Annotated in this window: 100 protein-coding genes and 2 pseudogenes (1 of these 102 running past the window's edge); 55 read left to right on the forward strand and 47 right to left on the reverse strand. The window is 70.8% G+C overall.

The genetic code is table 11. The features are described 5' to 3' along the window. Positions 1–112: 112 nt before the first annotated feature. Complete coding sequence (locus ACXN5W_RS08310) at positions 113–2,842, reverse strand: RICIN domain-containing protein (protein ID WP_473157587.1); 2,730 nt, start codon at positions 2,840–2,842, stop codon at positions 113–115. 337 nt (positions 2,843–3,179) lie between these two features. Here ACXN5W_RS08310 and ACXN5W_RS08315 point away from each other — a divergent pair, with 337 nt between their 5' ends. Beyond that, positions 3,180–4,007 (forward strand): TrmH family RNA methyltransferase, encoded by an 828-nt coding sequence (locus tag ACXN5W_RS08315; protein WP_473157588.1) that lies wholly within the window; start codon positions 3,180–3,182, stop codon positions 4,005–4,007. Between the two features lie 28 nt (positions 4,008–4,035). Continuing rightward, positions 4,036–5,487: an argininosuccinate synthase gene (argG, locus tag ACXN5W_RS08320; protein ID WP_473157589.1), complete on the forward strand. Its 1,452-nt coding sequence runs from the start codon at positions 4,036–4,038 to the stop codon at positions 5,485–5,487. A 106-nt stretch (positions 5,488–5,593) separates the two neighbouring features. Here the strand turns inward: argG and ACXN5W_RS08325 are convergent, their stop codons facing one another. Then, positions 5,594–6,904 (reverse strand): MFS transporter, encoded by a 1,311-nt coding sequence (locus ACXN5W_RS08325; protein ID WP_473157590.1) that lies wholly within the window; start codon positions 6,902–6,904, stop codon positions 5,594–5,596. A gap of 52 nt (positions 6,905–6,956) precedes the next feature. Continuing rightward, positions 6,957–7,472 (reverse strand): MarR family winged helix-turn-helix transcriptional regulator, encoded by a 516-nt coding sequence (locus ACXN5W_RS08330; RefSeq protein WP_473157591.1) that lies wholly within the window; start codon positions 7,470–7,472, stop codon positions 6,957–6,959. Positions 7,473–7,570: 98 nt separating this feature from the next. Here ACXN5W_RS08330 and ACXN5W_RS08335 point away from each other — a divergent pair, with 98 nt between their 5' ends. Then, complete coding sequence (locus tag ACXN5W_RS08335; protein WP_473157592.1) at positions 7,571–9,301, forward strand: PucR family transcriptional regulator; 1,731 nt, start codon at positions 7,571–7,573, stop codon at positions 9,299–9,301. Between the two features lie 19 nt (positions 9,302–9,320). On the opposite strand, the gene ACXN5W_RS08340 is transcribed toward ACXN5W_RS08335, so the two are convergent. Continuing rightward, positions 9,321–10,562, reverse strand: coding sequence for a MurL-like N-terminal domain-containing (locus ACXN5W_RS08340; RefSeq protein ID WP_473157708.1), 1,242 nt, complete (start codon positions 10,560–10,562; stop codon positions 9,321–9,323). Beyond that, positions 10,539–10,919: pseudogene (locus ACXN5W_RS08345) on the reverse strand (MurL-like N-terminal domain-containing); the annotation flags it as partial. The gene ACXN5W_RS08340 and the pseudogene ACXN5W_RS08345, both read right to left, overlap by 24 nt. A 48-nt stretch (positions 10,920–10,967) precedes the next feature. Between ACXN5W_RS08345 and murD the strand changes: the two are divergent. Then, on the forward strand, positions 10,968–12,317 hold the full coding sequence (gene murD, locus ACXN5W_RS08350) for a UDP-N-acetylmuramoyl-L-alanine--D-glutamate ligase (RefSeq protein WP_473157593.1): 1,350 nt from the start codon (positions 10,968–10,970) through the stop codon (positions 12,315–12,317). Here murD and ACXN5W_RS08355 read toward each other — a convergent pair. Beyond that, positions 12,260–13,495 carry an MFS transporter gene (locus tag ACXN5W_RS08355; RefSeq protein ID WP_473157594.1) on the reverse strand — a complete coding sequence of 412 codons (1,236 nt, stop codon included), beginning with the start codon at positions 13,493–13,495 and terminating at the stop codon, positions 12,260–12,262. The genes murD and ACXN5W_RS08355 overlap by 58 nt on opposite strands. A gap of 58 nt (positions 13,496–13,553) precedes the next feature. Here ACXN5W_RS08355 and ACXN5W_RS08360 point away from each other — a divergent pair, with 58 nt between their 5' ends. Further along, a complete protein-coding gene (locus ACXN5W_RS08360; RefSeq protein WP_473157595.1) occupies positions 13,554–14,540 on the forward strand; it encodes an ArsR/SmtB family transcription factor in 987 nt (328 codons plus the stop codon). Positions 14,541–14,625: 85 nt separating this feature from the next. After that, complete coding sequence (locus tag ACXN5W_RS08365) at positions 14,626–15,237, forward strand: DUF4760 domain-containing protein (protein ID WP_473157596.1); 612 nt, start codon at positions 14,626–14,628, stop codon at positions 15,235–15,237. Between the two features lie 161 nt (positions 15,238–15,398). Here ACXN5W_RS08365 and ACXN5W_RS08370 read toward each other — a convergent pair whose 3' ends face one another. Next, positions 15,399–16,622, reverse strand: coding sequence for a helix-turn-helix domain-containing protein (locus ACXN5W_RS08370; RefSeq protein ID WP_473157597.1), 1,224 nt, complete (start codon positions 16,620–16,622; stop codon positions 15,399–15,401). Then, positions 16,619–16,762, reverse strand: a complete 144-nt coding sequence (locus ACXN5W_RS08375; protein WP_473157598.1) for a hypothetical protein — start codon at positions 16,760–16,762, stop codon at positions 16,619–16,621. The genes ACXN5W_RS08370 and ACXN5W_RS08375 overlap by 4 nt, the downstream gene beginning before the upstream one ends. Before the next feature lie 524 nt (positions 16,763–17,286). On the opposite strand from ACXN5W_RS08375, the gene ACXN5W_RS08380 reads away from it, so the two are divergent. Continuing rightward, complete coding sequence (locus ACXN5W_RS08380) at positions 17,287–17,715, forward strand: hypothetical protein (protein ID WP_473157599.1); 429 nt, start codon at positions 17,287–17,289, stop codon at positions 17,713–17,715. 48 nt (positions 17,716–17,763) lie between these two features. Here the strand turns inward: ACXN5W_RS08380 and ACXN5W_RS08385 are convergent, their stop codons facing one another. Both ACXN5W_RS08385 and ACXN5W_RS08390 read right to left on the reverse strand, forming a co-directional pair. Continuing rightward, positions 17,764–18,729, reverse strand: coding sequence for a hypothetical protein (locus ACXN5W_RS08385; RefSeq protein ID WP_473157600.1), 966 nt, complete (start codon positions 18,727–18,729; stop codon positions 17,764–17,766). Positions 18,730–18,798: 69 nt separating this feature from the next. Next, entirely contained in the window at positions 18,799–20,190 is a 1,392-nt protein-coding gene (locus tag ACXN5W_RS08390; RefSeq protein ID WP_473157601.1) for an acyltransferase family protein, read from the reverse strand. A 182-nt stretch (positions 20,191–20,372) separates the two neighbouring features. Here ACXN5W_RS08390 and ACXN5W_RS08395 point away from each other — a divergent pair, with 182 nt between their 5' ends. From ACXN5W_RS08395 to ACXN5W_RS08405, 3 genes are read left to right on the forward strand one after another with little or no spacing between them, the layout of a single operon-like run. Beyond that, the gene (locus ACXN5W_RS08395) at positions 20,373–21,080 is read left to right on the forward strand and encodes a hypothetical protein (protein WP_473157602.1); all 708 of its coding nucleotides are present in this window, start codon (positions 20,373–20,375) and stop codon (positions 21,078–21,080) included. Then, a complete protein-coding gene (locus ACXN5W_RS08400) occupies positions 21,077–21,442 on the forward strand; it encodes a winged helix-turn-helix domain-containing protein (RefSeq protein WP_473157603.1) in 366 nt (121 codons plus the stop codon). Before ACXN5W_RS08395 ends, ACXN5W_RS08400 begins: the two co-directional genes overlap by 4 nt. Next, positions 21,439–22,683 (forward strand): alpha/beta hydrolase family protein, encoded by a 1,245-nt coding sequence (locus ACXN5W_RS08405; protein ID WP_473157604.1) that lies wholly within the window; start codon positions 21,439–21,441, stop codon positions 22,681–22,683. The genes ACXN5W_RS08400 and ACXN5W_RS08405 overlap by 4 nt, the downstream gene beginning before the upstream one ends. Before the next feature lie 4 nt (positions 22,684–22,687). On the opposite strand, the gene ACXN5W_RS08410 is transcribed toward ACXN5W_RS08405, so the two are convergent. Then, positions 22,688–23,764, reverse strand: a complete 1,077-nt coding sequence (locus tag ACXN5W_RS08410; RefSeq protein WP_473157605.1) for an N-acetylglucosamine kinase — start codon at positions 23,762–23,764, stop codon at positions 22,688–22,690. Positions 23,765–23,934: 170 nt separating this feature from the next. On the opposite strand from ACXN5W_RS08410, the gene ACXN5W_RS08415 reads away from it, so the two are divergent. The 9 genes from ACXN5W_RS08415 to ACXN5W_RS08455 all read left to right on the forward strand — a co-directional run bounded on the left by ACXN5W_RS08415 (position 23,935) and on the right by ACXN5W_RS08455 (position 35,997). After that, the gene (locus ACXN5W_RS08415; RefSeq protein WP_473157606.1) at positions 23,935–24,918 is read left to right on the forward strand and encodes a MurR/RpiR family transcriptional regulator; all 984 of its coding nucleotides are present in this window, start codon (positions 23,935–23,937) and stop codon (positions 24,916–24,918) included. Between the two features lie 74 nt (positions 24,919–24,992). Next, positions 24,993–26,444 (forward strand): N-acetylglucosamine/diacetylchitobiose ABC transporter substrate-binding protein, encoded by a 1,452-nt coding sequence (gene ngcE, locus ACXN5W_RS08420; protein WP_473157607.1) that lies wholly within the window; start codon positions 24,993–24,995, stop codon positions 26,442–26,444. Between the two features lie 15 nt (positions 26,445–26,459). After that, positions 26,460–27,368, forward strand: coding sequence for a carbohydrate ABC transporter permease (locus ACXN5W_RS08425; protein WP_473157608.1), 909 nt, complete (start codon positions 26,460–26,462; stop codon positions 27,366–27,368). Further along, positions 27,368–28,306 (forward strand): carbohydrate ABC transporter permease, encoded by a 939-nt coding sequence (locus ACXN5W_RS08430; RefSeq protein ID WP_473157609.1) that lies wholly within the window; start codon positions 27,368–27,370, stop codon positions 28,304–28,306. The genes ACXN5W_RS08425 and ACXN5W_RS08430 overlap by 1 nt, the downstream gene beginning before the upstream one ends. A 241-nt stretch (positions 28,307–28,547) precedes the next feature. After that, positions 28,548–29,066, forward strand: a complete 519-nt coding sequence (locus ACXN5W_RS08435) for a DinB family protein (protein ID WP_473157610.1) — start codon at positions 28,548–28,550, stop codon at positions 29,064–29,066. A 4-nt stretch (positions 29,067–29,070) separates the two neighbouring features. Further along, the gene (locus ACXN5W_RS08440) at positions 29,071–30,768 is read left to right on the forward strand and encodes a bifunctional 3'-5' exonuclease/DNA polymerase (protein WP_473157611.1); all 1,698 of its coding nucleotides are present in this window, start codon (positions 29,071–29,073) and stop codon (positions 30,766–30,768) included. A gap of 417 nt (positions 30,769–31,185) precedes the next feature. Further along, complete coding sequence (locus tag ACXN5W_RS08445) at positions 31,186–34,074, forward strand: glycosyl hydrolase family 95 catalytic domain-containing protein (RefSeq protein ID WP_473157612.1); 2,889 nt, start codon at positions 31,186–31,188, stop codon at positions 34,072–34,074. A gap of 241 nt (positions 34,075–34,315) precedes the next feature. Further along, complete coding sequence (locus ACXN5W_RS08450; RefSeq protein ID WP_473157709.1) at positions 34,316–34,909, forward strand: nucleotidyltransferase family protein; 594 nt, start codon at positions 34,316–34,318, stop codon at positions 34,907–34,909. Between the two features lie 50 nt (positions 34,910–34,959). Next, complete coding sequence (locus ACXN5W_RS08455; protein ID WP_473157613.1) at positions 34,960–35,997, forward strand: phosphotransferase; 1,038 nt, start codon at positions 34,960–34,962, stop codon at positions 35,995–35,997. Positions 35,998–36,147: 150 nt separating this feature from the next. Here the strand turns inward: ACXN5W_RS08455 and ACXN5W_RS08460 are convergent, their stop codons facing one another. Further along, entirely contained in the window at positions 36,148–37,512 is a 1,365-nt protein-coding gene (locus ACXN5W_RS08460) for an alkaline phosphatase family protein (protein ID WP_473157614.1), read from the reverse strand. Between the two features lie 122 nt (positions 37,513–37,634). After that, positions 37,635–38,444, reverse strand: coding sequence for a metal-dependent hydrolase (locus tag ACXN5W_RS08465; protein ID WP_473157615.1), 810 nt, complete (start codon positions 38,442–38,444; stop codon positions 37,635–37,637). 794 nt (positions 38,445–39,238) lie between these two features. On the opposite strand from ACXN5W_RS08465, the gene ACXN5W_RS08470 reads away from it, so the two are divergent. Together ACXN5W_RS08470 and ACXN5W_RS08475 are read left to right on the forward strand one after the other, a co-directional pair. Beyond that, positions 39,239–39,574: a YnfA family protein gene (locus ACXN5W_RS08470; protein ID WP_473157616.1), complete on the forward strand. Its 336-nt coding sequence runs from the start codon at positions 39,239–39,241 to the stop codon at positions 39,572–39,574. Positions 39,575–40,336: 762 nt separating this feature from the next. After that, positions 40,337–42,118: a family 43 glycosylhydrolase gene (locus tag ACXN5W_RS08475; protein WP_473157617.1), complete on the forward strand. Its 1,782-nt coding sequence runs from the start codon at positions 40,337–40,339 to the stop codon at positions 42,116–42,118. A 195-nt stretch (positions 42,119–42,313) separates the two neighbouring features. Here the strand turns inward: ACXN5W_RS08475 and ACXN5W_RS08480 are convergent, their stop codons facing one another. From ACXN5W_RS08480 to ACXN5W_RS08495, 4 genes are all read right to left on the reverse strand, one after another. Then, positions 42,314–42,910 (reverse strand): TetR/AcrR family transcriptional regulator, encoded by a 597-nt coding sequence (locus ACXN5W_RS08480; protein ID WP_473157618.1) that lies wholly within the window; start codon positions 42,908–42,910, stop codon positions 42,314–42,316. Positions 42,911–43,026: 116 nt separating this feature from the next. Next, on the reverse strand, positions 43,027–44,940 hold the full coding sequence (locus ACXN5W_RS08485; protein ID WP_473157619.1) for a serine/threonine-protein kinase: 1,914 nt from the start codon (positions 44,938–44,940) through the stop codon (positions 43,027–43,029). A gap of 106 nt (positions 44,941–45,046) precedes the next feature. Then, the gene (locus tag ACXN5W_RS08490; RefSeq protein WP_473157620.1) at positions 45,047–46,357 is read right to left on the reverse strand and encodes a glycosyltransferase family 4 protein; all 1,311 of its coding nucleotides are present in this window, start codon (positions 46,355–46,357) and stop codon (positions 45,047–45,049) included. Positions 46,358–46,495: 138 nt separating this feature from the next. Beyond that, positions 46,496–48,427, reverse strand: a complete 1,932-nt coding sequence (locus ACXN5W_RS08495; RefSeq protein WP_473157621.1) for an amylo-alpha-1,6-glucosidase — start codon at positions 48,425–48,427, stop codon at positions 46,496–46,498. Between the two features lie 93 nt (positions 48,428–48,520). Here ACXN5W_RS08495 and ACXN5W_RS08500 point away from each other — a divergent pair, with 93 nt between their 5' ends. Continuing rightward, the gene (locus ACXN5W_RS08500) at positions 48,521–51,184 is read left to right on the forward strand and encodes an MGH1-like glycoside hydrolase domain-containing protein (RefSeq protein WP_473157622.1); all 2,664 of its coding nucleotides are present in this window, start codon (positions 48,521–48,523) and stop codon (positions 51,182–51,184) included. Positions 51,185–51,313: 129 nt separating this feature from the next. Here the strand turns inward: ACXN5W_RS08500 and ACXN5W_RS08505 are convergent, their stop codons facing one another. Both ACXN5W_RS08505 and ACXN5W_RS08510 read right to left on the reverse strand, forming a co-directional pair. Beyond that, positions 51,314–51,598, reverse strand: coding sequence for a hypothetical protein (locus ACXN5W_RS08505; protein ID WP_473157623.1), 285 nt, complete (start codon positions 51,596–51,598; stop codon positions 51,314–51,316). Positions 51,599–51,702: 104 nt separating this feature from the next. Beyond that, positions 51,703–52,188 carry a hypothetical protein gene (locus tag ACXN5W_RS08510; protein ID WP_473157624.1) on the reverse strand — a complete coding sequence of 162 codons (486 nt, stop codon included), beginning with the start codon at positions 52,186–52,188 and terminating at the stop codon, positions 51,703–51,705. A 352-nt stretch (positions 52,189–52,540) separates the two neighbouring features. Here ACXN5W_RS08510 and ACXN5W_RS08515 point away from each other — a divergent pair, with 352 nt between their 5' ends. Further along, positions 52,541–53,722 carry a DUF998 domain-containing protein gene (locus ACXN5W_RS08515; protein ID WP_473157625.1) on the forward strand — a complete coding sequence of 394 codons (1,182 nt, stop codon included), beginning with the start codon at positions 52,541–52,543 and terminating at the stop codon, positions 53,720–53,722. Positions 53,723–53,843: 121 nt separating this feature from the next. Beyond that, a complete protein-coding gene (locus ACXN5W_RS08520; RefSeq protein ID WP_473157626.1) occupies positions 53,844–55,283 on the forward strand; it encodes an AAA family ATPase in 1,440 nt (479 codons plus the stop codon). Between the two features lie 598 nt (positions 55,284–55,881). Here the strand turns inward: ACXN5W_RS08520 and ACXN5W_RS08525 are convergent. From ACXN5W_RS08525 to ACXN5W_RS08535, 3 genes are all read right to left on the reverse strand, one after another. Continuing rightward, positions 55,882–57,258, reverse strand: a complete 1,377-nt coding sequence (locus ACXN5W_RS08525; protein ID WP_473157627.1) for a D-alanyl-D-alanine carboxypeptidase family protein — start codon at positions 57,256–57,258, stop codon at positions 55,882–55,884. 85 nt (positions 57,259–57,343) lie between these two features. Further along, the gene (locus tag ACXN5W_RS08530; protein ID WP_473157628.1) at positions 57,344–58,240 is read right to left on the reverse strand and encodes an aldo/keto reductase; all 897 of its coding nucleotides are present in this window, start codon (positions 58,238–58,240) and stop codon (positions 57,344–57,346) included. A gap of 74 nt (positions 58,241–58,314) precedes the next feature. After that, positions 58,315–60,363, reverse strand: a complete 2,049-nt coding sequence (locus tag ACXN5W_RS08535) for a hypothetical protein (RefSeq protein ID WP_473157629.1) — start codon at positions 60,361–60,363, stop codon at positions 58,315–58,317. 503 nt (positions 60,364–60,866) lie between these two features. Between ACXN5W_RS08535 and ACXN5W_RS08540 the strand changes: the two genes are divergently transcribed. The 3 genes from ACXN5W_RS08540 (at position 60,867) to ACXN5W_RS08550 (ending at position 62,770) form a co-directional block, all read left to right on the forward strand. Beyond that, positions 60,867–61,757, forward strand: coding sequence for a helix-turn-helix domain-containing protein (locus ACXN5W_RS08540; protein WP_473157630.1), 891 nt, complete (start codon positions 60,867–60,869; stop codon positions 61,755–61,757). Next, entirely contained in the window at positions 61,750–61,950 is a 201-nt protein-coding gene (locus ACXN5W_RS08545) for a DUF397 domain-containing protein (protein ID WP_473157631.1), read from the forward strand. Before ACXN5W_RS08540 ends, ACXN5W_RS08545 begins: the two co-directional genes overlap by 8 nt. Positions 61,951–62,122: 172 nt before the next feature. Beyond that, positions 62,123–62,770: a LysE family translocator gene (locus tag ACXN5W_RS08550; protein ID WP_473157632.1), complete on the forward strand. Its 648-nt coding sequence runs from the start codon at positions 62,123–62,125 to the stop codon at positions 62,768–62,770. Between the two features lie 3 nt (positions 62,771–62,773). Here the strand turns inward: ACXN5W_RS08550 and ACXN5W_RS08555 are convergent, their stop codons facing one another. Together ACXN5W_RS08555 and ACXN5W_RS08560 are read right to left on the reverse strand one after the other, a co-directional pair. Continuing rightward, complete coding sequence (locus ACXN5W_RS08555; protein ID WP_473157633.1) at positions 62,774–63,121, reverse strand: hypothetical protein; 348 nt, start codon at positions 63,119–63,121, stop codon at positions 62,774–62,776. 215 nt (positions 63,122–63,336) lie between these two features. Further along, complete coding sequence (locus tag ACXN5W_RS08560) at positions 63,337–63,789, reverse strand: peptidase inhibitor family I36 protein (protein WP_473157634.1); 453 nt, start codon at positions 63,787–63,789, stop codon at positions 63,337–63,339. Between the two features lie 176 nt (positions 63,790–63,965). Between ACXN5W_RS08560 and ACXN5W_RS08565 the strand changes: the two genes are divergently transcribed. Continuing rightward, a complete protein-coding gene (locus ACXN5W_RS08565; RefSeq protein WP_473157710.1) occupies positions 63,966–64,481 on the forward strand; it encodes a YfbM family protein in 516 nt (171 codons plus the stop codon). Positions 64,482–64,516: 35 nt separating this feature from the next. On the opposite strand, the gene ACXN5W_RS08570 is transcribed toward ACXN5W_RS08565, so the two are convergent. After that, positions 64,517–64,918: a nuclear transport factor 2 family protein gene (locus ACXN5W_RS08570; RefSeq protein ID WP_473157635.1), complete on the reverse strand. Its 402-nt coding sequence runs from the start codon at positions 64,916–64,918 to the stop codon at positions 64,517–64,519. 98 nt (positions 64,919–65,016) lie between these two features. Between ACXN5W_RS08570 and ACXN5W_RS08575 the strand changes: the two genes are divergently transcribed. Next, entirely contained in the window at positions 65,017–65,607 is a 591-nt protein-coding gene (locus ACXN5W_RS08575; RefSeq protein WP_473157636.1) for a TetR/AcrR family transcriptional regulator, read from the forward strand. A gap of 9 nt (positions 65,608–65,616) precedes the next feature. Here the strand turns inward: ACXN5W_RS08575 and ACXN5W_RS08580 are convergent, their stop codons facing one another. Continuing rightward, complete coding sequence (locus ACXN5W_RS08580) at positions 65,617–66,063, reverse strand: MarR family winged helix-turn-helix transcriptional regulator (protein ID WP_473157637.1); 447 nt, start codon at positions 66,061–66,063, stop codon at positions 65,617–65,619. A 70-nt stretch (positions 66,064–66,133) separates the two neighbouring features. On the opposite strand from ACXN5W_RS08580, the gene ACXN5W_RS08585 reads away from it, so the two are divergent. Further along, positions 66,134–67,078, forward strand: coding sequence for an NAD-dependent epimerase/dehydratase family protein (locus ACXN5W_RS08585; RefSeq protein WP_473157638.1), 945 nt, complete (start codon positions 66,134–66,136; stop codon positions 67,076–67,078). A gap of 95 nt (positions 67,079–67,173) precedes the next feature. Further along, entirely contained in the window at positions 67,174–67,731 is a 558-nt protein-coding gene (locus ACXN5W_RS08590) for a GNAT family N-acetyltransferase (RefSeq protein ID WP_473157639.1), read from the forward strand. Here ACXN5W_RS08590 and ACXN5W_RS08595 read toward each other — a convergent pair. Then, positions 67,718–68,923 (reverse strand): winged helix DNA-binding domain-containing protein, encoded by a 1,206-nt coding sequence (locus ACXN5W_RS08595; RefSeq protein ID WP_473157640.1) that lies wholly within the window; start codon positions 68,921–68,923, stop codon positions 67,718–67,720. The two genes, ACXN5W_RS08590 and ACXN5W_RS08595, sit on opposite strands and share 14 nt — an antisense overlap. Positions 68,924–69,154: 231 nt before the next feature. On the opposite strand from ACXN5W_RS08595, the pseudogene ACXN5W_RS08600 reads away from it, so the two are divergent. Together ACXN5W_RS08600 and ACXN5W_RS08605 are read left to right on the forward strand one after the other, a co-directional pair. Then, positions 69,155–69,547: pseudogene (locus ACXN5W_RS08600) on the forward strand (RHS repeat-associated core domain-containing protein); the annotation flags it as partial. 123 nt (positions 69,548–69,670) lie between these two features. Next, on the forward strand, positions 69,671–70,381 hold the full coding sequence (locus ACXN5W_RS08605) for a hypothetical protein (RefSeq protein ID WP_473157641.1): 711 nt from the start codon (positions 69,671–69,673) through the stop codon (positions 70,379–70,381). A 1,238-nt stretch (positions 70,382–71,619) separates the two neighbouring features. Here the strand turns inward: ACXN5W_RS08605 and ACXN5W_RS08610 are convergent. Together ACXN5W_RS08610 and ACXN5W_RS08615 are read right to left on the reverse strand one after the other, a co-directional pair. Further along, complete coding sequence (locus tag ACXN5W_RS08610) at positions 71,620–72,387, reverse strand: hypothetical protein (protein WP_473157642.1); 768 nt, start codon at positions 72,385–72,387, stop codon at positions 71,620–71,622. A gap of 226 nt (positions 72,388–72,613) precedes the next feature. Then, a complete protein-coding gene (locus ACXN5W_RS08615) occupies positions 72,614–73,531 on the reverse strand; it encodes a hypothetical protein (protein ID WP_473157643.1) in 918 nt (305 codons plus the stop codon). A 243-nt stretch (positions 73,532–73,774) separates the two neighbouring features. Between ACXN5W_RS08615 and ACXN5W_RS08620 the strand changes: the two genes are divergently transcribed. Beyond that, entirely contained in the window at positions 73,775–74,551 is a 777-nt protein-coding gene (locus tag ACXN5W_RS08620) for a DUF4389 domain-containing protein (protein WP_473157644.1), read from the forward strand. A 96-nt stretch (positions 74,552–74,647) separates the two neighbouring features. Here the strand turns inward: ACXN5W_RS08620 and ACXN5W_RS08625 are convergent, their stop codons facing one another. Next, positions 74,648–75,769, reverse strand: a complete 1,122-nt coding sequence (locus tag ACXN5W_RS08625; RefSeq protein WP_473157645.1) for a MerR family transcriptional regulator — start codon at positions 75,767–75,769, stop codon at positions 74,648–74,650. 97 nt (positions 75,770–75,866) lie between these two features. Here ACXN5W_RS08625 and ACXN5W_RS08630 point away from each other — a divergent pair, with 97 nt between their 5' ends. The 3 genes from ACXN5W_RS08630 (at position 75,867) to ACXN5W_RS08640 (ending at position 78,492) form a co-directional block, all read left to right on the forward strand. Continuing rightward, complete coding sequence (locus ACXN5W_RS08630) at positions 75,867–76,598, forward strand: hypothetical protein (protein ID WP_473157646.1); 732 nt, start codon at positions 75,867–75,869, stop codon at positions 76,596–76,598. 177 nt (positions 76,599–76,775) lie between these two features. Beyond that, positions 76,776–77,369 carry an MOSC domain-containing protein gene (locus ACXN5W_RS08635; RefSeq protein WP_473157647.1) on the forward strand — a complete coding sequence of 198 codons (594 nt, stop codon included), beginning with the start codon at positions 76,776–76,778 and terminating at the stop codon, positions 77,367–77,369. Between the two features lie 310 nt (positions 77,370–77,679). Then, positions 77,680–78,492, forward strand: coding sequence for a hypothetical protein (locus ACXN5W_RS08640; protein ID WP_473157648.1), 813 nt, complete (start codon positions 77,680–77,682; stop codon positions 78,490–78,492). A gap of 61 nt (positions 78,493–78,553) precedes the next feature. On the opposite strand, the gene ACXN5W_RS08645 is transcribed toward ACXN5W_RS08640, so the two are convergent. The 4 genes from ACXN5W_RS08645 to ACXN5W_RS08660 all read right to left on the reverse strand — a co-directional run bounded on the left by ACXN5W_RS08645 (position 78,554) and on the right by ACXN5W_RS08660 (position 84,425). Then, complete coding sequence (locus ACXN5W_RS08645; protein WP_473157649.1) at positions 78,554–79,072, reverse strand: cupin domain-containing protein; 519 nt, start codon at positions 79,070–79,072, stop codon at positions 78,554–78,556. Positions 79,073–79,417: 345 nt separating this feature from the next. After that, positions 79,418–79,771 carry a hypothetical protein gene (locus ACXN5W_RS08650; RefSeq protein ID WP_473157650.1) on the reverse strand — a complete coding sequence of 118 codons (354 nt, stop codon included), beginning with the start codon at positions 79,769–79,771 and terminating at the stop codon, positions 79,418–79,420. Between the two features lie 505 nt (positions 79,772–80,276). Further along, on the reverse strand, positions 80,277–83,612 hold the full coding sequence (locus tag ACXN5W_RS08655) for a glycoside hydrolase family 3 C-terminal domain-containing protein (protein ID WP_473157651.1): 3,336 nt from the start codon (positions 83,610–83,612) through the stop codon (positions 80,277–80,279). A 225-nt stretch (positions 83,613–83,837) separates the two neighbouring features. After that, positions 83,838–84,425, reverse strand: coding sequence for a GIY-YIG nuclease family protein (locus ACXN5W_RS08660; RefSeq protein WP_473157652.1), 588 nt, complete (start codon positions 84,423–84,425; stop codon positions 83,838–83,840). Positions 84,426–84,521: 96 nt separating this feature from the next. On the opposite strand from ACXN5W_RS08660, the gene ACXN5W_RS08665 reads away from it, so the two are divergent. The 5 genes from ACXN5W_RS08665 (at position 84,522) to ACXN5W_RS08685 (ending at position 87,490) form a co-directional block, all read left to right on the forward strand. After that, a complete protein-coding gene (locus tag ACXN5W_RS08665; protein ID WP_473157653.1) occupies positions 84,522–85,022 on the forward strand; it encodes a hypothetical protein in 501 nt (166 codons plus the stop codon). A 507-nt stretch (positions 85,023–85,529) separates the two neighbouring features. Continuing rightward, positions 85,530–86,180, forward strand: a complete 651-nt coding sequence (locus tag ACXN5W_RS08670) for a phosphotransferase-like protein (protein WP_473157654.1) — start codon at positions 85,530–85,532, stop codon at positions 86,178–86,180. After that, on the forward strand, positions 86,078–86,395 hold the full coding sequence (locus ACXN5W_RS08675; RefSeq protein ID WP_473157655.1) for a cold-shock protein: 318 nt from the start codon (positions 86,078–86,080) through the stop codon (positions 86,393–86,395). The genes ACXN5W_RS08670 and ACXN5W_RS08675 overlap by 103 nt, the downstream gene beginning before the upstream one ends. Before the next feature lie 249 nt (positions 86,396–86,644). Then, entirely contained in the window at positions 86,645–86,995 is a 351-nt protein-coding gene (locus ACXN5W_RS08680) for a hypothetical protein (RefSeq protein WP_473157656.1), read from the forward strand. Between the two features lie 72 nt (positions 86,996–87,067). Then, positions 87,068–87,490, forward strand: a complete 423-nt coding sequence (locus ACXN5W_RS08685) for a cyclic-phosphate processing receiver domain-containing protein (RefSeq protein ID WP_473157711.1) — start codon at positions 87,068–87,070, stop codon at positions 87,488–87,490. A gap of 92 nt (positions 87,491–87,582) precedes the next feature. On the opposite strand, the gene ACXN5W_RS08690 is transcribed toward ACXN5W_RS08685, so the two are convergent. Next, complete coding sequence (locus ACXN5W_RS08690; protein ID WP_473157657.1) at positions 87,583–87,996, reverse strand: PPOX class F420-dependent oxidoreductase; 414 nt, start codon at positions 87,994–87,996, stop codon at positions 87,583–87,585. Between the two features lie 336 nt (positions 87,997–88,332). On the opposite strand from ACXN5W_RS08690, the gene ACXN5W_RS08695 reads away from it, so the two are divergent. Next, positions 88,333–88,947, forward strand: a complete 615-nt coding sequence (locus ACXN5W_RS08695) for a GNAT family N-acetyltransferase (protein WP_473157658.1) — start codon at positions 88,333–88,335, stop codon at positions 88,945–88,947. 85 nt (positions 88,948–89,032) lie between these two features. After that, positions 89,033–89,743, forward strand: a complete 711-nt coding sequence (locus ACXN5W_RS08700; RefSeq protein WP_473157659.1) for a hypothetical protein — start codon at positions 89,033–89,035, stop codon at positions 89,741–89,743. 167 nt (positions 89,744–89,910) lie between these two features. On the opposite strand, the gene ACXN5W_RS08705 is transcribed toward ACXN5W_RS08700, so the two are convergent. From ACXN5W_RS08705 to sbnA, 7 genes are all read right to left on the reverse strand, one after another. After that, positions 89,911–90,297, reverse strand: a complete 387-nt coding sequence (locus ACXN5W_RS08705) for a VOC family protein (RefSeq protein ID WP_473157660.1) — start codon at positions 90,295–90,297, stop codon at positions 89,911–89,913. Between the two features lie 202 nt (positions 90,298–90,499). After that, a complete protein-coding gene (locus ACXN5W_RS08710; protein ID WP_473157661.1) occupies positions 90,500–92,242 on the reverse strand; it encodes a hypothetical protein in 1,743 nt (580 codons plus the stop codon). Positions 92,243–92,526: 284 nt separating this feature from the next. Continuing rightward, complete coding sequence (locus ACXN5W_RS08715) at positions 92,527–93,876, reverse strand: cellulose binding domain-containing protein (RefSeq protein ID WP_473157662.1); 1,350 nt, start codon at positions 93,874–93,876, stop codon at positions 92,527–92,529. A 355-nt stretch (positions 93,877–94,231) separates the two neighbouring features. Then, positions 94,232–95,395, reverse strand: coding sequence for an acyl-CoA dehydrogenase family protein (locus ACXN5W_RS08720; protein ID WP_473157663.1), 1,164 nt, complete (start codon positions 95,393–95,395; stop codon positions 94,232–94,234). After that, positions 95,392–97,074, reverse strand: a complete 1,683-nt coding sequence (locus ACXN5W_RS08725) for an amino acid adenylation domain-containing protein (protein WP_473157664.1) — start codon at positions 97,072–97,074, stop codon at positions 95,392–95,394. Before ACXN5W_RS08725 ends, ACXN5W_RS08720 begins: the two co-directional genes overlap by 4 nt. Beyond that, complete coding sequence (gene sbnB, locus ACXN5W_RS08730; protein ID WP_473157665.1) at positions 97,071–98,126, reverse strand: 2,3-diaminopropionate biosynthesis protein SbnB; 1,056 nt, start codon at positions 98,124–98,126, stop codon at positions 97,071–97,073. The genes ACXN5W_RS08725 and sbnB overlap by 4 nt, the downstream gene beginning before the upstream one ends. Next, positions 98,123–99,091 carry a 2,3-diaminopropionate biosynthesis protein SbnA gene (gene sbnA, locus ACXN5W_RS08735; RefSeq protein ID WP_473157666.1) on the reverse strand — a complete coding sequence of 323 codons (969 nt, stop codon included), beginning with the start codon at positions 99,089–99,091 and terminating at the stop codon, positions 98,123–98,125. The genes sbnB and sbnA overlap by 4 nt, the downstream gene beginning before the upstream one ends. A 316-nt stretch (positions 99,092–99,407) precedes the next feature. Here sbnA and ACXN5W_RS08740 point away from each other — a divergent pair, with 316 nt between their 5' ends. The 9 genes from ACXN5W_RS08740 to ssuE all read left to right on the forward strand — a co-directional run bounded on the left by ACXN5W_RS08740 (position 99,408) and on the right by ssuE (position 108,730). Further along, entirely contained in the window at positions 99,408–100,184 is a 777-nt protein-coding gene (locus ACXN5W_RS08740; protein WP_473157667.1) for a helix-turn-helix domain-containing protein, read from the forward strand. 506 nt (positions 100,185–100,690) lie between these two features. Continuing rightward, positions 100,691–101,263 (forward strand): GAF domain-containing protein, encoded by a 573-nt coding sequence (locus ACXN5W_RS08745; protein ID WP_473157668.1) that lies wholly within the window; start codon positions 100,691–100,693, stop codon positions 101,261–101,263. A 61-nt stretch (positions 101,264–101,324) separates the two neighbouring features. Continuing rightward, a complete protein-coding gene (locus ACXN5W_RS08750; RefSeq protein WP_473157669.1) occupies positions 101,325–101,558 on the forward strand; it encodes a hypothetical protein in 234 nt (77 codons plus the stop codon). A gap of 61 nt (positions 101,559–101,619) precedes the next feature. Then, on the forward strand, positions 101,620–102,333 hold the full coding sequence (locus ACXN5W_RS08755) for a thioesterase II family protein (RefSeq protein ID WP_473157670.1): 714 nt from the start codon (positions 101,620–101,622) through the stop codon (positions 102,331–102,333). A 44-nt stretch (positions 102,334–102,377) separates the two neighbouring features. After that, the gene (locus ACXN5W_RS08760) at positions 102,378–103,238 is read left to right on the forward strand and encodes a hypothetical protein (RefSeq protein WP_473157671.1); all 861 of its coding nucleotides are present in this window, start codon (positions 102,378–102,380) and stop codon (positions 103,236–103,238) included. A 109-nt stretch (positions 103,239–103,347) separates the two neighbouring features. Beyond that, positions 103,348–104,691 carry an MFS transporter gene (locus tag ACXN5W_RS08765; protein ID WP_473157672.1) on the forward strand — a complete coding sequence of 448 codons (1,344 nt, stop codon included), beginning with the start codon at positions 103,348–103,350 and terminating at the stop codon, positions 104,689–104,691. After that, positions 104,691–106,748 carry a molybdopterin oxidoreductase family protein gene (locus tag ACXN5W_RS08770; RefSeq protein WP_473157673.1) on the forward strand — a complete coding sequence of 686 codons (2,058 nt, stop codon included), beginning with the start codon at positions 104,691–104,693 and terminating at the stop codon, positions 106,746–106,748. The genes ACXN5W_RS08765 and ACXN5W_RS08770 overlap by 1 nt, the downstream gene beginning before the upstream one ends. Next, entirely contained in the window at positions 106,745–108,190 is a 1,446-nt protein-coding gene (locus ACXN5W_RS08775) for an FAD-dependent oxidoreductase (protein ID WP_473157674.1), read from the forward strand. Before ACXN5W_RS08770 ends, ACXN5W_RS08775 begins: the two co-directional genes overlap by 4 nt. Before the next feature lie 9 nt (positions 108,191–108,199). Beyond that, positions 108,200–108,730: an NADPH-dependent FMN reductase gene (gene ssuE / locus ACXN5W_RS08780; protein WP_473157675.1), complete on the forward strand. Its 531-nt coding sequence runs from the start codon at positions 108,200–108,202 to the stop codon at positions 108,728–108,730. Between the two features lie 42 nt (positions 108,731–108,772). On the opposite strand, the gene ACXN5W_RS08785 is transcribed toward ssuE, so the two are convergent. Continuing rightward, positions 108,773–109,558, reverse strand: coding sequence for an AraC family transcriptional regulator (locus tag ACXN5W_RS08785; RefSeq protein ID WP_473157676.1), 786 nt, complete (start codon positions 109,556–109,558; stop codon positions 108,773–108,775). A gap of 54 nt (positions 109,559–109,612) precedes the next feature. Between ACXN5W_RS08785 and ACXN5W_RS08790 the strand changes: the two genes are divergently transcribed. Further along, positions 109,613–110,956: an MFS transporter gene (locus ACXN5W_RS08790; protein WP_473157677.1), complete on the forward strand. Its 1,344-nt coding sequence runs from the start codon at positions 109,613–109,615 to the stop codon at positions 110,954–110,956. A 6-nt stretch (positions 110,957–110,962) separates the two neighbouring features. Then, complete coding sequence (locus ACXN5W_RS08795) at positions 110,963–111,247, forward strand: hypothetical protein (RefSeq protein WP_473157678.1); 285 nt, start codon at positions 110,963–110,965, stop codon at positions 111,245–111,247. 84 nt (positions 111,248–111,331) lie between these two features. Here ACXN5W_RS08795 and ACXN5W_RS08800 read toward each other — a convergent pair whose 3' ends face one another. The 4 genes from ACXN5W_RS08800 to ACXN5W_RS08815 all read right to left on the reverse strand — a co-directional run. Next, positions 111,332–112,330, reverse strand: coding sequence for a histidine kinase (locus ACXN5W_RS08800; RefSeq protein WP_473157679.1), 999 nt, complete (start codon positions 112,328–112,330; stop codon positions 111,332–111,334). Then, positions 112,327–113,499, reverse strand: coding sequence for a DUF418 domain-containing protein (locus ACXN5W_RS08805; RefSeq protein ID WP_473157680.1), 1,173 nt, complete (start codon positions 113,497–113,499; stop codon positions 112,327–112,329). The genes ACXN5W_RS08800 and ACXN5W_RS08805 overlap by 4 nt, the downstream gene beginning before the upstream one ends. A gap of 91 nt (positions 113,500–113,590) precedes the next feature. Further along, a complete protein-coding gene (locus ACXN5W_RS08810) occupies positions 113,591–114,235 on the reverse strand; it encodes a response regulator transcription factor (protein WP_473157681.1) in 645 nt (214 codons plus the stop codon). Positions 114,236–114,369: 134 nt separating this feature from the next. Continuing rightward, positions 114,370–115,343, reverse strand: partial view of a sulfite oxidase gene (locus ACXN5W_RS08815; RefSeq protein ID WP_473157682.1) — the 3' portion only. The gene runs 340 nt beyond the window's last position; only the last 974 of its 1,314 coding nucleotides appear in the window; the start codon falls outside the window, past its right edge; it ends in the stop codon at positions 114,370–114,372.

Genomic DNA, 115,343 nt, shown 5'->3' on the forward strand with positions numbered 1-115,343 from the left:
CCGCCGGTGTGGCTTCCCGGACCGACGAGGCATAAAAAATTCCGCGGGTTCGGGCGGCGGGGCGGGGGTGGGTTGCGGCCCGCGGGGAAAAAAACACCTGGGCCGCGTTCGGTCAGCTACGGATCAACTGCCACTGCTGGTTGGTGCCACTGTTGAGCGACCACTGCACCACCGCGGCACCGTCGGAGGTGGACTGGCCGTACACGTCCGCGGCCAGGCCGCTGGCCCGGTTGACGATGGTGTAGTAGCCGCCGCCGGTCGGCTGGAGGGACCACTGCTGGTTGGTGCCGCCGTTGGCGGTCCACTGCTGTAGTTGCAGTCCGGCGGTGGTGCTGCCGGCGTTGACGTCGAGCATCTTGCCGCTGGCCGTGTAGCGCAGGGTGTAACCGCCGCCGGACACCGAGGTGATGGTCCAGGTGGGGCTCCCGGACTGCTGGACGACCTTGGCGCCGTCGGCGGTGGAGCCGCCGGACACGGTCATCGCCTTTCCGCTGTTGCGGTTGACGATGCGGTACGTGCCGTCCGCCACCGGGCCGCCGCTGCCGCCGAGGGTGAAGTACTCGACCGAGTCGGTGAACGTGCTGGTGGCTCCCTTGGTGGTGGTCAGGGTCAGGTACAGCCGGCTGCCGCTGCCCGGGGTGGTGAAGGTGACCGGTTGGGTGACCCGGGAGCCGAGCGGGATGGTGAGGGTGGTGTTGCCGGATGCGACGACCGCACCGGTGGGGCTGTCCTGCCGGGCGGTCCAACCGAAGCCGACGGAGGTGTCGCTGAGGTCGTCGTTGAAGACGGTGATGTTGCGGGTGACGGAGGAGTTGTAGGTGTAGTTGCTGACCGCCTGCGGCAGCGGGAACGTGCCGTTGGCGTCGGAGGCGCCGGAGGCCGACCAGTAGGGCAGATCGATCGCGGCGACCGGGTTGAAGGCGGCCTGGACGCGCTGGATCTGCGGGTTGCTCCACGGGTCGGGCAGGTTGTCGGCGCCGTAGAGGGGGTGGCCGCCCTCCTCGGGGGTGAAGTCGGTGCTGCGTACGCCGGGGACGAATCCGGCCCAGGCCGACAGCAGGGTGTACGGGCGCAGGTCGGCGGCGTCCTTGCCGCGCTTGGCGGCGGTCGCCGTGGCGAACCACTCGAAGCCCTTCTTCGTGTTGCACGCCGACCAGACGTACTCGCCCTCGCCGTCCGGGCGGCCGGACGCCGGCCTCACCGCCTCGCCGTACTGACCGACGCCGTCGATGTAGTGCGCGAAGATCGCGAAGTTGGCGTACCGCATGTTCGGGTACCGGCTGGCTGAATCGGCGCCGGGGGCGGCGTCGATGCTGATCGGGCGGGTGCCGTCGGCGCCGTTCATCGCGGCGTAGAGGTCCTGCTCGAACTGCTCCGAGTCGCTGCCGAAGGTCGGCTCGTTGGCCTGGCTCCACCGGACGACCGCCGGGTGGTTGCGGTCGCGCAGCGTGAGCTGGCGGGCGTGCGCGACCAGGTAGTCGTGGCCGGCGACCAGGTCCTCCGCGCCGCCACGGATACCGGTCTCGTCGATGATCATCAGGCCCATCTCGTCGGCCACGTCGAGCATGTACGGGCTGGCCGGCTCCTGGTGGATGCGTACCACGTTGTAGTTGAGCCGCTGGTAGTTGTCCACCGCCTGGGGCCAGCCGCCGTTGCTACCGGAGGGGGCCAGGAAGCCGGGCAGGGTGTCGTACGCGTCGCCCTTGCCGCCGTTGTTGACCCGGTCGTAGTCGGCGCCCTGCAGGTTGTCGCCGCGGTAGTTGATCCGGGCGCCGTTGAGGTAGTAGTACTCGCCGTTCTGGCTGCTCTGCCGGAAGCCGAACCGGTAGCTGGCGTCGCTGGTGTGTCCGTCGTCGGTCGCCGCGTGTACCGCCAGACGGTGCAGTTGGGCGCGGTAACCCTGCCGGTAGGGCACGTTCGGCCACCAGTACGAGGCGGTGCCGAGGTTCCACCCGATCGGCCCGACGGTGACCGTGGCGGTCCCGTGCGCCGGCACGCTGACCGTGCGGCTGGGCAGCGCCGGGTAGCTGAACGATCCGCCACCGTCGGAGGCGAGGTCACCGGTCAGGGTCACCGAGCGGGCGCTGCCGGAGGTGTTCGTCACGGACACGTCGTAGCTGAGCGTCTGGTCCGCGACCGAGGTACGGACGAACGTGTCGCTGACGTACACGGCGGGGTACACGCGCAGGAAGGCCGAGCGGAAGATGCCCTGGGGGACCGCCTCGGACCAGTCGGCGGCCACCGCGACCAGGTACTTGCCGGTCCCGCTCTTCAACGCGCCGCGACCCTTCACGTCCACGCTGATCGTGTGGGTGCTGCCCGGTGCCGCGTACGCGCTGATGTCGAACTTCGACGGCGTGAAGGCGGTGGTCTGGGTGGCGACCACCCGGCCGTCCACCGACAGCGTCGCCTGGTGGTTCACCGCACCGAACTCGATCCAGGTCGCCTGCGGCTGTCCCGAGTCCGGCACGGTGATGCTGCGCGAGTACACCGCCTGGTTCACGTCGGTGAAGCCCTGCTTGTACCAGCCGCCACCGGGCACGGCGATCGATGTCGTGCCACGGCCCGCCGGCGTGAAACTCCAGGTCCCGGCCAGGTCGACCGAGGCGACTGCCGCGTTACCCGCGGCGGTGCCGTCCGGTGCCCCCACGCCGGCGGCGGAGGTGGCAACCGCCGCCGCGGCAGATCGGTGCGTCCCGGTCGACGCACCCGGCTGCGTCCCGGTGGAGGCGGCGGACGCGGCCCCGGCCGGCGCCGCTAGAGCCGCGGCGGTGAGGATGGCCACCACCGCCGACCTGCGGAGCGGCCGCCGGACGGCGACCGGTGGAGTGTTCTGGGACATGCGAACCCCTCATCGTCGTATCCATCAGATGTTTCCTGGCTCTGATCCACCGTCACGTCCTGCTGGCCGCACCGCCGGTTGGGCGGGGTCAGGGCTGGGCCAGCGCCGGTGAGCGAGCGGCCACCGGTGAGTCGAACCAAGTTGACAGGACAATTGGATGCTAGGAGCTTCATCAATGAAGGTCAATGAGAGGGATTCGCGGGACCCTCGCGGTCGATGGCCGTGCGCGGGCGTCCCGCCGTCGCGGGCCGCCACCCGGTCTTTGATCTGATGTCTGAACGGTGACCTGCCGAGGGGCCTTTCGGGCCTCATCGGGCCGGCCGGCAGAATCGGGCGGGTGGCCGTGTACGAGATCACTGAACCCGAGGACGAGCGGATCGCCGACTACCGGGCGCTCACCGACGTCGAGCTGCGGACCCGGTGGGAGCCGCCGCACGGGCTGTTCATCGCCGAGGGCGAACTGGTGCTGCGGCGCGCGCTGCGGGCCGGCTACCCGCCCCGGTCGTTCCTGGTCGACGCCAAGCGGGTCGACCAGCTCGGTGATCTGGACACCGGGGACGCCCCGGTCTACGCTGCCCGGCCCGACGTGCTGGAACGGGCCACCGGTTTCCACGTACACCGGGGGGTGCTCGCGTCGTTCCATCGCCGGCCGCTGCCGGGGCCGGCCGAGGTGCTCGCCGCCGCCCGACGGGTGGTGGTCCTGGAGGACATCAACAACCACACGAATCTCGGCGCGGTGTTCAGGGGCGCCGCCGCGCTCGGCATCGACGCGGTGCTGCTGTCGCCGTCCTGCGCCGACCCGCTCTACCGGCGCAGCGTGCGGGTCAGCATGGGGGAGGTCTTCGCGGTGCCGTACGCGAAGTTCGAGCGCTGGCCGGCGGGGCTGGACCAGGTACGGGAGGCGGGCTTCACCGTGCTGGCCATGACGCCGGCCGCGGACGCCGTACCGATGCAGCGGTTGACTCCGGCGCAGCGTGAGCGGGCGGCGTTGCTGCTGGGCGCGGAGGGCCCCGGCCTCACCGCGGCGGCGCAGTCCGCCAGTGACGTCCGGGTGGTCATCCCGATGCGACGCGGAGTGGATTCGCTGAACGTCGCCGCCGCAGCGGCCGTGGCGTTCTGGGAGCTGGGCCGCGACGACCCGCCGGAGCCCAGTCAACTTGCATGACCATGCGTCGTGATGAATAATCTTCCCCGTGTCCAAGGTTCTCACCTCCCTACCTACCGGCGAACGTGTCGGCATCGCCTTCTCCGGCGGACTCGACACCTCGGTCGCGGTCGCGTGGATGCGCGACAAGGGCGCCGTGCCCTGCGCGTACACCGCTGACATCGGCCAGTACGACGAGCCCGACATCGCCTCCGTGCCGGGCCGCGCGCTCAGCTACGGCGCCGAGGTCGCCCGACTCGTCGACTGCCGCGCCGCCCTCGTGGAGGAGGGCCTGGCGGCGTTGACCTGCGGGGCCTTCCACATCCGCTCGGGCGGGCGGGCGTACTTCAACACCACCCCGCTGGGCCGGGCCGTCACCGGCACCCTGCTGGTCCGGGCGATGATCTCCGACGACGTCCAGATCTGGGGCGACGGCTCGACCTTCAAGGGCAACGACATCGAGCGGTTCTACCGGTACGGCCTGCTGGCCAACCCGCAGCTACGGATCTACAAGCCGTGGCTCGACACCGACTTCGTCACCGAGCTGGGTGGGCGCAAGGAGATGTCCGAGTGGCTGCTCGAGCGCGGCCTGCCCTACCGGGACAGCACAGAGAAGGCGTACTCCACCGACGCCAACATCTGGGGCGCCACGCACGAGGCGAAGACCCTCGAACACCTCGACGCCGGCATCGAGACGGTCAACCCGATCATGGGAGTCCGGTTCTGGGACCTGTCGGTGGAGATCCCGGCCGAGGACGTCACGATCGGCTTCGACCAGGGCCGCCCGGTGACGATCAACGGCAAGGAGTTCGGCAGCCCCGTGGACCTGGTGCTGGAGGCCAACGCCATCGGCGGCCGGCACGGCCTGGGCATGTCGGACCAGATCGAGAACCGGATCATCGAGGCCAAGAGCCGGGGCATCTACGAGGCGCCCGGGATGGCGCTGCTGCACGCCGCGTACGAACGGCTGGTCAACGCCATCCACAACGAGGACACCCTGGCGAACTACCACAACGAGGGCCGCCGCCTCGGCCGGCTGATGTACGAGGGCCGCTGGCTGGACCCGCAGGCGTTGATGCTGCGGGAGTCGTTGCAGCGCTGGGTCGGTACGGCGGTCACCGGCGAGGTGACCCTGCGGCTGCGGCGGGGCGAGGACTACTCGATCCTCGACACCACCGGTCCGGCGTTCAGCTACCACCCCGACAAGCTGTCGATGGAGCGTACCGAGGACTCGGCGTTCGGCCCGTCGGACCGGATCGGCCAGCTCACCATGCGCAACCTGGACATCGCCGACTCGCGCGCGAAGCTGGAGCAGTACGCCTCGCTGGGGATGGTCGGTGGCGCGGCCCCCCAACGGATGGTCGGCGCCGACCAGGCGGCCTCGACCGGACTGATCGGCGCGATGCCGCAGGGCGGCGCGGAGGCCATCGCCTCCCGGGGCGTCTCCTCCGTCGACGACGAGGCACTCGACCGCGCCGCGATGGAGTCCGGCGTCGACTGACCCGGCTGAAAGGAAGGGCACCTTGTTATCGCTTTCTGTATAGCAAGGGGCCCTTCCTAACGCCTGACGGCCGACGGGCCGACGGCTAACGGCTAACGGCTAACGGCTAACGGTGCCCGACCGGTGGTGCCAGCACGAGACGCCAGAGCTGCGGGAGGCGGGCGGCGACCAGGCCGACCCCGACCAGGCAGCCGAGCCCGCCGAGCGTGACGGTCGCCGCGCCCCCGACCACGGTGGCCACCAGGCCGGCCCGGAGCCCGCCGACCTGCGGCCCGGCCATCCCCACGATGTGTTCGAGCGCGGCGACCCGACCGCGGTACGCCTCCGGCGTGCAGGACTGCACCACCGTGCCCCGGGACACCACGGACCAGGTGTCCACCGCCCCGGCCACCGCCAGCAGTCCGAGGACCACGGCCAGTTGGCCGCTCAGCCCGACCCCGGTGAGCGCACCGCCCCAGGTCGCCGCGCAGGCCAGCAGTATCCGGCCCGGGTGGCGGCGCCGGGTGACCGTTCCGGATGCCAGCGAGGCGAGCACCCCGCCCACGGCGACGGCCGTGCTGAACAGCCCCAGCACCACGGGCGAGCCGCCGAATCGCTCCGAGTTGAGCACCGGGAACAGCGCCATCGGCATCGCCAGGACCGTGGCGCACAGATCGGTCAGGAAGGCGGCGCGGACGGCCGGGGTCCGGACCGTGAAGTGAAGGCCAGCCGCGACATTCCGGGTCTGCTCGCGGGCCCGGCCACGCGCCGTCGCCACACCGGCGGTACCGCCGGTGGTCGTATCCGCGTCGTCGGCCGGCGCGGCTCCAGCGGGCGCCGGGGTGGCCGGCAGGCTGGCGAGGCCGGTCAGCGCGATACCGAAGGTGACCGCGTCGAGGCCGAAACAGATCGGGGTTCCCCAGCGGGCCACCAGCCCACCGGCGAGTACCGGGCCAACCAGCATGGCCAGTTGGAAGGACAGGTGGTTCAGGGCCAGCCCGGCGGCCAGTTGGCCCGCGGGCAGCAGGCCGGGGACCAGCGCCCGCCGGGCGGGACTGCCCAGCGCAGCCAGTCCGGAGGCGATGCCGACCAGCACCAGTAGCAGCGCGATGGCGTCGGGGACCACCAGCGTCACGGCGGCCATCGCGGCCGCCGCGCCGAGCTGGCCGGCCGTCGTCCACCGGGCCAGTCGGCGCCGGTCGAACCGGTCGGCGGCGGCGCCGCCGAGCAGAGCGAAGACGATCAGCGGTACGGCGGAACAGAGGCCGATCACCCCCACCAGCGCTGGGCGGTGGGTCCGGTCCCAGACGTGGAAGGTCAGTGCGAACCCGCCGAGTTGGCTGCCGACCCCGGAGGCGGTACCGCTCAGCCAGAGCCGGCGGAAGGCCGGCAGGGTCCGCAACGGACGGACGTCGACGAGCACGTCCCGGAGGCTCACCGGGCCGACGCTCGGGTCACGACGGCGGGGTTGGCCAGCGTGTTCCGGGCGCTCACCGGAGCGTACCGTCGAGGGCCCGGGCCAGGTTCTCGGCGAGGCGCTGGGCGAACGGACGCTCGACCAGGGCGGCCTGGATGTCCCGTACCGCGCGGCTGAGGGCGTACGGGATCTCCGTCTCCAGATCCCGGACGGTGGCCTCGGTGGCCCGCCATTCGGCCTGGAGGAACGGCAGCGCCGTCCGCCCACGGTCGCTGAGGGCGACCCGGCGGGTACGGCCGTCGGTGCCCTCGACTCGGTCGACGAAGCCGGCCCGGTGCATCGCGGCGACGGTCTGGCTCATCGCGGAGTGGCTGACCTCGACGCTGGTCGCCAGTTCCTGGACGGTCATCGAGTCGCGTCGGCCGAGCTGGATCAGGGGGCCGACGTAGCGGGTGCGCAGGTCGGCGATGCCGGCCCGTTCGTAGAGCGCGGCGATGTCCCGGTCCATCGTCGCGAGCAGCTGGAACAGGGGTCGCCAGCGACTGTGGTCGAGCAGGTCGGTTGCGGGTTGCGGTTGGGATGCGGGCATGAGGCGATGTAACAGCACTTATATAAGCGCTGTCAAACCACGTTCCGGCTCCCGGGCGGGAGCGGCCCGAAGCGGTCACGCAGGGTAGCGTGGCGCCCGTGTTCCCGACCGTTCGCGAGGTGCTCGACCTCGGCCCGCTGCGCCGTGGCGCGCCCCGACTCGTCGCCGGGGAGGCCGGTCTCGGGCGGCGGGTCCGCTGGGTACACGTCGCCGAGGTGCCGGACATCGCCACCCTGCTCGACGGTGGTGAACTGGTGCTGACCACCGGCATCGGGCTGCCGGGTGACGACGCCGGGCTGCGGGCCTTCGTGGACACCCTGGCCGATGTCGGCGCCTCCGGTCTGGTTGTCGAGCTCGGCCGGCGGTACCTGGAGAACGTTCCCCGGGCCATGGCGGCGGCTGCCGGTCGGCGCGGCCTGCCGCTGGTCGAGTTGCGCCGGGCCACCCCGTTCGTGCCGATCACCGAGGCGGTTCACGCCCTGATCGTGGACGCCCAGCTCACCGAGCTACGGGCCACCGAGGAGATCCACCAGCGGTTCACCGAGTTGTCAGTCGAGGGCGCCGAGCCAGCCGAGGTGGTCCGGCAGGCCGCCGAACTGGCCGGCTGCCCGGTGGTGCTGGAGAACCCGGCCCGCCAGGTGCTCGCGTACGACGCGGCGGGGGAGGATCCCGGGTCGCTGCTCGACGGCTGGGACCGGCACTCGCGGCGGATCCGGCCGGCCGGGCGCACCGGGTACGACGCGGATGCCGGCTGGTTGGTCACCACGGTCGGCGCCCGGGGCCAGGACTGGGGTCGACTGCTGCTGCGCTGGCCCGACCCGGCCGCCGCCAACGGTACCGCCGGTGCCCCGGCTGATCCGGACGACACAACCGGTCTGACCGGTCTGGCCGGTCTGACCAGCGCGCCCGCGCCGCCGAGCCGGCTGGTGATCCTGCTGGAACGGGCGGCCTCCACGCTGGCGCTGGGCCGGCTGATCCGCCGGGACGCCGAAGGGCTGGAACGGCAGATCCACCGCAACCTGCTGACCGCGCTGCTGGACCACGCCCGACCGGTGGACGAGGTGGCGCTGCGGGCGCGGGCCCTCGGGGTGACCCTGGACCGTCGCCGGTTGGTGGGGGTGGTGGTCCGGCACCGGACCGAGCCGTCCGGCGAACCCGGCGCGGAGGCACAGGCCCGGCTGCACGACCTGGCCGAGGCGGTGGGCCGGGCGATCCGGGACGCCGGGTTGACCGGGCTGGCCAGCGCCGTGGACGAACACGCGGTGGGTGCGTTGCTGGCGCTCGAAACCGGCAGGTCCGACGAGGACGCGCTGGCCGCGTTCGCCGCCAGACTGGACCGGGTACGGCTGGCGGCGGCCGGTCGGCCCGGCGACGATCCATCCGTGGTGGTGGCGGCCGGCTCGACGGTGCCCACCCTGCGCGAGGCGCGCCGGTCCCTCGTCGAGGCGCGGCAGGTCGCCGACGCGGCCCGTCGGGGACGGCGGGACCTGCCGGTGTTCCGGCTGGCCCAGGTCGGGTTGGCGGGCCTGCTGCACCTGCTCCGGGACGAGCCACGGTTGCAGACGTTCGTGGAACGGGAGCTTGGCGCACTGCTGGCGTACGACGCCGAACACCCGCGTGAGCACCTGATGGCGACGCTGCGGACGTACCTGGACAATGGCCGCAACAAGTCGGCGGCGGCCGCCGCGGCCCACCTGTCCCGGCCGGCCTTCTACGAACGGCTCACCCGGATCGGCCGCATCCTCGACGTGGACCTGGACGCGGTACCGGCCTGCCTCTCCCTGCACGTGGCACTGCTCGCCCTGGATGCCATCCACGACGACGTCTGAGCAGGGTGGGGCTGCGGGGTCAGGTGAGGGCGGTGAGGGCCTTGGCGTAGGTGGCGGGAACGAAGTTCGTCCCGCCGGGGGTGAACACGTCCGAATCGGCCGCGGCGGTCCAGCCCTCGGCCGGTACGGCGGCGACCAGCGCCCGCACCACCGGGGCGTCCCGCCACTGCTCCTGCTCGGCCAGCAGGCTCAGCGCCACGGTCGACTCCTCCACCTCGCCCACGCACTCGAACGGCTTGTGCGCGTCGATGCCCAGCAACTCCAGATAGCCGGGCACCTGGGTCGAATCGGCCAGCATGTCCTTGCCGAAGATGCCGACCAGCCGGTCGCGGGACATGAACGGCGCCAGGGCGAGGAAGACGAACCGGCACTTGGGGCAGTGCCCGCACCACCGGACGCTCGGATCGTGCAACCGGAACGCGGCGTTGCAGCTCGTCACCACCGCGTCGTACCGGTCGAACTGCGCGAACAGCCGGGCGATGTGCAGCTCGGACAGCGAACGCAGCAGCGAGAAGTACGGCTCGACCAGCCCCGCGTGGTCGGTGAGCGCGGCGCGCAGCAGGCCCTCCGCCTCGACGCCCTTGGACCACTGGTGATTGATCTCGTGGCCGTTCCAGACCAGGTTCGGGTCGGAGGCGGAGCGCTCGTTGGACATCACCACCGGTCCGAGCCCGTGCAGCACGGCGGTCGCCACCGCGATCAGGGAGTTGATCGCGGTCACCGGGATGTGGCCGTTCAGGGCGCCGGCGGCGTTGAGGGTGAACAGCTCCGGATCGATGATGCGCCGGGCGGCCAGCGCGGGCAGCCCGGACGCCTCGTTCACCGAGACGATCACCGGGTTGGGGTTCACCGAGAACGGCACCGGGTCCAGGCCGGCCCGGCGCAGCGCCTCCAGGGTGACGATCGAGTCCTTGCCACCGCCCACCGCCGACAGCGGCCGGGCTCCTTGCTGAGCGGAGCCGGAGCCGGGGTGTGGCGCAGACGAGCCCGGCTTCTCAGGCTCCGAGTCGTCCAGCACCGGCGCCACATCACCCCCGGGCCCTGGGTCAGGCGGCCCCGCGACCTCGTCCTCCGCTGCCTCGCCACCGCTCGTTCCGGTTTCCGGCGGCCCCACCCGCGTCGGAGAACTGAGCCGGGACACGCCTCCGCCAGACCCCGGCTCCGGCGGCGCTCCGGCGGCATTCAAGCCTGACCGCCCAGAGCGGGTGGGGCCGCCGGAAACCGAGACCGACCCCCCAACCTCGGGGACCAGCTCCAGCACGTACGGCAGGTCGTTGCGGTAGGCGTACTCGCCGAGGCCCTTGGTGTAGATGGCCGTGACGTAGGCGGTGGCCGCCGCACCCAGCGGACGCGGCAGGACCAGCCGCCGCGGCGCCGCGGCCTTGTAGTAGCTCACCCCGGCCACCAGGTGCAGCAGCTCGACCACCCGCTCCAGCGCGGCCACCGTGTCCGGCGCCGGCGGCCGGGCGGGTGGCGGCAGCGCGATCCGCTCGGTGAACCGCAGCTCAACCTCGGGCCCGGTGAGCGCGTACTCCAGCGTCACGGCGCCGGTCACCGGGTCGAGCGAGTACGCCGGGAACGAGAAGGCGTCCATCTGTCGCAGCTGTCCGTTGGGCACACGCCATACTAATTCCTGCTCCGTCCCCGTCGAGTGAGGAGATCACCAGTGCGCCTGTCTGACCTGCGCGGACGAGCCGTCGTCGTCTGGGGCACCGGTCGGGAGGGTCGGGCCGCGGTGACCGCGGTGGCCGCGCACGGACCGGCCAGCCTGGTCGCGGTCGACGACAGCGCGAACTTCCTGTCGCTGCCCTGGGACGGGCCGCTGGCGACCGCCGCGCCGCTGGTGACCGGTCCGGAGGCGTTCGACCGGCTGGCCGCCGCCGACGTGGTGATCCGGTCACCCGGTGTGCCGCAGACCCACCCGTGGGTAGTCGAGCTGCGTCGCAGGGGGGTGACCATCACCGGCGGTACGGCGCTGTGGCTGGCCGACCACGCCGACCGCACGGTCGGGGTCACCGGCAGCAAGGGCAAGAGCACCACCTCCAGCCTGATCAGCCACCTGCTCACCGCGATCGGCCGGCCCAACGCGTACGGCGGCAACATCGGGGTGCCGCTGCTGGACCTGCCGGAGGCGGAGCTGTACGTGCTGGAGCTGTCCAGCTACCAGTGCAGCGACCTGACCGACTCGCCCCGGGTGGCGGTGGTGACCTCGCTGTTCCCCGAGCACCTGGACGCGCACGGGGGAGAGCGGGAGTACTACCGGGACAAGCTGAACCTGCTCGCCCACGGCCCGGAGACGATCGTGCTGAACGGCACCGACGACCGGCTGGCCGCCGAGGTGGGCGACCTGCCGGTCATCCACGCCGGCCAGCCCGACTCGGTGCACATCGCGCCCGGCCCGGTGGACGAACCGTACGTGTACGTCCGCGCCGAGCCGCTCTTCCCGCGTTCGGTGTTCCGGCTGGTGGGCCGGCACAACGAGCGCAACCTGTGCGTCGCGCTGGCGGTGCTGGCCGCGCTCGGGGTGGACCTGACGGCCCGCCGGGAGGATCTGGAGGAGGCCGCCGGCACCTTCCACGGCCTGCCGCACCGGCTCACCGAGATCGCCGACCCCTCCGGGTTGACCTTCGTGGATGACACGTTGGCCACCAGCCCCTACTCGACGATGCACGCCATCGACGCGTACGAGGACCGGCCGTTGACCGTGATCGTCGGCGGCACCGACCGGGGGCTGGACTACGGCCCGCTGCGTCAGCACCTGGCCCAGCGCCCGAGCACCGTGATCGGCATCCCGGACAGCGGGCCCCGGATCGTCGAGGCGCTGGCGGGGCTGGCCGGGGTGCGGACCGAACTGGTCGACGACCTGGCCGAGGCGGTCCGGCTGGCCCGTGAGCTGACCCCGGCCGGCGGGGTGGTGCTGCTGTCACCGGCGGCGCCCAGCTATGGCCGGTTCCGCAACTACGAGCACCGCTCCGAGGTCTTCGCCGAAGCCATCCGCGACACCGCTCCGCGGTAAGGAAGGGCACCTTGCCGAGGCTCGGTGTGGCGTAGGCCCGGGGTCAGGGCCAGGGTGGTGCCGAGCGACAGCGCGGCGAGCACCCCGATGGCCCACGGCACCGGTATCCGGTCGGCGATGGTGCCGGCCAGTGCCGCGAAGACCGCCTGACCAGCCATCGTCCCGCTGGTGGCCAGGCCGAGCAGCTGGCCCCGCACCTCGTCCGGGGAGTTCCGGAGCAGCCGTTCCTGCAACGGCAGGCCCGCCGCGTAGCCGGCGGATGCGACCAGCGGAATCAGCACCGCCAGCGGCAGCGCCGGATGCACGACGAACGCCAGGTACGGCACGGCCAGCAGCAGCCGCAGCGGCCGGATCAACCGGTCCCGCCGGCGTGGCCCGGCGAACCGACCGACGCCCACGTCCCCGGCCAGCATCCCGAGGGCGGCCGCGGCGAACAGGAAGCCGGCGGCGGAACCGGCGTACGGCACGAACAGCGCCTCGCAGCCCACGATCAGCCCGTTCGGCACCCACTGGTTGAGGTAGAGCGACCGGCGGCCGGGGTCCGCGAGCAGGGTGCGGTTGACCCGCAGGGTCCGGCGGACCGTGACCCGGTGTTCGCTCCGGGCCGGCCGTTCGGTCAGGCCGAGCCGGGTCAGCGCCGTGGCGACGATCAGCAGCGCGGTGGCCAGCAGGAACACCTGGTACGGGCGCAGCCAGACCAGGAGTACGCCGCCCAGTCCGAAGCCGGCGATCTGCATTGCTCCGACGCTGGCGTTCATGGTCGAGCGACCCAGCACGTACGCGCCGGTCGGCAACATGTCGTTGATCAACGCCCACCTGGCGCCCGAGGTGACCGAGCTGACGTACCCGATGACCAGGATGATGACGAACCGCGCCCACAGCGGCAGGCCGGGCACCGCCTGTAACGCCGAGCCGGCCACCGACACCAGCCCGGCCAGGCTCAGCGCCCGGCGCGGCGGGACAGCGTCGGCGGCCGACAGCAGGGTGAGGCCGCCGACCACGTTGGCCAGCGGCGCGCCGAACATGCTGAGCGCGGTGAGCAGGGCCGAGCCGGTCGCCGCGTACGTCAGGGCGCCCAGCGCCAGCCCCGAGGAGGTCTGCGCGGCGATCCCCGCGCAGTTGGCCAGGAACAGGGTCCGGAACTCGCGTACGGCGAACAGTTCCCGATAGGTCTGCACCAGTTGATCGTGCGGGCCGGTCGGCGCGAACCGTAGAGTTACGCCTGGAGGCGAAACGTTGAGCGTCTGGGTGTTGCCGTCGGACCTGCTGGCCAGGAGCCGGTTCACCATCTCCCCGATGGTGGAGACCGTGGTCGCGTTGCGGACGCTGCACGATCCCCGTACCCCGTGGGAGCGGGCCTGGCGGCGACCGCACGTCGACGCGTACCGGCGACTGCTGGCCGACCCGGTCCTGCGGGCGCTGCCGGACGCGGCCTTCGCCCCGCGGTGGACGGCGGATTTCTTCTCCATCGCCCCGGCCGACGCGGCGCCGAGCTTCGCCGCGGAGCTGGCCGAGGTCGCCGCGTTGGACGACGAGCGGATCCGGTTCGACCTGCGGCGCACCCGACCCGGTCCGTTGCCGGAGGTGCTGCTCGGCGCGGGACTGACCGAGCGGGTGGTGGAACTGCTCTCCTGGGTCTGGACCCAGACGGTACGACCGGAGTGGCCGGAGCGGGAACGCCGGTTGCGGGCGGACATCGTGGCCCGGACCGCCCGGCTGAGCACGGCGGGCTGGACCGGGGTCTTCGCCGACCTAACCGGCGAGATGCGCTGGCTGGGCGAGGGACGCCTGCGGGTGAACGACTACCCCGGACCGCCGCAGTCGCTCACCGAGGCGCAGGAACTGTTCTTCATCCCGGCGCACTGCCGCAAGGGCTGGGTGGTGTGGGAACAGCCCTACCGGTTCGGCGTCGTCTATCCGGCCAGCGGCATCCTCGCCCAGTCACCGCCGGCCGCTCCCGACGGGCTGGCCCGACTGATCGGAGCCAACCGGGCGGCCCTGCTGGCCCGGATGGACAGCCCGCTGAGCACCTCACACCTGGTGGCGATCACCGGACTGTCCCTCGGCACGGTCAGCGACCACCTACGGGTGCTGCTGGACGCGGGAGCGGTGACGAAGCGGCGGTCCGGTCGGGAGGTGCTGTACTGGCGTACCGCGCTGGGCACCGCACTGGTGCGCACACCGCGCCGGGTCGGGTCTTCCGGCCCCCCGACACCCCGTTGACCGGGGACGCCGCCGGGACCGGCCGGCTGCCCGGCGGCCAAGCGGCCGGGCCGGCGGGTGGAACGATTTCCGTACGATGACTGCCATGGATGTGGCCTTCGTGACCAACGCGGTCGCGGCCGCCGTCTCGGTGATCACCGTCGGTGTCTCGGCGCTCTTCGCGCTCCGGCAGCTGCGGCTGTCGCAGAGCGCCAACCACACCCTGGTCGCGATCGAACTGCTCACCCGCGACCGGATGAGCGACGCCTTTCTGGACAGTCAACACTTCGTGCTCTCCGAACTGGCGGCATCCAGCCCGTCCGGGGTACCGGTCAGCGGGCTGCCGTCCGAGGCCCGTAAGCACGTGAACCGGATCGCGCTGTACTACAACGGGCTCGGTCAGATGCTGGCCTTCAAGGCGGTCGATCCGGCCCTGCTGATCGGCACGGGCGGGTACCGGGCCCGGGAGGCGTGGACGGTGCTGGAGCCGTACATCCTCGCCGAGCGGGCGGTACGCGGCGACTCGTACCTGTCGAACTTCGAGCATCTCGTCGTGGTCGCCACCGAGACGCCGTGGACGGTCTCGGTTCGTAAGCTGGGCCTGCGTCGGTTCGACCGCTACCCGGCGGACGTGGGCCTGACGGTCCGCACCGCAGCTCCGGCCAGCCCCGGGAGCCCGGCCAGCCCTGGAAGTCCGGCCGGGCCTGCCGCCGGCTGACCGTCGGTGGACCCGAGGACATGAGGGGTACGACGAGAACCATCGCGACTGCGCGGATGCGCAGCCGAGATACTCGCCGCCACCGCTGAGGCCGATTCTCCACAGCGACGGGCCGTTTCGCCGGTACCGATCGGTCAGGGTCGCGACCGGCATCGAAGCGGTCACCGGCGGACCAGGCCGACGGCGCTGGCGAGGCCGGCGACGTCCGCCAGGGGAGTGCCGGCCCGGAGCACGGCGATCAACGCGGTGCGCGCGGCGGGGCGGAGGCGGGCCTCGGCGGGGGCGATGCGGTCGGCGGTGACCAGGGCGTGGCCGGCCGCACGGTGGTCACCGATGTCGAGGTATGCGCGAGCGATATCGATCAGATGGGCGGCTCGGTGCTCGGCGGGTAGCCGGGGCCAGGTGTCACCGCCGGTGGCCCGCAGGTGCGTGGCGATGGCCAGCTCGCTGTCGCCGAGTTCGGCGGCGACCAGGGCGCGGGCGAGGTCGAGGACAGTCGCCCCGTACGTGAGGTCGACGCCGTCGGCGTGCGGCTGATCGCCGTGGGCGAGGTCGGCCGCCTGCTCGACGAGGTCGTGCGCGGTGCTCGCGTCGCGACAGGTGGCGGCGGCCAGGGCGGCCTGGACGAGCAGGGTACCGGTCAGGGCGGGATCGCCCGGCAGAGATTCGAGGAACCGCGCGGCGAGATTGTGTACGGCGGTGACGGTGGCGGTCAGCGCGAGTCGGCCCCGGTTCAGCGCGCGTAGCGCCTGGGCGAGCGGGATCGCCGCGGCAGCCGTATCCCTGGGCTGGCCGATGGCGGCGGTCATCGCCCGGTCGGCGGCCAGCCAGGCCAGGTCCGCCTCACCGAGCTTGACCAGCACCTGCGCGGCGAGCCGGTACACCCGGACCAGCAGGTCGGCGGCCGGTCCCGGACCGGTGCCCGGCTCGGTGTGCCGGGTGCGGCGGGCGTCGGCGAGCAGGCTGGGCAGCAGCCGCAGGACCTGCGGGTGCTGGGCGTGCCGGTACGCCGCCCAGGCGTATTCGGTCCGGCTGGCGAGGTCCGGGGTGCCCGGCGGCGGCGGGTTGTTGGTCCCGGGTACGTCGTAGCAGGCCAGAGCCGTCCGTACCTGTTCCACGGCGGCGCCGATCCCGGCGACTGCCCCGGGCCGGCCGTCCTGGTCGAGCAGGACCGCCGGGGCGACGCCGAGCGTTTCGGCGATGGTCTCGATCACCGAGAGCCGGTCGAGTTTCCGGACGCCGCGTTCGACCTTGTCGACCCAGCTCATCGACCGGCCGACCCGATCGGCGAAGACCTGCTGACTCATCCCGAGCCGGGTCCGCAGCCGGGCCACCCGGCGGCCGATCGGCAGGTCGGGTCCGTCCGGGGCACTGGTCGCGGTCATCGCCGTACCACCGGGCGCAGGGCGTCGGTGGACGTACCGCAACGTGGACACCAGCGGGATTTGATCCGGAACGCGAAGAGTCCGAGCAGGAATCCGGGCACCAGGCCGACCAGTACGACCAGCGTGACTACGAGGACCACGGGCACTCTCACCTTCTGGCGTGGCGGGGGTCGGAGCGTTGCCGCGCCCCGACCCCCGGCCTTGACCACCTCCCGAGAAGGGTCGGGAGATGTCTCCAATAGGGAGAGGAGTCGGTTCGGCGGAATCCGAATCGATCCGAATTGGCTTTCGACTCTGCCGCGTGTGGACGTGCTCGGTAACGGCATAGGGCGATACCTTGTGGACGTCTACAAACGTCCCGGAGGTGCTCATGAATGCTGCCCTGCACCAATCCATGACCCGCGCTGGACTGTCCCCCGCCGATCTGGCCGCCCGGGTAGGAGTCGATCCACGTACGGTCGGGCGGTGGCTCGGAGGCCGCGTCCCTCATCCGCGGCACCGCATGCGGGTTGCAGGGGTGTTGGCGCAAGATGAGGGAATGTTGTGGTCTGGTCTGGTGAAGCGCGGGCATGATCGGGAAATTGTCGGGGCGTGGCCCACCAGGTCCGCTGTCCCCCGGACGTTGTGGGTCGACCTGCTGTCACGGGCCCGGCAGCGTGTCTGGTTGGCCGGATACACCTCCTACTTCCTGTGGACCGAGGTACCCGGGATCCGAGAGGTGCTGCGGGCGAAGACGTCCACCGGGGTGGACGTTCGATTCCTGCTGGGTGACAAGGAGTCATCGACGACGTCGAACCGGGAGCAGGTGGAGGCGTCGGCGTTCTCGCTTTCGACAAGAATCGGTATCACGATATCGGAACTTGATCGGATCAGTCCTCGACCGGCAGTACGCATCTCCGACCGACACATCGCCATGTCGGTCTGGATATTCGATGACGATCTTCTGGTCGCAACCCATCTGGCCGACCGGTTGGGACACGCCAGCCCGACGTTGCACCTCCGGCGTCGAGAGCCGGAGGGAATGTTCGGTCAGTACGCGGCACATGTCGAGCATCTGTGGGATGCCGCGATCGAGCAGAATAGCTACCTGTAATCCGCGTCTTGATCACCAGCATCTTCGGGTGGACACGTGGCCAACGGGCTATCCGGACAGGGTGGTGTGCAGGGCGCGCATGGAGCGGATGGCCGAGCGGATCTCCTGCAGGTAGCGACCGGGGGTCAGGGTCGGCTCCGGTAGCGGGCTGAAGTCGAGGGTCGGGTCCACCCCGACGGTGTCCACCGGGCAGTCGTAGGGCAGGCCGAGGGTGCGCAGCGCGTCGCAGTGCTGGAACGGCACGTAGATGGGGGCGGTCACCAGGAGCACCGGGTCGGCGCCGGTCAACCGGACCCGGCCGGCCCAGAAACGCTGCGTGTCCGCCGTGTGGGCGCGGCGGACCGCGGGTTCCCCGGAGGGCGCGGCCAGCACCCGGATCCGCACCCCGCTGCGGTGCGCGTACGTCCGCTCCGCCCACGAGGCGTGCGGGTCGTCGCGTGGTTCGCCGGCATCCGTCAACCGCTCCGGGTCGCCGAAGGCCAGCCGCACGCCGGCGTCGAGCACGTCGAATTCGGTGGCGCAGCCGTGCAGGCCGGCGCGGGCCAGTGCCGCCGTCTCGGCCGGGGAGAGTGGCCGGAAGCTGCCGAGTGCGGCCACCTCGTCCACGATCACCTGTCCGCTCTCGATCAGTCGGGCCGCGTGTGCGGCGCGGCGCAGACAGGCCGGGGCAAGGCCGCCGAGGATGAGCAGATGAGCGTACGCCGGTTGGAGCGTGGCGTGCGGCCACACCATGCCCAGCGCGTCGGCGGCAGTGAGCACCAGCTCGGCCAGCGGCGGGTCCAGGTCGGGCTCGCGCGCCTCCGGACGTTCCCGCCCGGCCCGGAAGTCCCACATCCGGGCGGAGAACCCGTCCAGCCAGCTGAGCAGTTCCGCCGGACCGACCTCGGGCGGGTTTCCGGCGAAGGCTCGGACCAGCCGGTCGAGTGGCTCGGACCGGACCCAACCGACGATGCCGGCGGCCACCTCGGCGGCGGTACGTCCGGACGGCAGCGGAACCCGGCTCGGCGACGGCATCCGCGGATCCTAACCGGGCTGAAAGGAAGGGCACCTTGTTATCGCTTCCGGTATAGCAGGGGTCCCCTCTTAACGCTGTGGGTTGCTCGCGCGCAGTAGCCGCAGCATCCCGGCGCCGACGAGGTACGCCACCACCGCCCCCGCCGGGATGCCGAGCGGTGCCGACGCGTTGCGCGGGGCCCGGCTGTTGGCCAGCAACCCGCCGATCACCGCGAGATAACCGCCAACGGTGAGCGCGCGGCGGAGCCACGTTCGGCCGGACAGCGCGGTCCCGCCGCCCAGAGCGTGGCGTGGCTCGGTGTGGCGTGCATCGGTGTGGCGTGGCTCGGGGCGGCGTGGCTCGGGGCGGCGCCGGCCGGCGTGGGCCTCGACGGGTCCGAAGGCGAGCACCAGCGGGACCAGGAAGATCGCCAGCAGGATCAGCCAGGGCAACCGCCACAGCCACCAGGCCATGCTCCCGGCCGGTGCCGTGGGCAGCAGGCCGAGCCCGTCCAACGCCCCGGCCAGCAGGATCACCGGGGCCAGTTGCCAGAGGAACATGGTGAGCGCCACGGAGTTGAGCGCCACCACGATCGTCCAAGGGCGGGTCCGCCGGAGCAGTCGTTCGGCCGGTCGGCGCAGCAGCAGGATCACGCCGAGCTGCGCGGCGGCCAGGCTGACCAGCGCCAGGCTGGGCGGTGTCATGTTCTGGAGCCGCTGCCCGGCCAGGTTGATCATGCTTACCGGGTACGGCCCCGGCCCGGTCAGCAGGAGCAGCACCGCGAGGCCGGCGGCGGCGAGGAGCGCCGACGTGCCGGCCCGCAGTCGCAGCCCACCGGCACGCCAGGCGAAACCGAGCTGGTGGGGCAGCAGCCAGCCGAAGAGGAAGTTGCCGTATCCCAGCCAGGCCGGTCCGGCGAGTCGGCCGGTGTCGCCGAGGGCCACCAGACCGACCAGGACCAGGGGTACGACCAGTCCGGCCCGGCGGTGCAGGGCCAGCGTCACCGGGGTGAACAGCACGGCCAGCAGGTACGCGGCGAGGAACCACAGCGGGATGGTGACGAACCAGATGACCTCGCGGACCTCGCGCGGGTCGGCACCGGCCAGCCGGGCGGCCAGCGCGACGGTGATCGCCGCGGCGAGAAACGCCGAGGTCGGTCGCAACAGCCGGCCGCTGCGTTCCACCAGCCAGTCGAGCGTGGCGCCGCCCCGACCGGTACGTGCGGTGAGGGACGCGGCGTTGGCGTACCCGCCGACCAGGAAGAAGATCGGCAGCACCTGGAAGATCCAGGTCACGGCCCGGGCGTCGACGAGTTCCTGGAGTGCGTTGTGGCCGCCGAGCCTGCCGGCGGGGTCGCGGTCGATGACCGTCATCAGCCAGTGGCCGCTGATCACCGCCACGATCGCCACGGCGCGCAGCAGGTCGACGTACCGTTCCCGCCCGGCCGGGGTGTTCCGGACCATGCCCTGCAGGCGGCGCATGCGCCCAGGCTATCCAGCCACCGGGCCGGTCCGGGGATCAACCGGGCGTCCCGGCGTCGGCGGCGGAACCGGCTGCCGACCGTCCGTCACCGGCGCCCGGCGCCCGGGGTGGTGTCCGCGATCGACCAGGATCGGTGCTGTTGCCACTAGCGCCAATAGGTTTGTTATGGAAACCTATTGGCATGACTTCTAACGCGGTTCCCGCCGAGGGCGATCCACGGCGGCTACTGGCCGAGGCGCGCGAACTCGCGCGCGGGGTTCGTCTTGCCCAGCGGGTGACATGGCTGCCGCTGCTGGTGTTGGGGCTGGCCACCTTCGGAGCGATCCCGGTCTACCTGTTCGGCCATTGGAGTGTCAGCGACTGCCGGCCGGTCGCCGACGGTGCGGTGTGCAAGGCATGGTTCCCGGCCGGGGAGATCTACTGGTTGACGGCTGTGCTGGTGGCGTACGCGGTGATCGCCGCCGGTTACCTGCGGGTCGCTCGGGCCCGGGGCGTGGCGACCCGGGTGCTGCCGTACGCGGTCACCGGTGTCCTGCTCGCGCTCGGGCTGTTCGGCGCGATCGCGGCCGGCGCGGCGGCGTGGATCTTCCCCGACGAGCAGGCGCGAGCGCTGGTGCACCCGTCCGCCTCCGTCCAGGTGCTGTTCCGGCTGCTCGAACCGGCCGGCGGGATCGGGCTGGCCCTGCTGGTGCTGGCCTGGCTGGAACGACACGTCGCGCTGCTGCTGTTCACCGTGCTCTACCTCGCGGTTGTGCTGGTGCCGATCGACCTCGGCTGGCAGGGGCGCAGCCAGTGGCAGTTCATCCCGATGCTGGTCATCGGCGGCGGCGTACTGCTGCTGGGCAGCGCCGGCTTCGCGTTGGCGCAACGGACGCGGCGGCCCCGGTGACCGACCACGCCGACCCGCCGGCACCGGACGGGACCGACGCGCCGCATCCGGTCAACGGCCTCGATGACGTGGTACACCAGCGGGTCCGGCTCGGCATCCTGACCATCGCCCACGAGGCGCGCCGGGTGGAGTTCGGCTACCTGCGTACCCAGCTGGAACTGACCGCCGGCAACCTCTCCCAGCACCTGAGCGTGCTGGAGACCGCCGGCCTGGTCGAGATCGAGAAGGGTTACACCGGCCGGCGCGGCCGGACCTGGATCACCCTCACCCCGGCGGGTGGTACCGCGCTCGCAGCGGAGATCGCGCGACTCAAGCAACTCATCGCCCGCGTCGAAACCACCGACACCCAGGAGCACCGATGACCACCCCGTTGACCCGTCGACACCTGCTCGCCGCCGCGCTCGCCACCGGGGTCGCCGTACCGCTCGGCGCCGCCGGCCGTGGGTGGGCGGCCCCGACAACCGCCCGTGGGTCGGCGGCCCCGACAGTCACCGGCGGTGGTGGGTCGGCGGCCCCGGTGGCCGACGGTCCGGTGCGGCTCGTCCTGCCCGCGCCGACCGGACCCTTCCCGATCGGTACGGTGCCGCTGCACCTCGTCGACCGTTCCCGGCCGGATCCCGTCGCCGGCCCGGGACATCACCGTGAGCTGATGGTCAGCGTCTGGTATCCGGCCCGCGACGTCACCCGGTATCCCCGGGCGGAGTGGATGGCCGAGGCACCGATGCGGGCGCTGCTGGCGGACGCCGGGTTCCCGGCCGACGCCGTGTCGGCACCGCGTACGGCCGGGCACCTCGGCGCCCCGGTGCGGCGGGCGGGTGGCCGGCTGCCGGTCGTGGTGTTCTCACACGGCGCACACGGCCACCGTGCCGAAGACACCATGGTGGTGCAGGAGCTGGCCAGTCACGGGTACGTCGTGGTGACCGTGGACCACACCTACGACACGTTCAGTGAGTTCCCTGACGGTCGGCTCATCGTCCCGAACCGGGACGGGGACTGGACCCTCGGCGCCCGGGACTTCGCCGACGACATCCCGTTCATCCTGGACCGCATCGCGGACCTCGCCGCCGGGCGCAATCCCGACGCCGAGTACCGGCCGCTGCCGGCGGGGCTGCGTGGCGCCCCGGACCCGCACCGCGTCGGCATGTTCGGCTGGTCGAAGGGTGCCACCGCCACCGCCCTGGTCATGCTGGAGGATCGGCGGATCCACGCCGGGCTGAGCCTCGACGGCCCGATGGAACCACTCATCACCACCGATCTCGACCGACCCTTCATGATGATGACGGCCGAGTTCACCCGGGCGGACGCACCGCCGGTCGCCCAGTGCTGGTCACACCTGACCGGGTGGCGGCTCAACATCCAGGCCGACGGCGCGCACCACCTCTCGTACGGCGACTACCAGGTGCTGCTGCCGCAGATCGCGGCGGCCACCGGGATGAGCGACGAGGACCTGCGGGACTGGATCGGCACCCTCGATCCCGTTCGGGCGACGCGCGTCCAGCAGGCGTACCCGCTGGCCTTCTTCGAGCTGCACCTGCGGCATCGGCGGCAGCGCCTGCTCGAAGGCCCGTGCCCGGCCTTCCCCGAGGTGCGCTACCTCCCGTGAGGCTCTAACGGAACAGCTGGGCGTGCAGGTCGGCGACCCGGCGCGGGTCCATCCCCGGCAGGTCACGGGCGGCCAGCCAGGCCGCGGCCAGCGCGCCGTCGCGGGCCGGGAGCAGGGGCGCCGACGGCCAGCGTTGGGCCAGGACGGCCCGGACGGCCACGGCCAGCGGCGTACCGGCCAGCAGTCCGCCGGCCAGCACGATCGGGGTGACATCGCCCGGCTCACGTATCACGGTGACCGTGCGGACCAGCAGGTCGGCGGCCTCGGCGACGATCGTCCGGGCCAGCGGGTCGCCGGCCCCGTGCGCGGCCAGCACCAGCGGGGCGAGCCGGGCCAGCTCCACGGGCGGCCGCCGGGTGACCGCCTGCACCAGCCGGTCGGTGGTACGCCGTCGCGGGTCCCCGGTCACCATCCGGCTGGTCGCGTCCGGGACTGCCGGCGGTTCCCGCCGGGTCGGCTGGGTTGCGTCCGCAACTGCCGACGGTGCCGGCTGGGTTGCGTCCGCCGGTTCGAGCAGTTCGTCGAGCAGGGCGCGGGCCAGCGGTCCAGGGTCCCGCCGGGCGTCCAGGTCGAGCAGTGTACGCCGGACCGCCTCCCGGCCGAGCCAGAAGCCGGAGCCGGCGTCGCCGAGCAACCAGCCGTGCCCGTCCGCGGTGCGACCCAGCCGCAGGCCACGCACCGCGGACGCGATCGCGCCGGTGCCGGCAATCAGCACCGTGCCGTCCGGGGCGGCGGTGCCGGAGGCGTACCCGACGAGGGCGTCGCCGAGGATCTCGTAGCCGCAGCGTAGGCCAGCGTCCCGCCAGGCCCGGTCGAAGGCGTCCCGGCCGGCGGGGTCGGCGAGCAGCCGGCCGGCCCCGGCCAGACCGATCAGGCCGGCCCGGACCGTTCCGGGGTCGACGCCGGCGAGCGCCTGCCGCAGCGCGGTGCCGAGTTCGGCGGCGGCCCGTTCGGCGCCGTGGCTGGTGGGGTTCCCGCCGCCGGCCCGTCCGGTGCCGAGCCGTTCGCCGCCGATGGAGACCACCTCGACGCGGGTGGTGCTGCCACCCACGTCCAGTCCCAACACCAGCTCCCGAGGCATGGCGTTCATGCTGCGGTGCGGACAGCGGCGGAGCAAGGCCCACCGGCCGGTCAACCGGCCGCGCTCCGGTAACAGTTTGAAAACTTCGCCCACAGTCTTGACAGCGAGGGGCCTTTAGTAAGAACTTTTACCACTAACAGTTAACACTCTTTTCCGATTGGGGCTGTCCAATGGTCGAACAGGATGCCACCGCGACCGTGGTGGCAGACGGTTCGGCCGCGCCCCGCGCGGCGGACGGTCCAGCCACCGAGCGGCGTCCGGCAGACGACCGTACGGTCGCCGACGGCGTGCTGGCCCACGTCCGGTCCCGGCTCCCGGAGTTCACCGGGGCGCTGCGCCGGGTGGCCGACGAGGTGCTGGCCGGTCCGGAACAGGCGGCCCGGGCCACCATCGTGGAACTGGCGGAGCGTAGCGGCACCTCGCCAGCCACGGTGACCCGGTTCTGCCGGGCGCTCGGCTTCGAGGGGTACGCGGAGCTGCGGTTGGGCATCGCGGCGGAGACCGGGCGGGCCCGCTCGGCGGGCTGGACCGTCGACATCGGCCGGGAGATCCAGCCCGGCGACCCGCTGGACCGGGTGCTCGGCCAGATCATGGCGGCCGACACCCGGGCCATGCACGACACCGCCGCGCTGCTGGACCTCGCCGAGGTCGGCCGGGCGGCCGACGCGATCGCCCGGGCACCCCGGGTCAACATCTTCGGGGCCAGCGGCAGCGCGCTGGTGGGCGAGGAGATGCGCTCCAGCCTGCACCGCATCGGCGTGGCCGCGTGGGCCTGGCGGGACCTGCACGACGGGTTGGCCGCGGCCGCCCTGCTCGGCCCCGACGACGTGGCGCTGGGCGTTTCACACAGCGGCCAGACCCGGGAAACCATCGAGCTGCTGGCCGAGGCCGGCAGCCACGGCGCCACCACGGTGGCGCTGACCAGCTTCCCCGGGGCGGCCCTGGCGGAACTGGCCGACATCGTCCTGCTCACCGCCACCCAGGAGACCACCTTCCGCCCGGACGCGCTCTCGGCGCGCCATCCGCAGCTGGTGGTGCTCGACCTGCTCTACATCGCCGTCGCGCAGCGCACCCATTCCCGGGCGCACGCGGCGTTCCAGCGGACCGCCCGGGCCGTCGACGGCCACAAGGCGACCAAGGCTGGATCCGCATGACCAGGCCCGACAAGAACAGGCTGCCGGCGAACCCCGCGGCAGCCACCCGAGAAGGATCTCACCGAGGAGACAGCATGTCCGTTACCCCCGACCGGCCGGCGGAGATCACCCGCCGGACGATGCTCGGTCGTACCGCCGCGGCGGGTCTGCTGGCCGTGCCGGCCGCCGGGTTGTTGAGCGCCTGCGCCACCAGCGGCGGCGACGACAGCGAGAAGAAGGACACCGCCCAGGGCACCAAGAGCGACAAGAACCCGCTCGGCGTGAAGGAAGACACGGCGCTCGAGGTCATCATCTTCAACGGTGGGTACGGCGAGAAGTACGCCACCGACGTGCACGAGCCACTGTACAAGAAGGAGTTCCCCAAGGCGGAGGTCAAGCACCAGTCCACCCAGGCGGTCTCCACGGTGCTCCAGCCGCGGTTCGCCGCCGGCAACCCGCCGGAGTTCGTGAACAACTCCGGCGAGAAGCTGATGGACTTCGGTGCCCTGGTCAAGGACGGTCAGTTGCAGGACCTGACCGAGCTGTGGGACGCCCCCTCGGTGGACGACCCGACCAAGAAGGTCCGGGACACCGTCGTGCCCGGCACCGTTGAGCAGGGCATGTACGACACGGGCAGCGGCTCCAAGCCGTACGTCCTCTACTACGTCTCCACGGTCTACGGCCTGTGGTATTCCGGCAAGCTGTTCAAGTCCAACAGTTGGCAGCCGGCGAAGACCTGGGACGAGTTCATGGGTCTGCTCGACAAGATCAAGGGCAAGGGCATCACCGCGTACGGCTACGCGGGCGCGAACGCCGCGTACTACCAGTGGAACGTGATCCTCACCCAGGCCGCCAAGGCCGGTGGTGCGGACGTGCTGAAGAACATCGACAACCTGGCGCCCGGCGCCTGGACCGCCGACCCGGTGCTCAAGGCCGCGACCGCCTGGGCGGAGGTGGGCAGCAAGTACCTGGACAAGAGCTTCGAGGGGCTGAAGCACACCGACGTCCAGCTCCAGCAGAACCAGTACAAGGTGGCGTTCTACCCCAGCGGTGACTGGCTGGAGAACGAGCAGAAGCAGAACACCCCGCCGGACTTCCAGTACCAGCTCACCACCCTGCCGGACCTCACCTCGGCCGACGCGCTGCCGTCCGGTGCGCTGCGCGCGGCGGCCGGCGAGGGCTACTTCGTCTCGGCCCGCAGCAAGAACCCGCGCGGCGGCATGGAGTACATGCGCCAGATGCTGTCGACGGCCGGCGCGAAGGGGTTCACCGAGATCGTCAAGGCCGCTACCGTGGTCCCGACCGGCTCCGCCGGATACGCCTTCCCGCCCGGGGTGGCCAGCTCGCAGGCGGCGCTCAAGGCGGCCGGCGCGAACGTGGTGAACCTGATGTTCGACAACTGGTACAAGGAACTCGACACCGAGTGCCGGACGGCGACCAACGAGCTGATGTTCGGCCGGATCAAGGCCGAGCAGTTCTGCGAGCGGATGCAGAAGAAGGCCGACGCCATCGCCAAGGACGACTCGGTCGCCAAGTTCAAGCGCTGACAGGGGCGAGGGATCATGCGGCACGGCAAGTATCCGTTCGTGGTCGGCTTCCTGGCCGCCCCGGTGACGTTGTACGTGGTGTTCGTGATCGCGCCGTACGCCCAGGCGTTCCAGATCTCGATGACCAACTGGCGGGGCTTCTCCGCCCCACAGTGGGTCGGCTTCGACAACTACCGGCGGTTGGTGCACGACGGCCGCTTCTGGCAGGCGGTCGAGCACCACGGGCTCCTGCTGCTCGCCCTGCCGCTGATCACCATCGCCATCGCGCTGTTCTTCGCCTTCCTGCTCAACGTGGGCGGGCGCAGCGGCGGCGGGCAACGGCGCGGGGTCTGGGGGTCGACGTTCTACCGGGTGGTGTTCTTCTTCCCCCAGGTCCTCGCCGTGGCCATCGTGGCGGTGCTGTTCCAGACCGTCTACCGGCCCAACTCGTCCGGCCTGATCAACGGTGTCCTGCTGAAACTCGGCTTCGACCCGGTGCTGTTCCTGGTCCGGCCCAACCTGGCGCTGTGGTCGATCATCGCGGTGCTGGTCTGGCAGGCGGTCGGGTTCTACGTGGTGCTGTTCTCGGCCGGGATGTCGGCGATCCCCACCGAGATCTACGAGGCCGCCGAGATGGACGGGGCGAGCCGGGTCACGCTGTTCTTCCGGGTGACCCTGCCGCTGTTGTGGGACACCCTCCAGGTGGCCTGGGTGTACCTGGGCATCGCGGCGTTCGACGCCTTCGCCATCGTCTCGGTGTTGTCGGTCGACAACGGCGGCCCGGACGGCGCCACCACAGTGCTGGCCCTGGAGATCTACCGCAACGCCTTCGTGTACTCCAGGTACGGGTACGCCTCGGCCATGGGCGTGGCGCTGTTCTTCCTGACCCTCACCTTCGCCGCGCTCACCCTGCGGCTGTCCCGGCGGGAGAGCGTGGAGTACTGATGAACCCGCACACCACCACCCAGGTCACCCCGCCGGCCCCGGACACCCCGGCGGTCGTACCGGTCGGCAGCGACCCTCCCGGGCGTGGCCGGCGGCGCCGTCGCCGGTCGGAGGTCTCGGTGCTCAGCGGCCTGGGCCAGTTGGCGCTGATCGTCTGGGCGATCGTCGTCATCGCGCCGATCCTGTGGACGTTCCTCGCCTCGTTCAAGAACACCGCCGAGATCTTCAGCAGTCCCTGGACGATGCCCGACCACCTGCGCTGGGAGAACTGGTCCCGGGCCTGGACCAAGGCGCACGTCGGCCGGTACTTCCTGAACAGCGTGCTGGTGGTCTCGATCAGCACGTTCGGCACCATGCTGCTCGGCTCGATGGCGGCGTACGTGCTGGCCCGGTACCGGTTCTGGGGTAATCGGATCATCTACTACCTTTTCGTCTCCGGGCTGGCATTCCCGGTGTTCCTCGCGCTGGTGCCGCTGTTCTTCGTGGTCCGCAACCTCGGGCTGCTGGACAGCTACACCGGGCTGATCCTGGTCTACATCGCGTACTCCCTGCCGTTCACGATCTTCTTCCTGGCCGCCTTCTTCAAGACCCTGCCCACCTCGGTGGCCGAGGCCGGTCTGATCGACGGCGCCTCGCACACCCGGCTGTTCTTCCAGGTGATGCTGCCGATGGCCAAGCCGGGGCTGATCAGCGTGGCGATCTTCAACATCATCGGCCAGTGGGCGCAGTACCAGTTGCCGCTGGTGCTGCTGTCCAACGCCAAGGACAAGTGGGTGCTCACCCAGGGCATCGCGGACATCTCCGTCAACGCCGGGTACGAGGCCGACTGGTCGGGCCTGTTCGCGGCGCTGACCATCGCGATCCTCCCGATGATCGTCGTGTACGCCATCTTCCAACGCCAGATCCAGTCCGGCCTAACCTCCGGCGCCCTGAAATAACCCCACCCCCACCCCCACCCCACCCCCACCCCCCGGGCGGGCCAAGGGCGAGCCCGGGTTGATCATGAAGTTAGCGGGGCGATCGGAGATCAAAAACACCGCTAACTTCATGATCAACGCGCTTCGTGGTCAACGCGATTCATGAGCGACGTGATTCGTGAGCGACGCGCGTGAGCGGGGGGAATGTCGGGGGCTGTGGGTAGGGTCGGCGCGATCCTGTTGCCGGGCTGGAAGGCTAACGATGACCGAGTCCGTTCTCAGTTCGGAACGTGTTGAGCTGGTCGAGTCGCTCCAGCGCCAACGCTTCTTCCTCCGCAACACCGCCCGGGACCTGACCGACGAGCAGGCCGGGGCGACACCCACGGTCAGCCAGTTGTGTGTCGGCGGGCTCATCAAGCACGTCACGGACGTGGAGCGCACCTGGGCCGGCTTCATCGTCGAGGGCCCGTCCGTGTTCCCGGCCGCCGACGACCCGGCCGCCCTGAAGCGCCGCGAGGAGTCGTTCCGGATGCAGCCGGGCGACACCCTCGCGGCGGTGTTCGCGGCGTACGACGAGGTGGCCCGGCGCACCGACGAGCTGGTCGGGACGTTGCCCGACCTGGACGCCAGCCAGCCGCTGCCCGCGGCGCCCTGGTTCGAGCCGGGCGCCCGCTGGTCGGCCCGGCAGGTGCTGCTGCACGTCATCGCCGAGACGGCGCAGCACGCCGGTCACGCCGACATCATCCGGGAGGCGATCGACGGCGCGAAGTCGATGGGCTGATCCGGTGTCCCACGCCGATCCGGTCGTCGTGCTGGCCGAGGGCGGTGGCCCGGCGCGGTTGTTGCCGCTGCGCCCCGACGGCACGCCGGCCGGTCCGGTCGAGTCGGTCACCGACCTCGCCGCGGCGGTCGCTGACCGGGAGCGACGCGACCGGCCGCGCTGGGTGTTCCCGGCCACCGCGTCGGCATATCCTACCCTGCTGCGGGCAGGTGTCCGGATCGACCGCTGTCACGACCTTGAGCTGACCGAGGCGCTGCTGTCGGGGTACGCGGGCCGTTGGGGCGAGCCGCGCGGGCTGGCCGCGGCCTGGGCCCGGCTGACCGGCGCACCCGTCCCACCGGATCCGCCGCCCGCACCGGCCACCCCACCCGGGCACGGGCAGGCGGCGCTGTTCGACGCGCTGCCCGCCGGCCCCGGGCTCGATCCGGACGTGGTGGCCCGGGTCTACGCCGACCAGCTGACCCGGCTCGCCGAGGTCAGGCATCCGGGCCGGTTCCGGCTGCTGGTGGCGGGGGAGTCGGCCGGGGCCCTGGTGGCGGTCGAGATGGGCGCCGTGGGGCTGCCCTGGCGCGCCGACGTCCACGACGCGGTCCTGCACGAGCTGCTCGGTGAGCCGTCGCCGGTGGGTGGCCCACCCCGCCGGCTGGCCGAGCTGGCCGCCCGGATCGCCGAGGCGTTCGGGGTACGCCAGATCCATGCCGACTCACCGGCCGAGGTGCTGCGGGCGTTCGCCCGGGCCGGTGTGCGCCTGCCCAACACCCGGGCCTGGGTGCTGCGCGGGGTGGAGCATCCGGCGGCACCCCTGCTGATCGAGTACAAGGAGCTGTACCGGATCTGGACGGCGCACGGTTGGTCCTGGCGGGACACCTGGATCCACGAGGGAAGGTTCCGCCCCGAGTACATTCCCGGTGGCGTGGTGTCCGGCCGGTGGGCCACCCGGGGCGGGGGCGCGTTGCAGATCCCCAGGGTGATCCGGCAGGCCGTGATCGCCGACCCGGACTGGCGGTTCGTGGTGGCCGACGCCGGTCAGCTCGAACCGCGGGTGCTGGCTGCCGTCTCGGGCGACGCGCGGCTCGCGGCGGCGGGCGCGTCCGGGGACCTGTATGCCGCACTGGCCCGGGACGCCTTCGCCGGCGACCGGGCCCGGGCCAAGGTGGCGCTGCTCGGTGCCATGTACGGCCAGACCGGCGGGTCGGCCGTGCCGGCTCTGGCGGTGCTGCGCCGCAGCTATCCCACCGCCTTCGAGTTCGTCGAGGCGGCGGCGCGGACGGGGGAGGGTGGTGGGCTGGTCAGGTCCTGGCTCGGCCGCACCTGCCCGCCGGCCACCGTCAGCCTGCGTGACCCGGAGTCCGACTACGACGGCGGTGTCCCGGACGCCGCCGAGGCCGGTGCGCCCCGGGCCGGGGCGGCGGCGCGGGCCCGGGGCCGGTTCACCCGTAACTTCGTCATCCAGGCCACGGCGGCCGAGTGGGCCTCGACGCTGCTGGCCGTGCTGCGCGGGTTGCTTGCCGGCAGCCCGGCCGAGCTGGTCTTCTTCCAGCACGACGAGGTGCTCGTGCACTGCCCGGGCGAGCTGGCCGACTGGGTGACGGAGCGGGTCACCGAGGCCGGCCGGCAGGCGACCGCGCTGCTGTTCGGGCCGACCGAGGTGCGCTTCCCGCTCGATCTGTCCACCGTGGAGTGCTACGCCGACGCTGACTGACCGCTGTTCCACGGGCCGCCGCGGATGTGGCACCCGCCGTGCGCGGCGGAGTAGAGCAGCGGCGGCGTAGAGCAGCGGCGGAGTAGAGCAGCGGCGGCGTAGAGCAGCGGCGGAGTAGAGCAGCGGCGGCGTAGAGCAGCGGCGGCGTAGGGCACCGGTGGGGAGCGCTCTGCCGGCCGGTGCGCTCAGGACCACTGCCGTACGGGCCGTGCCCGCGATCCGGGGGCCCGATCGGTCCGGATAGATCAGATCAATCGATTGTCATCACTTGACGACCGCCGGTTCTTCGTCGTACGTTGCGTCGGATCACCGCGGAACCATCTGATGTTTCGGCTCCGATCGGCTCTGATCGGCTCCGATCGGCCGACGGAGCCGCGTCGCCGCGCCGTACCTTCGTCGACTCAGCGAGGACGTCCCATGAACACCCGGATGAACCGTCGACAGCTCATGACCGCCACGGCGGCGACGGTGGGGACCGCCGCGCTGTCGCCGGCGTTGCTCGCCGATCCGGCGGCGGCGGCCGTACCGCCGCAGGTGACCCTGCCCCAACGCGGCATCTACGACACGGCCGCCGCGACGAACTGGACCGACGCCTTCCTGAGCGGCAACGGCGAGTACGGCGCCATGTTCCACGGGGCGCCCGTCCTGGAAAAAGTGATCTTCACGCACCACCGGTTCGTCCTGCCGAACGGCACCCGCAACCTGACGCCGCCGGTGCTGTCCGGCCGGTTGGCGGGGGTCCGGGACAAGGCGCTCGCCGGTGACTACACGGGCGCGACCAACGATCTGACCGCCGGCTGGACACTGCGGTGGACCCAGACCTTCCACCCCGGTTACGAGTTGCAGCTCAGCAGCCCGGGGATGACCACTGTCAACAACTACGCCCGGATCACCGACTTCCGCACCGGCGAGGTCAGCTCGACCTGGACCGACGGTAACGGCACCTGGCGGCGGCGGGCGTTCACGTCCCGCCCCGACCGGGTCATCGTGCAGGAGCTGACCCCGGCCCCCGGCCGGACGGTCGACACCACGCTCAGCGTCAACACCAGGCTGAGCGGCGTGCCCGGGTCGGTCGCCTTCACCACCCTGGCGACGGTGAGCAACGGTGACGGCTACCTCAACCTGCGCGGCACCTACCCGGCCGGGCAGGGCGCCTTCGGGTACGAGGGGGTGACCCGGGTGGTGGTGACCGGCGGGTCGGTGCGGGCGAGCGGGTCGACAATCGTGGTCTCCGGGGCGACCAGGGTGCTGCTGCTGACCAAGCTGGACCGGTACGAGTCGTCCACGGCGTGGAACACGCAGCCCCTGCACGCGGCGCTGGGAACGTTGGGCACCGACTACCCGGCACTGCTCGCGGCGCACACCGCGGTACACGCGGCGCTGTACGACCGGTCCCGCCTCGACCTCAACGTCAGCGCCGCCGACCGCCAGTTGTCGACGGGCGAGCTGATCGCGAGGCAGAACGGTAACCGCAACGTCGTCGACGGCGCGTTGCTGGAGCGGATGTACGACTCCGGCCGGTACCTGTTCCTCAGCTCCAGCGGCATCCTGCCGCCACGGCTGACCGGTCTGTGGACGGGAGCCTGGGACGCGGCGTGGGCCGGGGACTTCACCACCGACGCCAACGTCAACCTCCAGGTCGCCGGCGGCAACATCCTGTCGCTCACCGAGGCGATGGACGGGTACTTCAACCTGATCCTCGGCCAGATCAACGACTGGCGCACCAACGCCCGGAACCTCTACGGGACGCGCGGCCTGCTCGCTCCCACCCGTACCGACGGTGAGTACGGCAGGATGCTGCACTTCGACGCCGGATTCCCGGGCCTGACCTGGACCGGTGGTGCGGACTGGCTGCTGTATCCGCTGCTGGAGTACTACCAGGTCACCGGGGACACCACCTTCTACCGGACTCGACTCGCCCCGGTCCTGACCGAGCTGGCGCTGTTCTACGAGGACTTTCTCACCCGTACCGACGGGTCCGGCCGGGTCATCGTCGTGCCCTGCTTCTCGGTCGAGAACACCCCCGGCAACACGGGCCGGCAGCTGTCGATCAACGCCACCGGCGAGATCGCCGCCGCCCGGCACGCCCTGCAGGCGGCCATCGACGCCGCCAACTTCCTGGGTACCGAGCAGGGCAGCGGCCAGGGCGTGCAGCGCTGGACGGCGCTGCTGGGCAAGCTGCCCGACTACCGGATCAACGGCGACGGGGCGCTCGCGGAGTGGGCCTGGCCCAGCCTGACCGACCGGTACAACCACCGGCACGTCCAGCACCTGTACCCGGCCTGGCCGCTGCACGAGATCAACCCGGAGGACAAGCCGGACCTGGTCCGGTACGCCGGCCGCGCCCTGGACCTGCGCGGCGACGAGGGTGGTGAGGCGCACGGCGCCCTGCACCGGGCCCTCGCCCGGGCCCGGCTCAAGGACGGCGCCGGCGTGTACGGCAACATTCGCAAGATCCTCGGTAACAACATGGTGTTCCGGTCCCTGATGACGTCGCACAATCCGAACCTGACGACGTACAACGCCGACGCGGCCATCGCGCTGCCCGCGGTTCTCGCCGAGGCGCTGGTCTACACCCGGCCCGGCATCCTGGAGTTGCTGCCCGCGCTGCCCGACCAGTTCGGCAAGGGCACGATCACCGGGGTACGCGGCCGTAACCGCATCCGGATCGACGCGCTGAGCTGGGACATCGGCGCGCGGACCGTCACCGCCACCGTGGTCTCCGACATCGACCAGACGGTCACGCTGATCTGCCGGCGCGGCATCGCCACCATCACCGGTGCGAGCGTGACCAGTTCCCCGTTGGGTGACCACGCCCGGCAGGTGTCGCTCACCGCCGGCACGTCCACGCAGCTCGCCATCGGCCTGGGTGCCGGCGGTCCGACCCCCGGCATCGTCCGCCTGGTCAACCGCAACAGCGGCAAGGTTCTGGACGTCAACGGTGCGGCCACCACCGACGGCGCCGCGGTCATCCAGTGGACCTGGTCGGGCAGCGCCAACCAGCAGTGGCGGCTGCTGTCCAACAGCGACGGCTCCTACCGGCTGTCCAGCGTCAACAGCGGCAAGGTGCTCGACAGCGCCAACACGAGCCAGGGCACCGCGCTCACCCAGCGGACCGACAGCGGCGGCAGCAACCAGTGGTGGAAACTCGTACCGGCGGCCACCGCCGGCTACCACCGCCTCGTCAACGTCCGCAGTGGGCTCTGCGTGGACGTGGAGGGCGGCGCCACCACCGACGGCGCCCGGGTCATCCAGTGGGCCGCCAACGGTGGTCCGAACCAGGAGTGGCAGATCCTGTCGGTCTGACACCGCGAGTCCTGTCGGTCTGTGACGCCACCGCGAGCCCCGGACGTCCGGGACGGCGGCGGGCCGGTCGATGCACAGTGTGTCGCTCTGATCCGTAATTGGGGGCATTTTTCCGATACCTACCCAGTCGGTGGATCGTTGGGTCCGATGTGCGCTCGACGGCAGCCGGGCCGATCCCGGCTGTGTGCGGAGCGGAAGCATGTCGAAGGCGGAGGTGACTCAGCTGAGTCGGATCGCGGGAATGATCATCGCGGCGGGCGGTGGCCGGCGCATCGGCGGCCCCGAGGCCCTGCTCCAGCAGGACGGCCGGACGCTCGTCGACCAGGTGCTCGACGTCATGACCGGGGCCGGTTGCGCGCCCTGCGTGGTGGTGCTCGGCGCCGCCGCCGAACAGGTCCGCCGGACGGCAGACCTGACCCGGGCGCGGGTGGTGGTCAACCGGTCCTGGGGGACCGGCATCGGGTCATCGCTGCGGATGGGCCTGAACGCCCTGGACGACCCCGAGGTCGAGGCCGTCGCCGTGGTGCCGGTGGACATGCCGGGCCTGACCGTCGCCGCGGTACGCCGGGTCGCGGCCCTGCCGTACCCGGAGGCGCTGGTCTGTGCGACCTACCGTGGGCTGCGCGGTTACCCGATGCTGTTCGGCCGCCGGCACTGGCCCGGGATCGCCACCCTGGCCAAGGCCGACGTGGGCGCCCGGCCGTACCTGATGGCCCACAAGGACGAGATCGTGGACGTGGCCTGCGACACCGTTGCCGACGGCTGCCGGGTGGACACTCCCGAGCTGATGGTGCGGTGGGGGCTGACCGTACCGGTCCAGCGGATCGGCGCCTGACCGACCCGTGCCGTCCCGCCGGGTCGACGACCAGGGTTACCCTTCCTCGGGTGAGTCGCCCGCCGCTGGATCTGGTCGCCCCGGACGTCCCGGCCGAGCCGCTGGACCACAACGCCAGCAACGCCGCCACCGGCGGCATCTGGCGGGTACGCCGGGACGACGGCACCGCCGTACTCAAGATCGCCACCTCGCCGGGCCATCATCCCGACCCGCCGTCGCACTGGATCGCCGGGGACGACCCCGGCCACTGGAACTACTGGCGGCGCGAGGTGCTGGCGTACCGCGACGGGTTGGCCGCGACCGTCTACGCGGACAGCGGCATCCGCGCGCCGGAGCTGCTCGACCTCGTCGAGCGGGACGGCTCGGTGGCGCTGTGGCTGGAGGACGTGGCCGGCCGGCCGGGCCCAGCCGCCGACGTGGCCGATCTCGCCGACCTCGCCCACCGGCTCGGTCGGGCGCACGCGGGTTGGCTCGGCCGTACGCCCGACGTGACCTGGCTGGCCCGGGACTGGCTGGTCGACTACGCGCGCAGCCGCCCGGTCCCCGACGTGTTGCCCTGGGAGCACCCGGTGGCGCTCGCCAACTGGCCCGCGTCGCTGCGGGCACGCCTGCGCGAGCTGTGGAATCGCCGCGAGGAGTACGTCGCGGCGTCCCGCGACCTGCCGCAGACCCTCTGCCACCATGATGTCTGGCCGATGAACCTGGTCGTCGCCGACTCCGGGCCCGTACTGCTGGACTGGATGGCCCTCGGCCCCGGGCCGGTCGGTGAGGACGCGGCCAACCTCATCCTCGACACGTTCCTCGACGGGCTGGTCCCGGTCGACCGGCTGGCCGACGTGGCGGAGTCGGTGACCGACAACTACCTGGCCGGGCTCGACGGCGCGGTCGACCCGGCCGTCGCCCGACGGGCCGTGGCGGTGACGGCCGCGGTCAAGTACTGCTGGCTGGCGCCCTGGATGCTGGGGTTCGCCGCCACCGCCAACCCGGCGACGCCGAACTACGACCGACGGGACGTGGCGCGGATGTTCGCCGGCCGGGCGCCCGTGCTCCGGCTGCTCACCGACTGGGCCGACGCCGCACTGGGCTGACCGCTCGGCGGTCGGGCGAGCCTGACCACCGGCGAGCCTGACCACCGGGCGGACCTGACCACCGGGCGAGCCTGACCACCGGGCGGTCGGGCGAGCCCGGCCGCTCGCCGGTCGGGCGGCGAGCCCGGCCGGCGCCATCCGCCCGTCCCGCTACCGCTTCCTGAGTGGCCAGCCGGTCCGGATGGCCGCGTCGCGCAGCCAGGCCCAGTCGGCGTTCTCCTGGGTCTCGGTCGTCGCGGGGGCTCCCTCTCGGGCGCCCGCCCGGGTGCCCTGCGCGCCCGCCGCTCGTTGGGTGTCCTGCCCGGCCGCCGCTCGCTGCGCGAAGCAGGGCAGGACGAACACGCTGGGCACGTCCCACTGCGGAGCGCTGAGATCCGGGCTGCCGAAGTCGAGCACCTCGGCGAGGTTGTTGGCCGCCGCGTCGCGCGGGGTCAACGGGGCGAGGCCGTGGCGCCACTCGATCATTTTCAGGATGGACGCGTGGTCGTACAGGTTGTGGGCGACCGCCCCGCGCGGCGCCCAGGGCGCGACGACCAGGGTGGGGATCCGGAAGCCGCGCAGGCCGGTCAGCGCCGGGTTGGTGTCCGCGGCGGCGCTCGGCGGTACGTGGTCGAAGAAGCCGCCCCATTCGTCGAAGGTGAAGACCAGCACCGTGTTCCGCCACGCCGGGCTGCTGGTCACCGCCCGGTAGATCTGGTTCAGGAACGCCTCGCCGTTACGGATGTCGCCGTGCGGGTGGTAGTCGTTGGACAGGCCATCCACCGCCTCCAGGAACAGGGCGGGTTCCACGTAGCTGACGGCGGGCAGGGTACCGCTGGCCGCGTCGGCGAAGAAGGTGTCCAGGCTCTTGCTGATGGGGAGGTACTTCAGTCCCCACATCGCCGAGAACGGCACGTCGGAGTAGTAGTAGCGGCGCGAGACGCGGGCCGCGGCGAGTCGGTCGAAGATCGTGGGGATCGAGGTGAAGCTGAACGTGTTGGACGTCCGGTCGGTCTGTGCGCCCCACAGGTAGAGCCGGTTGGGAAACGTCGGCCCCATCGTCGAGGCGAAGAAGTTGTCACACACCGTCCACATCGGCGCGGCCTTGCCGAGGAACGGCAGGTCCGCCTGCTGGTAGTAGCCGATGGAGAAGATGTCATTGGTCTTGAGCCAACCGTCGCAGGCTCCACCGTTGTACTCGGTGCGGCCACCGTCGTACGAGTGGTCCGGGTCGGCCCAGGCGCAGCCCTGGGTCGTGCTGAGGTGGTGCGTGGGCTGCATCATGCCCGACGAGTCGGCGTAGGACAGGCCGGCCTGTCTGCCGTTGGCCCCCGGCAACCAGCCGAGCAGGTGGTCGAAGGAACGGTTCTCCATGCAGACGACCACGATGTGCTCGATGCCCGACTCCGCCGGGCTTGGCAGCGTGGCCGAGGCACTCGCGGATGCGGCGTCTGTCGAGGAGAGCAGCGGAGCAGTGGCGATGGCTCCGGCGGCACCGGCCGCCCCGGCGAGAATATCGCGACGAGAGATGTCCATGCGTCGAATTCTCCGGCCATTGGCGCACGGAACCATAGACCTTGCGACGGGAATTGGTCCCGTGGTAGCCAAGGCTTCAACGAGGACTTTGGTGCCAGGGCTTCAACGAGGGTTTGCCGTCGTCAACCGTCGATGTCGAAGCTGTGCAGCACGCCGGGCGCCACCAGGCCGACCGCGGCCAGGATCGAGACGATGGTGAGCACCGTACGCAGCACCACCACCTCGCCGGTACCGCCGGTCCGCAGCGCGATGTGGTTCGGGATGCCGACCATGCGCCACATCCGGCGCTTGTAGGGGATCGGCCAGAGGATCGGCACACCGGCACTGGTGATCATGTCCCCGATGATGTGGGCGAAGCAGCCCACCCCCACGGCCAGGCCGAGCATCGGATAACCACGGTTGTCGGGCAGGGTGACCCAGGTGAAGAAGGCGGCACCCAGCGACAACAGCGTGATGGTGACCCAGCCGACCCGCTTCGCCCAGTCGTCGAAGAGACCGCGCAGGGCCAGCCCGATCATGAAGAACAGGATGCCGATGACCGCCCACTTGCCGTACGCGGCACAGAGCGCCGTCGTACCCCAGCCGACCAGCGCGGCGAACGGCAGCGTGTGGGTGAGCGTACGGTGCCCGTTGTTGCGGTGTGGATCCTTGCTCAGCCGGGTGGCGGTGTAGACCCCCAGCGAGATCTTCTCGATCACCTCGGCCAGGAACAGCGAGAAGACCCCGAAGGTACGCGCGACGGTGGCGCCACCCTGGTTGCGGGTGACCTTCCCGGAAAGATCCAGGTCGGGGAAGAGTGCCCCGCCCGCACAGACCGCCGTGCCCACGGCGACGGCCAGTGGTGACTGGTGGTAGCCGGCGAACTGGTCGAGCGCCCAGGAGCCCGCCAGCCAGACGGCGGCACCTGACAAAGCGTGGGACGGCCCCATCATCGTCGCGCATCCTCCCCATGGATCTTGCTGGCAAAGGTACGCCACGACGCCAACCGCCTCCGCTACCGGGCGCGGCGCGTCGTCCATCCTGGAGGCCCAGCGGCGGCACGGCTGTCGGCCACCCGACAACCGACCCCGACTGGCCTGCGCCGGGCATGCTCGGCAAGTCAGTCACCCCGCCTCTGCAAGTCGGTCACCCCACGTAGTGGGCCGGTTGGTTGGCGATGTTGCGCTGGGTTACTGCGTCAGCGAGGAGCGGATGAGCGCCTGCGGCCCCTTTGCAATGCTTCCCTCCAGGCGACACCGGGGCTGGGCTGGGATAACGCTCGTTGCCGGGTTCCTCTGGGGTCAGACTGCTCGTTACACGGTGTGCCTGTTGCCTGGAGGGAAGCATTGCAAAGGAGGGTGAAGGCACCTGGGCGGGAGGCAGTCGGCGCTCACTCTCGGTGAATGAGTGCTCCCGGATGATGGTTCGGTGACCCGGTGAAGGCTTGCTGGCCGCGGTGTGTCGGCGACGCGGTGCGCGTGCCTGCGGTGCGCGTGCCTGCGGTGCGCGTGCCTGCGGTGCGCGTGCCTGCGGTGGGCGTGCGGTGTCCCTGCGGTGCGGTGCGCTTCGGTTGCGGTGCGTCGGTTGGCGGTGCGTCTGCGGTGTGCATCAGCGAGCCAGTGGAACGCCGCTGAGGCTCTCGGCGGGCCGCTACGCAGGACGTACTGGTCCCCGCCGGGCACGTCGAAGTGCTGGACGCACTCGAGGTCCGGGCCGGATCGGCGCGGCGGCCGGATAGGTTCACCGGGTGGCCGTACTGAGATCCCTGCTGCTGTTCGTGCTGGCGGCGCTGGCCGAGATCGGCGGCGCCTGGCTGATCTGGCAGGGCTGGCGGGAACATCGTGGGCTGTGGTGGATCGCCGGGGGAGTGGTCGCGCTCGGGGTGTACGGGTTCGTGGCCACGTTCCAGCCCGATCCGAGCTTCGGGCGGATCCTCGCCGCCTACGGTGGCGTGTTCGTGGCGGGCTCGCTGGCCTGGGGCGTCGTGGTGGACCGCTTCCGGCCGGACCGGTGGGATGTGACGGGCGCGCTCATCTGCCTGCTCGGGGTCGCCATCATCATGTACGCGCCGCGCGGCGGTTGAATCGAGCCGGGGTTGAGCCGGCGGTGGTTGAGTCGGGCCGGGGTTGAGCCGGGCGACGGTTGAGCCGTGCCGCGGCTGTGGAGACCGGATCTGAGCGGCCGTACCTGCTGCTGGACCGCCGGGTGGCCGGACGGACCGGGCCGTGGGAGCGGCCCGTGCGGCGTTGACGGGTAGCGTGCCGGTAAGTACGATTCATTTCCAACCTTCGATCCCAATGGTGATGAGTTATCTACCCGGCGCGACGGGTTTTCGATTGCCGTACCGGGTGTTCATGGGGGATGTCGGGCGACGGGAGCTTCCATGACAGGTTGTTAGCGTTAACACCCAGGGTGAGGATGCCGGCTCGGAAAGCGACCAGGTCAGCGGCTGGTACACGGGTCCTCGCGACCGCACCGGGCAGCGGGCGCGACGCCGATCGATCGGCGTGGATTCCCGTGGATTCTCCCCCTGTGGCACAACTCGACAACCGCGCCGCGCGGTGGGGTCTCGGGCGGTCCATCGACCGCCTCGGAAGTGCCATCGCGTCCTCGAATCGTTCGAGGTCTTCCAACGCGCTCCCCTGGATGGTCACACCGCGCCTACCGGCGACGGAGAGGCGCGGCCATGACGGCGGTTCGAACCGCCGGAACGGTTCTTCGAATGCACAACTCGCACGGCGAGTGATCACTGCCTGAGGGGGTAGTTGTGAGATCCGCGTTCCCCGCAGCCGCGGGCGCGAAATTCCGGCTCACGGGACTCAAATCCCGGCGCAGCATCGCCTTGATGGTGAGCCTGCTCTGTCTCGTGGCGCTGTTCCCGGCGCTGTCCGCCCGCGCGGACAACCCGATCGTCCAGACCATCTACACCGCCGACCCGGCGCCGCTGGTCTACAACGGCCGGGTGTACCTCTACACCGGACACGACGAGGACAACTCGACGTGGTTCACCATGAAGGAATGGCGGGTCTGGTCGTCGGCCGACATGGTGAACTGGACCGACCACGGATCCCCGATGAGCCTGTCCACCTTCAGCTGGGCCCGCTCTGACGCCTGGGCGGGACAGACGATCTACCGCAACGGCAAGTTCTACTGGTACGTGCCGATGACGGTCCGGGCGACCGGTCAGATGGGCATCGGCGTGGGCGTGTCCAACAGCCCCACCGGGCCGTTCACCGACGCGATCGGCCATCCGCTGGTGAGCAACGGCCAGATCGACCCGACGGTGTTCATCGATGACGACGGGCAGGCGTACCTGTACTGGGGCAACCCGGACCTGTGGTACGTGAAGCTGAACGCCGACATGACCTCGTACTCGGGCAGCCCCACGAAGATCAACCTGACCACGGCCGGATTCGGCACCCGTACCGGGGACGCGAAGCGGCCGACGCTGTTCGAAGAGGGACCCTGGGTCTACAAGCGCAACGGGACCTACTACCTCGTGTACGCGGCGAAGTGCTGCTCGGAGTTCATCGCGTACTCGACCGCGCCCGGCCCGCTCGGACCGTGGACCTACCGCGGGACGATCATGCCCACCCAGGGCAGCAGCTTCACCAACCATCCGGGAATCGTCGACTTCAACGGCGGGTCGTACTTCTTCTATCACAACGGCGCGCTGTCCGGCGGTGGCGGTTTCACCCGGTCCGTGGCGGTGGAGAAGTTCAGCTACAACGCTGACGGCTCGATCCCGACGATCAACATGAGCACCACCGGCGCACCCCAGGTGGGCACCCTCAACCCGTACGTCCGGCAGGAGGCCGAGACGATCGCGTGGGAGTCCGGCGTCGAGACCGAGGTGGCCACCGAGGGCGGGCGGAACGTCAGCTTCATCGAGAACGGGGACTACATCAAGGTGAAGGGGGTCGGGTTCGGTACCGGCGCGACGTCCTTCGCCGCCCGGGTGGCCTCGGCGACCAGCGGTGGGACCATCGAGCTGCACCTGGACGGGGTCAACGGCACGCTGGTCGGCAGCTGCCGGGTCGCCGCCACCGGTGGCTGGCAGACCTGGACCACGGTGTCCTGCCCGACGAGTGGCGCCACCGGAACCCACGATCTGTACCTCAAGTTCACCGGGGGAAGCGGATCGCTGTTCAACTTCAACTGGTGGCAGTTCAGCCAGCCCGACCCGACGCCGCCGACCTCGGCCCCGCCCACCTCCGCCCCGCCGACCTCGATGCCGCCGACCTCGGCCCCGCCCACCAGCGCCCCGCCGACCTCGGCCCCGCCGACCTCCGCCCCGCCCACCTCGAACCCGCCGACCTCGGCTCCGCCGGCCGGCGCGTGTGGCGCCACCTACCGGACCACCAGCACCTGGTCGGGCGGTTACCAGGGTGAGGTGACGGTGACGGCCGGCAACTCGGCGATCAACGGCTGGACCGTGAAATGGAATCTGAGCAGCGGTCAGAGCATCAGCCAGATCTGGAGCGGCACGCTCAGCACCAGCGGCTCGGCCGTGTCGGTGAGCAACGTCGCGTACAACGGCTCGCTCGGGGCGTCCGCCTCGACGACCTTCGGCTTCATCGGCTCTGGTACGCCGTCGACGCCGGCCTTCACCTGCACCAGCCCGTGACGACGAGGCTGAACTAGAGGTGCGACAGTGGCCTCGTCCGGGCTGGTCCGGACGAGGCCACTGTCGTCTGCCAGGCCGCCGGAACCCAGGTCGTCGTCGGTGTGTGGTCGTCGTCGGCGAGCCGGGTGACGGATCCGAAGTCGCCGGAACCCGGGTCGTCGGTGGCGGGGTGCCGAGGCGCCGGGTGGTCGACGGTCAGGCTGTCGGTGGCGGGGTGCCGAGGTGTCGGGCGGCCGCGACGATGCTCGCCCGCCGGCGGGCGAGTTCCCCCGGGCCGTTCGCGGGCCCGGTCAGCATCTCGGCCACCTGCGGCACCGAGAACCACCAGGCGGCCATCGCGAGGACGAAGAAGACCAGGTACGCCGGGGGGAGGGCGTCGCTGATCAGGCCGTCCCGCTGTGCCCGCTCGACCGCCCGGACCTTCTCCCGGTAGTGCGTCTCCCGGTTGAGCCGGTCGGCGATGCTGCGTCCGGCCAGCCCTTCCCACTGCAGCAACCGGACCAGATGCGGGTTGGCGGCGTGGTAGTCGAAGGAGCGGCCAGCCCAGTCGCCGAGGTCGGCGCTCTGCGGGTCGACCGGAGCGACCGCGCGGGCCAGCGTGTCCAGTTCGTCGGCCAGCACGGTCTCGAACAGCGCCTGCTTGTCGCCGAAGTAGTTGTAGAGCCGTTCCTTGTTGATGCCCGCGCGTTCGGCGATCCGCGCCATCGTGGTCCCGTCCGGACCGCGCTCCGCGAACTCGACGATTGCGGCCTCCTTCAAACGCCGCTTTGTTCCCTCAACGTCCCAGGCCATGGCCCGTATTCTAGGCCCCCGGCAAGATTCCCGTCCCCAACGTTGCGGTTGGCTTCTATCCCGACATTTCGCCTCCGGCTCGTGGCCGCGAGCCGGGACGCGACGGACAGCTCCGGTCAGCCGGCCGGATGGAAACTCTGCCGCAGCATCAGCAGGTTCGGCTTGTTCACCGTCCAGTCGAACTCCCGGGTCAGCCAGCCGACCGTGTACGCCTGGCCGCCCGCGTTGACCAGCATCCGGTACGAGTGGACCGGTACGCCCTTCTGGTTGGTCCACCGGCACTCCCATTCGGCGCCGGCGTACGAGTCGACCCGCTGGATGGTCACCCGCTGGTAGCCGGGAAGCACCCCGGCACCGGTGAGCCGAGCCTCCTGGTCGAGGAAGTACCGGTCGGGCCGTCCGGTCGGCGGGGTCGACGGGTCGACACTGAGCACCCGGGAGCCCTCGGGATCCCGGAAGCACGAGACCGGCCCGTCGAGGTAGCTGAGCCAGCCCAGGGGCGCGGCGATCCGGAAGCCGGTGGGATCGACGTACCAGGTCCAGCCGGGGGCGAGGGCGAACCGTTCGGCGGTGGGCCGTGGCGCGGGCGGGACCGACCCGGCGTCGGCGGGCGGGTTGCCACAGGTGAAGGCGGTGAGCGCGCTTCGGTCGGTGGCGGTGCCGGCGGTGGAGTTGCCGACGGTGGGGGTCGACGCGATACCACCGGTACCACCCCGCTGGGACTGGTCACCGCCGGAGCGGTGCAGCAGCAGGGCGATCGTGGCGATGACGGCGACCACGGCGATCCCGGCGGTGACGGCGATCGTCCAGGTCCGGCGACGCCCGGTGGACCCGCCGCCACGCGCTGGCCCGGACCCGGCCAGGCGACGGTCGGTCGAGTCCTCGGCGGCCCGCCGGCCGGTCAGGTCCTCGCCCGTCCGGCGGCCGGTCAGGCTCCCCGCCTGCCGGTACCCGTCCAGGTCACCGGCCGCGTGTCGGCCGGGCGGCTCCTCGACCGCGCGGCGCCGGTCGAGGTCCCCGACGGCCCGCTGGTCGTCCAGGTCCTCGGTGACGCGCCAGCGCGGCGGCTCGGTCGCCGTGACCGGACCGGGCGGCCCGGGTCGGTGCCGGTCCGGACCGGCGATGGTCCGTCGGGTGCCGCCACTGCCCTCCGGGGAGCCCGCCGGACGCAACCAGCGCAGCCGGGGCGGGGACTCCGGCCCGGCCAGCACGCGGGTCAGCCGCTGCTCGATCTCGTCCGGACCGATCCGGTCCCGAGGCCGGCGCCGGAGCAGGCCGTCGAGGACCGGACGCAGCGGACCGGCGTGCGGCGCCGGGTCGGGGCCGGTGGTGGCCAGCGCGGTGAGGGTGGCCATCGAGGTCCTCCGGGCGTACGGGGACCGGCCCTCGACCGCCGCGTAGAGAGTGGCGCCCAGCGACCACAGATCAGCCTCGACCGTGGAGACGCCTTCGGCGGCCCGCTCCGGCGAGACGTACTGGGGTGAACCCATCACCATGCCGGGCCGGGTCACCCGGCCGTCGCCCTCGGCGATGGCCAACCCGAAGTCGGTGAGTACGACCCGCCCGTCGTCGGCGATCAGCACGTTGTGCGGTTTGACGTCCCGGTGCAGCACACCGGCCCGGTGCGCGGCGCGCAGCGCGGCCAGCACCGCGAGACCGACCTCGGCGGTCCGCCGGGGCGACAGGGGTCCGTTGTCGGTGATGAGTTCCTGCAACGAACGGGACGGGACGTACTCCATGACGATCCACGGATTGGTGTCGGCCGGCACCACGTCGTAGACCCGGATGATGTTGGGATGGTTGAGCCGGGCGGTGGTCCGCGCCTCGCGCATCGTGCGATGGCGCAGGGTGTCCCGCTCGTCGGGGTTGAGCCAGTCGGGCGGCACCACCTCCTTGACGGCGACGTCCCGGTGCAGCACCTCATCGCGGGCAAGCCAGACCCGACCCATCCCGCCCCGGCCGACGAGGCGGATCAGCCGGTAGCGTTCGCCGATGAGTCCCTGCCGCACCGCCCGCTCCCCAATCGTCACCCCACGTGAACGATAGCGAGCGGGCAGTACTTCCGCATCCCGCGCACGGGACTCAGGGGAGTATCTACTCAGGCCCGTCGGCCCGATCTACTCAATCGATGCCCGCTCAACCGGTGGCGGCCAGCTCCAGCAGGTTGCCCTCCGGGACGACCACCTTGGCCCGGACCTTCGGCGCGCCGCGATCCGGCAGCCGGCCCCGGACCGCCTCGGCGTACACCGAGGCGGTACGGGCGGCGATCGACGACCAGCCGTACCGCTCGCTGACCATGCTGCGCGCCTGGCGAGCCATCCGGCGGGCGAAGAACTCGTCGCCGATGAGTGTGCCGACGGCGTCGGCCAAGGCCACTGGGTCGCTGTGCGGGAAGGTCACCCCGGTGACGCCCGGCTCGACGATCTCGGCCAGCCCGCCGGTGGCCGACACCGCCAGTGGTGCGCCCGCGGCGGCGGCCTCCAGGGCGATCATGCCGAACGGCTCGTAGAGGCTGGGCACCACGGTGGCGTCGGTCGCGCCCAGCACGGCCGGGAGCTGCCGCTCGGACTGGAAACCGATGAACCTGACGTTCTGCTCCAGCCGTAGCTGCCGGGCCTGCTCCTGCAACTGCGGCCGGTACGGGCCGTCGCCGGCGATCAGCACCCGCAGCCCCGGATGCCGCTCGCGCAGCCGGGGCACGGCGCCGACCAGATGTTGCACGCCCTTCTCGTAGACCAGCCGGCCGGCGAAGCCGATCAGCGGGCCGGAGCCGGCGTACCGGTGCCGGGCCGAGGCGACCGCGTGCGGCCGGGCCTGCCACGCCCGGTCGTCGACCCCGTTGGGTACGACGGTGACCCGCCCGGCCGGCAGGCCGAACAGCCGGGTCACCTCGTCGCGCATGTAACCCGAGCAGGCGATCACCTGGTCGGACTCGTGGGCCAGCCAGTGTTCGACCGAGTGGATCGTCTTGTTCAACTCGCCGGGCAGCCAGCCCTGGTGCCGGCCGGCCTCGGTGGCGTGGATCGTGGTGACCAGCGGCAGGCCGAGGTGCTCGGCCAGGGTGACGGCGGTGTGCGCGACCAGCCAGTCGTGGGCGTGGACCACGTCGTATCGTTCGGCGCCGGCGGCCCGTAGCGCGGTGCGCAGCAGGGTGTGGTTGAAGGCCATGGTCCAGGCCAGCAGCGAGCCGGTGGCCAGCGGAAAGCTGACCGGGTCCTCGGGGGCGCGCACCACGCGCACGCCGTCGACGTACTCCTCCAGGGCCGCGCCGTCGGCGTGCCGGGTGACCACCGTGACGTCGTGACCGGCGGCCGCGAGCGCGACCGACAGCGCGTGGACGTGCCGGCCGAGGCCCCCGACCAGCACGGGCGGGTACTCCCAGGAGAGCAGCAGCACCCGCCGCGGCTTGATCGTCTGGATGTCGAGTTCCTGCGCGTTCAGTGGCATCGGCCCGCCTCCTCGCCGTCAGGTCGTCCCGGCCGGCACGCGCCGTTGCGTGCCGGCCGGCAGCTCAGCTCCGCGACTCCATCGTGCTGGAGCCTCGCTAACCAGCGGCGACGTCGCGGTTTCCATGGTGTGACGGTCTCAGACCAGGTCGCGGGCGCGTAGAACTTCCGCCACCGACCACGCCTGGAAGGGACAACCGGTGGCCGCGTGCGGCGCCAGTCCGTCGGCTGTCTCGCTCACCGATCCTAGGCCGAACTCCGACAAATGGCCATCTATGCCTGACAATGCCTCATTGATTGGCACACCGCCCCGGCGACAGGCGTCCACGTACGGCCCGAGCAGCCACGGCCAGACCGTGCCCTGGTGGTACGCGGCGTCCCGCGCCCCCGGCCCACCCCGGTGCCGGCCCACGAACTCCGGGGCGTCCGGCGCCAGGCTGCGCAGCCCGAGCGGGGTCAGCAGGGCGGCGCCCACCGCGCGCAGCGCCACCGGGTCGACCGGCAGCGGGGCGTGCGGCAGCGACCAGGCGAGCAACTGGTTGGGACGCAGCGCGTCGTCGTCATGCTCGGCCACCCCCTTCGGGTACGGCGCGGGCGGCGCGTCCAGCACGTCGTACAGCCAGCCGGCCGGCGCCGGGAAACGGCGCCGGAACGCCGCGACGGCGCGTTCGTGGACGGCGCCGGCGGCACCGGCGTCCCCGCCGACCATCCCGGCCAGCTCGACCACCCCGGCCAGCCCGTTGACCCACAGCCCGTTCACCTCGACGGGCTTGCCGGCCCGCCGGGTCACCGGCTGACCCTGCACCCGGGCGTCCATCCAGGTGAGCGCGACGCCGGGGGAGCCGGAGGTCAGCAGGCCGTCGGTGTCGACGCGGATGCCGTACCGGGTGCCGGCCAGGTGGCCGTCGACGATCCCCCGCAGCCCCGGCAGCAGCTCGGCGGCCAGGTCGGTGTCGTTCTCCCGCATTACGTGCCGGGTCACCGCGTGCAGGAACCACAGGCTCGCGTCGACCGTGTTGTACTCCACCTGCCCGGTGTCGGCCGTGTTCGCCAGCATCCCCCGCGACAGGGTGCCGGCGTACGCCCGCAGCAGCTCCCGGCCCTCGGCGGCCCGGCCGGTGGCCAGGAACAGGCCCTCGTAGGCGGTCATGGTGTCCCGGGACCAGGCGCCGAACCAGGGATACCCGGCCACCACGTCCGGCCCGGTGCGGGTGCGGACCACGAACGTGTCGGCCGCGAGCGCCAGGGTCGCGGCCACGTCGTCGGCGGGCCGGGCGGCGGCCACCACCGACCGGTTCCGCCGGCGGGCCGCGGCCACCACCTCACCGGCCGGCGGCGGCGGGTCGGTCAGGTCACCGGCCCAGGCCAGCACCTCGACCGTGTCGCCCGGCCGGTCCAGCACACCGGAGAAGTTTCCCGCGTACCACAGGTCCTCCTCGGCGGCCAGCCCGCGCTCGGCCTCCGCGCGGTGGTACACGCCGCGCCACCAGTGACCCGTCGTCCGCCACCCGGGGCCGCGCAGCCGGTACGCGTCCTCGAGCACCGCGCCGTCGGCCACCGGGGCGGTCCGCAGCGGCGGCCCGTCGGCCCGCCGCTCCCCGTGGGCGTCCCGCCAGGTGCAGACCGCGGCCAGGTCCAGCCGGACCGGCGGCCCGGACACCAGCCGGTGGACCACGGCCACGGCCGGCCGGCCGTACGTCATCGCCAGTTCCCGTTCGACGACGGTCTCGCCGATCCGCCACCGCCACCGGGGCAGGCCGTCGACCAGCTCGAAGCGTTCCAGCAACTCGAATCCGCGCGGGTCGACCACCCCGGAGGCCCACTCGTGCCCGCCCAGCCGGACCCGGGCGCCGGAGTCGAGGGTCAGCGCGGGGTCGAGGGACACCAGCCCCACCTGGCGGCGGGCCGGCACGTCGCCGGACACCACGAGCAGCCCGTGGTAGCGGCGGGTCCGCACACCCGCGACGGTGCCCATGGCGTACCCGCCGAGACCGTCGGTGAGCAGCCACTCCCGTCCGGTGCCCGCGGTGATGTCGCCGCACACCTGCGGACCGAATCCGATATCGATCACTACTCCTCCATCGGCCGAAGGGCTCGGTACCCGTAACATGCCCCGGAAACACCGCCCGTTCCGTGAAGGTTGGATAAAGATCCTTAAGCCGAGGTGATCACTGCCGTGCCGCCCGTCCACAACCCGGCGCAGGACCCCGAACGGCTCCGGCTGGCCGAGGCCGACGCCGGCGAACGGCCGTGGCGTGCCTGGGGCCCCTACCTGGCCGAACGGGCCTGGGGGACGGTACGGGAGGACTACAGCGAACACGGCACCGCGTGGCAGTACTTCCCGCACGACCAGGCCCGGTCCCGCGCCTACCGCTGGAACGAGGACGGCATGGCGGGAGTCTGCGACGACCGGCAGACCTTCTGTTTCGGTCTCGCTCTGTGGAACGGCGTCGACCCGATCCTCAAGGAGCGGATGTTCGGGCTCGACGGGCACGGCGGAAACCACGGTGAGGACGCCAAGGACTACTGGTGGTACCAGGACTCCACGCCGACCCACTCGTGGATGCGGTGGCGGTACCACTACCCGCAGGCGGCCTTCCCCTACGACGACCTGGTCGCCGAGAACGCCCGACGGCGGCGGGACGAGTCGGAGTACGAGCTGGTCGACACCGGCGTCTTCGACGACGACAGGTACTGGGCGGTGACCGTCGACTACGCCAAGGCGTCCCCGACCGACCTGTGTGTGCTGGTGACGGTGGCCAACCGGGGCGACCGGCCGGCCCGGCTGCACCTGCTGCCGACGCTGTGGTTCCGCAACACCTGGTCCTGGGGACTCCCGGGCCGGGACCGGACCCCCGAGATCGCCGGCGAACCCGGCCGGCTGGTGGCCCGACACGCCGAACTGGGCCAGCTCGTGCTGGCCGGGGAGGGCGAACCGACCCCGCTGCTGTGCGACAACGAGACCAACACCCGCCGGCTGTGGGGGCTGCCGGGGCGCAGCGCGTACCCCAAGGACGGCATCAACGACCACGTGGTCACCGGCGCCGCGACCGTCAACCCGGCACGGGTGGGCAGCAAGGGCGCCCTGCACTACATCCTCGACGTACCGGCCGGCGGCGAGGCCCGGATCCGGCTGCGGCTGGCCGCGACGGCACCGCCGCCCGCGCCCGACGACGCCCCGGAACTGGACCTCGGCCCCGGGCACGCGGCGGTGCTGGCGAACCGGCGGGCCGAGGCGGACCTGTTCTTCGCCGGGGTGATCCCGGCCGCGGCGTCCGCCGAGGAGACCGCGGTGGCCCGGCAGGCCATCGCGGGGCTGATGTGGGGCAAGCAGTTCTACCACTTCGACGTGCGGCAGTGGCTCGCCGGCGACACGACCGCGGTGCCGCCGCCGGCCGGCCGCCGGCACGGCCGCAACAGCGCCTGGTCCCACCTGAGCTGCTTCGACATCATCTCCATGCCGGACCCCTGGGAGTATCCCTGGTTCGCCGCCTGGGACCTGGCCTTCCACTGCGTGAGCATCGCCCGGGTCGACCCGGGATTCGCCAAGGCGCAACTGCTGTTGCTGCTGCGCGAGTGGTACCTGCACCCCAACGGCCAGATCCCGGCGTACGAGTGGGCGTTCGGCGACGTGAACCCGCCGGTCCACGCCTGGGCCGCGCTCCAGGTGTTCGCCATCGACGGCGGTCGGGACTTCGACTTCCTGGCCCGGGTGATGCACAAGCTGCTGCTGAACTTCACCTGGTGGGTCAACCGCAAGGACACCGGTGGCAACAACGTGTTCGAGGGCGGCTTCCTCGGGCTGGACAACGTGGGACCGTTCGACCGCTCGGCGGCGCTGCCCGTGGCCGGCGTGCTGGAGCAGTCCGACGGCACCGGCTGGATGGCCATGTACGCGCTCAACATGCTCGACATGGCGCTCGTGCTGGCGGTACACGACCCGACGTACTCGGACCTGGCCACCAAGTTCTTCGAGCACTTCGCGCTGATCGCCGCCGCCGCGTACGAGCAGGGACTGTGGGACGACGAGGACGGCTTCTTCCACGACGTGCTGCGGCTGCCCGACGGCAGCCGGGTGCCGCTGCGGGTGCGCTCGGTGGTGGGGCTGCTGCCGCTGACCGCCACCACCCGGCTGACCTCCGAGACGCTGCGCCGGCTGCCCGACGTGGCCGCCCGGCTGCGCTGGTCACTGGCCAACCGGCCCGAGTACGCGGAGGTGGTCGGCGGCCGGCGACTCGGCCCCGACGGCCGCCAGCAGCGGCTGCTGGCGATGGTCGGCCCGGACCAGATGATCCGGCTGCTGGCCCGGATGCTCGACCCGGCGGAGTTCCTGTCCCCGTACGGGCTGCGCACGCTGTCCCGTCGGCACCTGGCCGAGCCGTTCTCGGTCAACCTCGGCGGCCAGGTCTTCACCGTCGGGTACGAGCCGGCCGAGTCGACAAGCGGGCTGTTCGGCGGCAACTCCAACTGGCGGGGCCCGATCTGGCTGCCCACCAACTACCTGCTGATCGCCGCGCTGCGCGACTACGCGGCCTTCTACGGCGACGACCTGCTGGTGGAGTACCCCACCGGCTCCGGGCAGAAGCGCACGCTGCGGCAGATCGCCGACGACCTGTCGGAGCGGCTGATCTCGCTGTTCGTCCCGAACGAGGACGGCCGGCGGCCGATCTACGGCGCGAACGAGCTGTTCCAGACCCGGCCGGACTGGAAGGACCTGATCGTCTTCCCCGAGTACTTCCACGGAGACAACGGCGCCGGACTGGGCGCCTGGCACCAGACCGGCTGGTCCGCCCTGGTCGCCGACCTCATCCTCACGCTCCGCGGCTGAGGTGAAAGGAAGGGCACCTTGTTATCGCTTTTCGTATAGCAAGGGCCCCCGCTTAACGGCGGAGCAGGGCCGCTGTGCTGCCCGCGACAGCCCTCGGCCAGGCCCGGATGGAAGCGCCGGGCAGGAAGGTCAGTTCGGGTGTGGCGAGTCGTGGCGGACGATGGCGACAGCCACCCGGCAGAACTCGTTCATGTCCGGGTTGAAGCTCGCGGCGATGTCCGGGTGCAGACCCGAGCGGGTCTCGTCCAGCAGCCGCCGGCAGACCTCCTCGACCGGTTCGCCCGCGTAGGCGGCCCGGATCCGGTCGGTGGCCGCGCGCAGCGCCGAGGTCAACTGCTCCTCCAGCGGAGCCCGCAGCTTCTGCTGGACCGGGTCCATACCGCGCGGATCGAGCGTCACGTGTGGCTCGGACATGGGACTCCCTTCCTTCGACGTCTGCGGTACCCACCGCGGTAGCCGGGCAGACCGGTCACTGCCGGTCTGCCCGACGGCTGGCGGTCATACCCGCCAGATTCACCTCAAACCGGGGCTTCCGGGACTACCTCCCGCCGGGTCGACGGCTCCGGAACGACCGGGTGTAACGGACGCAACGCGGCGACCCGGACGACGTACGAAATCTCCTCGGCCGCCTCTTCCTGGTATGACAGCCTGCGGATCTGCCGCTCGTCGCCGTAGAGCACCACATCCACCAGTACCCCGAGATGGGCCAGTCCGAGCGCGCCTACCCGTTTTTTGTCCTGGAGTACCGTGCCCACTCCGCCGACCAGTTGCGCCGCGTCCACCACCCGGTGCGCGGGCGGACAGCGCAGCACGATGTCCAGCTCCACCGGGCCGGTGAGGGCGCGCCAGCCCTGCTGCTGCGCCGCGGAGCAGGCGGCGGTGAGCAGTGCCCGGACCCGGGACGCCTGCCGGTGCCCGGCGGCGAACACCGAAAGCCCATCCGTCCTGATCGGTGGCATCCCGCTCACCTCGAATGACAACTCGGGTGCCTGGGTGTCGTACACGACGGCACCTCCTCGTCTTCTCGACGATCATGGCCCACCGTCGCACCCTCCGGGTGGATTTCACCGATCGGGTACGCGGCGGTGGTGTCGACGTCGGCGGCGACCGGCCGGTTGAACATCGACCACGGTAGCGGAGAAGCGGTCCCGAGCGGGAGTCCCGACCACTGACGTAAGGAGGGGCCCCGTTTTATCGCTTTCTGTAGAGGAAGGGCCCCCGCTTAACGGCTGCGATCCGGCGTACCCCCGCTGGTGTGCCCGGCGGGTCCGTGGGAACAGGTAGCTCCGGCGGGTCTGTGGAAACAGGTAGCTTCGGTACGGTCCGACCCCGTTGGTGTGCTGGAGGCGGTGGACGATGACTCAGGCTGGCGAGGCGGTCGGGATGCCCCGGCGGCGCGGCCGGCTGGCGCCGCCGGCCCGGCCCGGCCGGCGCCAGCGGCTGGCCGGCTTCGTCCGCCGCCGCCGGGCCGCACGCCGCCAACGTCCGGCCCGGCCGATCCGCCCGGTGATCCTTCCCCGGTGGCTGCTGAACCGGTGGCTGCTGAACCGGTGGCTGCTGAACCGGTGGCTGCTGAACCGGTGGCGGGCGGTCGCGCGACTGCTCGGGCTGTCCACCGCGGCGCTGTCGCTGGCACTGTTCGCCCTGCTGCACGTACTGGTCGCCCGGCTCAGCCCGGTGGCCGACACGATCAGCGACTATGCGCTGTCCCCGGCCGGTTGGATCTTCGACGGCGGCGTGCTGGCCCTGGCGGCCGGCTCGGTGGCCCTGCTCGGACCGCTGCTGGGACACCCGGTCGCGCCGTCCGGGCCAGGCGCACCGCCGGCCTCTCCCGCGCCCACCGGGCCGGTCACGCCGCCTGCGACGGCTGGGACGTCCAGGCCGGGCACGCCGCCTGCGACGGCTGGGACGTCCAGGCCGGGCACGCCGCTCGGGACGTCCGCGCCGTCCGTACCGGGGCCGTCGTCCGGGACGCCCGGCCCGCCCACGTCGACCGCGCCGGCCGTACCCGTAACAGCGCCCGGGACGTCCGCGCCGGTCGCCCGGATCGGTCCGGTCGGGGCCCGTGGGTGGCGGTCCGTCACCGGTACGCGGGGAATGGCCGCCTGTTTTGGCTGTTGGTGCCTCGGGCTCGTGGTCCTGACGGCGTTTCCCCGGGACCCGGTGGGCGCCCCGGTCAGCCTGACCGGGGAGATCCACCAGTGGGCTTCGGTGGCCGCGCTGCTGGGACTGCCGCTCGGCGCGCTGCTGACCGCGCTACGACATCGGATCGGCGGCGCCCGGGTGGTTGGCGCGGCCGCGGCGGTCTGCCTGACCGCGCTGGTTCCGTTCGTGATCGCCTACCTGGCCGGCTCACCCCTGAAGCCGTACGTCGGATTGTTGGAGCGGCTCGTGGTGCTCGGCGAGATCGTCCTGCTCGTGCTGCTCGGCACGGTTCTGCGGCCGACCCGGAGCGCACGGCCCGCCGGCCGGTCCGGCTGGATGATGCCCCGCCCCTTCGGCCGGGTCCGCCCGGGCGCCTGGCGTCGGCCCCGCTAGGCCGGCGCGGGCGGGCCGTCCCGATCCCGACAGGCCGGCGCGGGCGGGCCGGTCCTACCCGGGGGTACGGGTACGCGGGAAGTTGGTTGCCACCGCGGCGCGGGAACGGGATCCTCGGCCCGTGTCTGATCTCCTTCCGGTGCTGTGGTTGTGTGGACCGTCCGGGGTGGGCAAGTCCACCCTCGGCTGGGAGCTGTTCAGTGGGCTGCCCGGCGCCGGCTACGTCGACATCGACCAGCTTGGCATGTGCTATCCGACCATCCCGGCGGATCCGGACCGGACCGTGCTGGCGGCGCGTGTCCTCGGGCGCGTGGTGGACAACTTCCGGGCGGCCGGCGCCAGTTGTCTGGTCGTCTCCGGTTGCCTCGACGCCCGGCGCGGCGTCCACACCGAGTACCTGTCGAACGCCGCGCTCAGCGTGCTCCGGCTGCGCTGCGACCAGCCGGAGCTGCGTCGGCGGCTGGTCGAGCGGGCCCGCCCCGGCGAGCAGCCGGAACCGGCACTGCGTGAGGCCGAACTCCTCGACCGTACCGGGCTGCCGTATCCCGTCCTGGACACCACCGCGCGCTCCGCCGCCGAGGCGCTCGCGTCCGTCCGCGCCCACTGGCCGGTTCCGCCACCGCGACGGCCGGCCGATCCGACGGATCCAATGGACCGTGCCAACCCGGCGCACAGTGCCGACCAGGCGGACCGTGCCGACGCGGTGGGCCGTGCCGACGCGGTGGACCGTGCCGACCCGGTGGACCGTGCCGACCCGGTGGACCGTGCCGACCCGGTGGACCGTGCCGACCCGGTGGACCGTGCCGACCCGGTGGACCGTGCCGACCCGGTGGACCGTGCCGACACGGTGGGCCGTGCCGACCCGGTGGGCCGCGCCAGCCTTACCGATCCGGCCGGACCGACAACTCCGCCGAGCCGGCAACGGGCTTCGGGGCCCGGACCGGTCGACGCACCCGGCGAGATTGTCTGGCTGTGCGGCGCGACCGCTGTTGGCAAGTCGACAGCGGGCTTCCAGGTGGCGATGGCGTCCTGGCAGGCGGGGCACACCGCCGGGTTCGTCGACCTCCAGCAGATCGGCTTCCTCGACCCGACACCCGGCCGGACCCCGGCCGAGACAACCGGACAGACCCCGACCGCGACACCCGGCCGGACCTCGGCCGACGACCACCGGCTCAGAGCCGCCAACCTGGCGGCCGTGTGGCAGCACTTCCACGCGTACGGGGCCCGCCGGCTCGTCGTGGTCGGCCCGGTCGAGCGACCGGACGACGTACGGTGCTACACCGAGGCGGTACCGAACGCCAAGATCACCCTGTACCGGCTGCACGCCAGCCCCGACCGGCTACGTGAGCGGATCCGGCTGCGCGGGCAGGGCGGTGGCCCCAACATCGCCGGTGACGCGCTGCGCGGACAGCCCGAAATCGTGCTCGACCGGGCCCATGCGAGCGCGGTCGCCCAAGCCGATGCGCTGGACCGTGCCGGTCTCGGTGACGTGCGCGTGGACACCGACGGCCGTACCGCCGAAGATGTCTGCCGGGAGATCATCAAGACCAGCGGCTGGTGACCGAAGCAGATCGGCCGGTCCAGGTCGCCCGGTCCAGGTCGCCCGGTCCAGGTCGGCCGGTCCAGGTCGCCCGGTCCTGGCGCGGTGTCCGCAAGCCTTCACCGCTCACCGAACAATCATCCAGGAATGCTCGCTCACTGAAAGTGAGCATCAATCACTCCGACCCATGGCTTCTTCGCCTGCCTTTGCAATGCTTCCCTCCAGGCAACAGGCACACCGCGTAATCGGCGGTCCGGCCCGGAAAACCCGGCGCGATACATAACAGCAGCTCATCGTGGTGTCGCCTGGAGGGAAGCATTGCAAAGTGCGGAGCAGGCAGCAGGCGAGCCCCTTCTGGAGTGCTACTGAGTGTGAGGGGCGGGATGTCCGTCGGCATCGTCACTCACGGTGCCGACAGTGAACCGCCGTTGCCGCCCAACCGACCCGGTGAACCTTCCTGAACCTCGCGCTGGCTCGCCAGGATCGGACCAGTCGGAACCGGTCACCGGCGTTACCCGGCACCGGCGTCACCCGGCACCGGCGTCACCCGGCAACCCGATCAGCTGGCACGGGGTCAGCTGGCACGGGGTCAGCTGGCACGGGGTCAGCTGGCACGGGGTCAGCCGGCGGCGGTGACCGGGACGGTGGTCGTGGTGCCGGCCGGGCTGACCGCCGCGACGGTGCCGGTGTCCGGGGTGCTGAGCTGGTACGTCAGACCCGGCCAGCCGACTACCCGCAGGTCCTTGGCGGGCACCATGGATGTGGCGCCGTCCCCGGTCGCGACCGGTTGGCCGGCGCGCAGCACCGGATAGGTGTCCAGGGTGTCCCCGACGGCCCGGATCAGTCGTTGGCTGGCGTTCAGTGCCTGCGGCAGGCCGGCCAGTATCGTGCCGTGCTGGCCGAAGACGGCGCCGACGATCATGACGGTCCGGCCGTCGACCCGCCGTGTCGCGGCGAACAGCAGACACCCCCCGGCGGCGCTCATCGAGCCGGTCTTGATGCCGATCACGCCGTCCTTGCCGAGCAGCCGGTTGTAGTTCTTCACCTTGCCGGCGACCGGGATGGTCGCGCTCGACATTCGGACGATCTGCCGGAGCGTTGCCGAGCGCATCGCCGCCTGGCCGAGCTTGACCTGGTCGGCGGCCGTGCTGGTGGTGTGGGCATCCAGGCCGGACGGGTCGGTGTAGTGGGTGTGTCGCATTCCCAGCCGCGCCGCCGCGTCGTTCATCTTGGCGACGAATCCGGCGATGCCACCGGCGTCCCAGCGGGCCAGGATCCGGGCGATGTTGTCCGCCGACGGCAGCATCAGCGCCTCCAGCGCCTGCCGTTCGGTGAGCCGTTCGCCCGCGGTGACCGGTACCAGGGATTGACCTTCGGCCCGTTCCCGGGGGTAGCGGGCGGCCTCGGCCGCCGACACGGTGAGGGTGGGTCCGGCCGCGCCGGGGGCGAGCGGGTGGTCGCGCAGGATGATGTACGCGGTCATCACCTTCGTGACGCTGGCGATCGGCCGTGGGGTGGTGCCGCCCGACGAGCCCACCGTGCCGATCCCCTCGACGTCCACACTGGCCTGCCCGGTCTTCGGCCAGGGTAGCCGGGGGAGCGTGCCGGGGATCCGGTAGCTGCCCGGCAGGGAACGCTGCTGGTCGGTGGGGGCCCCCGACGACGCCAACCCGGTGGCGCTGGGCCGGGCGGGTCCGGCCAGGTCGTCGGCCACCGGTGTCGGGTCCCCGCCGGACCGCAGGGCGACGACCGCGGTGGTCGCGCCGAGCACGGCGGCCAACGCCGTACCGGAGATCAGCAGGGTACGTCGGGACGGACGCCGACGCCGGGTCCCGGCCGGCCCGCCGCTGGCGTCGGCCGACGGCCCACCCGGTGGGTACGGTCCGGCGCCGGTTGGTGGACCAGCGGGCGGGTCGGTCAGTGGGTACGGTCCGGCGCTGGCCGGGTCGGCCTGACGTGAGACGTACACCGTGCCGGTGGGGCGGGTGGGCTGCATCGGCGGCCTTCCTGCCGGGCCGCCGGGTCCGGCGGTCGTTCCGGCATCGTACGGCGATCTTGATCTGGCCCGCGACCCCGTCGGTTCAGCCCAGTTCGGCCAGCTCACGCGGGGTGAGCCGGAGTGCACCGGCGGCGATGTTGGCGGCCAGGTGCTCCGGGTCGCCGGTGCCGGGGATGACGAGTACGTGCGGTCCCTGGTGCAGCGTCCACGCCAGGCGCACCTGGTGCGGGGTGACTCCGTGCGCGGCGGCCACGGCCCGCACCGACGCGGCGTGCGTACCGGCGGCGCCGGCCTCGCGCCGGGAACCGGCCAGGGTGAAGAAGGGTACGAAGGCCACCCCCCGCTCCGCGCAGGCCCGCAGCAGGTCGTCGTCGGTGCGGTTGTTGTCGATGGCGTAGTTGTTCTGCACGCAGACGACGGGGGCGATGGTCCGCGCCTCGTCCAGGTGGTCGAGGCGCACGTTCGACAGGCCGAGGTGACGGATCTTGCCGGCCGTGCGCAACTCGGCCAGTGCGCCGAACGCCTCGGCCACCGAGTCCCGGCCGGGGCGCCTGACGATCCGCAGGTTCACCACGTCCAGGTGGTCGCGGCCGAGCTGGCGCAGGTTCTCCTCGACCTGGCGGCGCAGGTCGGCCGGATCGGCGGCCTCGGACAGGTGGCCGTCCTCGTCGCAGGCGAAGCCGACCTTGGTGGCGATGACCAGATCATCCGGGTACGGGTGCAGGGCCGCCCGGATCAGCTCGGCGGCGTACCGGGCGGGGCCGGTGCCCACCCCCAGGGTGCCGCCGGGGGAGCGGTAGAACGCCGCCGTGTCGATGTGGTTCACGCCCAGTTCCACCGCCCGCCGCAGCACGGTGATGGCCAGCTCACGGTCGGGACTGGCGGTCAGTCGCATCGAGCCGAAGCCCATCCGGTTCACGGTGCGGTCGCCCAGCGTCCAGGTGCCGGCGGCGGTCGCGGTGATCTCGTCGATTGGCATCCGGCGAGGCTAGCGCGGTGGCCCTGGGCTGCGCATTCATGCAATCACCCGATACCGGGACGGCGTACCCGATGCTAGTTTTGTTGTACTGGCGGAGCAGGCTCGCGGCGCTTTCTGCCCTGCACCTCGACGAAACGCTTGAGCAGCATCTCGTGCCGGAACTCGTACACGGGACCGACCGCGCGCAGGATGTTCCGCCGGTGCGCGTCCTCGAGGAAGGCCATCAGGCGCAGCGGCGTTCCCTCGGTACGGGCGAGGTCCACCGCCGCGAGCGCGGTGGCTACGGCGACGTTCCGGGCCAGCGCGGCGGTGATGGCGGTCATGAGCGCGAAGGTGGCGCCCACCGCGAGACCGGCCTGCGGGCCGTCGACGGATCCGGTCGATCCCCCGAAGAACAGCCCCACCGCGAGCCCCACCATGATTCCCAGCCCGAGCCGTAGGCCGAGGTGGTGCCGCCACACCTCCCGGGGGCCGAGCGTCCTGACCTCGATCTCCGCCGGGCCGATCCCGTCCCGGACAGGATCGAACACCCGGCCCGCGCCGAGGCCGATGATCGTGCCGGCCACCAGCCGAAAGCCCTGGCCGGTGGCGAGGATCGCGCCGAAGGTCAGGGTCAATGCTCCGGTGTAGAGGACCCAGGGTGGTGTCGGGTCATTCCCCAGTAGGCCCGACTTGGTCAGCAACACCGCTCCCGGGCCGGAGAGGGACCACACCACGAGCCCCACGGGGACGGCCCGGGGCGGAAAGATGTCCCGCCAGCCCGCGGTGATGATGGCGCCGTCGTCGCTGGAATTCGTCGGTTTCGAGGCCAGGCCCAGGAACATGAACACGGTGAAGCCCGTCCCGATGCTGCTGAACGCGGCGTAGAAAAGTTCCATTACGGGGGGTAAAAGGACGAACCCCACGATGATCTGCAGCGCCGCGGCGGCGGTCGCGGCGGCCAGGGGCGTGCGTCGGGAGGTGACCCAGGACGGGATCGTCCACCATTCCAACGAATGGTTCTCCTGCTCGTCGAGCCGTCGGGCCAGAAACAGCAGCGTGTTCGTGGCCTGGTCGATCGAGAACGGTGGTGCGGGTTGGCGCGGCCGGGGCCGGTACGCGGACCAGACGATCTCGTCGAGCAGGTGACGCTGGACGGCCAGCGGGGTGGGAAAGCGACCCGGGTCGAGCAGTTCGTCACCGCCGTGGTCATTCCCGGCGTTGTCGTAGATCTCTCTGGTGAGGCTGACGAAGAGCGGGTTGGCGAGCGCGGTCGCCAATCTCCCCCGTGGGTCCCCGGTGAGGTTCGCGGTGATCGCCGCCCAGGCCGGCGGGACCGGCTCTGGCCGGCCGTCTAGGAGGTACGTCACCGCGTCCGAAGGGTCGACGGCCTTCAGCTCCACCATCACGCCGGAGCCCTCCGGGATCTTCTGCAGCGTGGTGGACGCCTCATAGCCTCGGGAGATGAGCACGACCCGGTGGTTCGCGTCGCTCAACGCCGCCAGGATGACCGGTCGGAGGTTCTTCTGGACCTGGTCGAAGCCGTCGAGGAAAACCGAGATCCGGCCCTCCTCAAGCAACTCTTCGGCCGCCGCGCGCCCGGCGCGGCCTCGGAACATCGAGTACTGCCGGGCCAGCCGGCCGACGAGCCAGCGCGTCGGATCCTCGTCGTTGGGGTTCCAGCCGACCAAGTCGAACATGACCGGCACCGGCACCAAGGCGGCGCGGTCGGGTCCGACCTGCTTGCGGTGGTCGAGCGCCGCGCGCAGCAGCAACACGGCGGCCGTGGTCTTTCCGGCCGCGGGTTCTCCGGTGAGGATGAGCCGGCCCGATCCGAGTCCGCCGTAGACGGTGTGCAGTTCGTCGAGGCCGCCGCCCTCGGCCAGCGTCTCCTGGGTGACGCGCTGGACACCCGGTAGGGGGGTGAAGGTTTCCCGCCCGTCGACGGCCGACTTGAACTTCCTGGGTACCTTCCGGGTGGTCAACTGCCACCGCACCGGCAGCTGGGGTTGCGCCGTCAGCCGGCGGCGCTTGGCTTCCCTGTCCCACTGGCGTTTCACCGCTTTCGCCAGTTGGTCCGCCCAGCTGTCGAGCGTCCGTTCGGCCGCCGCCTGGCGTGCGGTCAACAACAAGGAGAGGCTCACGGCCACGACCATGACGACGGCCGCGAGTGGCGTGTACTTTCCCGGGATGCCGGCGGAGATGACGTTTGTCGCCAATCCAATCGGCAGGCTCAACAAGAGCAGGTAGTTTGCTATCCGGAGGGATCGCACACGCACTCCCAGTTCGCTCGCTCACCGGTGGCTTCGCTCAATCCGCCGCCTTGGCCGCCCCGGTCGGGTGTGGGCCATATCTTATGCGAATTCGGCACGGGGTCATCCGGCCTGGGCCGCTCGTTTTCCTCGGTCCGGACCGTCCGCTGACGCGGGCCTGATCACTCGCTTGTCCGGGACCGGATCGCTCGCCTCCTCGGCTTGAGCGTGGAAGTTCCACGTTTCGGAGCCGTTGTGGACGCCGCCTTTGCAACATGACCACGATGTTGTTCACGCACCGACAAATGCGATCGTCCCGTGTTGACCCGCTGCTGGCGTACGTCGTTGGGTCGGTTCATATCTGCTGTTTCTCGACCGGCGGAGGGGACGGTTCGATGGTGGAGGAGACGAGTGGTTCGACGGTGCCCCGGCGGCAACTCGGGCGGTACCTGACCCAGTTGCGCACCGACGCGGGGGTGTCGCTGGAGGACGCCGCTCGGGCGTTGCAGTGCTCGCGGCAGAAGGTCTGGCGGATCGAACGCGGGATGAGCCCGGTCCGCACCCCGGACCTGTCGGTGATGTGCGACCTCTACCGGGTCGTACCGTCGATGGCCGAGGTGTTGCACGGGGTGGCCAGGGAGAGTCGCTCGAAGGGCTGGTGGCAGGCGTACGGTGACGCCATCCCGGCGTGGTTCTCGCTGTACGTCGGGCTGGAGGAGGCGGCGTCCCGGCTGCGGTACTACAACGCCGAGATGATTCCCGGGCTGCTCCAGACCCGCGCGTTCATGCTGGAACTGCACCGGGTGAACCGGCCGGAGTTGCCGGCGGCGGAGCGGGACCGGGCCATCGCGGTCCGGCTGCACCGGCAGCGCCTGCTGGTCCGCCGGCTGCCCCCGGCGCCGGACCTGGACGTGATCCTCAGTGAGGCGGTGCTGCGCCGCCCGGTGCCGGACCGGGCGGTGATGCGGGACCAGTTGCACGCGCTGTGCGACAACGGACACCTGCCTAACATCCGGCTCCGGATCCTGCCGCTGGCCGCCGGGCCACCCCTCGCGGGCGAGGCCGGCACCTTCGTCATCCTGGACTTTCCCCGGTTGCAACCGACCACGCCGGCCGAACCGACCACCATCTACAGCGAGGGGCTGACCGGCGCGCTCTATCTGGACCGGCCGGGCGAGGTGGCCGCGTACGTCCGGGTCTGGCGTGGGCTGGAGGCGGCGGCCCTCGATGAGGGACAATCACGGAAGCTGATCGAATCGATCGCGGAGGAGTACGCCGATGACTGACCTGACCGGGGCCCGCTGGCGGACCAGCACCCGCAGCGGCACCAACGGTGGCGAGTGTGTCGAGGTCGCCGACAACCTGCCGGGCCTGGTGGCGGTGCGGGACAGCAAGGACCGGCCCGGCCCGGTGCTGCGGTTCGGCCCGGACGGCTGGCGCGCCTTCGTCACCGCCACGGCGACCGGCCGGTTCCACTGACCCGAAGCCCTCGACGTGCCAGCCGACTGGGCTGAGATCCGCCGCCGACTGCGCCGGCCGTTGCCGGTCGGCCGGGCTGAGAGCCGCCAACGGCCGGTTGTGCTGAGGGCCGCCGGCGGCCGGCTGTGGGAACACGGTTTTCCGGGCCGGGCCGGCATGCCAGGATCGAGTGATGATCACGTTGTCGGCGCTGCTCGGGGTCGGCGCCGTCGCGCTGGCGATGGTGCTCACCCCCGGGCCGAACATGATGTATCTGGTCTCCCGCAGCATCACCCAGGGACGGCGTGCCGGGGTCATCTCGCTCGCCGGTGTGGCGGTCGGCTTCGGTGTGTACCTCACCGCCACCAACCTGGGCCTCGCCGCGATCTTCGTGGCGGTGCCCACCCTGTACGTCGCGCTCAAGCTGGCCGGTGCCGGTTACCTGGCCTGGCTCGCGATCAAGGCGTTGCGCCCCGGTGGTGTGTCGGTGTTCCAGCCGGTCGAGCTGCCGCCGGACCCGGCCCGCCGGCTGTTCGGGATGGGCCTGCTGACCAACCTGCTCAACCCGAAGATCGCCGTCATGTACCTCTCGCTGATCCCGCAGTTCGTCCAGCCGGCACGCGGGCACGTCGTGGCCCAGGGCTTCCTGCTCGGCGGCGTCCAGATCATCGTGGCGTTGACGGTGAACCTGCTGATCGTGCTCGCCGCGGGCGCGGTTTCGACGTTCCTCACCCGCCGACCCGGTTGGCTTCGCCTCCAGCGGTACGTCATGGGCACCGTCCTCGGGGCGCTGGCCGTGCGGCTGGCCACCGACCGGGCCCGGCCGGTCGCCGCCGGCTGACCGCTACTGGCTCAGATCCTGGATCCGGGCCAGCTTCTCGTGCAGCTCGAACGCGGCGGTCAGGTCGTCCTCGGACTCGCGTACCCAGCAGGGGCTGTCGTCGCCCAGCTCGACCAGCCGCACACCGGCGGCCGTACCGTCCGGGTTGCTGAACAGCACGACGGGCCGCAACGGCGGGGCGGTGCCGGCGGTGGAGGCGACGCCCGCGCCATCGACCGCGACGCCCGCGCCACCCGCGAGGCCTGCCCCGCCGGGTGTGGTCACCGACCCCTGCCAGCCGATGATCCGACCGACGAGCCGCTGGTCGCCCGCCAACCGGCCGTAGTAGAGCGGGTAGGGCTGCGGGATCATGGCGTCCTTCTTTCCGCGACGAGTTCGGGGTCGCGGTTCGGTGTTCGGCCGATGCGGCCGTCCAGGTGCCCCGAAGGGCGACCCGGACGGCCGCGCCGAACCCGGCGACTCCGGTCGGCACGGGCGCTGCCCGCTACCGGCCGCGTGATCATCGATGGCTTCCTGAGTGGAGTCCTCCGGCCGCCCCGGCTCGGTCGAGAACTTCTACGCCGTTCCTACCAGGCGCGCGGCACCCAGACGCTGGCCGGGGTGAAGCCACCGAAGTCCGGCAGGCTGGTGTTCGCCGGAACCTGGTACGGCTCGCCGACGCAGTCGTCGTTCAGGAACATCGCCGCGCCGCTGTTGTGCGTGTTGATCGCGGAGTGGGCCAAGCCGTCCCAGTGATGGTCCACCAGGCTGACGCAGGTGCCGTACTCCACGATGGACGTGACGGTGAACCGAGACCCGGTGTAGTTGGTGCCGGTGAACAGGCACAGGTTGCCGGTGGGGCAGGTGCCGGGAGTGCCCGAAGGGCTGGGCGAGGTGTTGGGAATGGGGCTGGCCGAGGGGCTGTAGTGGGGCCGCGGGCGGGAAGCCGGGCTGGCCGGGGCGGTGGTGGCCACCCCGAGCACGGCTGCCGACGCCGCCGCGGCGACGAGCAGGATGGAACGGAGCTGTTTTGGTGACAAGTCAACCTCCACATCTTGACGTCCATATTTAGACGTACCTCGATAATAGAGGTGATCGTGGATGTTTGGTGGGTGCCGTTACCTGGACGTTCGCTGAGACCCCCGGAGGGTCCTCGACCGCCCGGACAGCGGGCCCGTACGTGTCGGAGCCGTCCTCTAACCTGCCCGCCGTGAGCATGAACGGGAACTGGCTGAGAATGACGGCGGAGCACCTGGCGCGGGCGAAAGACGACCTCGACTGGGCGTACGAGCGGGCCCAGGACGCGGCTGACAACGCGGACGGGCGATGGCTCGGCACGGACAAGACCTGGCACGCGCTGGACTTTCTGCTGGACCGCTACGGTTTCCGGGTGCCGATCGTGTACGGCGCCGAGCCGTTCGTCGACACCGCTGAGGATGGGTACGACGAAGCGGACGACGAGGATCCTGAGGCGGGCGACTGGGGCTACGGCCCGCCCCGGTACCTGACGCCGCGGCAGGTGGCCCTCGCCGCCACCGACCTGGCCCGGCTCACCGAGGAGGACCTGCTCCGTGGTGTCGACCCCGCCGAACTGACCCGCGCCGAGATCTACCCGGACGTCTGGGACCGGCCCGACGAGCTGACCTGGGCCGTTCACTGCCTGCCCGACGTCAGGGAGTTCTTCGCCGCGGCGGCCAGGGACGGCGACGCGGTGCTCTGCTGGCTCGACTGACTCCCGACGCCCGGAAGCCTCCCGGATCGGTCCGCTCAGGGTCGCAGGGGTGTCCGGCGAGGGCGGATGGTCCGGTGCGTGATCCGCCAGCCCTGCTGCCCGCGCTCGATGGTGTCCTCGTAGGTGACGCTGCCGACCGATCCATCGGCCATCACGCCCAGGCCTTTGGACAGCGCCCGGACCATGCCGTCGGCTGTCTCCTCGAGCACGATGTTCGTGACGTGGTGGGCGACCGGGTTCGCCTCGCCGAGGGCGAGTGCGGCCTCCCGGATGCCGGCCAGCCCTTCGAGGACGCCCCCGCCGAGGGCGGTCACGTCATACCTCACGTCCTCGGCGAACGCGGCGGACAGCCCGTCGAAGTCGCCGCTGTCGGTCAGGTGCCCGTGCAGGTTGACGAGGTCCGTGATCGCGAATCGTTCCGCTGGGGTGAGGGTCATGGCCGTCCTTTCGAGCCGGTGGAGCCGGATCGGTAGGTCCACGGGACTTCCACTTAAGTGGGGAACCCCCCGGTTATCTGCGGGTAGAGTAAATGGGGATGTCCCCGAATGGCAAACGCGGCGCTCGTGCCGATGCCCAACGCAACGCCACGGTCCTGCTCGCCGCCGCCCGCGAACTGGTGCGGGAGGTCGGCAGCGAGGTCACGCTCGATCAGGTGGCCCGGCGTGCCGGCGTCGGCAACGCGACGCTGTACCGACACTTCCCGACCCGTGCGGACCTGCTCGCCGCGGTCTACGCCGACGAGGTGGCGACGCTGTGCCGTCACGGCGCGCAGTTGCTCAGTGCGCCGTCACCGTTGGACGCGCTCTTCACCTGGCTTGCCGAGTTCGCGGTCCATGTGGCGACGAAGCGCCCGCTCGCCCTGGCTGCGACCGCGGGGCCGGGTGGGCGTCGGGGCCCCCGGTTCGACGAGTGGCACTCGTCGATCACCGCGACCGCCGCCGATCTGGTCGGGCGGGCCCGACCGGCCCTGCGAGCTGACCTCACCGTCGGCGACGTGTTGGCGTTGGCCAGCGGCGTGGCACTCGCCACCGACACCGGGCAGGTACGTCGGCTGGTCGGGTTCCTCCGTACCGGGCTGTCCGTCCCGGCGGACGACCCGGACGGTCCTGTCCACCCGGTGTCGTGATTCCGCTGGCTAGGTCCTGTCGTGGGTGACGACGACCCGCAGGGCGTCCCGTAGCTGCTGTCGATCCGCCGGGTCGAGCGGTGCGAGCAGTTGCCGCTCCGCCTCGTCGCTCGCCTGGAGGGCGCGGTGGAGGACGTCCGTGCCGTGCTCGGTCAGCTCGACCACGTTGCGACGCCGATCCCGCGCGTGCGGATGGCGGGTTACGAGGTTCCTCGCCTCGAGGGTGTCGAGCAGGGCGACCATGGTCGTCCGGTCCACCCCCAGCCGCTGCGCCGCCTGCTGTTGCGAGGCTGGTTCGTGGCCGGCGAGCACGAGCAGGACCCCCAGCTCGCGCGCGTCGATGTTGAACGGTGCCAAGGCCCGCGCGTGGAGCTCCTGGAGCCGGATCGCGGCGTGCTTGAGCAGATAGCCCAGCCGCCTGCTCAGCTCCGGCCCCGGTCCACTGTCGCTCGACATGGGCAGAGCCTAGCGTTACCCTAATCGTCAGCTTGACTGATGATCAGTAGTCCTAACAAATGGAGCGATCATGATCCTGGTAACCGGCGGGCTGGGTTTCATCGGGTCCCACACCGTGCGGGCGCTACTGGACGCCGGCCAGGAGTGCGTGCTCGTGCAACGTCGCCCCGCCGAACAGCCGGCCGGCTTCTTCGACGTACCGGTCCGGCTCGAACAGGCCGACGTGACCGACCTGGCCGGCCTGCGCGACCTCGGCGCCCGGCACCGGATCACCGGGATCGTCCACCTCGCCGGCTCGATGCCCTGGCCGCCCGGCGCCGAACCGCCGGTAGCCGCGACCCGCCGCGCGCTCGGCGGACTGCTCAACATCATCCAGGTCGCCCAGGACTGGGGCGTGTCCCGGGTGGGCGTGGCCAGCACGATCGGCGTCTATGCCGGCGTCGCGGCCGACGGCCCGCTCAGCGAGGACTCGCCACTGTCCATGAGCGCGCCGCACCTCATCCCGACCTTCAAGAAGATCGGCGAACTGCTCAACGCACACCTGACCGACGCCACCGGCATCGACATCGTCAACTACCGCATCTCCGGCGTCTGGGGGCCACTCGGCAGGCCCGGCCTGTTCTTCGCCGCGCCCGACCTCATCCACGCCGCCGCCCACGGGCACACCCCGGACCTGTCCGGGCTCCGCGCCCCCGCGTACGCCGAGGACTCGCTCGACCTCTGCTACGTCAAGGACGCCGGCCGGGCGATCGCGCTGCTGCAAACCGCCGACACCCTCCAGCACCGCACCTACAACGTCGGATCCGGCCGCGCCACGACCAACGCCGAGGTCATCGCCGCGATCAAGAAGGTCGTACCCGACGCCCGGATCGATCTGCCCGCCGGTGAGAAGACCAGCTTCGGCCACCTCGACATCACCCGCCTCCGGCAGGACACCGGCTACCAGCCCGAATACGACACCGAACGGGCCGCCGCCGACTACATCTCCTGGCTGCGCGCCGGCAACGAACGCTGACCGCCGACCGCTGCCCACCGGGGCGAGAGCCGGGGCCGCGACGGTCCGGACCGCACCGGCTCGTCCCATCGCCGGGTCCCGACTACCGTCACCGGATGGCCGAACTGATCCTGCCGACCACCCGCCTGCACGCCGCCTTCCTGGCCTGCCGCGCCGACTGGGGACCCGGCCGCCACGAGGACGGCTTCGGCCTGGCCGCCGCAGACGACGTGGACACCCCGGACGGCTTCGCCGACTGGGTGCACGAACGGATCCGGCTGACCCACCCGACGGGTACGCCCTGCCCGCCCGGAAGGCACGGAACCCCCCGGTGGATCGTCGAGGACGGCGAGGTCCTCGGGGGGATCGTCCTGCGACACAGGTTCGACGACCGGGTCGGCCACATCGGCTACGGCGTGCGCCCCTCCGCCCGCCGCCGGGGACTGGCGAGCTGGGCGCTGGGCGAGATGCTCGACGAGGCCCGAGCCGCCCTCGGCCTGGACCGCGTCCTCGTCCCGTGCCTCGCGGACAACGTCGCGTCGGCCCGCACGATCGAACGCAATGGCGGCGTCCTCGAAGGCATTCGCGACACCTCGCACGGCCCGGTACGGCGCTACTGGATCAGCCTGGGGCCCTTCCTTTCCCCGACGCCGGCTGCGGTCAGGGCCAGGTGAACCGGAGCGGCAGGTCAAGATAGCGGGCGTACGGGTCGAACGCCTCCTCCACCCGGGAGCGTTCCTTCGCGGTGAGGCCCACCAGCGGCAGGATCTCCACGGTGGCGCGAGTCTTGCCCAGGGTGCGCTTCCAGGTGCCGATCACCCGTCCGGCGCGCACGACAGTGGACCGGAACACCCCGTTCCCGCCGGGGACGACCGCCGCCAGGTGTTCCCGGTCCATCATCAGGGACCGATCCTTGAAACCCAGCATGTACTCGTCGAAGCCGGGCAGCACGAGCAGATCGTCCACCTCGGCGAGCAGGCTCGGGGCGGCGGTGGCAGTGTCGAGCAGCGCCCGGTCGACGTACAGCGTGGTGCCGTCGCACTCGACGGTGGCCAGCGCGTCACCCGCGACGGCGATGCCGCGCTTGACATCGGTGGCGGTCAGCCCGGTCCAGCCGGCCAGGTCCTGCCGGCTGGTGGGGCCGTGGCTGCGGAAGTAACGGACGGCGATCAGGGCCAGCGCCTCGTCCCGATCGGGCCGGCGCGGATCGGGCACCCACTCGTCGAGCAGTACGAAGGTCTGTTCCTTGCCGACGTTCGGCGCGATGCAGGTGACACCGCGCTGGCTCGCGTACCACAGCAGGTGGTATCCGAGCTGGCCGGCGGTGTCGATGCCGGCGGCGGTCAACGCGGCGACGCACTCGGCACGGGTGAGCCGGCCGCCACCGGCCAACGTCGCGCCGAGCACGTCAACGGCCCGGTCGGCGGTCTCCGTGCTGAGGCCGAGAACCGCACGCCGCGCGGCGGCCCCGGCGAGCGCCCGCGCACCCGTCAGGTCCAGCATCCAGTGCGCGTCGCGCGGCGGCACCAGGTGAACGGTGCCACGCATCGGCCAGGTGCGGATCGCCTCCCGCCGCTCCAGCGCCGCCTGCACGCCATCCTGGTCGAGATGCGGCAGCCGTACGCCCAACGACCACATGCCGCTGGCCAGATCCTGCGCCTGCATCGCCCCGAACCACTCGACCACCCCGGCCACGTCGCCCGGCCGGCGCTCGGTGTCGGTCGGTCGGCGCTCGGCGTTGGTTGGAGCGTCCGGCCGACGCTGGGTGCCGGTTGGCTTGGTGCCGGTTGGCTCGGTGGCGTCCCCGCCGCGCAGCAGCAGGCTGGACATCCGCAGCGCGAGCACCTGGCTCGGGGTCAGCTCCACGGCCGGAAGCGTAACCGTTCGCCCCGACAGTCTCGCACCGTCGATGACCAGCTCCTCGACGTCGACGATCGCATCCACCCACACCGTCGCGGCGGTCAAGACTGGGCCGCCGAGTACGACGAGTATTTCGGGCAGGTGGAAGACTTCGACCTCATGGACGACTTCCTGGGCCGTGATGTTGGTCTGGCCTGATCGTGATGGTCTGTTTCTGCGGATGGATGGCGCGGCTGAATTGGTGCCGCAACGGTCACCGGCACCCGCTACTACAGCCACGGCGGCGTCACCATCGCCTCCCGTACTTCCGCCGGGAAGGTCAGCTATCTCATCCCCGACTGGCAGGGCACCAGCCAACTCAGCATCGACGCCGTCACCCACGCCGTCACCCGCCGGCAGTACCTCCCGTTCGGACAGCCCCGGGGCACCCAACCCGGCGCCTGGCCCGGGACCCGCGGCTACGTCGGCGGCGACGAGGACACCACCACCGGCCTGACCACACTCGGCGCCCGCGTCTACAACCCCACCCTTGGCCGCTTTCTGTCTCCCGACCCTGTCCTCGACTCCGCCAGCCCCAACCAGCTCAACGGATACGCCTACGCAGGCAACGATCCCACCACCCTCTCCGACCCGTCCGGACTACGGGCCAAAGACCCCGACCTCGACGACCAGTTCGGCCATTCCAAACCGGGCACCGGCAAAAAATCCAATCCAGTGATACATCTCGGCAGCTGGTCTAGCCAAAAAGCTAACGTGCCGAACATCCCGCCGGAGAGACTACGGGTACTTCGCGCCGATCTCGATATGTTCATCAAGGAGAACCCGAAGACCTGGAACATTCCAGGCTCGCAGGCGAACAAGGCAATGATGGTTCGCGTCCGCTGGGCGATCTACGGGTCTATGAAGTCCAAGGATGTCTGGGATGCCCTAAAGGGGCCGATAGTTTCCACAGTTGTAGGTGCGGTCGGGGCTGCGCTCTGTCCCGAGACCGCGGGTGTGGGCTGCTTGATAGCTGCTGGAGCAATAGCCGGCATCGCAGGCCAGTGCGTGGACGACTGCGATAACGCCGAGGCAATGGGGTTGGCGGCAGTGCTCGGCGGGGCAACGGGCGGGAAAGGCCCCGACCATATTGCGCTAGGATTGTCAGAAACGGTGGGCGACTTCTCTGCAACTGTAGGTGCGAGGCATCTTATGGGTCAGGCGGAAGGCGAATGGCAAGAATCGGTAGTTCGCGACGCTTATGACTCCAATACAAGGTTCAGTGTGAACCTTGACGGAGTGGAGAATGTGGGCGGCTCGATAACCCGAGGAAAGTATCGAGAGCTCAAGCAAGGCTGGCAAGTCGACGGGCAAGATCCTAGCTGGTTCGACTGGGAGATGTATATCCTTGACCAGGCTGGTGCGTGGGATAGGGTGACCTTCTATCAAGGCGGCCAGGTTACCGAGAACCCATTCGCGCGTTAGGGGTTGGAATGTGGTACAACGTACCGTCGACTTATGTCGACCAGCGTCTCCCTCTCCTTCAAGATCGACCATTTTGGTTGCATTCGATGATTCCCACCCACGCGCAGCTCTTACTGCGTAGCGGGAAGCAGGGGAAGTACTCGAGTCGCATCGACATTGTCTTCAAGGATGTTCGGGCCTTGCGAGTCCCCCGTAAAATTCCAACCCTCTTTCTTAGGTTGGCTAATGCGGCTGAAAAGAGGCAAATTGATGACGAAGTGCCTCAGAATTTGATTGAAGGAGGGGCCATGTATGTGATCGAGTTGACACCAAAGTTCGCATACATTATAGCTGACTCAGCATTTATGGCCTTCGATTCAGAGCCAGATCCAAATCCCAGCCCTCTGCTAGTAGCTGACACGGGCCAAGGCACCTGGCCTGATCAAATATTCAGGTTGCTGCCATGAGATGCTGAGTCATTCCAGGTGCTGGGTCTGATATTGACCGATCCGGTTTTGGGATTCTACTTGACGTGCGGGAATGTGAGGACTGCTGCAGTGATCCTGCCGGCGCTTAACCGCACAGCTTCACGTTGCGTAGCGCTTTGAAGGCGTTACTGATCAGGGAGTTGCCGTGTGCGTCGATGGTGGTGTGGAGGCCGTTGTGGTCCGGCTGAACTGCCTCTATGCGCTGGTGCGGGACCTGTTCTTCGCCGTCATGGGCGTGATCATGCGGGCCCGGCTCCGTGGCCGAGTACCTGCCGCTGGCCGCCGGTCCAGACGGGTCAGCAGGGGCAGGATGTCGTGTTTGCCGCCGGGTCGTGCTGGTGAGGCCGGCAGCAGGTCTCATCTGGGAGGTGATGACCTGCATGTCAACGCTGTGGTTATAGTTCTTGCCAGGCCATCACCGGTCCACTCCCGGCCTCGGTTCGCGATGAGCCCGTCGGTCTCGAGCAGTGACTACCGGTTGAACAGGCGGGTGAGGCGGGCAACGACCGCAGTGGTGAGGGCCCATCCGGCGAGGACGAGCAGCGCCGAGATGCCAGACGCCGGCGAGCCAGGTGCGGTAGCCGTAGCCGACAACGCCGTCGAGGGCGTACCCGAGAATCCGCGCGGGACGGCTGAGGGTCGCCCTGCGTTGGCGCTGCTTCTCGCGCAGCACACGCCGGGCTTCCTGGTCCTGGCCGTTCTGCCGGTAGTGGGCGGCCAACTGCTCGTACGGCTGGGGTGCGTGACCGTCCGGGCTTCGACGCAGCCAGTTCAGGCGCTGCCTGACGGTGACCGGCCGCGGTGACAGCGGCTTCCCACGAGGCGCGGGCGATCGGGCGACCAGCAGCCGGTAGGTACAGCCGACAAGGTCAAGTTTCTCCGGCCAGGTGGCCGGGTTGTCGAAGATCGAGTCGGCCTGCAGGCCGCTGAGGCGTACCGGCCGACCGGCGGCGCCGCGAAGGTCAGCCAGAGACTCCCGATCCGGGCGCCACCGACGTGTAGGGCCCAGATGCCCGTGGTGCTGAGCCGTGCCTCGGTGAAGTTCAGTTGGTTGCCGATCTGGGCGTGGACCAGGATGACATCGCCTTCGACGGTGAACCCGTACCGGGCGGAGAAGCTGCCGGTGACCGTCAGGCGGTTGGCGTCGATGGCCGGGCCGGTCGGGTTTCGCACGGTCGCGCCGGTGAACAGCACGTCACCGCCGATGGTCGCGGCGGACAGCCAGACCCGGCCGTGTGCGGTGAATCCACCTCTGCCGCTGAGGTCGCCGATCACCGTCATCCGCGCGGCGGCGAGCACGTGATCCCCGGTCCCTGAGCCGCCCAGCGTGGCGCCGTCGAGGATGACGGATCCGCTGATCCGCGCGTCGCGGATGTCTACGGTGCCGGTGACATCGCACCGGGTCAGGTCGAGGTCACCGCGTACCTCCAGGAGCCGGGCACGCAGACCGGGCAGTACGCAGTCGACGAGGGTGACACCCGTGGTGCGGGCGTTGGTGAGGTCGATGACCTCGGTGAAGGTCGAGCCGACCAGGAACACGAGCCGACCAGGAACACCGGTACGGCGATGTCGGCCTGGCGGACGTCGAGGTGGCCGACAACCCTGGCGTTGCGCAGCCGTAACGCCGCTCGCGGGTAGGCGGCCCGGTCGACGGACCGGGTCAGCAGATCGGCGACGACATCGGCGCGGACCGACTCGGCCGCACCACGGAGATCAAGCTCCGCACCTCGAACAAACGCCGCCCGCAGCCGTCGCTCGGCCGGGTTCAGCCGTCCTGGACCGCCACGCATGGCGGTGATGGTCGCATGTCGCTGTCCAGCTGAACGGATGCGGTGGGTGGGTTCGGCGCGGGTCGCCGGAACAGCGGCCGGTAGACGTAACCGGTCACCATCGCCAGTAGGACCGCCAGCAGGGTCGAGCCGACGGCGGTGACCGCCGAGGCGTCGGGATCGTGCCGGGCGAGCATGGTGATCGCCATGCCGGCGACCGAGGCACCGATCAACGTGTACGCCCCGAGCAGCGCGTAGGCCGGCTTACGGGCCCACGCCCGATGCCGCAGCGTGCCCACGCCGACCGTAACGGCCGCCGGCACGACGATCCCCAGGTCCATGAACTTGACCAGCCAGAACGCCGTCGGGCTGGAAAGATACTGCACGGTCGACGGATGGTCCCGCATGGCGTCCAGGTAGTTCGGCAGGTGCAGGCCCACGACGACGAACACGGCGATCACCAGCAGAAGAACCCCGGCCGTACGATCAACGGCTGCCGAATTCACCGGAAGCCGCTCCGCCGGGACGCTCTGCCAGGCTCGCAGGGCGATTGCCCCGGCGAGCACGAACACCCCGAGCAGCAGCGGGAAGAACCGTTCCACGTTGCCCGGCAGGTCCAGGAACTCGTTGCCCAGGATCAGCTGAGGGTACGTGTAGACGACGAAGACGGACGGCGCCAGGCTGAGCACCGCCGCGGCCTGGCGCCGGCGGATCGCCAGGATCGCGACCGTGACGGTGACCGGTACGACCACGGCCAGCGCGGCGGCGTCACCCCCGACGATCTGGTTCAGGCTCGTCGCGGAGACGCGATAGCGCAGCACATCCAGCACGAGCGGGCCGAGCAGCGCCACGGCGGCGACGGCGGCACTCAACCCGAGCAGGGCAGCGCCGAGCGCACGGGTACCTGTTCTCATCGCGCACCTCCGGCCGGTGTCGTCGCGGTGAGTCTGGGCCCGGCCAGCCAGGCCCGGCCAGGGCCATCCGGCCCGCAGCGGTACGCACTCTCCGCGCGGCGAACCGACCCGGGCGGCACGGCGTGTTCGGGCGGAGGGCGTGTTCCGGGTGTACGGCGTGTTCCGGGCGGACGAGGGGCCGTTCGGCACTGTCAGCCGACCGGGAGGCGGCGTCTACTCGGGACAACAGATTCCGGAGATGCCATGAAACGCTATCCCGTCCAGGTGGTCGCCCATCGCGAGGAACCCCTCAGCCGCTGGTTGTGGCTGGTGAAATGGCTGTTGTTGATACCGCACTATCTGATCCTCCTGGCGCTGTGGATCGCGTTCGTCGCGGTGACCCTGGTGGCCTACGTCGCGGTGTTGTTTACCGGCCGCTACCCGCCGGCGATCCTCGCGTTCAACGTGGGCGTGCTGCGGTGGAGCTGGCGCGTGAACTACTACGGCTACCAGGCACTGGGCACGGACCGCTATCCGCCGTTCACCCTGGCCGACGTCGCCGACTATCCGGCTCGGCTGCGGGTCGATCCGCCCGACCGGTTGCCCCGTTGGCTGCCGCTGGTGGCGTGGCTGTTCGCCATCCCGCAGCTGGTGCTCGTCGCCGCACTGACCGGGCCCGCCTTCTGGGAGTTCCGGGACGACGCGTCCTCCTCGGCCCCGATCGGCGTTGTCAGCCTCGGTCTGCTCATCGTCGGGATCAGCCTGCTGTTCACCGGCCGCTACCCCCGGGGCCTGTACGACCTGCTGCTCGGCATCGCACGCTGGAACCTGCGGGTGATCGCCTATCTGGCCCTGCTGACCGACCGGTACCCGCCGTTCCGGCTGGACCAGGGCGATGAGGAGCCAGGGCCCGATCCGGTCGGGCCGGTCGAGACACACCCCGGCCGGCCCGCCGACGTCGATCCGTCGTCACCCACCGTCCGTACCGAGCCGCAGGTGTCGGCCGGCGGACCGGTGGCCCACGCGGGTCTGCCCGGCTAGGAGTCAGGTGGTGCCGGTGATCGGGCCGCGCCATGCCCGGTCACCAGCCGGCGGTCACCGGTCCCCGGCCGGCGGTCCCGGGCCTGCGGTCACCGGTCACCGGTCGGCGGTGAGCAGGCGGAGGCCGAGCTCCGCGGTGTCGAGGGCGACGAGGTCACGGTTGCGCTCGGCCCACCGGCCCGAGGACAGGTCTTCGCGGAGCGCGCTGACCGCCCGCTGCTCGGCCTGCGGTCCGACCCTGGTCCATACCGAGACCGCGCGGCGGACATGCTCGGCCAGATACGCCTCGGGCCGGCGCCAGTGGGCTTCGAAGAAGCCGTCGGCGCAGTCCCACGGGACCAGCACCGGCTCCGCGCGTCCGCCGATCGCGCGGGTCAGGTCGGCCAGGGACGGCCAGCCGGTGAGGAGATCCGCGAACTCGGGCAGGTAGTCGCGGGTGAGCCAGAACCGCTCGCGCCAGTTGGTGTCGGTGGCGTCGTACGTGAAGACCACCACGCGGCGGGCCACCCGCCGCATCTCGCGTAGCCCGGCGACCGGATCCCGCCAGTGATGGACGGTGCTGACCGCCATCGCGGCGTCAAACGACTGGTCCTCGAACGGCAACCGCTCCGCGGCGGCGGCCACGCACGGCGCCGCGCCTGCGGGACGCTGCGCCCGCATGACCGCCGACGGTTCCACCGCCGTGACGTCGCGGTCGGGTGGTTCGTACGATCCGGTGCCGGCCCCGACGTTCAGCACCGTTCGCGCGTCTCCCAGCGCAGCCCAGATGCGCGCGGCGATCCGCGGCTCGGTGCGCCGCGTTGCTGGATAGGCAGATCCGATGGTGTCGTACAACTGCGCGCCGAACACCTTCAACTGCTCCTCAGGTGTCACTTTGATCCCCATTGCCCGTGCCTCCAGTTCCCGGTCGATGGCCGTCACCATGGCGGCGGCGCGGTCGCGCTGGTCCCGCAGCAGGCCGCGCAGCCGGCGCAGGTGCGCGACGGCGTCGGTGGCCGGATCGTCGACCAGAGCCGCGATCTCCCGTAGTCCGAATCCGAGCCGCCGGTAGGCGAGCACCTCCCGGAGCCGCTCCACGTCGTCCGCGGCGTAGGCCCGGTGCCCGGCCGCGGTCCGCGTGGACGGCACCAGGAGGCCGATCTCGTCGTAGTGATGCAGCGTGCGGACGCTGACGCCGGCCAACTCCGCCACGCGCCCCACGGTCAGGTGCTCCTCCACGCCGACGACTATGTGCCATGACGCCACGTGAGGAGCAAGCGTTCGACCCGACCTGTGTTCGGCAGCGGCGTCGGGGCCGGCGCTTATCCTTCGGGGCGTGCCGACGTACGAGGAACTGATGGAGTTGAGTCGCCTGCCGGACCCGTCCACGCTGCTGTTCAGTGTCCGGTCGGGCGGGCCGGTGGAGGGTGATCTGGGCCGCCGGGAAGCGGTCGAACACTGGTCGTTCCTCGCGAGCCGTGGCGGCTACCGCATCACATCGCTGGACACACGTTCCGGGCATGGCAGCGCGACGTACTGCGGTGACGTCGATGTCGACGGGCTGATCTACCAGATACACCAGGGGCCACGCCGTCGGATCTCTCGGGTGTGGATGGACGATGCGGGTGCCTGGCAGGGCAGGTTCGGGCTCGCGGAGGCGATCTGGGCGGTGCCCGTACCGCCGGAGCCGGAGCCGATCGACTGCCCCTGGTGCGCGGACGGCCCGCCGGACACGTTCGGGTTGGCTGGTTCGGGGCCGGTCGACGGCGTCTTCTCGGTCTGGTTGGCCGAGCGCGCCGATGGCACCGGGCGCGGGATCGTCATCCAACAGGACACCCGGGAGGACGAGCCCGTCATGGTGTGCCTCGAACCCGCGCACGCTGTGGTGGAGGCTGGCATTCGTGGCTGGACGCTGTCCGACGACGAACTGGCCCTACGGTTCACCAGCGAGGCCGCCAACGAGTTGGAGATCCCCGATGCCGATGGTTGGCTGCGGTTCCGGCTCGCGGTGAAGCCGGCGGCACGGCGTAAGTTGCGGGCCGGGCTGGAAAAGCTGCTCCGGCCGTGAAGCTGACGGCCGGGCGCACCGGTGTACGTGTCCTTTCCCGGGCTGGACCAGCGCGGTACGCGAGTTGGGAGAGCCGTACGACACCACTCAAGGGCGATACGGAGCAGGCCCGCGTTCCGGTCTCGCGTGTCGAGAACGGTTTGGACGCCGCTTGCGCGCCACGGGCACAGTCGAGTCATGGCAGACCCCAGCACCGTACGCCATCGCTCGATGGACGAGATCCTGGAAGGGCTGCACCTCGTGCGGTGCTCCCCCCGGGATGTCGGCACCCTGGCACTGGCCGTACGTCGGCCGGCCGTCGACGCCCGGGAGGTGCTTCCGCAGGCCGAACTGGACCCCACCGCCGGGCTGGTCGGCGACAGCTGGAGTCAACGGCCCAGCTCACGAACGGACGACCGGTCACCGCATCCCGACATGCAGCTGAACGTCATCAACGCCCGTTTCATCGAACTGATCGCGGGTCCTGACCGTGACGCCTGGGCACTCGCCGGGGATCAGCTCTACCTCGATTTCGACCTGAGCTTCGACGCTCTGCCAGCCGGTTCACGTCTGGCGATCGGCGACCGGGCCGTCATCGAGGTGACCGATCAGCCACACACCGGTTGCGCCAAATTCGCCGCCCGGTTCGGACGCGACGCCCACAAAATCGTCTGGACCGAGGAGGGCCGGCAACTGCGCCTGCGTGGCCTCAACGCCCGGGTGCTCGTCGGCGGGACGATCAAGTCAGGCGACACCGTACGGCAGCTCCCCGCCGACGTCCGACCAGCCTGACTCCGAACGTCTCCGCATCTCACCGGCGGCGGGTACGTCCCGGACGCCGGTGAGGGCCTTGTGCTCGCAACGAGGCAGCGCCGTTTGAGCCACGCCACGAGTAACGACAAACGTGACCGGTTCGGCGAGGTCCGGACGATCGCACCCGGCCAGCCATTGCCGAGCGAGGCACACCATTTCATTCCCCCGTATACCGGTGAGTCATACCCGATTGCGGCATGAATGCACATCCGATCGGCAACGACTTCCTGGGACGGGGAAGGATTGCGGTGGGTTCCTAGAATCGAAAACCGGATGAGGGGCGCCGGGGATGTTCTATGAACTGGCAGGTTTGATCATCGGGGTGGCCGGTGTAGTGGTCACACTGGCCAGCATGTTGAGCGGTCGCGGAAAGTGGATCGTCGCCTGCTTCGGCGTATTGCTCATCCTGGTCGCGACGGCGCTCGTGTTCCTGCCTCGGATGAACAGCGGCGGTGGGAGCGGCAGCCGTCAGCCAACGTCGCCGAACGCGTCGGCTTCCCAAACCTCCATCACGACTCTGCCAAGCGACGAAGACGTACTGCTCGAAGAGGACTTCCACACCGCTGACCACGGCTGGCAGATCGGGCATGACAACGAACGTGGCACCGCGCGTTACGAGTTGGGACGACTGCGTATCCAGCCTGAACCGGGCTTCGCCAAATGGATCACCGCACCGGTTCAACCGGTTCCGGCCGGCGTGCGGATCGTGGCCAAGGCGCACCTGGAGACCGGCCAAGGAGGATGGGGTATCTGGTGCCGGGGCACCGCCGACAACAGCCGGCAGTACGAGTTCAGCGTGACTCACGCTGGAGACGCGTACATCAAGAACGGCTACGATCGGGCGCTGGGTAAGACCAACATTCCTGGCTTTGACATCACCCACGAAAACACCATGACCGTCGACTGCCGGGATGCCAACGACGATGTTCAGCTGTCCATGTCCATGAACGGCGAGCAGGTCTTGTCGGCCCAGGGCAGCGACGGCGACGGCGGGCTCCTCGGGCCAGGCCCGATCGGGTTGCACGCATTTGCTTTCGGCGACACCGCCGGTGCGTCAGCCGATGTCCGGTTCAGCTACTTCGAAGCGGTCCGGTTGCCGTGAGCCGGCGGAGGTCGTGGACCACTGGCGCGGTTGGTGACCGCGGATGCCTGCGGCTTGCTGCTCAGCTGTTGTCGCCGGGCAGCATTTCCGTCGCATATTGTGGTGCCAGGTTGACTGCTCGCTGTTGCCGTTCCCTGATCTCGTCGTCGGTGAGGTGGGGCGGCGGGGCGGTGCGGCTGTCGACCCGGTCGCCGCAGCGGGTGAACAATTCGTCCTGACCGGCTGGCGTACACATGCAGAGCATGCGGGCTGGTCGGCCCGAGCGGTTGCGGAAGTGATGTGGTGCGTTGGCCGGGATGTTGACCGTTCTTCCAGCCGTGGCGGTGGTGGTGGTACCGCGGAAGATGAACTCGATTTCGCCTTCGAGGATGGTGAACATCTCCTCGAAGTCGTGCCGGTGCAGTGGCGGACCCCCACCGTCGGGTACGTGCATGTCGATGAGGCAGTACGCGCCGTTGGTCTGCTGGCCGTTCACCAGGATGGTGTAGGTGTCGCCGGCGAGCGCGATGTGGACGGCCCCCGGTGAGTCGGCATCGGCGACCACGAGTTCGCGGGCCGGATCGTCGGCGGGGATGGTCACGGCTGTCCCTCCTTGCTCTGCGACGCAAAGCTCCCGGCGAGTGCAGCAAGGTGACCGCGAATCGGCAGAGCCGCGAGCACGCCCAGGTTACGGAGGCCAATGTACGCGGCGAAGCTGTAGTTGGGACGCCGGTCGAGATTCTTGCTGGCCCGGTCGTAGCGCATCGTGGTGCGGACGCGACGTGGTGGGCGGCGATCGATCCTGACCTGGCCTCCGGGTTCGACAGACCTCCGTACCGTCGCGCTGGCGGCACGATTCTCCGGGCCTCCAGCGCGACGGCGGCCTGAGGGTGTGCGACGACGGTCGTTGGACCGGTGACTGCCCGTCAGGCGATGCGGGACTGGATCAGAAGTACACCGTTTTGGTCTTCGAGTACGTGGTGTACTGGTTGCCCGGGTAGAAGGTCGATCCGTACACGGTGACCTGAACGTTGGTGAACCCGTAGCTGGAGACGAGGTCACCGCTGAAGGTCTCGCAGTTCTGGTAGTAGACGACGTGGGCCGCTGTGGCGGTTCCTCCCTGGATGGTCACGCGTGAACTCGGGTAGGTGCTCTGCCCGCAAAGCGTCACCGAGTAGCTTGCCTGGGTGCTTCCCGACACTCCCGTCACGGTGCCGGTGGCGGTGCCGAGGGACTGCGTGTCGTAGTAGCCACCTTTGACCGACACGGTGAACGAGGCCGTGTCCGCCTGGGCGCTCACCGCGGGGAGCGTGGCCACTGCGGCCACGCCAGCGGCGCCTGCGGCCAACAGGCGGACGAAGCGGGAAGAACGGGCTTGGGACATGCTGCTCCAGACGTAGAGGGAAATGCGCTCATGGCGTCTAGCCGGCTAGGAACCCAATGTTAGACGGACCGGGGCTCAAAAGCACGTATGAAATTGAGATCCGCCAATGATCATATACGCTGGACCGTCGTAATGTCGTACATCAATGTCATGATTTACGCGATAGGTGACGAACACAACGCGACGCACAATACGCACTGGGCGCTGAACGGAAGCTGGCCGTTCCTGGCTGGCGCGGAGCCGCTTTCGAGGCGCCGGCAGACACTCTTTGTCTCGCGCCCGACAAAAGGGAATCGGTGGGATGGTATGACAACAAAAATTGTGGGTGCCGGGTAGCCCGAGGACCTGACACCCTCGGGCTACCCGGCTGTTCGGGAGGATCGTTCGCGGCCGGGCCGCGTGACGCGAGATCAGCTGATGGTCAGGGCGATGGCGTGAGTGGAGCCGTTGCCCCAGCCGATCCGCAACTCACCGGCCCCCGGGGCGAGGTGTCGCCGGCCAGCGGTGGCCCCACCCCGCCGAACCGGCACTTGGGCGTGATCGTCACCAGGGCCGATTCCGACGTTTGCACGCCGGCGCCGGTTGCTGTGACAGTGACCCGTACGTGCCCGGTCCTGGTCGCGGTCAGGACTCCCGCCGAGGTGACGCTCGCTCCGGCGGTGTTGGTGTCCATCGGAGCGATCTGGTAGCTGTACGTCGTTGTCGGGTCGGCCGGGAACACATTCGCGGACAGTGTTGTCCCCGAGGATGCCTGGTCGAGCGCAACTTTCCGGTCATCGAAGTCGACCCGCGACGTGTAAGCGTTCGGGAACGCCGAGCCGGTGGCGTCCGGCGCGCCGGAGGTCACCACGACCGGGAACGTGGTCGACCTGCTCTCCCCGTCGGCGGTGGCCTTGGCCGTGATCAGCACTGCGCCGGTGGACACGGGCTTGACCGAGCCGCTGGCGTCGACCGTCGCGACCGCCGGGTTGGAGGAGGTGTACTTCACCTTGAGCGCCCGATGGGAAAGATCCCAGAATGTCATGTCGTGCTTGGTGACCGACAGCTGGGCGTTGATCCGGTTGTCGGGGGTGTCCAGGCTCAACTCGGTGGCGTCCGGCTGGGCCGAGACCACCTCGACGCCGGCCGCGCGGTGTCCGGTCACCCGCAGGCTCACCGGCTTCAGATCCGCGTCGGCCGAGCTCGGACCAGCCAGGATGGTCCAGTCGCCCGTGGGGAACACCTTCTTGTGCTTCACGTCGTCCCAGAACCACAGGTCACCGGCGCCAATGGTGACCTTTACCGTCTTGGCGGTCCCAGCGATCAGGTCGCTCTTGACGAAACCCTTCAGCTGCTTGAGCGGACGCTGGTTCCCATCGGCCCCCTTCGGAGCTCTGGCGTAGACCTCCACGACAGCCCTGCCCGGGTTGCTGGCGACCCGGTTCGACACAGGCACCGAGACCGTCACCGAATCGTCGGGAGTGATCCTCGAGGAGGACAGTCTCGGGGTGCCGTAGACGAACGGCGAGTACGACAGACCCTGACCGAACACATAGTGGGGAGCCGCGCAACCGGGACCGACCTGGTAGTAGAGGTACGTCCGGCCGCACCTGGCGCCCTCCGCCTTGGTCATCCGGTAGTCCTCGATCCCGCGGTCCGGAGCGGCCGCCGGCCCGAGTTGTGCGTCGACGTCGGAGTACCAGGTCAGCGGCAGCTTGCCCGAGAAGTTGGCCACCGCGGTACGCCCGTCCTCGAGCGTCACCGCGTCGTTGAACAGCAACTCGGCCATCGCCTTGCCCTGGTACATGCCGTTGAAGGACGACCAGACGATCGCCCCTACGCTCGGCAGGTCCTTGAACGCGCTGACGTCGACCATGGTCTTGGCCTGGATCCACACCACGATCTTCTTGCCGTACTTCTGGGCGAGCGGGGCGATCGAGTCCCGGATCAGCTCGGCCTGCATGCGTGGCATGACGACCGTGGAGCGGTCGGTGCCCTCGCCGCCGTCGTTGTTCCGGTGACCGACGGTCACCACGACATTGTCGGCCTGTGAGATCTGGTATTCGGCGGTCGCCGCGTCCGTTACGGGATCGCAGGGGCTGCTGGCGCACACGGAGGTGGTGATCGCGGTGCCGTTGGCGTCAAGGACGTTGGGGAACACCGCGAGGTGGCTGGACAGGAACGGCGTGGTGGAGCCCGCGGTCACGGCCGAGGCGGACGACCCCGTCCGCTCGGCCAACGCCTGGGCGAAGGTGGTGTTCACAGCTGTGGGTCCGGAGTAGGAGCCCGACTGGAACCCGTTGAGGGAGTCCACGTGCCCCAGGGCGACTGTCTTGCCGGTCGCCGCGCCCGCGAACGGGAGCGTTCTGCCGGCGTTCTTCAGCAGCACGGGCGCCTCGAGGGCAGACTCGTGCGCGACCGCACGGTGCGCTGGCGAAGCCAGCTTGACATCAGGATCGCCGGCCGCCGACAGCGAGTAGGACTCGCTGTTCCACGGGACCGAGGCGACGGGATCGAACTCGCCCAGCTGGAACCGCGCGGTGAAGGCGCGGACGAGCGCGATGTCGATGTCTGCCTCGCTGACAAAGCCTTGGCTCTGAGCCGCCGGCAGTCCGGTCGCCGTGGGGTAGTCACCGCCCGAGCAGTCAAGATCGGTGCCGGCCTTGAGTGCCCAGGCGTTGCCGAGGGTCTTGCCGACCTGCGTCTGACCGCCGAGTTGGACGGGCTGCCACGAGTGTCCTGATGTCCCAGTTCCGTACACCCGGGTGATCGCATCGCAGTCGGAGACGACGTAACCGTCGAAGCCGTACGACCTGCGCAGCATGGTCTCGATGGCGTACCGGCTCGCCGCGGCCGGCGTCCCGGGAGTACCGCCGGGGGTGGCATTGTCCCGGGGGCTCCACAGGGTCGGGTAGCTCGAGGCGGACGGGTAGTCCGTCGTGTAGTTCTCCACCTCGGAGAGGGCGTTGTAGGCGACCATCAGCGACCGCGCGCCCGCCTCGCCGGCCGAGGCCGCGAAGGCCGGCAGGAAGTACTCGTGCATCGAACGCTCGGTGAAGTTCGACGTGCCGAAGTCGCGGTTCGCCTCGGAGTTGTTCGCCAGGTAATGCTTCGGCGTGGCGACTGCCTGAACGTAGTCGTGCGCCCCGGCGGGAATCGTGTCGGGACGCGACGAGGTGTTGCCCTGCAAACCCGTCACGAAGGCGCCGGCCACCTGGCCCGCCAGGAAGGGATCCTCGGTGTAGGACTCGTCCGCCCGCCCCCACCGGGGATCGCGGTTGAGGTTCTGGTTCGGCGACCAGTAGGTCAAGCCGTGACAGGCGCCACCGACGGGGTTGGGGTTCGCCACACCCGGCGGGCAGGACGTGTTGTAGGTCACGCGGGCCTCGTCAGCGATACCGCCGGCGATCTCCTGGGTGACGGCTGGATTCCACGTCGACGCGATCGAGGTGCTCTGCGGATACTGTGTGTAGTTGCCGTTTCCGGGGATGGTCGGGAAATAGATCCCGTGATTCGCCTCTGCCCAGTACCCGTACGACTTCACGCCGAGCCGGTCGATCGCCTTCGGCTTCGCACGCCAGGTCGCATGCGGCTGCATCGCTCTGAGCTGGTCGTACTTCTCCTCCAGCGTCATGCGCGAGACCAGGTCCGCCGCACGGACACTGAACGGCAGCGAGGTGTTCCTGTACGCCGGCGTGCCCTCGGCGGACGCCGAGGTCGGCCGCACGAACGCGCCGAGCCCGCCCACCGCCACCGCCCACGCCAGCCCGAGCGCCAAGAACCTGCGCCCTGGACTCCTGGCGCCTCTGCCGTGCCCCCTCGCTCGCGAGGGCGCAGAACTGGTCTTCACCATTTGAAGGTCTCCGCTGTCCAAGGTGGCCGAACTCCGATCTCTCGATGTCTGGCCTCTCATGATAGACCGACGTCGATTCAATCAGGAGAACTGTGACGATTGCGTAGACGGTGTGGCGGGAGGGGCCTCGTCCGCGTGGCGGGCGGTCGGTTACGGCGTTCGCGGAGGCTGGGCCGGGCTGCTGCTGGCGTTGTACGAGTTCTTGGCGGCGACAACGGCCGGCTGGATGTGCTCGGGGTCGACGCCGTGGACATTGAGCGGCGGGTGCACACGCCGGACGAGTTCGGCCTCGATGGTGGCCGGTTCCGCGTCCTGCACCCAGGTCAAGCGCAGGTGCGTGTGCATCCAGGTGGTGAGCCGCGCCTCGTCCTCGCCGACCAGGACGACACGGTCGGTCCAGGTCGTTCGGTATCCCTCGGACCCGAGAAGCCCGGCCAGGGTACGGCGCAGGGTCGAGCTGCCCGAACGCCGCAGATGGTTGCGCAGGATCCGTCCCCGCAGGTTGGTCGCCCGTCCGAGGTACAACAGCCGTAACGACGGGACGTTCTCATTCGGCAGCCCGGGAAGTTCGGGCAGGACCGAAGGGGCGGCCCACCAGGCGTAGACACCGCTGCCACGGCTGAGCCGCTTGACGGCGATACTGAGTTCGACCGGCGCGGCGGACAGCAGTCGCAGGGCCTCGTCGACCCGGGCTTCGTCAGCGGGGACGTTGTCGGGTCGACGTTCAGGAATGGTCATCGAGAGCATCGTAGATCCCCGGCACCAAACCACTCCTGAGCCACGGCGCTACTCCTGAGCGACGGCCTCGGCCGGGTCGACCTGGAGATCCGCTGGATGGCCCACCTCGACCAGACCAACGTGCTCCGGCTGTGGCGATCCTGGACCGGACGCCAGATCCACACGGTTAGCATGCCGCTCGGCGAGCTGATCGCCGCCCAGGGGGCCAGCGGTGCCGCGGACGTGGTCTCCGCGTCCAGCGAGGCCCCGGCATCGCCCGTCGTACGCGCGATCCTGCCGGCGGCGACCGCGTTGCTCAACATCGGGCCAGTCCGCGCCTTCGCGCGCCGGCGGCTGGCCACGGTACGGCTCAAGGCGGCACCGAAGCCGCGCGAGCACTCGTGGGGCCACGCCGTCATCCAGTGGCCGGACGGCAGCACGCGCGAGGGCTGGCTGCGCGTCGGCGAGGCCCAGGCCTGGACGGGCGTGGTGCCTGCCGAGGTGATCCGCCGGCTGCTCGACCGACAGGGCAAGCCGGGCGCGTACACCCCGGCCGCGCTTTTCGGCCCCACCCTGGCCGAATCCTGCGGCGGCGAGTACCACATCCTCGACGCATAACCGCCGCCAGTCGCCGCCCGCACCAAAGCCGGGGCGGTCCGGGTCTCATCAGCAGGACAGGGAGTGGCAGATGTCCTTCACCCGTTGGGGTAGGTGACAACCGGCTCCGCTTCCTCGGCACGAGCGTGCGTCGGCCGACCCTGACGCACGTCACGCCGCATGACGGGGGTCACCGCCGACCGCCGCGCGGCCGGCGGCAGTTGAGGATGCCCGACGCAGGGACGATCATCGTGGGATGTCGGGAAGCAGGCGAGACGAGGTTCAGAATGACGGTGGGTCGCTGCCCTCGGAATTCGCGTGGGTCGTCTGGCGGCAAGACGATAACGGGAACCGATTCGAGGTCGCTCGGCGAACGGCGCGGGTGGACGCTGATTCGCTGGCGGAGGCTATGGAGCGGCGTGGCCACAAGCAGACGTACTGGGTGGAGAGGGCTACCTGACGGTACCGGGCCTTCGGTGCATCCTTGTAGCCGGGCAGGCTGAGATCGGCGGGTACCGAAGGTGACGGATGCGCAGCACTGGCATGCCCAACCGGCGGCGAACGAGTGCGGGGGTGCCGTGGTGGTGGATCATCCTGTACGTCGTGGAACCTGTCCCGCTGCCGCGCGGTCCTGGCCGGATCATTCTGTTCAACGGTGCGTCCAGTTCCGGTAACGAGCTGATCGTGGAGCACATCATCGAGTTCTCCGCCTGGCGCCACGACCTGGCCGTGGTGCTGGCCGACCCGGACGTGTTCCTCATCGGCGTGCATTGCGACCTCGACGAGTTGGGCCGTCGTGAACGTGCCCGTGGCGATCGGCGCATCGGGGAGGGTCGCACCCACGTCGAGGTCGACGGCATCCACACCTTCGGCCCGTACGACCGGGACGTGGACGCCACCGGGGGCGTCGGCGCCGATCTGGTCGCCTCGATACTCACCGCGTGGCGGCATCGCACCCGCACACCGGCGTGCTCACACCACCAACGCCGAGACCGTTCGGCCCCACACCGGATCCGGGTTGAGGATGCCGGCGGGGCGTTGCTCTTCGCGATGACGGCTCCAGACAGAATCAAGGGATGGCAAGCTCCGGAGTCGTTCGGACCTATCACAGCGACGAGGGATGGGGCATCATCGACGGTCCGGGTGTGCCCGGCGGATGTTGGGTCCACTTCTCGGTGATCGCCATGAACGGGTTTAGGCAGCTCACCGCCGGGCAGAGAGTCTCGTTTCTGGCCGAGGCTGCGACCCAGGACGGGTTCGCGTACCGGGCGGTGAAGGTGTGGACGGGCGACACTGAGCCAGACGACCAACAACGAGAAGGCACCGAATTCTCCGCCTTCCACAGCACCCTGACTCTGACCTTCGACGAGCCGCCGGAGCCCAGCGGGCGCTGACATCGAGAGTCCCTTTCTGGCTCCTGCCTTGGCTACGTGCGGACCAGGTCCCAGGACCTGCCGAGCGCTTCGCGGCATGAGAGGTAACGCGACCTTGGGATTTTCGGCTCCGTCCAGGGGGAGGCGTCAGCCGATCTGGCGTCGTGGTCGAATGCCATCGTGGCTGACCTGCGACCCCGTTTCGCCGATGACACAGAAACGCATCCCGGTCTGCGGCTGACGGCGGTTCCACGTTCGTCCAGTCTGATGGTGGACGCGGACACCAGACTGCTCCTGCACGAGGGCCTCGGCCGGTTCGACATGGAGATCCGCTGGATGGCTCAGCTCGACGAGGCCAACGTGCTCCGGCTGTGGCGATCCTGGACGGGGCACCAGATCTACCAAGCCGTCCTTGAGCAGCAGGCGGCCGGCCCATGGGTGATCCGCGATCTCGCCGTGGAGCAGGAACCGACTCGATACCGGGGATCCCTTTCGGCGGAGCCCGAACAGTTCGACAAGGTGCTCGGGTCCGTCGTCAACACCCTGCGCAGGTTCCGGGCCGGCCACACCCCGTACGGCCCGGCCCCGGGCGCCGAACCGTTGCCGCCGGCCTGGCCATGAGGAGCACCCCGCGCCGTCGTCTGCGTCATGCAGCGCGGCGGGCTCGCCGCGCGAACCCAGCGGCAGATTCGGATGGCGGATGGTGGATGGTTCGGGCACCATCATCGCGTGGATGCCCACCGGATGATCGTTCTGGTTGACGACCTTCGCTCGTTCGTCGATGGCCGCAACGCGGAGGTGGCCCGTACGAGCGCTGCCGGAGTCGAGTTCCTTCGTCGGTACCGGGACGGGCGCCTGGACGAGCTGTGGCTGGACCACGACCTGGGCGGCGACGACACGATCTGGCCGGTCGTGGAGATGTTGGAGCGGGCCGCCTTCGAGGGATGCCCCTTCGACATCGGTGTCGTCAATGTGCATTCCACCAACCCGGCAGGCGCAGCGAAGGTCGCACAGGTCCTACGACACTGGGGCTACCGCGTCCAGAACGCGTCGGGCGCCGCGGACGTCGGCTATGTCGACGGCCCGGCGGTGAACTGCTCGGTTCAAGGCCGTTGACCGGCCGTCGCACTTTGTCTGCGGCAGATCAGTATGTCGCTGCGACGGTCATGGTCCAGTCACCGACGGCCCGAGGGGACTCGTCGCGACGGTCAGCCGGCCCAGGGCCCGACCCCACCGATGCGCTCGACGTGGTAGCGGACGATATAACCGGGCGCTTTCGGTGCGGGAAATGTCATGCCCGCTCCCATGTAGATCTTGGTGAGGTCGTCGAGCAGGTCCCATGCTCGATCGCTCGGCTCGACCGTTGCCCGCGCGTGGACCACTGCGTAAGGATTTAGAAAGACCTCGGGGTCACGAGGCGCGTCAAAGGAGAGCGCCACTCGTGAGTCGCGTTCGATGTTGCGGACCTTCACGTACCGATTCATGTGACCACTGACCAGATCGTCCCCGTCGAGGCCGATCCAGATGACGCTCACCTGAGGGCTGCCGTCACGGTTGACGGTGCTGAGGTGGGCCATCGGCCCAGAGGCCACCAGAGCGCGCAGTGATTCGGGAAGACGCATGGATGAAGGTTATCGGGTTTCACGCCGGTCCAGCCGGCCGGTTCCCGGGCGCGCGGCAGTGTCGTAGGTGACAGTCAATGCCGATGAGGGCGATCGGTGCAACCGTCGACAGCCCCGATGCGGAGCCACGTTGACCGCCCGCACGGGCAGTGGCGAGCCTGCGTCGTCGACATGCCGTGACAGCGGCATGAGCGGGATGTTGCGAGTCTCGTACCACGGCCGCTTGTGGCAAGCTTGTCGGCCGTGGTGACAGTTGCCGATTGCCAACGCGTCCAGACCAACTGGTTCCGATTCCGGGCAGAGACGTGCGGCGGCGCGGTTCGGACTGACGGACCGTTGACCTGGATCGACGGGCCCGACGGCTTGAACCTGATGTTCCCGGCCGAGATGAGCATTGCCGGAGTGTTGCGGGGGGTCGAGCACGCCCGTGACCGTGGCTTGACGATCGTCGGCGCGTGGCTCGCCCGTGATGTCGACACGGCGCCGCTCGCGGCAGCGGGCTTCACCCCGGGCTGGTCGCCATGGTGGATGGCCGCAGACCTGTCCGGCCTGCCGACGGACGCCGACCCGAGGGTGGAACTGCAGGTGGAAAGCACCGACTATGACGAGTACCCGGACCAGGGGGCGTTGCTGGCCGTGGCTCGGCGCCAACCCGCCCGAGCCTGGTACGCCGCCGCGTACACCCCGCAGGCCAGACGGTTCGCCGGGCGGGCATGGTCGTTCCTCGACGATGACCTCGCCGGCATCTTCGACATGGATGTCTGGAAGCCGTTCCGCCGGCGCGGCTACGGCACAGGGCTGCTGCGCACCGTCTGTGCCGCGGCTCGGCGGGAAGGCGCCCGGCATGCCGTTCTGAACGCGACACCCGAGGGAAAACTGCTCTACAAGGCCTGCGGCTTCACCCAGATCGGCGAAGGCGTCACCTGGTGGCGTCACCTCGGCACACATTGATCGACGGACTGTCATCGGCACTTTCGGACGTTGGCAGGCAGGGGCGTGCCACGGACGTGGCGCCTTCCGTGCGAGTAATTCCGAGGTGGTCATGCTGCGACGGGGCAACGGGTCGCAACGCCGATCGACGGTGATGTCGTGTGCTGTACTGCCAGGCATGAGGCAGCGGGCAGGTTTGGTCATCGGTGTGGTGGTCCTGCTTGTCGGGGTAGGCGGTCTGGCCGGCTGGCGGTGGTGGCGCAGTCTGCCGCCGTACGGGCCGGAGGTATTGGCCGCGACCGCGACGCTGGATCTGGTCGACCAGGCCACGGCGGACGCCACGTTCAACCCACGCAACGTGGAGCATGCCGGCGACGGGGACCAGATCTTTCTCGGCCGGGTGGCCTGGCAACGTCCGCCCGATCCTCGGGTTGACGGCTCCCTCCGGATCGTGGTGCTCGACAAACGCACGCGCCGCATGCCCGGCTTCATCACCGTAACGTCGGCGCGGCCGGATGAGGTCGCCGCCGGCTCGGACGGAGCCCTGGACCGTGCCGAGGAGCGCTATTCCTGGCTGCAGGGGATCGGTATGCGCAAGGTCGACGGCGGGTTCTTGACCGTTGGCAGTTCCGTCACCGTGTCCTCGGTTGATGCGTCACCGGTGACTGTCGCCTTCGTGCTACACCCGCCGCGTCCGGGAACGCCACCCGAGCGGGCCGTCGCCACCGCGCCCGCTGCGATCAGCGACCTGCTGGTCGCCCTGGTCAGCGTCGGACCGGACGGACACATTCATTGTGCCCAACGCCTGCTGAACTGACGCCCCGCCGTACGAATGCGAGACAGAGCCGTTCGCGATGCGGTCCCCGGTGACGCTTCGCACGGCGCGCTGGCGGCGGCAGAAGAGTGCGCCCGATCTGCGGCAGTTCCGGGCGCTTTCTCAGTCCGGCGCAGGTTGAGATCGGTCCGCCCTCCACGCCACATCGACTACCGATGACGTTGTAGCGGCGACTTGTCTCCCACGAGCCAAAGATGACCCCATGGATCGAAGAAGCCGCCCTGGCGGTGCGTGCCCCATGGCGCGGAGTGGTCGCGCACCGGATCGTGGTAGTCGGCTCCTGCCTCAGCAGCACCACCGACGACGGCGTCTGGATCGTCAACGAACACCTCGATCCGCGCCGAGGTGCTACCGAGTGTTGTCGGGCTCTCCCAGCCGTTGTTCCCGGGCTCCGCGACGAAGAACGGTGCCCCGTCGAACTGGAGTCCAATGACCGATCCGAGGTTCCACAGCTCAGTGGCACCAAGGGCTTGCTGGTACCAAGCAGAGGCTGCTGCGGCGTCCGGCACCGCGAGCATGACGGAGATGAGGGTCATAGCTAGGAGGGTAGGCAATCCGGAGCACAACGCGAAGGATCTCGCGAACAGCCGTTCATCGGCAGATCCGGCTGCCGATGATCGGGCCTGGCCCGCCCGGGCCCGGTGATCGGTGTACGCGGCCGGACGAGGTTGCCGGCCGAGGCGACGGCGTGTCGCCGTGGCGTACCGGGACTCCAGGGCTGGCCCCGTCTGTCGGACGTCAGGACCAGGCGGTTCGTCCGCTGGCGAACCACTCGTCCGCGTCCACGGTGAGCAGGCAGGGGTCCGCCGGTCCCGAGGTGGCCCTGGGTGGCGCGTCGTAGCGCAGCACGTAGACGCCGTCGAACCAGCGCTCCTCGGTGAGCCGCCCGTACCGGTCCAGCGCCTGCCGCTCGGGGTCGAGCCGGGCCCGCCGTACCGAGGTCCAGTTGACCCGCAGCAGCCAGATCCGGCCGGCTCCGGGCAGCAACGTCGACCGGGGGACGCCCAGGCAGTCCCGCCCGGTCCTCGTGGTGTAGACGCCGTCCGGTCGTAGCCCGTACCACCGGGCCAGCGCGGTGGTGGCGTTGCCCATGGCGGTCAGCACCCGATCGCCGGGTTGGCGGTGGTCGAGCACGTACCGGACCGCGGCCTCGGCCGTGGCGTACCGGTCGGCGTTCGTGAACCGGGTTGGCCGGCCCAGATCCGGTGCGAAGCTCGACACCAGGATGGTCGCGAGCAGGAAGCCGCCCGCGGTGGCCAGCGCCGTCCCCACTCGGCGCGGCGGGCCGGTCGCCGGCTCCGCCGGGCCGATCGCCGGCTCCGCCGGGCCGATCGCGGGTTCCGCCGGGCCGGTCGCGGGTTCCGCCGGGCCGGTCGCGGGTTCCGGCCGGCGGGTGGCCAACCGGCCGGCGCCGGCGCGGACAGCCCGGACCAGGGTGTCGGCGCCCGCGCAGAGCAGCAGGAGGACGACCGGTACGAGCCACAGCGCCACCCGGCCGGTCATCGGGTAGAACCGCAGCAGCGCCAGCAGGTAACCGGCGCCGAGCGGTGCCACCAGCAGAGCGCCCTGGCGGGGCAGCCGGATGAGCAGACCGGCGGCGCCCAGCAGCAGCAGGCCGGCGAGCACCGGCGTGAGGCGGCCGAAGTCGTGGCCCAGCGTCGGTGCGTCGAAGTTGTGGACCAGTTCGCGGGTCCAGGACAGCCCCGACCGCAGGCCGAGCGGGGACGGCCCCAACGAGCCGCGGTACACCGAGGTCCACCAGTCGTACAGCCAGGCCGGGGTGGGCGGCGCGGTCAGCCGCAGGACCGCCACGGAGATCACCGCCGGCACGGCCGCCACCAGATGCCGGCGCAGCAGCCGCCAGTCCCGGTCCAGCAGTGCGTAGAGCACCAGCAGACCGCCGCTGGTGGCGGTCGTGAAGACGGCCGCGGTGGCGAACCAGGCCGCCACCGCGCCGGTGAGCCAGAACACCGGCAGGCGTCGGCCCCCGGGCTCGGCCAGGGCCCGGAACGCCAGGAGCAGCAGCACCGTCGTGGCCAGTGCGTCGATGGCGTACGGCTTGAGCTGGTTGGACTGGTAGATCAGCACCGGCCCGCCCGCCACCAGCACGCTGGCCGCCACGGCCAGCGGCGCCGACATGACCCGCCGGGCCAGCGCGCCGGTCACCGCGATCACGGCGCAGCCGGCCAGCAGGCTCGGTGCCCGCAGCGCGGCGTCGGCGTGGCTGATCGACACGACGGCCTTTTCCAGCCACAGCCAGCCGGGCGGCGCCAACTGGTCGTAGTCCAGCGGCCCGAGCAACTGCGCGAACGTGTGCCATCGCACGTTCACCGCGATCCACAGCTCGTCCGAGTTCAGCGACATGCCGCGGGTCCACCGGACCACCCGGATCGCCGTGCCGGCCACGACCGCCAGGGCGACCCAGATCGGGTACGACAGAAGTGCGCGCCGGACAAAATCCCCGTTCCGGTCCCCGTTCATCACCGTAAACGTAACGGAGTGCGATGACTCAGTTCTGCCCGGTGATCTATTTCCGGACAGTCTCGACTATCGCGACTTTTGCCCGATTTTACGGCAAATCCGGCTGGTCCGTCCCGAGGTGCCGTGCCCGGACTGGGCGTTCACCGGAGCCAGCGGACGGATGGACGGTTGCCCGTGCCGGCCGACGCGCCCGGATCGACGACACCGGGCCCGGAGCCGTACAGCGCTCCGGACCCGGTGTCGGCCGTGCTTCCCGATCAGGGAGTGTCGGTCAGGTTCGCTGATCAGGGACTGGTGCAGCTGACGTTGCTCGGCGGGGTGGCGCCGTTACCGGTGGCGGTGTATCCGAACGTGGTGGTGGCGTTCGCCCCGAGGGCGCCGTTGTACGCGGCGTTCTTGACTGTGACATCGCCGGTGGCGCCGGTGTTGGTGCCGTTCCAGAGGCTGCTGATGGTCTGCCCGCTGGCCAGGGTCAGCCGCACGGTCCAGCCGTTGAGGGTGGTGGAACCATTGTTGGCCACCGTGAACTCGCCCTGGAATCCGCCGGGCCACGAGTTGACCGCCTTGTAGGTGGCGGTGCAGGCGCCGGGCGTACCGGTCGGCGGGGCGCTGGTCGGCGGCGCGGTGGTCGGCGGGGCGGTCGTGGGCGGCGCGGTGGTCGGCGGGGCCGTGGTGGGCGGGGCCGTGGTCGGCGGCGCGGTGGTCGGCGGCGCCGACGTGGGCGGCGTGGTGGACGTCAGTTGGGTGAAGAACTTCCAGATCTCACCCGAGGTCCAGGTCCGGGAGTCGTTGGGCTGGCCGGACCCGTCCACCGGGCTCGGGGTGTGGTCCCCGTCGAACGCCGCCCACTGGACGGGGTAGCCGGCCCGGCATCCCGAGTACGCGGTGGTGATGTGCGTCAGGCTGCCCTGGCTCGGCTCGCGCGGGCTCATCTGGGTGCAGCCGTTGTTCCGGACGAACGTGTCGCGCAGCGACCGCCCGTTGGAGATGTTCAGCACGCTGTCGTGGATGCCGTGGATGCCGAAGTACGCGACGGGCTGCGTACCGGGGTTGCAGCCGCTGAGGTTGGCCCCGGACAGCACGGCGACCGCGCGGACGATCGTCGGCCGGGCGCAGGCGACCGCGTAGCTCATGGCGCCGCCGTAGCTCCAGCCCAGCGCGAACACCTGGCTGGTGTCGACACACAGGTCGCCCTCGACCTGCTGCAGGATGTTGTCGAAGAGGGTCAGGTCCCGGTTGTTGGTGTTGGCCCAACCGGCGTCGATGCCCTGCGGGGCGACGAAGATCGTGCTGTTGTTCGACAGCGGCTGGAGGCCGTAGTAGCCGGCCGAGGTCACGTTGTTGGCCGAACCGTTCAACCAGTGGAAGGCGACCACCAGCCGGTACTGGTGGTTCCGGTCGTATCCGTCGGGGATCCGCAGGTTGTAGGTGCGGTTGGTCCCGCCGCTGTTGATCGTGCGCGTACCGTTGGTGAGCGTCGGCGCCTTCCCACATCCGGCGGTCGCCGCGAGGGTGCCGTTGGTGGCGGCCACCGCGGTCCCGCCGAGGCCGCTGCCCAGAGCGCCGCCGACCGTGGCCACGAGCAGCAGTGCCATGGCCGCGATGGTCGGCAAAAGATATCTATGTTTCGACATCAGGCAACTCCCTGTAGTGGTGGACGTCAAACGTGTGAGCGCTAACATGATCGATGTCGATGTGTCGACACGCTCGTCGGACCGGGTTGGCCGCCGTTGTCCGTCCGCCCGGACCGCCTGGTCCGCGCGTTCCGGGTCGCGGACCAGCCCGGATCCGGCGGTGGGTGGCGTGCCGGGTCCGGCCGAACCGATGCCGGCGTGATTAACAATCAATCTCGATCGATCGGAGTATCGCATTGACGGTGATGCGCGTCAATCTGTCACCGTGCGGGCGGGAACCTGACGAGGATTGGCGGGCTGACGGAACGAGGTCCCGCCCCGGTCCAACCGGACCGGGGCGGAAGGTCGAGCACCATCAGGCGAAGCGGACATCCGGGTCGAGCAGACAGAGCTGGCCGTCGGCCAGGTGCAGCCGGTCGTTGCTGTAGTTGAGGGCGGCGGACCGGAGGTCGCGCACGGCCTGCTCCAACCTGGTGGGGGAGTCGCGGAGGTAGCCGTGCCGCAGCCCCACCGCGTCCACCAGGTCGTTCACCGCGGCGTGGCATTCCTCGGCGGCGGTGATCTTCAGGGCGTTCAGTACCAGCTGACGCGCGGGAGCGGACAGGTCGGTTTCGCGGATGACCAGATCCTGGGTGTGGCGCAGCAGGGCGTGGACGGTGTCGAGGCGCTGACGCGACCGGGAGATCCGGGTCCGCAACAGCTCCGAGCTGAGGTCGAAGCGGCCGCGTTGCTTCGGGTCGCGCAGCAGACGCAGCACCCGGGACAGCGCACCACTGGCGGTGCCGAGCCAGGCCGCGGACCAGCCGAGGTGGGCGAGCGGGCCGAAGACCTCCTGGGCGATCCGGTGGAACTCCCCGTGCTCGCCGATCACCTGATGGGCCGGGATCACACCCTTCAGCGTCATGGGCAGGCTGTGGCTGGCCCGCATGCCCATCGGATCCCACCGGCCGGCGCTGTCCACCGTGAGCTGCTTGCGGTGCGCGTAGACCAGGGAGACCTGATCCGCTGTGTTGGCTGTGGGACTACGCATCGTGATCAGGAAGCCGTCCGCGACGGTGCCGCCCGTGACGATCGGCGCCGTGCGTTCCAGCTCCATCATCTCGTCGAGCTGGCGCAGTGGGGCGTAGGAACGGAACAGGTGGCCGCCCTTGCCCGGTTCGGTGGTGACCGAGGCGAGATACAGGTCCCCGGAGGCGAGCAGGCTCAGCAGCTCGTCGCGCAGCGGGGCCTTCGCGTACCGCACGACCGCCTCGGACTGCTGACAGTGCATCGCGAAGATCATCGCCACCGACATGTCGATGCGGCCCAGGGCCATGGTCAGGTCCACCAGGTCCGCGACGGTCCCGCCGAGACCACCGTGCGAGGTGGGTACGAGCAGGCCGAGCAGGCCGGTACGGCGTAGTTCCGCGAGCGCTCGGTCGGGGAAGACGGCGTCCCGCTCGGTCTCCGCGAGCTGCTCCTCGGCGGCGCGTGCGACGGTTGCCACCCGTTCGGCAAGGGTGGTGGGCAGGCTGGTCATCGGGTCTGCTCCTCGGCGGAGAGGGTGGCGGTGCGCAGGGCCTGGTGGTCGACCTTTCCGTTCGCGGTGACCGGCAACGTCTCCCAGCTCTGCCAGCGCCGGGGCACCATGGCGACCGGCAGGGTGGCGCTCAGCGTGCTCCGCAGCTCGGCCACGGTCGCCGGTGTGCGCAGCACGAAGTGGGCCACGATCTCGTCCTCGCCGGACTCGTCGGTCGAGACGGTGACGGCGCACTCCGCGATCGAATCGTGCCGGCTGAGCACGGCCTCGATCTCGTCCAGTTCCATGCGTACCCCGGAGACCTTGACCTGCCGGTCGCTGCGACCGAGGTAGTAGGCGAGGCCGTCGGCGAAGCGGGCGAGGTCGCCCGTGCGGTAGAGCCGGCCGGTTGGCGAGTCAGGGTCGAAGGGGTCACGGAAGAAGGCATCTGCCGTGGCGGTGGGGTCGTTGAGGTAGCCGAGCCCAACCCCGGCGCCACCGACGAAGATCTGCCCGGTCTCGCCCTCTCCGGCGGCCCGCCACCGGCCGTCCTCCTGGCGGACCAGCAGGTACAGCACGGTGTTGACCACGGGGGAGCCGACGGGCAGGCGGGGGCGGTCGAGATCGGCGCGGGTGACGACGTGGTGGGTGACGTCGTCGGAGCACTCGGTCGGGCCGTACGCGTTGACGACCGTCACGTCCGGGAGGGCGTGGCGGACCCGCGCGGCCAGGGCCGGTCGCAGTTCCTCGCCGGTGGAGATCAGCTGCCGCAGCGCCCGGAGCGGGAAGTCGGGCGCGCGGCTGACCTCGTCGACGAGCCAACCCACGACGGTGGGGACCAGCTCGACCACGGTGACCACGGCGGACTCCAACGCGCCGATGAGCCAGCGGGGAAACCGCATGGCGGTGTCGGGCACCACCACCAGGCGACCGCCGACCAGCAGCGGACAGAGCATCTGCCAGATCGAGATGTCGAAGACCAGGGGCGCGGTGAACGCGATCGCGTCGTCCGGCCCCAGGCCCAGGTCGATGGCCTTGGCCCAGAGGTGGTTCAGCATGCCCCGGTGCTCGATGGTCGCCCCCTTCGGCCGGCCGGTGGTCCCCGACGTGAAGATCGTGTACCGCGCCTCAGCGGAGCAGTCCGCCGTCAGTCGGGGCGGCGGCCCGCCGGAACCGGATTCCCACGGCGTCGCGCGCAGCGTCGCGACCCGTTCGGCGGTGGCCGCCACCCGGGCGGCCCGGCAGGTGGGTTCGTCGCCGGCGTAGTCGACCAGGAGCACCGGGCGGCTGCGGGCAAGGACGTCGCGGACCCGTTCGGTCGGCCAGGTCGGGTCGACGGGCAGGTAGCAGGCGCCGATGCTCTCCAGGGCCAGAAACAACACCGGGGTGTACGCGCCGCGCGGTCCGGCCGCCGCGACCAGGTCGCCGGGCCCGACCCCGTGGGACAGCAGCGCCTGCCGGACCGCGGTGACACCGGCCACCACCTGCTGATAGCTGAGCACACGGGCGCCGTCGACGATCGCGGTCCGTTCCGGACGCGACCGGGCGTGTTGTAGAACGTGCGCCAGGACGGAGGTGGCCGTGTCCACCGGTCGGGTGTTGCGCAGGGCGCGGGCCGTAGCCTCGGCGACCGTCCCGGCGGCGAGGTCGAGTTCGACAAGCCCGGTTTCCCGCCGGCCGGTGTCCTGGGTGGTGGTCATCGGATCTCCGTCTCGGGGTCGCTGTGGCGCTGGAGGTCGTGGAAGAAGCCGTCGATCGGCACCAGATCGCCCGCCCGACGGGCCGCGTCGTGGATGTGCTCGCCCACGGCCAGGTCCAGCACACCCAGTCCGAAGGGGGAGAAGACGACGGTCCGGTCGGCGGGCGGGGTGACCCCGCCGGTGAGTACGTCGTAGAGGGTCCCGTGCAGGAAGTCACGCCCCCCGGTGAGCTGCTCGGTCAGGTGCACCGAGGTGGCCGCCTTCAGCACGTGCTCGACGTCGTCCACGATGTTGACGCTGTCCAGGATCACGTCCGGGCTGAGGTCCCGCAGCGACAGGTGGAGGACCAGCGGGTGGTGGTCGAACCAGGTCGGGTCGGTGACGTGTGGGCTGCCGGCGGTGGTGGCGAGGACGATCAGGTCGCTGCCGCGGATCAGGTCCTCGGCGCGGTCGTGGACCCGCACCTCGGGACCGGGGGTGGCGTCCCGCAGGTACCTGGCGAACCCGTCGGCGTATTCGGCCGACAGATCGTGGACGCCGATCTCCGCGATCGGACGGCCCAGCGCGGACAGGTGGGCGTGCGTGTAGCGGGCGATCAGGCCGGTACCCAGGTATCCCACCCGCCGTGGGGCGGGTCGGTCGCGCCCCAGGGCCCGGGCGGCCACCGCGGCGGAGGCCGCGGTGCGGGTGGCGCTGATGATCGAGCTTTCCAGGCAGGCGTACGGGTATCCGGTGTCCGGATCGTTGAGGATCAGCACGGCGGAGGCGCGCGGGATGCCGCGTTCCAGGTTGGTCGGGAAGCTGGAGATCCACTTGATGCCGTCGACCGGACGGTCACCACCGACGGACGCGGGCAGGGCGATGATCCGGGCGGTGGGCCGGTCGGGAAACCGCAGGAAGTAGGAGGGCGGGTTGACGGTCCGGCGCTCCCCGTGCAGGAGGTACGTCTTCTCGACCAGTTCGAGGATGTCGGGTAGGCGGCCGGCGAGCACCCGGTGTACGGCGCGGCCCGGCACCACGGAGAAGGCGGGAATGTCGGCGTGGTTGGTCATGGTGTCCCCAGGAGGTTGTCGGCGTCCCGGCCGTAGTGGTCGGCGACCCAGGCGTCGTCGTAGACGGTGTCGATGTAGCGTTCGCCGAGGTCGGGTCCGATGGCCAGGGCGGTCCGGACGCTGTCACCGTGCTCGGCCAGCCACCGGGCGGCCGCACTGATGACGGTGCCGGACGAGCCGCCGAGCAGCAGGCCACGGGACGCGAGCTGACGGCAGGTCCGGATGGTGTCGATCTCCGGCACCCAGATGACCTCGTCGACCAGGTCCTCGTCGATCAGCGGCATGGACGTGCTGGCCCCGAGCCCGGGGATGTGCCGGCGGCCGGGGCTACCGGAGAAGCTGACCGAACCCACACTGTCGACGGCGATCACCCGGACCCGGGGGCGGCGTTCGGCGAAGTAGCGGATGCAGCCCATCAGGGTGCCGCCGGTCCCCACCCCGACGAAGAGCGTGTCGAGGTCGGGGAAGCGCTTGTCGATGAAGGCCGCGGTGCCCTCGTAGTGCGCGACCCAGTTGGCCTCGTTCTCGTACTGGTTGAGCCAGACGTAGGCCGGGTCCTGCGCGCAGCGGCGGCGGACGTACGCCTTGCGGGCGGACAGGTAGCCGCCGTTGGCGTCCGCCTCGGTGACCACCACGACCTCCGCCCCGAGCGCTCGCATGAGCTTCACCGTCTTCGGGTTGCAGTTCGGGTCGGTGACGCAGACGAACCGCAGGCCCTTCGACGCCGCGACCACCGCGATGGCCACGCCGAGGTTGCCCGAGGAGGACTCGATGAGGACGGTTCCGGGGCCGAGCAGACCCTGGCGTTCGGCTGCCGCGACCATCGACACCGCGGGTTGGATCTTGATGGAACCCGCGAAGTTGAAGCCCTCACACTTGAGGTGCAGCGGTACGCCGAGGGTCGGTCGCAGGTCGAGGTAGACCTCGCTGTCGAGCAGTTCACACGCTTCGGCGACGATTGTCATTGGGCCACCCCGTGCGAATCGGACGCGACGACGAGTGTGCGGGAGTCCTCGGTCATTTCATGCCTTTCTCGGAACACGCCAAGATCACCCGGACGGGGTGGCTGGGGTATGCCAGCACCCGGACGGGATATTCCGCTGATCAATGATTGGGGTCGCCTTACGGGCGTCCCACTATCCGAACGATCGGTGTGCTCGGATGCTGAACTCGTATCGTCCGCGATCTGGCTGCGGCGAACCGAAGTCAATGTAAATTCCGTCCCCCATGCTTTGCAGCTTGGCAAGCCAGAGACACCGCCGGTAGTCGATAATCGGCCATATGGTCCTTCGATACGGCCACGCCAACGATATTGTCCAACGTCTCGTCCTGAGCCCCGACCAGACCGTCCGACCGCACCAGCACGAACAGACCCAGATCGTCGTCCCGCACACCGGCGTGCTGGGGGTGACAACGGCCGGGGGCACCTGGGTCGTCGCGGCTCCGGACCAGGCGATCCTGGTGCCGCCGCGACTGGTCCACGCGCACCGGGCGCACACCCACAGCATCATCACCACGATCATGCTGACCTTCCCGCCATTACGCGGCGCACCATCCGACCGGCCCGTGGTGGTGGGGTTGACGCCGCTGGCCAGGCACGTGCTGGATGCCCTGGGCGAGCCCGAGCGCCTGGACCGGCAGCGCTCCGCGCTGGAGAACGTGCTGCGGTACGAACTGACCGGCGGTCGCGACATCGCCCGGCCACTGTCCCTGCCGACGCCACGTGACCGACGCCTGGTGGCGCTCAGCAGCGCCCTGGTTCGGATGCCCGACGACCGGCGCAGTGTCGCCGAGCACGCCCGGGAGCTGGGTATCGGGGAGCGCACGCTGCGCCGCCTGATCCGCTCGGAGCTGGGGATGTCCTTTCCCCAGTGGCGCAACCTGCTCCGCCTGGTGGCGTCGCTGACCTACCTGGCCGACGGCGAGTCCGTGAACAGCACGGCCTATCGGTGCGGCTTCACCTCACCGAGCTCCTTCATCACCCAGTTCAAGGAGTTCCTGCATGTCACGCCGGGGGCGTACCAGCGCCAGATGCGGGCGTCCGTGATCGATTCGTAGCCGTTGGCCGGACGCCCGGCCGCACTGGCCGGTGCCGGGCCGGAGCCGTCGCGCCGCGCGGTCGACCAGCTTCTGGCGCGCGGCGGGCTCGACCGCGCCCGAGGTCGGTCCCGACCGACCGATCGCGATTGGGACGCGATCGCATCGCCCGATGCCAGGAATTAAAGGTGGCCGGATCCTGCAATTGTCGGGGCCATTATCTATTTCCGGCGTATCCCGGTGTCGCTCGCTACTCGACATAATCGCTGCGTACGACGCGTGCGCGATGGTGACGAACGTGTTTGTGGCGTTCTGTGACCCAGAACACACCGCTTGTAACCATCGGATCTCGCTGTTAGCGTCGTGCCTAGAAAAGCGAAGACATCATCGAAAAAGATCTTCGCACATAAACGGGGATTGCGTTTGCTGGCTATGCCACGCGCGCCTTTCCTCCGTTGCTTCCTGTCCGGTGCCGCTGATTATCGCGGCGTATTCCGGTCTCATTTCCGTCGTCTGAGGAGGTCCGCATGCCCGGAAACGGTTCGGAAAGCTCGGCCGAGAACTGGAACACCGCCCTGAAGTACATCGCGGGCCGGAAGGCCGCGGAGGAGTCCCTCGGTTTCCTGGCCCACGTGGGCACCACCATTCGCAACACCGCCGGACTTCCCGACGTCGTGCCGGCGGTGGCCGCCGCCTGTGTGCCGTTCTTCGGTTCGGCGATCTCCGTCGACTCCCCGGCCACACACCCGGAGGCCGTCGTCCGCTCCGTCGGCGACTTCCAGGCCGCTCTTGCCGCCGTGCGGACCCTCGCCGGGGACCGGCCGGCGGAGACGCTGGTGATCAGCGGCCACGAAAGCCTCGCCGGACGGACCGACAACGACCACCTCGCCCTGCTGCGCGAGCACGGGGCGGACTCGGCCGTGGCCATACCGCTGCGCTACCGCGGCGTATCCGGCGGTCACCTGGTGCTGGTCCGTGCCGCGCAGCACCGCCGGGGCGCGCTGAGTCCGGGAGATCTCGCGTTGGCGACCGAGGTGGCCGGCGGGATCGCCGCGTTCACGGCCTTCGCGACGCAACCGGTCGCGACCGGCGGCCGATGAACCAGCCCGCACGGACCCCCGACGATCCGAACCCAACCCGCGAGACGACTGGGAGGTAATCATGTCGGCGACCTGGACGGATGTGCGCTCCTGGATTCTCGAGCGCAACCCCGAACTGACCGATCTGGACCCGGACACCGACATCATCGACACCCGCATCGTCAACTCGCTGCAGTTCGTCGAGCTGGTCCTCTATATCGAGGAACTGCGCGGCACCATGCTCCAGTCCGACGAGGTCGACTTCGACGCCTTCCGCACGCTGAAGAGCATCGAGAAGAACTTCCTGGTCCAGTGACCACCGGGCCGGCCGACGTCCACCGTCGGCGCCCAACCATCCCCATCAGCAGGAGTGCACCATGGCATCCCAACCTGCGGTCGTCGTGCGGCGCGACCTCGGACCGGCCGAGGACATCGTCGTCTTCCTGCCGCCCGCGGGCAGCGTCGGTTCGCCGTATCTCGACGTCGACGAGCACCTACCGGAGGGGATCGCGGCGCTGCACTGCGAACTGCCCGGACGCGGCCGGTTGCGGGACCAGCCCGCACCGACCTCCGTGCCGGACGCGGTTGACCGTTGGCTGGCCGAACTCGCCGGTCTGGCCGCCGGCCGACGGCTGCACATCTTCGGGCACAGCCTTGGTGCGCTCTTCGCGTACGAGTTGGCGAACCGGTCCCCGGACGGGTTACGGCGGACCATCGCCAGCCTGATCATCTCCGGCGCGCGAGAACCGGGAAGCCCGGCTCGCACGCTGGTCAGCGCCGCCTTCGCCGCACTGCGCACCGACCAACCCGACGGTGCGGGCGCCTGGTTGCTGGCAGACCTGCGGATGCGCCGCGAGTACCGGATGCCCGGCCGGGTGGTACGGGCGCCGTTCGCCCTGCTGACCGGGCGTACCGACACGTTCGTCCGTCCCGAGGAGATCGGAGAGTGGAAGCGGTGGATCAACGGGCCCCACCTCGGCAGCTACACCTTCGACGGCGGCCACGACTACTACCGCCAGGCACCGGCCGTGGTGGCCGGGGTGCTCGGTCAGATCGTGGCCCAGGCGCGGAAACACAGCTCCACCCCTTAGCAACCCGTGAAAGCAATGTGGCAACGAGCCGAATGGAGCAGGAAATGACGGTTGACAGCAAGCTCCCGTCCGTCGACCAGTTGATCGACGTCGTCGGGAACAGCTCAGTGGGCATCGCGGTGACCGACGGAGCCGGTGCGGTGCTGCTGCACAACAGGGCCGAGTCGGTCCTGTTCGGCGGCGAGGTGCCGCACCTGTCGGGGCGGATCAGCCTGGCGGACTCCGGCGACGGCCTTCCGGCCCTGCTCAGCCGGCTGGCCGCCGAGGGGCGGATCGAGAACGTACCGGTGGTGTTCCACGGCCCCGACGGCGGCCAGCGCGCCGGCGCGGTCAACGCGGTCCGGGTCGACGACGGCACCGACGTGCGGATCCACTGGGTGAGCCGACCCGAACTGGACAAGCGGCTTCCGGTCGCGGACACCAGCACGGAGAACCTCACCCAGTCGGACGCCGCCGGCTGGATCCGCACGGTGGACCAGGCGCCGCAGCCGAAGCTGGCGCCTAGTCCCCGGGACGAGGCGCTGTTGCAGGAGTTCTTCACCGTGGCGCCGGTCGCCATCCACCTCATCGGGGCCAACGGCACGGTGATGCACGCCAACCCCGCCGACGTGGATCTGGTCGAGTACAGCGGCACGCCGGACGAGTACGTCGGGCAGCACATCCGCCGCATCTACGAGGACCAGGGCCTGCTCGACGACTTCCTGTCCCGGTGGGACGAGGACTCGCCGATCATCAACTTCCGCGCGAACTTCGTCACCCGGGAGGGCGCGCCGAAGCCGGTCCTGATCTTCTCGACCGCGCAGGCCGACGGCGGCAGCGTGAGCAACACCCGCTGCTTCGTGTTCAACGATCCGCAGCCCGGCCGGGAGCGCGACAAGGTCAGCGCCTTCGGCTGGCCGGCCTGACCGCACGCCGTTAGGCGTGAACTGCCAGCGTACCCGGCTGACGGGCACGCCACGCGGGGCACGGGGGCTGCCACCCCCGTGCCCCGCGGATACCCAAGGAGACGCCGCTGTGACACAGCTACGGGGGCGATCCCGGCCGGAACTGGCGGGCTGGGATCCGGAGAACGAGTGGTTCTGGCACCGCGTCGGCCGCCGGGTGGCGCGCCGCAACCTGACGGTGTCCATCGTCAACGAACACATCGGACTGTCAGTCTTCACCCTGTGGTCGGTGCTGGTGCTGTTCCTCGGTCCGGCACACGGGTACCACCTCAGCCCGTCCGACAAGTTCCTGCTGATCAGCACCCCGACGGCCGTCGGCGCCCTGCTGCGGCTGCCCTACGGGTACCTCGTCACCCGCTTCGGCGGACGGACCTGGACCATGATCGCCGGGCTGTTGCTGCTGGTGCCGGTCGGCTCGGCCGTGATCGTCGTACAGCGGCCCGGCGCGCCACTGTGGGTGCTCGTACTGGTGGCCGCGACCGCCGGCCTCGGCGGAGGCACGTTCGCCTCGTCGATGCGCAACATCCACGCCTTCTACCCCCGCCGCCAGCAGGGCTGGGCCCTCGGAATCAACGCGGGCGGCGGCAACCTCGGGGTGGCCAGCACCCAACTCGCCGGGCTCGCCGTGCTCGCCGTGGCCGGCACGACCCACCCGGAGTATCTGGCCACCAGCTACCTGCCGCTGATCGGCGTCGGTGTGCTCGCCGCGGCGCTGGGCATGGACAACCTGCCCACACTGCGGCCGGAGAGCGCCGCCCAACGGGCAGCGATGCGGCAGCGGCACACCTGGTTGCTCGCCTCGCTCTACCTGATCACGTTCGGCTCGTTCATCGGTTACGGCTTCGCCTTCGGCCTCGTGTTGCAGTCCCAGTTCGGCTTCCCGGCGCTCGGGGCGGCGTCGCTGACCTTCCTCGGGCCGCTGCTCGGGTCGCTGGCCCGCCCGGTCGGCGGGCGCTGGGCGGACCGCTGGGGCGGCGCGCACGTCACCCTCCGGGTCCTGCTGGCGATGTCGGTCGGAACCGCGCTGATCTACCTGTCGACCATCACGGGTTCGCTGCCGGCCTTCGTCATCGCCTCCACCGCGCTCACCGCGCTCGCCGGCCTCGGCAACGGTTCCACGTACCGCATGATCGCCGAGGTCTTCGGCGGGTCGGCCACCGTGCGGTCCGGTCCGCCAGGACCGCCGGTCACCGCCGGTGCGGTCATCGCGATCGCCGGAGCGGTGGGCGCGCTCGGCGGGGTCGGTATCAACCTCGGTTTCACGTTCTCGTTCGCCGTGACCGGCTCGGCGGGACCCGCCTTCGCCTGCTTCCTCGTCTGCTACCTACTCGGCGCGGCCGTGGTGCGCGGGGTGTACCTGCGCGATGGCCGGCCACTTCCCGCGGCCCGGACCGCCGCAGTGCGGAGTCGATGATGGTGCGTACCCACTGCCCGTACTGCGCGTTGCAGTGCGCCATGCGGCTGGAGGCGAAGCCCGACGGGATCACCGTGTCCCCGGACGAGAACTTCCCCGTGAACGCGGGCCGGCTGTGCGGGAAAGGCTGGACGGCCGCCCGGGTGCTCACCGCACCCGACCGGCTGACCGCGCCGCTGCTGCGCGACCAGGCAGCCGACCCGCAGCGGCCGGCCACCTGGACGACCGTCCTGGACCTGGTGGGCGAACGGTTACGGAGCATCATCGCCGAGTCGGGCCCGGACGCGGTAGCGGTCTTCGGCGGCGGCGGGCTGACCAACGAGAAGGCGTACGCCCTCGGCAAGTTCGCCCGGGTCGCCCTCGGCACCGCACGGATCGACTACAACGGCCGCTTCTGCATGTCCTCGGCCGCCGCGGCGGGCATCGCCGCGTTCGGCGTGGACCGTGGCCTGCCCTTCCCCGTGACGGACCTGGCCGGGGCGGACACCATCCTGCTGGCCGGCGCGAACGTCGCCGAGACCATGCCACCGCTGATGCGGCACCTGGCCGCGGCGCGCCTGGTCGTGGTCGACCCGAGGAGGTCACCGACCGCGGAGCGGGCGGCACTGCACCTGCGCCCGGCGCCCGGCACCGACGTGGCACTCGCGCTCGGCCTGCTGCACGCCGCGGTGCTCGGCGGTCACCTCGACCGTAACTACATCGTCTGGCGGACCACCGGCTTCGACGACGCCTGGCGACAGGCCGCCGAGTGGTGGCCGGAACGCACCGAACGGATCACCGGGGTACCCGTGGCCGACCAGCACGAGGCCGTGCGCCTGCTCGGCCAGGCCCGACGCCGGTACGTGCTCACCGGACGCGGAGCTGAGCAGCACGCCACGGGAACCGACACGGTGTCCGCGTACCTCAACCTGGCGCTCGCGCTGGGCATGCCGGGCCGGGAGGGATCCGGTTACGGCTGCCTCACCGGGCAGGGCAACGGGCAGGGCGGCCGCGAGCACGGCCAGAAGGCGGACCAGCTCCCCGGCTACCGGAAGATCACCGATCCGGCGGCCCGGGCGCACATGGCCGAGGTGTGGGGCATCGACCCGGCGGACCTGCCGGGCGCCGGGCCGAGCGGGTACGAACTGCTCGACTCGCTCGGTCGGCCGGGCGGCCCGCGGGCGCTGCTGGTCTTCGGCGCGAACCCGGTGGTGTCCGCGCCGGACGCCGCGCGGATCGCCAGCCGGCTCGCCGCGCTGGACCTGCTGGTCGTCGCCGACTTCCTGCCCTCGGAGACCGCCCGGATGGCCCACGTCGTGCTGCCGGTGGCGCAGTGGGCCGAGGAGGACGGGACCATGACCAACCTGGAGGGCCGGGTGCTGCGGCGGCGCCGTGCCGTGGACCCGCCGCCGGGAGTGCGCGACGAACTCTGGGTGCTGCGTGAGCTGGCCCACCGGCTCGGCCAGCCGGTGGAGCGCTTCCCCGCCGACCCCGCCGAGGTCTTCGCCGAGTTGCGGCACGCCTCGGCCGGCGGGATCGCCGACTACTCCGGCGTCGACCGGGACGCGTTGGACGAACCGGCACACTGGCCGTACCCGGCGGGCGGCCGGCCGACCCCGCGGCTGTTCCTGGACCGCTTCGCCCACCCCGACGGCCGGGCCCGGTTCCGGTGCGTCGGGTACCGCGGACCGGCGGAGTCACCCGACGTGACGTACCCGCTGCGGGCCACCACCGGCCGGGTGCTGGCGCAGTACCAGACCGGCACGCAGACCCGGCGCGTCCCGGAACTGCTGGCGGCGGCCGGCGAGGCGTTCGTCGAGGTCCATCCCGACACGGCGCGCCGGGCCGGTGTCGCGGCGGGCCGCCTGGCGCGGGTGGTGTCGCGGCGCGGCACGACGGTCGCCCGGGTACGCACCGTCGAGTCGCTGCGTACCGACACGGTCTTTCTGCCCTTTCACTTCCCCGGCGAAGGGCGGGCCAACCTCGTCACCAACCCGGCCCTGGACCCGGTGTCGAGGATGCCCGAGTTCAAGGTCTGCGCGGTACGGCTCGAGCCGTTGGAGGGTGATGTCGAATGATCCGCGTCGTTATCGTGGGCAACGGGCCGGCCGGTCACCGGACGGCCGAACTGCTGCGCACCCACCATCGCGAGGTCTCGGCCACCGTCTTCGGTGCCGAGAACGAACCCGCGTACAACCGGGTGCTGCTGCCCTCGGTGATCGCTGGCCGGATGCCCGCCCGGGCCACCTACCTGAGCCGACCCGACGGCCACGTCGCCGTCCACACCGGTGTCCAGGTCAGGGACATCGACCCGGCGCGGCGGAGCGTGTCCACCGCGGACGGGACCGTCCACCCGTACGACACGCTCGTGCTGGCCACCGGCGCACGCTGTTTCGTTCCGCCGCTGCCCGGGCTGGTCGACGGCGACGGCCGCCCCGCCGACGGCGTGGTGGCCCTGCGGACCCTGGCCGACTGCACCCGGCTGGAGAAATACCTCCCGGGCGCGCGGCACGTGGTGGTCCTCGGCGGTGGCGTGCTCGGCGTCGAGACCGCCCGCGCATTGACCGAGCGGGGGTACGAGGTCGACGTCGTCCACATGGGACCACACCTGATGGAGCGTCAGCTCGACACGCACGCCGGTCAGATCCTGTCCGAGGTCCTGAAGCCGCTAGGCATCCGGGTACACGCCGGGCGCTCCGCGGCTGCCTACCAGGACGGCGGGTTGGCGCTGGACGACGGCAGCGTACTGGCCGCCGACGTCGTCGTGGTCGCCGCGGGCATCGTGCCCGAGACGGACCTGGCCCGGCGGGCCGGCCTGCTGGTCCGCCGGGGCGTGGTGGTGGACGACCACATGCGCACCAGCGATCCGCACAGCTACGCGCTCGGCGACTGCGCCGAACACGCCGGACAGGTGTCCGGGCTCATCGCGCCGGCCTGGGAACAGGCGGAGACCGTGGTAGCGACGATCATCGGAAGCTGGCGACCGTACGCCAGCACCCGGGCGGTCACCCGGCTCAAGGCCCACGGCGTCGATCTCGCGGTCGTCGGCGACGGCAACTGGTCGACCGAGGACGCCGAGATCGTCACCCTCGCCGATCCCGGTCGCGGCCGGTACGCCCGGCTGGCGCTGCGGGACGAACGGGTGGCCGGCGCCATCCTGCTCGGCTTTCCCACCGCGGTGGCGACCATCAGCCAGCTCTTCGACGCCGCCGCGCCGGTGCCAGGGGATCGGCTCGCACTGCTGGTCGGCCACGCCCCGGCCGAGCCGGCGGACCCCACCCGGTTACCCGATTCGGCCGTCGTGTGCCGCTGCAACAACGTCACCAAGGGGGTCCTGGTGCGCGCCTGGCGGGCCGGGGCGCGCAGCCCGGCCGCCCTCGCCGAACGCACCCGCGCCACGACCGGGTGCGGAAGTTGCGCCGACGCGGTCGACGGACTCTGCCGACGACTGCGGGAACAATCCGGGCCCGGCGAGCCGGAGCCCGCCCCGGATCACGTCACCAACCCGTCATCCCAGTGAGGAGCCGTTGTGTCCGAAGTTCTGGTGATCTCCGGCAGTCCGTCCGCCACCTCCAGGACGGAGTTCGTCGGTGACTACGTGGCGCGGCGCCTGGCCGAGCGCGAATGGCGGGTCGGGCACCTGCGGGTCCGTACGCTGCCGGCTCGGGCGATGCTCGACGCCGACCTGGCGAACCCCGCCATCGCCGCGGCGGCCGACCGGGTAGCCCGGGCGGACGGCGTCGTGCTGGCCACCCCGACCTACAAGGCGAGCTACTCCGGGCTGCTCAAGGTGTTCCTGGACCTGCTGCCGCAGTACGGCCTGGCCGACAAGGCCGTACTGCCGCTGGCCACCGGCGGCAGCGCGGCGCATGTACTCGTGCTGGACTACGCACTGCGTCCGGTGCTCCATTCGATGGGCGCCCGACACGTGGTCCAGGGCTTCTTCCTGCTGGACACCCACGTCCAGCGGAACGGTCGCGACCTGCGGATGCGGCCGGAGAGCGCGGAGACGCTCGACGTGGTGATCGAGATGTTCCGCAAGGCGCTCGTGGCGGCCTGAGACCCGGCCGGACGTTGGTGGGGCCTCGACCAGCCGGCCCGGTCAGCGTGGGTGCGCGCCGGGGGTGTGCCCGAAGGCCCGCCGGAACACGTCGATGAAGGCGCTCGACGACGCCCACCCACAGCGTCGGGCCACCGTGCTGACCGGGGTGTCGTCGGCGAGCAGGAGCAGCGCGTGGTGCAGTCGCAGTTGGGTGCGCCACTGCGGGAAGCTCATGCCGAGATCCGATCTGAACAGCCGGGTCAGCGTCCGGTCGCTGGCTCCCACCTCCCGGCCGAGCGCGGCGAGCGTACGTTCGTCGGCCGGGTCCGCCCGCAGGATGGCGCAGACCCCGGCCAGCCGGGGGTCACGGGGGGTCGGCAGGTGTAGCGGTTGCTGGGGAGAGGTGCGTAGCTGGTCGAGCAGGACCGCCCGCAGCCGCTCCCGCGCCGCACTGCTGTCGGCTCCGCCGCTGATGTCGTCCGCACCGTCGGCGTCCTCGTCGGAGGAAGGGCCGGTGGTGTAGGCAAGGATCAACTCACGCAGCAACGGACCCACGCTCAACACCGTCGGCCGATCCAGTGCGAGCGGGTTCTCCGCCACCGGCAGGCCGATCAGGCGCAGCTCGCACGGGCCGTGGGCCTGGTGGGCGTGTACCGTCCCGGCCGGAATCCAGATCGCGCGGCTGGCCGGTGCCACCCACGAGCCGGCGTCGGTGTCGATGGTGAGCACACCCCGGCCCGCGTAGACGATCTGGTGGTCGTCGTGCCGGTGGGCGTCGATGGAGGCCCCGGCGGGCAGCCACTGGGCCCGGGTCGGGGCGATCGCGACATGGCGGATTTCCGTCATCGAACGGCAGTTTATCGGAAGCGCGACAGGGCGGCGCCCGGCAACCATAGCGGGGTGCGGAGGAACAGATCGATCGTCCTGCTGTCCGTCGGGCATGCGTGCGTGGACGTCTACCAGGGTGCCGTGGCCGCGCTGGTGCCGTTCTTCATCGCCGAGCGGGCGTACTCCTACGCCGCCGCCTCGGGCATCGTGTTGGCCGCCTCGCTGCTCTCCTCCGTGGTGCAGCCGTTGTTCGGCGTGCTGACCGACCGATGGGCGCTGCCCTGGCTGCTGCCGGTCAGCACCGTGCTGGCCGGGGTGGGGATCGGGCTGAGCGGCGTCGGCGACTCGTACGCGCTGACGCTGGCCTTCGCCGCCGTCGCCGGGATCGGCGTGGCCGCCTACCATCCGGAGTCCGCCCGGCTGGCCCGGCAGGCCAGCCGGGGCAGCCACGCGGCGATGGGCTGGTTCTCCCTCGGTGGCAATCTCGGCTTCGCGGCAGCGCCGATCATGGTCACCGCGGTGGTGGCCGGCGGCGGCCTGCGGTTGACCCCGGTGCTCGTCGTCCCGGCCATGGCCGGTGCCGTGCTGTGCCTGCCCGTGCTGCGCGTGCTGCGCGCCGGGGCCGGCGCCGGTCCGGCGATCCGTACCGGCGCGGACGACCCACGATCGTTCACGATCCTGTCGCTGGCCGTCGTCTGCCGCTCGATCGTCTTCATCGGACTCGGCACGTTCGTGGCCAGCTACGCCCGGGAGCGCACCGGTGGTGGCGCCTCGGCCGGCGCCGCGGCGCTCTTCCTGCTCTACCTGGGCGGTGCGGTCGGCACGGTGGTCGGCGGGCGGCTCGCCGAACGGTGGGACCGGGTCACCGTGGTGCGCTGGTCCTACGCGCTGACCCTGGTCGCCACCGCCGGCGTGGTGTTCGTGCCGGGCCCGGGCCTCTATGTCTTCGTGGCGCTGACGTCGGCCGGCCTCTACATCCCGTTCTCGTTGCAGGTCACGCTCGGCCAGGACTACCTGCCGAGCCGGGTCGGTACCGCCAGCGGGATCACCCTGGGGCTCACGGTCAGCGTCGGCGGGCTGGCCAGCCCGCTCATCGGCGCGGTGGCGGACGCCACCTCGCTCCGGACGGCGCTGATGCCGCTGATCGCACTGCCCGCGCTCGCCTGGCTGCTGTTCCGCCTTCTCGCCGAGCCGTCGGTGCCCCGGCCCAGCGAACCGGCTTCCGCCGGTCCCGCGATGCCGGCTTCCGCCGGTCCCGCGACGCCGGATTCCGTCGGTCCCGCGACGCCGGCTTCCGTCGGTTCCGTGAGGTCGGCGTCCGTAGGTCCCGCGGCGCCCGCCTCTCCCGGCCCCATGGGGTCGGTCACCGCCGGCCCCACGGGACCGGCGACATCCAACGATCAGCTCCGGAGGTGAGTAGCAGTGCCCAGCGCGCCGCCGAGAAACGCACCGCAGTTGTCCGTCGCGCCGACCACCGACGTCGCGCTGTCGGGATCGGGGGTGCGGCCCGGGTGCCCCTGCCCGGATCGTGTCCCGGTCGGCGCCCGGCAGCACGGTTGGAAGGCCCTGTCCCGCCATGCCACCTCGGGCGGCGGCGTCGAGTACTGCCGCTGTACCTGCGGGCTGCTGGCGGTGCTGCGCGACGGCGCACTGCTGGCCTTCGTGACGCCGGATGAGGACGAACCGGCGGACCCGTCGCGCGGGTGAGCGTTCGAAGGCGTTCGAGGCGCGCGTCGCCGGGCGGCCCGGCGGCGCCCGGCCCGAGGGCCAGCGGCTCCGCCCGACAAGCCGTCAGCGCGGCTCGACCGGGATCCGTACCGTGATCCGGGTCGGGCCGCCGGCCGGGCTGCGCACGTCGAGCCGGGCGTCGACGGCGTCGAGCCGGTCGATGATCCCGCGCAGGCCGGTGCCCCGGGCCGGGTCGGCGCCCCCGGCACCGTCGTCGGTGACGTCGATCCGCAGGGTGTCGCCGGACTGATCGAACGTCACCGCCCCCGCGCTGGCGCCGCTGTGCTTCGCCACGTTGGCCAGGGCCTCGGCCACCGCGAAGTACGCCGCGGTCTGCGCCGCCAGCGGGAGGTCCGCGGGCGGCTCGCCGGTCACGGTCACCGGCACGGCCAGGTCGAGGACCAGCGCGCGGACGGCGGCACCGAGACCACGGTCGGCGAGGACCGCCGGGTGGATGCTGTGCATGACCGTACGCAGGTCGTCGAGCGCGGCGGTCGCGGTGGTCCGCGCCTCCTCCACCAGTCGCGCCGCACCGTCGATGTCGCGGCGCAGCAGGTCACCGGCCAGACCGAGGGTCAGCGCCAGGGAGACCAGCCGGGCCTGGGCGCCGTCGTGCAGGTCGCGTTCGACCCGCTTGAGTTCGGCCGCCTGGCGTTCCACCGCGCCGCGGCGGGACCGGGACAGCACCGCCACCCGTTCGGCGAGTTCCCGCTCCCGGCTGCCGGGCGGCCGGCTGAGCAGCCAGGCGTGCAGCCCGATGATCACCGACACCCCGAGCAGGGTCCAGGCCGGCCAGAAGTACCCGCCGCCGGTCAGCACCCAGACGGTGAGGTCGACGGTCACCAGCAGGCCACCGCCGGCGGCGTCGAGGGCGAGCCGGCGCCGCCGGCCGGCCGGCACCCGCAGCGCGCGGAGGAGCAGGAACTCGCCGAGCAGCACGGTGCCGACGGCGAAGTACACCCAGCGTGGCCAGAACCCGGCCCGGCCGGTGACCAGCCAGGCGGCCGTGGCCGCGACGCAGAGCGTCCCGGCCACGGTCGTGCGGATCGCGGCGCCGGTCATCGACCTGGCCGGTAGGTGATCCGCCGGAGCAACGTCTCGGCCGGACCCCGGTGGCCGTAGGCGCTCATCAACCAGGCGGCGCCGAGGGAGACCAGCCAGACCGCGACCGCCGCCCCGACGGCGGCGTACGTGTCGTCCAGGTGCAGCGCCCACGGTGCGAACAGGAGAAGCCAGGCAACCGACTGGAACAGGTACCCGCTCAGCGACCGCTGCCCGAGCGCGAGCACCGGGGCGAGCGCCGCCGGGGTCCGGCGGGCGGCGCCGACCCGCACGGCCAGCAGGCCGATCAGCGCCACGTAGCCAGGACCACCGTATTCACCGGTCACGGCATGCAGGCGGGCCATGGCCTCGACGGTACCCGGGTCGGCGTGGACGACGCCGGCGGCGATCAGCGCGTACGGCAACGCGCCGGCCAGGCAGAGCCCGAGGCAGCCGACGGCGACCCGGCGCAGCAGGGTGCGGTGCGCGGCGGGCTCCTCCAGAATGCGGTGCCGGGCGGCCCAGACGCCCAGCCAGACGATCACGATGATCGGGATGACGGTGGCGGTGTGTACCGGCCACTCGGTGAGCCGGTCGAGCAGCGAGCGGCCGTACGAGGCGGCGGCCAGGGACGGGTTCGGCGTGTTGGTGATTACGGCGTCGCCACCGTGGGCCCCGGCCAGCGCGGTCACCGCGAGGAACCCGGCGTAGACCGTCTGCACGCCCCACAGCCACAGCACGATCCGGTGGAACCGGTCGCCCCGGCGCAGGAGCAGCAGGGTGGCCAGGATCCCCACGATGCCGTACGCGCCGAGGAAGTCCCCGAAGTACAGCAGCGTCGCGTGGACCAGGCCGAACCCGAGCAGGGCCGCGTTGCGGCGCAGCAGGACGCGCCGCGCCCCCGGGCCCTGCCGGCGGGCGATCTGCACCAGGCCGTAGCCGAACATGACGGCGAAGACCGGATAGGCGCGACTGTCGACGAACATGGTCAGCAGGAAGTTGACGCCGCGCTGCGGGCCGTGCGGGGTGCCGTCCAGACCTGGTTGGCCGGCGAACGCGCAGTTGGCGGCGTTGGCGAGGGCGATGAACAGCAGCATGACGCCGCGGGCCAGGTCGGGGGCGATCGCGCGTTCGGCGCGGGGTACGGGTCCGGCGACCGGCCGGCCCGTGCTCATCGTTGTGGTGGTCATGGTCCAAGGCTGGTCGACGGCGCCGTCCGGTTCGAGGAGCCTGGAACCTCTCCCATGGGGGTACCAGTATCCCGGTCCGCCGGCTGGAGGATCAGCCGTCCAGGTAGGCCAGGACGGCGAGCACCCGACGGTTGTCGTCCTCGGACGACTGCAGTCCGAGCTTGGCGAAGATGTTGTTGGTGTGCTTGGCGACCGCCTTCTCGGTGATGAACAGGGCGGTGCCGATGGCGGCGTTGGACCGGCCCTGCGCCATGTGCGCGAGCACCTCCCGCTCCCGGGGGGTCAACCGGTCCAGCGGCAGCACCCGCTGCCGGCTGTCGAGCAGCTTCGCGACCACGGTGGGATCGAGCGCGGTGCCGCCGGCGGCGACCCGGCGGACCGCGTCGACGAACTCGTCGATGTCGGACACCCGGTCCTTGAGCAGGTAGCCGATCCCACCGCGACCGTCGGCGAGCAGTTCCCGCGCGTACAGCCGCTCCACGTACTGGGAGAGCACCAGCACCGGCAGGCCCGGCACCTCGGCGCGGGCCGCCAGCGCGGCCCGCAGCCCCTCGTCGGTGTGGGTCGGTGGCAGCCGTACGTCGACCACCGCCACGTCGGGGCGCCGGGTGAGCAGTTCCCGCAGCAGGTCCGGTCCGGTGCCGACCGCGGCGACCACCTCGCAGCCGTTGGCCGACAGCAGTCGGATCAGTCCGTCCCGCAGCAACACCAGGTCTTCCGCCACCACCACCCGCACCCGCACCACGGTAGCGGGGCTCCGTCACCGTCCGGGGCACGGGCCGGCGGGTCCGCGACGTCCCGCCTCGGCCGGCGGCACGGGCGGGGAGGCCTGCGACGTCGCGCTGGGACCGGTGGCTCGGGCACCCGTGGTCAGCCGACCGTCACGGGATGCCGGACCACCCCGTCGAAGAGGTAGCCGAACGTGTTGTAGCGGGCCTCGTCGGGCTGGGTGGCGCCGGTGCCGTCGGTGGCCCGGGCGCGCAGCGTGAACGGGCCGGTGGTCGGGGGTTCCCAGCGCAGCCGCCAGCGTCGCCAGGTGCGGTCGTCGGGTGTCGGGTCCAGCCGGGCCCGGCGCCAGGTCCGTCCGTCGTCGGTGCTGACCTCGACCTCGCGGATCCGACCGCCGCCGGACCAGGACCGACCGGTGAGCTGGATCGGCTGCCCGGCCGGGAGCCGGGCGTCCCAGGGCAGTTCGAAGGCGCTCTTCACCACCTGCGGCCCGATCAGCTGCCCGTCCGCCGGATGGTCCGGGCCGAACAGCCGGTAGAACTCGGTGTTCCACGGGGAGAACAGCGGGGTCGCGGAGACCTCGATCGAGCCGACCCACTTGATGGACGAGATGCCGATCCAGCCGGGCACCACCACCCGGACCGGGAAACCGTGGTCGGGTGGCAGGGGCCGGCCGTTCATCTCGTACGCCAGCAGGACGTCGTGCCGGGCCTTGGCGATGGGCAGCGGGCGGCGGACCGGGCCGAGGTTCACCCCGCCGGTCACGTAGTCGGCGTCCAACCCGGCGGGCAGCACGTCCACGGCGTCGTGGGTCAGGCCGGCGTGGTGGAGCAGGGTGGACAGCCGTACCCCTCGCCACCGGGCGACGCCGACGGCGCCGAGCCGCCAGGCGGTGCCGGACACGGTCTGACCCTGCTGGGTGGTGAAGAAGCTGCGCCCGTTGCCCGCGCACTCGACGGTCGCCGTGCCGGTGTGGGCCGGCAGGCGCCGCAGGTCGCGGTAGCTGAACTCGACGGGGTTGTCCGCGGTGGGCGAGCCGCGCAGGCCGGTGCCGAACAGCCGCAGCCGCCAGGCGTCGGCGTCCAGCAGCGGGGTGGCGGTGTGGTTGCGGACGA

It is taken from the genome of Plantactinospora sp. A48 (assembly GCF_055793945.1).

What these genes read in the sequence shown, in the direction of transcription:
- ACXN5W_RS08310 (WP_473157587.1), bottom strand. Translation starts at nt 2,842, where the DNA reads ATGTCCCAGAACACTCCACCGGTCGCCGTCCGGCGGCCGCTCCGCAGG.
- ACXN5W_RS08330 (WP_473157591.1), bottom strand. Translation starts at nt 7,472, where the DNA reads ATGCCCGCATCCCAACCGCAACCCGCAACCGACCTGCTCGACCACAGT.
- ACXN5W_RS08365 (WP_473157596.1), top strand. Translation starts at nt 14,626, where the DNA reads ATGGATGTGGCCTTCGTGACCAACGCGGTCGCGGCCGCCGTCTCGGTG.
- ACXN5W_RS08370 (WP_473157597.1), bottom strand. Translation starts at nt 16,622, where the DNA reads ATGACCGCGACCAGTGCCCCGGACGGACCCGACCTGCCGATCGGCCGC.
- ACXN5W_RS08385 (WP_473157600.1), bottom strand. Translation starts at nt 18,729, where the DNA reads ATGCCGTCGCCGAGCCGGGTTCCGCTGCCGTCCGGACGTACCGCCGCC.
- ACXN5W_RS08390 (WP_473157601.1), bottom strand. Translation starts at nt 20,190, where the DNA reads ATGCGCCGCCTGCAGGGCATGGTCCGGAACACCCCGGCCGGGCGGGAA.
- ACXN5W_RS08395 (WP_473157602.1), top strand. Translation starts at nt 20,373, where the DNA reads ATGACTTCTAACGCGGTTCCCGCCGAGGGCGATCCACGGCGGCTACTG.
- ACXN5W_RS08405 (WP_473157604.1), top strand. Translation starts at nt 21,439, where the DNA reads ATGACCACCCCGTTGACCCGTCGACACCTGCTCGCCGCCGCGCTCGCC.
- ACXN5W_RS08410 (WP_473157605.1), bottom strand. Translation starts at nt 23,764, where the DNA reads ATGCCTCGGGAGCTGGTGTTGGGACTGGACGTGGGTGGCAGCACCACC.
- ACXN5W_RS08415 (WP_473157606.1), top strand. Translation starts at nt 23,935, where the DNA reads ATGGTCGAACAGGATGCCACCGCGACCGTGGTGGCAGACGGTTCGGCC.
- ngcE (WP_473157607.1), top strand. Translation starts at nt 24,993, where the DNA reads ATGTCCGTTACCCCCGACCGGCCGGCGGAGATCACCCGCCGGACGATG.
- ACXN5W_RS08425 (WP_473157608.1), top strand. Translation starts at nt 26,460, where the DNA reads ATGCGGCACGGCAAGTATCCGTTCGTGGTCGGCTTCCTGGCCGCCCCG.
- ACXN5W_RS08430 (WP_473157609.1), top strand. Translation starts at nt 27,368, where the DNA reads ATGAACCCGCACACCACCACCCAGGTCACCCCGCCGGCCCCGGACACC.
- ACXN5W_RS08435 (WP_473157610.1), top strand. Translation starts at nt 28,548, where the DNA reads ATGACCGAGTCCGTTCTCAGTTCGGAACGTGTTGAGCTGGTCGAGTCG.
- ACXN5W_RS08445 (WP_473157612.1), top strand. Translation starts at nt 31,186, where the DNA reads ATGAACACCCGGATGAACCGTCGACAGCTCATGACCGCCACGGCGGCG.
- ACXN5W_RS08450 (WP_473157709.1), top strand. Translation starts at nt 34,316, where the DNA reads ATGATCATCGCGGCGGGCGGTGGCCGGCGCATCGGCGGCCCCGAGGCC.
- ACXN5W_RS08460 (WP_473157614.1), bottom strand. Translation starts at nt 37,512, where the DNA reads ATGGACATCTCTCGTCGCGATATTCTCGCCGGGGCGGCCGGTGCCGCC.
- ACXN5W_RS08465 (WP_473157615.1), bottom strand. Translation starts at nt 38,444, where the DNA reads ATGATGGGGCCGTCCCACGCTTTGTCAGGTGCCGCCGTCTGGCTGGCG.
- ACXN5W_RS08475 (WP_473157617.1), top strand. Translation starts at nt 40,337, where the DNA reads ATGGTGAGCCTGCTCTGTCTCGTGGCGCTGTTCCCGGCGCTGTCCGCC.
- ACXN5W_RS08480 (WP_473157618.1), bottom strand. Translation starts at nt 42,910, where the DNA reads ATGGCCTGGGACGTTGAGGGAACAAAGCGGCGTTTGAAGGAGGCCGCA.
- ACXN5W_RS08490 (WP_473157620.1), bottom strand. Translation starts at nt 46,357, where the DNA reads ATGCCACTGAACGCGCAGGAACTCGACATCCAGACGATCAAGCCGCGG.
- ACXN5W_RS08505 (WP_473157623.1), bottom strand. Translation starts at nt 51,598, where the DNA reads ATGTCCGAGCCACACGTGACGCTCGATCCGCGCGGTATGGACCCGGTC.
- ACXN5W_RS08515 (WP_473157625.1), top strand. Translation starts at nt 52,541, where the DNA reads ATGACTCAGGCTGGCGAGGCGGTCGGGATGCCCCGGCGGCGCGGCCGG.
- ACXN5W_RS08525 (WP_473157627.1), bottom strand. Translation starts at nt 57,258, where the DNA reads ATGCAGCCCACCCGCCCCACCGGCACGGTGTACGTCTCACGTCAGGCC.
- ACXN5W_RS08530 (WP_473157628.1), bottom strand. Translation starts at nt 58,240, where the DNA reads ATGCCAATCGACGAGATCACCGCGACCGCCGCCGGCACCTGGACGCTG.
- ACXN5W_RS08540 (WP_473157630.1), top strand. Translation starts at nt 60,867, where the DNA reads ATGGTGGAGGAGACGAGTGGTTCGACGGTGCCCCGGCGGCAACTCGGG.
- ACXN5W_RS08545 (WP_473157631.1), top strand. Translation starts at nt 61,750, where the DNA reads ATGACTGACCTGACCGGGGCCCGCTGGCGGACCAGCACCCGCAGCGGC.
- ACXN5W_RS08550 (WP_473157632.1), top strand. Translation starts at nt 62,123, where the DNA reads ATGATCACGTTGTCGGCGCTGCTCGGGGTCGGCGCCGTCGCGCTGGCG.
- ACXN5W_RS08555 (WP_473157633.1), bottom strand. Translation starts at nt 63,121, where the DNA reads ATGATCCCGCAGCCCTACCCGCTCTACTACGGCCGGTTGGCGGGCGAC.
- ACXN5W_RS08565 (WP_473157710.1), top strand. Translation starts at nt 63,966, where the DNA reads ATGAACGGGAACTGGCTGAGAATGACGGCGGAGCACCTGGCGCGGGCG.
- ACXN5W_RS08570 (WP_473157635.1), bottom strand. Translation starts at nt 64,918, where the DNA reads ATGACCCTCACCCCAGCGGAACGATTCGCGATCACGGACCTCGTCAAC.
- ACXN5W_RS08575 (WP_473157636.1), top strand. Translation starts at nt 65,017, where the DNA reads ATGTCCCCGAATGGCAAACGCGGCGCTCGTGCCGATGCCCAACGCAAC.
- ACXN5W_RS08580 (WP_473157637.1), bottom strand. Translation starts at nt 66,063, where the DNA reads ATGTCGAGCGACAGTGGACCGGGGCCGGAGCTGAGCAGGCGGCTGGGC.
- ACXN5W_RS08585 (WP_473157638.1), top strand. Translation starts at nt 66,134, where the DNA reads ATGATCCTGGTAACCGGCGGGCTGGGTTTCATCGGGTCCCACACCGTG.
- ACXN5W_RS08590 (WP_473157639.1), top strand. Translation starts at nt 67,174, where the DNA reads ATGGCCGAACTGATCCTGCCGACCACCCGCCTGCACGCCGCCTTCCTG.
- ACXN5W_RS08615 (WP_473157643.1), bottom strand. Translation starts at nt 73,531, where the DNA reads ATGAGAACAGGTACCCGTGCGCTCGGCGCTGCCCTGCTCGGGTTGAGT.
- ACXN5W_RS08620 (WP_473157644.1), top strand. Translation starts at nt 73,775, where the DNA reads ATGAAACGCTATCCCGTCCAGGTGGTCGCCCATCGCGAGGAACCCCTC.
- ACXN5W_RS08635 (WP_473157647.1), top strand. Translation starts at nt 76,776, where the DNA reads ATGGCAGACCCCAGCACCGTACGCCATCGCTCGATGGACGAGATCCTG.
- ACXN5W_RS08640 (WP_473157648.1), top strand. Translation starts at nt 77,680, where the DNA reads ATGTTCTATGAACTGGCAGGTTTGATCATCGGGGTGGCCGGTGTAGTG.
- ACXN5W_RS08660 (WP_473157652.1), bottom strand. Translation starts at nt 84,425, where the DNA reads ATGACCATTCCTGAACGTCGACCCGACAACGTCCCCGCTGACGAAGCC.
- ACXN5W_RS08665 (WP_473157653.1), top strand. Translation starts at nt 84,522, where the DNA reads ATGGCCCACCTCGACCAGACCAACGTGCTCCGGCTGTGGCGATCCTGG.
- ACXN5W_RS08670 (WP_473157654.1), top strand. Translation starts at nt 85,530, where the DNA reads ATGCGCAGCACTGGCATGCCCAACCGGCGGCGAACGAGTGCGGGGGTG.
- ACXN5W_RS08675 (WP_473157655.1), top strand. Translation starts at nt 86,078, where the DNA reads ATGGCAAGCTCCGGAGTCGTTCGGACCTATCACAGCGACGAGGGATGG.
- ACXN5W_RS08685 (WP_473157711.1), top strand. Translation starts at nt 87,068, where the DNA reads ATGGCGGATGGTGGATGGTTCGGGCACCATCATCGCGTGGATGCCCAC.
- ACXN5W_RS08690 (WP_473157657.1), bottom strand. Translation starts at nt 87,996, where the DNA reads ATGCGTCTTCCCGAATCACTGCGCGCTCTGGTGGCCTCTGGGCCGATG.
- ACXN5W_RS08705 (WP_473157660.1), bottom strand. Translation starts at nt 90,297, where the DNA reads ATGACCCTCATCTCCGTCATGCTCGCGGTGCCGGACGCCGCAGCAGCC.
- ACXN5W_RS08710 (WP_473157661.1), bottom strand. Translation starts at nt 92,242, where the DNA reads ATGAACGGGGACCGGAACGGGGATTTTGTCCGGCGCGCACTTCTGTCG.
- ACXN5W_RS08715 (WP_473157662.1), bottom strand. Translation starts at nt 93,876, where the DNA reads ATGTCGAAACATAGATATCTTTTGCCGACCATCGCGGCCATGGCACTG.
- ACXN5W_RS08720 (WP_473157663.1), bottom strand. Translation starts at nt 95,395, where the DNA reads ATGACCAGCCTGCCCACCACCCTTGCCGAACGGGTGGCAACCGTCGCA.
- ACXN5W_RS08725 (WP_473157664.1), bottom strand. Translation starts at nt 97,074, where the DNA reads ATGACCACCACCCAGGACACCGGCCGGCGGGAAACCGGGCTTGTCGAA.
- sbnB (WP_473157665.1), bottom strand. Translation starts at nt 98,126, where the DNA reads ATGACCAACCACGCCGACATTCCCGCCTTCTCCGTGGTGCCGGGCCGC.
- sbnA (WP_473157666.1), bottom strand. Translation starts at nt 99,091, where the DNA reads ATGACAATCGTCGCCGAAGCGTGTGAACTGCTCGACAGCGAGGTCTAC.
- ACXN5W_RS08740 (WP_473157667.1), top strand. Translation starts at nt 99,408, where the DNA reads ATGGTCCTTCGATACGGCCACGCCAACGATATTGTCCAACGTCTCGTC.
- ACXN5W_RS08745 (WP_473157668.1), top strand. Translation starts at nt 100,691, where the DNA reads ATGCCCGGAAACGGTTCGGAAAGCTCGGCCGAGAACTGGAACACCGCC.
- ACXN5W_RS08750 (WP_473157669.1), top strand. Translation starts at nt 101,325, where the DNA reads ATGTCGGCGACCTGGACGGATGTGCGCTCCTGGATTCTCGAGCGCAAC.
- ACXN5W_RS08755 (WP_473157670.1), top strand. Translation starts at nt 101,620, where the DNA reads ATGGCATCCCAACCTGCGGTCGTCGTGCGGCGCGACCTCGGACCGGCC.
- ACXN5W_RS08760 (WP_473157671.1), top strand. Translation starts at nt 102,378, where the DNA reads ATGACGGTTGACAGCAAGCTCCCGTCCGTCGACCAGTTGATCGACGTC.
- ACXN5W_RS08770 (WP_473157673.1), top strand. Translation starts at nt 104,691, where the DNA reads ATGGTGCGTACCCACTGCCCGTACTGCGCGTTGCAGTGCGCCATGCGG.
- ACXN5W_RS08775 (WP_473157674.1), top strand. Translation starts at nt 106,745, where the DNA reads ATGATCCGCGTCGTTATCGTGGGCAACGGGCCGGCCGGTCACCGGACG.
- ACXN5W_RS08785 (WP_473157676.1), bottom strand. Translation starts at nt 109,558, where the DNA reads ATGACGGAAATCCGCCATGTCGCGATCGCCCCGACCCGGGCCCAGTGG.
- ACXN5W_RS08800 (WP_473157679.1), bottom strand. Translation starts at nt 112,330, where the DNA reads ATGACCGGCGCCGCGATCCGCACGACCGTGGCCGGGACGCTCTGCGTC.
- ACXN5W_RS08805 (WP_473157680.1), bottom strand. Translation starts at nt 113,499, where the DNA reads ATGACCACCACAACGATGAGCACGGGCCGGCCGGTCGCCGGACCCGTA.